The 111,830-nt window shown below is 65.6% G+C and carries 118 protein-coding genes and 1 tRNA gene (2 of these 119 only partly in view); 74 read left to right on the top strand and 45 right to left on the bottom strand.

The window, feature by feature from the left end; all coding sequences use genetic code 11:
* A protein-coding gene (locus BJI69_RS02450) for a sensor histidine kinase (protein ID WP_046965947.1) crosses the window boundary here: on the bottom strand, positions 1–1,261 show its 5' portion. It extends 167 nt beyond the left edge of the window; the window shows 1,261 of its 1,428 coding nt (coding positions 1–1,261); it begins with the start codon at positions 1,259–1,261; its stop codon lies off the left edge, out of view.
* Complete coding sequence (locus BJI69_RS02445) at positions 1,254–1,928, bottom strand: response regulator (RefSeq protein WP_046965946.1); 675 nt, start codon at positions 1,926–1,928, stop codon at positions 1,254–1,256. The genes BJI69_RS02450 and BJI69_RS02445 overlap by 8 nt, the downstream gene beginning before the upstream one ends.
* Before the next feature lie 152 nt (positions 1,929–2,080).
* Between BJI69_RS02445 and BJI69_RS02440 the strand changes: the two genes are divergently transcribed.
* The 6 genes from BJI69_RS02440 to BJI69_RS02415 are packed head-to-tail and all read left to right on the top strand — an operon-like array spanning position 2,081 to position 6,533.
* The gene (locus tag BJI69_RS02440) at positions 2,081–2,704 is read left to right on the top strand and encodes a PepSY-associated TM helix domain-containing protein (protein WP_046977570.1); all 624 of its coding nucleotides are present in this window, start codon (positions 2,081–2,083) and stop codon (positions 2,702–2,704) included.
* Between the two features lie 10 nt (positions 2,705–2,714).
* Entirely contained in the window at positions 2,715–3,227 is a 513-nt protein-coding gene (locus BJI69_RS02435; protein WP_046977571.1) for a DUF2271 domain-containing protein, read from the top strand.
* Positions 3,228–3,239: 12 nt separating this feature from the next.
* Positions 3,240–4,049 (top strand): DUF4198 domain-containing protein, encoded by an 810-nt coding sequence (locus BJI69_RS02430; protein ID WP_046977572.1) that lies wholly within the window; start codon positions 3,240–3,242, stop codon positions 4,047–4,049.
* A 5-nt stretch (positions 4,050–4,054) separates the two neighbouring features.
* The gene (locus BJI69_RS02425) at positions 4,055–5,083 is read left to right on the top strand and encodes an FAD:protein FMN transferase (RefSeq protein WP_046977573.1); all 1,029 of its coding nucleotides are present in this window, start codon (positions 4,055–4,057) and stop codon (positions 5,081–5,083) included.
* Positions 5,080–5,412 (top strand): hypothetical protein, encoded by a 333-nt coding sequence (locus BJI69_RS22715; protein WP_053057116.1) that lies wholly within the window; start codon positions 5,080–5,082, stop codon positions 5,410–5,412. The genes BJI69_RS02425 and BJI69_RS22715 overlap by 4 nt, the downstream gene beginning before the upstream one ends.
* 17 nt (positions 5,413–5,429) lie before the next feature.
* Complete coding sequence (locus tag BJI69_RS02415) at positions 5,430–6,533, top strand: sulfite reductase subunit alpha (RefSeq protein WP_053057117.1); 1,104 nt, start codon at positions 5,430–5,432, stop codon at positions 6,531–6,533.
* A gap of 64 nt (positions 6,534–6,597) precedes the next feature.
* Here the strand turns inward: BJI69_RS02415 and BJI69_RS22580 are convergent, their stop codons facing one another.
* The 11 genes from BJI69_RS22580 to BJI69_RS02360 all read right to left on the bottom strand — a co-directional run bounded on the left by BJI69_RS22580 (position 6,598) and on the right by BJI69_RS02360 (position 17,294).
* Complete coding sequence (locus tag BJI69_RS22580; protein ID WP_046977574.1) at positions 6,598–7,263, bottom strand: HAD-IA family hydrolase; 666 nt, start codon at positions 7,261–7,263, stop codon at positions 6,598–6,600.
* A gap of 77 nt (positions 7,264–7,340) precedes the next feature.
* Complete coding sequence (locus BJI69_RS22995; protein WP_046968651.1) at positions 7,341–9,107, bottom strand: M56 family metallopeptidase; 1,767 nt, start codon at positions 9,105–9,107, stop codon at positions 7,341–7,343.
* A gap of 1 nt (position 9,108) precedes the next feature.
* Positions 9,109–9,495, bottom strand: a complete 387-nt coding sequence (locus BJI69_RS02400) for a BlaI/MecI/CopY family transcriptional regulator (protein WP_046968652.1) — start codon at positions 9,493–9,495, stop codon at positions 9,109–9,111.
* Positions 9,496–9,651: 156 nt separating this feature from the next.
* Positions 9,652–10,056, bottom strand: a complete 405-nt coding sequence (locus tag BJI69_RS02395; RefSeq protein WP_046968653.1) for an HU family DNA-binding protein — start codon at positions 10,054–10,056, stop codon at positions 9,652–9,654.
* 168 nt (positions 10,057–10,224) lie between these two features.
* On the bottom strand, positions 10,225–10,980 hold the full coding sequence (locus BJI69_RS02390) for a molybdopterin-binding protein (protein WP_046968654.1): 756 nt from the start codon (positions 10,978–10,980) through the stop codon (positions 10,225–10,227).
* Entirely contained in the window at positions 10,973–11,797 is an 825-nt protein-coding gene (locus BJI69_RS02385) for a cytochrome b/b6 domain-containing protein (RefSeq protein ID WP_046968655.1), read from the bottom strand. Before BJI69_RS02385 ends, BJI69_RS02390 begins: the two co-directional genes overlap by 8 nt.
* 8 nt (positions 11,798–11,805) lie before the next feature.
* Positions 11,806–14,013, bottom strand: a complete 2,208-nt coding sequence (locus BJI69_RS02380) for a molybdopterin cofactor-binding domain-containing protein (RefSeq protein WP_244465309.1) — start codon at positions 14,011–14,013, stop codon at positions 11,806–11,808.
* Complete coding sequence (locus BJI69_RS02375) at positions 14,010–15,002, bottom strand: FAD binding domain-containing protein (protein WP_046968656.1); 993 nt, start codon at positions 15,000–15,002, stop codon at positions 14,010–14,012. The genes BJI69_RS02380 and BJI69_RS02375 overlap by 4 nt, the downstream gene beginning before the upstream one ends.
* Positions 14,999–15,559 carry a 2Fe-2S iron-sulfur cluster-binding protein gene (locus BJI69_RS02370; RefSeq protein WP_425476887.1) on the bottom strand — a complete coding sequence of 187 codons (561 nt, stop codon included), beginning with the start codon at positions 15,557–15,559 and terminating at the stop codon, positions 14,999–15,001. The genes BJI69_RS02375 and BJI69_RS02370 overlap by 4 nt, the downstream gene beginning before the upstream one ends.
* Positions 15,560–15,723: 164 nt before the next feature.
* A complete protein-coding gene (locus BJI69_RS02365) occupies positions 15,724–16,320 on the bottom strand; it encodes a nucleotidyltransferase family protein (protein ID WP_046968657.1) in 597 nt (198 codons plus the stop codon).
* Complete coding sequence (locus tag BJI69_RS02360; protein ID WP_046968658.1) at positions 16,317–17,294, bottom strand: XdhC family protein; 978 nt, start codon at positions 17,292–17,294, stop codon at positions 16,317–16,319. The genes BJI69_RS02365 and BJI69_RS02360 overlap by 4 nt, the downstream gene beginning before the upstream one ends.
* A gap of 86 nt (positions 17,295–17,380) precedes the next feature.
* On the opposite strand from BJI69_RS02360, the gene moaA reads away from it, so the two are divergent.
* From moaA to BJI69_RS02335, 5 genes are read left to right on the top strand one after another with little or no spacing between them, the layout of a single operon-like run.
* On the top strand, positions 17,381–18,355 hold the full coding sequence (gene moaA, locus BJI69_RS02355; protein ID WP_046968659.1) for a GTP 3',8-cyclase MoaA: 975 nt from the start codon (positions 17,381–17,383) through the stop codon (positions 18,353–18,355).
* A 19-nt stretch (positions 18,356–18,374) separates the two neighbouring features.
* Entirely contained in the window at positions 18,375–18,626 is a 252-nt protein-coding gene (locus tag BJI69_RS02350; protein ID WP_052767288.1) for a MoaD/ThiS family protein, read from the top strand.
* Between the two features lie 2 nt (positions 18,627–18,628).
* The gene (locus BJI69_RS02345; protein WP_046968660.1) at positions 18,629–19,114 is read left to right on the top strand and encodes a molybdenum cofactor biosynthesis protein MoaE; all 486 of its coding nucleotides are present in this window, start codon (positions 18,629–18,631) and stop codon (positions 19,112–19,114) included.
* On the top strand, positions 19,111–20,049 hold the full coding sequence (gene moaCB, locus BJI69_RS02340) for a bifunctional molybdenum cofactor biosynthesis protein MoaC/MoaB (protein ID WP_046968661.1): 939 nt from the start codon (positions 19,111–19,113) through the stop codon (positions 20,047–20,049). The genes BJI69_RS02345 and moaCB overlap by 4 nt, the downstream gene beginning before the upstream one ends.
* Before the next feature lies 1 nt (position 20,050).
* Positions 20,051–21,241, top strand: coding sequence for a molybdopterin molybdotransferase MoeA (locus BJI69_RS02335; protein ID WP_046968662.1), 1,191 nt, complete (start codon positions 20,051–20,053; stop codon positions 21,239–21,241).
* A 15-nt stretch (positions 21,242–21,256) separates the two neighbouring features.
* Here the strand turns inward: BJI69_RS02335 and BJI69_RS02330 are convergent, their stop codons facing one another.
* The 15 genes from BJI69_RS02330 to rpsB all read right to left on the bottom strand — a co-directional run bounded on the left by BJI69_RS02330 (position 21,257) and on the right by rpsB (position 36,107).
* Positions 21,257–21,622: a hypothetical protein gene (locus BJI69_RS02330; RefSeq protein ID WP_046968663.1), complete on the bottom strand. Its 366-nt coding sequence runs from the start codon at positions 21,620–21,622 to the stop codon at positions 21,257–21,259.
* A 105-nt stretch (positions 21,623–21,727) separates the two neighbouring features.
* Positions 21,728–22,375, bottom strand: a complete 648-nt coding sequence (rnhB, locus tag BJI69_RS02325) for a ribonuclease HII (protein WP_046968664.1) — start codon at positions 22,373–22,375, stop codon at positions 21,728–21,730.
* Positions 22,376–22,384: 9 nt separating this feature from the next.
* Complete coding sequence (gene lpxB / locus BJI69_RS02320) at positions 22,385–23,611, bottom strand: lipid-A-disaccharide synthase (protein ID WP_046968665.1); 1,227 nt, start codon at positions 23,609–23,611, stop codon at positions 22,385–22,387.
* Between the two features lie 4 nt (positions 23,612–23,615).
* Positions 23,616–24,389, bottom strand: a complete 774-nt coding sequence (gene lpxA / locus BJI69_RS02315) for an acyl-ACP--UDP-N-acetylglucosamine O-acyltransferase (RefSeq protein WP_046968666.1) — start codon at positions 24,387–24,389, stop codon at positions 23,616–23,618.
* Positions 24,386–24,859 carry a 3-hydroxyacyl-ACP dehydratase FabZ gene (fabZ, locus tag BJI69_RS02310; protein WP_046968667.1) on the bottom strand — a complete coding sequence of 158 codons (474 nt, stop codon included), beginning with the start codon at positions 24,857–24,859 and terminating at the stop codon, positions 24,386–24,388. The genes lpxA and fabZ overlap by 4 nt, the downstream gene beginning before the upstream one ends.
* Positions 24,856–25,884: a UDP-3-O-(3-hydroxymyristoyl)glucosamine N-acyltransferase gene (lpxD, locus tag BJI69_RS02305; RefSeq protein WP_425476886.1), complete on the bottom strand. Its 1,029-nt coding sequence runs from the start codon at positions 25,882–25,884 to the stop codon at positions 24,856–24,858. The genes fabZ and lpxD overlap by 4 nt, the downstream gene beginning before the upstream one ends.
* Positions 25,885–25,954: 70 nt before the next feature.
* Positions 25,955–28,384: an outer membrane protein assembly factor BamA gene (gene bamA / locus BJI69_RS02300; protein WP_046968669.1), complete on the bottom strand. Its 2,430-nt coding sequence runs from the start codon at positions 28,382–28,384 to the stop codon at positions 25,955–25,957.
* Positions 28,385–28,522: 138 nt separating this feature from the next.
* Positions 28,523–29,866 (bottom strand): RIP metalloprotease RseP, encoded by a 1,344-nt coding sequence (gene rseP, locus BJI69_RS02295; RefSeq protein WP_046968670.1) that lies wholly within the window; start codon positions 29,864–29,866, stop codon positions 28,523–28,525.
* Between the two features lie 45 nt (positions 29,867–29,911).
* The gene (locus BJI69_RS02290) at positions 29,912–31,096 is read right to left on the bottom strand and encodes a 1-deoxy-D-xylulose-5-phosphate reductoisomerase (RefSeq protein ID WP_046968671.1); all 1,185 of its coding nucleotides are present in this window, start codon (positions 31,094–31,096) and stop codon (positions 29,912–29,914) included.
* A gap of 4 nt (positions 31,097–31,100) precedes the next feature.
* Positions 31,101–31,919 carry a phosphatidate cytidylyltransferase gene (locus tag BJI69_RS02285; RefSeq protein WP_046968672.1) on the bottom strand — a complete coding sequence of 273 codons (819 nt, stop codon included), beginning with the start codon at positions 31,917–31,919 and terminating at the stop codon, positions 31,101–31,103.
* Between the two features lie 12 nt (positions 31,920–31,931).
* Entirely contained in the window at positions 31,932–32,669 is a 738-nt protein-coding gene (uppS, locus tag BJI69_RS02280) for a polyprenyl diphosphate synthase (protein WP_046968673.1), read from the bottom strand.
* A 23-nt stretch (positions 32,670–32,692) separates the two neighbouring features.
* Complete coding sequence (frr, locus tag BJI69_RS02275; RefSeq protein WP_046968674.1) at positions 32,693–33,250, bottom strand: ribosome recycling factor; 558 nt, start codon at positions 33,248–33,250, stop codon at positions 32,693–32,695.
* A 118-nt stretch (positions 33,251–33,368) separates the two neighbouring features.
* Positions 33,369–34,091: a UMP kinase gene (pyrH, locus tag BJI69_RS02270; protein ID WP_046968675.1), complete on the bottom strand. Its 723-nt coding sequence runs from the start codon at positions 34,089–34,091 to the stop codon at positions 33,369–33,371.
* Positions 34,092–34,294: 203 nt separating this feature from the next.
* Positions 34,295–35,173, bottom strand: a complete 879-nt coding sequence (tsf, locus tag BJI69_RS02265) for a translation elongation factor Ts (protein WP_046968676.1) — start codon at positions 35,171–35,173, stop codon at positions 34,295–34,297.
* A gap of 85 nt (positions 35,174–35,258) precedes the next feature.
* On the bottom strand, positions 35,259–36,107 hold the full coding sequence (gene rpsB / locus BJI69_RS02260; protein WP_046968677.1) for a 30S ribosomal protein S2: 849 nt from the start codon (positions 36,105–36,107) through the stop codon (positions 35,259–35,261).
* 352 nt (positions 36,108–36,459) lie between these two features.
* Here rpsB and map point away from each other — a divergent pair, with 352 nt between their 5' ends.
* From map to BJI69_RS02230, 6 genes are all read left to right on the top strand, one after another.
* The gene (map, locus tag BJI69_RS02255; protein ID WP_046968678.1) at positions 36,460–37,233 is read left to right on the top strand and encodes a type I methionyl aminopeptidase; all 774 of its coding nucleotides are present in this window, start codon (positions 36,460–36,462) and stop codon (positions 37,231–37,233) included.
* Positions 37,234–37,305: 72 nt separating this feature from the next.
* Positions 37,306–39,963, top strand: coding sequence for a [protein-PII] uridylyltransferase (glnD, locus tag BJI69_RS02250; protein WP_244465310.1), 2,658 nt, complete (start codon positions 37,306–37,308; stop codon positions 39,961–39,963).
* Positions 39,950–40,777 carry a 2,3,4,5-tetrahydropyridine-2,6-dicarboxylate N-succinyltransferase gene (dapD, locus tag BJI69_RS02245; protein ID WP_046968706.1) on the top strand — a complete coding sequence of 276 codons (828 nt, stop codon included), beginning with the start codon at positions 39,950–39,952 and terminating at the stop codon, positions 40,775–40,777. Before glnD ends, dapD begins: the two co-directional genes overlap by 14 nt.
* A 2-nt stretch (positions 40,778–40,779) precedes the next feature.
* Positions 40,780–41,133 carry a Spx/MgsR family RNA polymerase-binding regulatory protein gene (locus BJI69_RS02240; protein WP_046968679.1) on the top strand — a complete coding sequence of 118 codons (354 nt, stop codon included), beginning with the start codon at positions 40,780–40,782 and terminating at the stop codon, positions 41,131–41,133.
* Between the two features lie 13 nt (positions 41,134–41,146).
* A complete protein-coding gene (gene dapE / locus BJI69_RS02235) occupies positions 41,147–42,277 on the top strand; it encodes a succinyl-diaminopimelate desuccinylase (RefSeq protein ID WP_046968680.1) in 1,131 nt (376 codons plus the stop codon).
* A 105-nt stretch (positions 42,278–42,382) separates the two neighbouring features.
* Positions 42,383–43,909, top strand: coding sequence for a hypothetical protein (locus BJI69_RS02230; RefSeq protein ID WP_071924858.1), 1,527 nt, complete (start codon positions 42,383–42,385; stop codon positions 43,907–43,909).
* Between the two features lie 4 nt (positions 43,910–43,913).
* On the opposite strand, the gene BJI69_RS02225 is transcribed toward BJI69_RS02230, so the two are convergent.
* Positions 43,914–44,726, bottom strand: coding sequence for a phosphodiester glycosidase family protein (locus BJI69_RS02225; RefSeq protein ID WP_078022972.1), 813 nt, complete (start codon positions 44,724–44,726; stop codon positions 43,914–43,916).
* A 104-nt stretch (positions 44,727–44,830) separates the two neighbouring features.
* On the opposite strand from BJI69_RS02225, the gene BJI69_RS02220 reads away from it, so the two are divergent.
* On the top strand, positions 44,831–45,319 hold the full coding sequence (locus BJI69_RS02220; protein WP_046968683.1) for an NUDIX hydrolase: 489 nt from the start codon (positions 44,831–44,833) through the stop codon (positions 45,317–45,319).
* A gap of 40 nt (positions 45,320–45,359) precedes the next feature.
* Here BJI69_RS02220 and parC read toward each other — a convergent pair whose 3' ends face one another.
* From parC to BJI69_RS02205, 3 genes are all read right to left on the bottom strand, one after another.
* Positions 45,360–47,600, bottom strand: a complete 2,241-nt coding sequence (parC, locus tag BJI69_RS02215) for a DNA topoisomerase IV subunit A (RefSeq protein WP_046968684.1) — start codon at positions 47,598–47,600, stop codon at positions 45,360–45,362.
* A gap of 150 nt (positions 47,601–47,750) precedes the next feature.
* Positions 47,751–48,812 carry a proline iminopeptidase-family hydrolase gene (locus BJI69_RS02210; protein ID WP_046968685.1) on the bottom strand — a complete coding sequence of 354 codons (1,062 nt, stop codon included), beginning with the start codon at positions 48,810–48,812 and terminating at the stop codon, positions 47,751–47,753.
* Between the two features lie 62 nt (positions 48,813–48,874).
* The gene (locus BJI69_RS02205) at positions 48,875–49,708 is read right to left on the bottom strand and encodes an endonuclease/exonuclease/phosphatase family protein (protein ID WP_046968686.1); all 834 of its coding nucleotides are present in this window, start codon (positions 49,706–49,708) and stop codon (positions 48,875–48,877) included.
* 180 nt (positions 49,709–49,888) lie between these two features.
* Here BJI69_RS02205 and BJI69_RS02200 point away from each other — a divergent pair, with 180 nt between their 5' ends.
* Entirely contained in the window at positions 49,889–50,371 is a 483-nt protein-coding gene (locus tag BJI69_RS02200; protein WP_046968687.1) for a hypothetical protein, read from the top strand.
* Between the two features lie 11 nt (positions 50,372–50,382).
* Here BJI69_RS02200 and BJI69_RS02195 read toward each other — a convergent pair whose 3' ends face one another.
* The 7 genes from BJI69_RS02195 to ftsY form a co-directional block, all read right to left on the bottom strand.
* Entirely contained in the window at positions 50,383–50,895 is a 513-nt protein-coding gene (locus tag BJI69_RS02195) for a hypothetical protein (protein ID WP_052767289.1), read from the bottom strand.
* Between the two features lie 170 nt (positions 50,896–51,065).
* Entirely contained in the window at positions 51,066–51,356 is a 291-nt protein-coding gene (locus BJI69_RS02190) for a hypothetical protein (RefSeq protein ID WP_052767290.1), read from the bottom strand.
* A gap of 130 nt (positions 51,357–51,486) precedes the next feature.
* Positions 51,487–51,562: transfer RNA gene (locus tag BJI69_RS02185), tRNA-Phe, on the bottom strand.
* A gap of 66 nt (positions 51,563–51,628) precedes the next feature.
* The gene (locus BJI69_RS02180; protein ID WP_046968688.1) at positions 51,629–51,907 is read right to left on the bottom strand and encodes an oxidative damage protection protein; all 279 of its coding nucleotides are present in this window, start codon (positions 51,905–51,907) and stop codon (positions 51,629–51,631) included.
* Entirely contained in the window at positions 51,904–52,950 is a 1,047-nt protein-coding gene (gene mutY / locus BJI69_RS02175; RefSeq protein WP_046968689.1) for an A/G-specific adenine glycosylase, read from the bottom strand. The genes BJI69_RS02180 and mutY overlap by 4 nt, the downstream gene beginning before the upstream one ends.
* The gene (locus BJI69_RS02170; RefSeq protein WP_046968690.1) at positions 52,947–53,993 is read right to left on the bottom strand and encodes an AsmA family protein; all 1,047 of its coding nucleotides are present in this window, start codon (positions 53,991–53,993) and stop codon (positions 52,947–52,949) included. Before BJI69_RS02170 ends, mutY begins: the two co-directional genes overlap by 4 nt.
* Before the next feature lie 29 nt (positions 53,994–54,022).
* A complete protein-coding gene (gene ftsY / locus BJI69_RS02165) occupies positions 54,023–55,153 on the bottom strand; it encodes a signal recognition particle-docking protein FtsY (RefSeq protein WP_075019285.1) in 1,131 nt (376 codons plus the stop codon).
* A 64-nt stretch (positions 55,154–55,217) separates the two neighbouring features.
* Here ftsY and rsmD point away from each other — a divergent pair, with 64 nt between their 5' ends.
* From rsmD to BJI69_RS02125, 8 genes are all read left to right on the top strand, one after another.
* Positions 55,218–55,790 carry a 16S rRNA (guanine(966)-N(2))-methyltransferase RsmD gene (gene rsmD / locus BJI69_RS02160; protein WP_046968691.1) on the top strand — a complete coding sequence of 191 codons (573 nt, stop codon included), beginning with the start codon at positions 55,218–55,220 and terminating at the stop codon, positions 55,788–55,790.
* A gap of 26 nt (positions 55,791–55,816) precedes the next feature.
* A complete protein-coding gene (gene coaD, locus BJI69_RS02155; protein WP_046968692.1) occupies positions 55,817–56,320 on the top strand; it encodes a pantetheine-phosphate adenylyltransferase in 504 nt (167 codons plus the stop codon).
* 17 nt (positions 56,321–56,337) lie between these two features.
* Positions 56,338–56,841 carry a hypothetical protein gene (locus BJI69_RS02150; protein ID WP_046968710.1) on the top strand — a complete coding sequence of 168 codons (504 nt, stop codon included), beginning with the start codon at positions 56,338–56,340 and terminating at the stop codon, positions 56,839–56,841.
* Positions 56,842–57,009: 168 nt separating this feature from the next.
* A complete protein-coding gene (locus BJI69_RS02145) occupies positions 57,010–57,267 on the top strand; it encodes a YfhL family 4Fe-4S dicluster ferredoxin (RefSeq protein WP_046968693.1) in 258 nt (85 codons plus the stop codon).
* Between the two features lie 63 nt (positions 57,268–57,330).
* A complete protein-coding gene (ggt, locus tag BJI69_RS02140) occupies positions 57,331–59,031 on the top strand; it encodes a gamma-glutamyltransferase (RefSeq protein ID WP_046968694.1) in 1,701 nt (566 codons plus the stop codon).
* A gap of 10 nt (positions 59,032–59,041) precedes the next feature.
* The gene (locus BJI69_RS02135) at positions 59,042–59,893 is read left to right on the top strand and encodes an MBL fold metallo-hydrolase (RefSeq protein WP_046968695.1); all 852 of its coding nucleotides are present in this window, start codon (positions 59,042–59,044) and stop codon (positions 59,891–59,893) included.
* Between the two features lie 28 nt (positions 59,894–59,921).
* On the top strand, positions 59,922–60,977 hold the full coding sequence (locus BJI69_RS02130) for a TMEM43 family protein (RefSeq protein ID WP_244465312.1): 1,056 nt from the start codon (positions 59,922–59,924) through the stop codon (positions 60,975–60,977).
* Between the two features lie 19 nt (positions 60,978–60,996).
* On the top strand, positions 60,997–61,407 hold the full coding sequence (locus BJI69_RS02125; protein WP_046968696.1) for an MAPEG family protein: 411 nt from the start codon (positions 60,997–60,999) through the stop codon (positions 61,405–61,407).
* A 100-nt stretch (positions 61,408–61,507) separates the two neighbouring features.
* Here the strand turns inward: BJI69_RS02125 and BJI69_RS02120 are convergent, their stop codons facing one another.
* From BJI69_RS02120 to BJI69_RS22710, 5 genes are all read right to left on the bottom strand, one after another.
* A complete protein-coding gene (locus BJI69_RS02120) occupies positions 61,508–62,788 on the bottom strand; it encodes an EAL and HDOD domain-containing protein (protein ID WP_046968697.1) in 1,281 nt (426 codons plus the stop codon).
* Positions 62,789–62,840: 52 nt separating this feature from the next.
* Positions 62,841–63,287, bottom strand: coding sequence for a flagella synthesis protein FlgN (locus BJI69_RS02115; RefSeq protein WP_046968698.1), 447 nt, complete (start codon positions 63,285–63,287; stop codon positions 62,841–62,843).
* Positions 63,284–63,589: a flagellar biosynthesis anti-sigma factor FlgM gene (gene flgM, locus BJI69_RS02110; RefSeq protein ID WP_046968699.1), complete on the bottom strand. Its 306-nt coding sequence runs from the start codon at positions 63,587–63,589 to the stop codon at positions 63,284–63,286. The genes BJI69_RS02115 and flgM overlap by 4 nt, the downstream gene beginning before the upstream one ends.
* Before the next feature lie 103 nt (positions 63,590–63,692).
* Positions 63,693–64,394 carry a flagellar basal body P-ring formation chaperone FlgA gene (flgA, locus tag BJI69_RS02105; RefSeq protein WP_052767291.1) on the bottom strand — a complete coding sequence of 234 codons (702 nt, stop codon included), beginning with the start codon at positions 64,392–64,394 and terminating at the stop codon, positions 63,693–63,695.
* Positions 64,391–65,698 (bottom strand): methyl-accepting chemotaxis protein, encoded by a 1,308-nt coding sequence (locus BJI69_RS22710; protein ID WP_046968700.1) that lies wholly within the window; start codon positions 65,696–65,698, stop codon positions 64,391–64,393. The genes flgA and BJI69_RS22710 overlap by 4 nt, the downstream gene beginning before the upstream one ends.
* A gap of 150 nt (positions 65,699–65,848) precedes the next feature.
* On the opposite strand from BJI69_RS22710, the gene BJI69_RS02095 reads away from it, so the two are divergent.
* The 47 genes from BJI69_RS02095 (at position 65,849) to BJI69_RS01865 (ending at position 110,712) form a co-directional block, all read left to right on the top strand.
* The gene (locus tag BJI69_RS02095) at positions 65,849–66,766 is read left to right on the top strand and encodes a chemotaxis protein (RefSeq protein WP_046968701.1); all 918 of its coding nucleotides are present in this window, start codon (positions 65,849–65,851) and stop codon (positions 66,764–66,766) included.
* Positions 66,767–67,606: 840 nt separating this feature from the next.
* Entirely contained in the window at positions 67,607–68,026 is a 420-nt protein-coding gene (flgB, locus tag BJI69_RS02090; RefSeq protein ID WP_046966193.1) for a flagellar basal body rod protein FlgB, read from the top strand.
* On the top strand, positions 68,023–68,436 hold the full coding sequence (gene flgC, locus BJI69_RS02085) for a flagellar basal body rod protein FlgC (RefSeq protein ID WP_046966168.1): 414 nt from the start codon (positions 68,023–68,025) through the stop codon (positions 68,434–68,436). The genes flgB and flgC overlap by 4 nt, the downstream gene beginning before the upstream one ends.
* 9 nt (positions 68,437–68,445) lie before the next feature.
* A complete protein-coding gene (locus BJI69_RS02080) occupies positions 68,446–69,093 on the top strand; it encodes a flagellar hook assembly protein FlgD (protein ID WP_046966169.1) in 648 nt (215 codons plus the stop codon).
* Between the two features lie 21 nt (positions 69,094–69,114).
* Positions 69,115–70,341: a flagellar hook protein FlgE gene (gene flgE, locus BJI69_RS02075; RefSeq protein WP_046966170.1), complete on the top strand. Its 1,227-nt coding sequence runs from the start codon at positions 69,115–69,117 to the stop codon at positions 70,339–70,341.
* Between the two features lie 66 nt (positions 70,342–70,407).
* Positions 70,408–71,148 (top strand): flagellar basal-body rod protein FlgF, encoded by a 741-nt coding sequence (gene flgF, locus BJI69_RS02070; RefSeq protein ID WP_046966171.1) that lies wholly within the window; start codon positions 70,408–70,410, stop codon positions 71,146–71,148.
* A gap of 62 nt (positions 71,149–71,210) precedes the next feature.
* Positions 71,211–71,996, top strand: coding sequence for a flagellar basal-body rod protein FlgG (gene flgG / locus BJI69_RS02065; protein ID WP_046966172.1), 786 nt, complete (start codon positions 71,211–71,213; stop codon positions 71,994–71,996).
* Between the two features lie 8 nt (positions 71,997–72,004).
* Entirely contained in the window at positions 72,005–72,685 is a 681-nt protein-coding gene (gene flgH, locus BJI69_RS02060; RefSeq protein WP_071924857.1) for a flagellar basal body L-ring protein FlgH, read from the top strand.
* On the top strand, positions 72,685–73,812 hold the full coding sequence (locus BJI69_RS02055) for a flagellar basal body P-ring protein FlgI (protein ID WP_046966173.1): 1,128 nt from the start codon (positions 72,685–72,687) through the stop codon (positions 73,810–73,812). The genes flgH and BJI69_RS02055 overlap by 1 nt, the downstream gene beginning before the upstream one ends.
* A 1-nt stretch (position 73,813) precedes the next feature.
* Positions 73,814–74,821 (top strand): flagellar assembly peptidoglycan hydrolase FlgJ, encoded by a 1,008-nt coding sequence (gene flgJ / locus BJI69_RS02050; RefSeq protein WP_046966174.1) that lies wholly within the window; start codon positions 73,814–73,816, stop codon positions 74,819–74,821.
* A gap of 37 nt (positions 74,822–74,858) precedes the next feature.
* The gene (gene flgK / locus BJI69_RS02045) at positions 74,859–76,730 is read left to right on the top strand and encodes a flagellar hook-associated protein FlgK (protein ID WP_046966175.1); all 1,872 of its coding nucleotides are present in this window, start codon (positions 74,859–74,861) and stop codon (positions 76,728–76,730) included.
* A 2-nt stretch (positions 76,731–76,732) separates the two neighbouring features.
* A complete protein-coding gene (flgL, locus tag BJI69_RS02040; RefSeq protein WP_046966176.1) occupies positions 76,733–77,929 on the top strand; it encodes a flagellar hook-associated protein FlgL in 1,197 nt (398 codons plus the stop codon).
* Between the two features lie 474 nt (positions 77,930–78,403).
* Positions 78,404–79,834, top strand: a complete 1,431-nt coding sequence (locus BJI69_RS02035) for a flagellin N-terminal helical domain-containing protein (protein WP_046966177.1) — start codon at positions 78,404–78,406, stop codon at positions 79,832–79,834.
* A 108-nt stretch (positions 79,835–79,942) separates the two neighbouring features.
* The gene (gene fliD, locus BJI69_RS02030; protein ID WP_046966178.1) at positions 79,943–81,301 is read left to right on the top strand and encodes a flagellar filament capping protein FliD; all 1,359 of its coding nucleotides are present in this window, start codon (positions 79,943–79,945) and stop codon (positions 81,299–81,301) included.
* 22 nt (positions 81,302–81,323) lie between these two features.
* Positions 81,324–81,740: a flagellar export chaperone FliS gene (gene fliS / locus BJI69_RS02025; RefSeq protein ID WP_046966179.1), complete on the top strand. Its 417-nt coding sequence runs from the start codon at positions 81,324–81,326 to the stop codon at positions 81,738–81,740.
* Positions 81,737–82,033: a flagellar protein FliT gene (locus tag BJI69_RS02020; protein ID WP_053057348.1), complete on the top strand. Its 297-nt coding sequence runs from the start codon at positions 81,737–81,739 to the stop codon at positions 82,031–82,033. The genes fliS and BJI69_RS02020 overlap by 4 nt, the downstream gene beginning before the upstream one ends.
* Before the next feature lie 28 nt (positions 82,034–82,061).
* Positions 82,062–82,637, top strand: a complete 576-nt coding sequence (locus BJI69_RS02015; RefSeq protein WP_046966180.1) for a PilZ domain-containing protein — start codon at positions 82,062–82,064, stop codon at positions 82,635–82,637.
* Between the two features lie 290 nt (positions 82,638–82,927).
* Positions 82,928–84,349, top strand: coding sequence for a sigma-54 dependent transcriptional regulator (locus tag BJI69_RS02010; RefSeq protein WP_046966181.1), 1,422 nt, complete (start codon positions 82,928–82,930; stop codon positions 84,347–84,349).
* An 82-nt stretch (positions 84,350–84,431) separates the two neighbouring features.
* Positions 84,432–84,761 carry a flagellar hook-basal body complex protein FliE gene (fliE, locus tag BJI69_RS02005; RefSeq protein ID WP_046966182.1) on the top strand — a complete coding sequence of 110 codons (330 nt, stop codon included), beginning with the start codon at positions 84,432–84,434 and terminating at the stop codon, positions 84,759–84,761.
* Positions 84,762–84,797: 36 nt separating this feature from the next.
* Entirely contained in the window at positions 84,798–86,510 is a 1,713-nt protein-coding gene (gene fliF, locus BJI69_RS02000) for a flagellar basal-body MS-ring/collar protein FliF (RefSeq protein WP_046966183.1), read from the top strand.
* Entirely contained in the window at positions 86,500–87,513 is a 1,014-nt protein-coding gene (gene fliG, locus BJI69_RS01995; protein WP_046966184.1) for a flagellar motor switch protein FliG, read from the top strand. The genes fliF and fliG overlap by 11 nt, the downstream gene beginning before the upstream one ends.
* Positions 87,513–88,154, top strand: coding sequence for a FliH/SctL family protein (locus BJI69_RS01990; protein ID WP_046966185.1), 642 nt, complete (start codon positions 87,513–87,515; stop codon positions 88,152–88,154). The genes fliG and BJI69_RS01990 overlap by 1 nt, the downstream gene beginning before the upstream one ends.
* Positions 88,151–89,512, top strand: a complete 1,362-nt coding sequence (fliI, locus tag BJI69_RS01985) for a flagellar protein export ATPase FliI (protein WP_046966186.1) — start codon at positions 88,151–88,153, stop codon at positions 89,510–89,512. Before BJI69_RS01990 ends, fliI begins: the two co-directional genes overlap by 4 nt.
* Entirely contained in the window at positions 89,512–89,946 is a 435-nt protein-coding gene (gene fliJ, locus BJI69_RS01980) for a flagellar export protein FliJ (RefSeq protein ID WP_046966187.1), read from the top strand. Before fliI ends, fliJ begins: the two co-directional genes overlap by 1 nt.
* 49 nt (positions 89,947–89,995) lie before the next feature.
* A complete protein-coding gene (locus BJI69_RS01975) occupies positions 89,996–91,138 on the top strand; it encodes a flagellar hook-length control protein FliK (RefSeq protein WP_046966188.1) in 1,143 nt (380 codons plus the stop codon).
* A gap of 198 nt (positions 91,139–91,336) precedes the next feature.
* Entirely contained in the window at positions 91,337–91,831 is a 495-nt protein-coding gene (locus BJI69_RS01970; protein WP_046966189.1) for a flagellar basal body-associated FliL family protein, read from the top strand.
* A 15-nt stretch (positions 91,832–91,846) separates the two neighbouring features.
* Positions 91,847–92,869, top strand: a complete 1,023-nt coding sequence (gene fliM, locus BJI69_RS01965; protein WP_046966190.1) for a flagellar motor switch protein FliM — start codon at positions 91,847–91,849, stop codon at positions 92,867–92,869.
* A gap of 269 nt (positions 92,870–93,138) precedes the next feature.
* Positions 93,139–93,414, top strand: a complete 276-nt coding sequence (gene fliN, locus BJI69_RS01960) for a flagellar motor switch protein FliN (RefSeq protein WP_197478325.1) — start codon at positions 93,139–93,141, stop codon at positions 93,412–93,414.
* A gap of 5 nt (positions 93,415–93,419) precedes the next feature.
* A complete protein-coding gene (fliO, locus tag BJI69_RS01955) occupies positions 93,420–93,860 on the top strand; it encodes a flagellar biosynthetic protein FliO (RefSeq protein WP_046966196.1) in 441 nt (146 codons plus the stop codon).
* 53 nt (positions 93,861–93,913) lie between these two features.
* On the top strand, positions 93,914–94,672 hold the full coding sequence (gene fliP, locus BJI69_RS01950) for a flagellar type III secretion system pore protein FliP (RefSeq protein ID WP_046966197.1): 759 nt from the start codon (positions 93,914–93,916) through the stop codon (positions 94,670–94,672).
* On the top strand, positions 94,669–94,938 hold the full coding sequence (gene fliQ, locus BJI69_RS01945; RefSeq protein ID WP_046966192.1) for a flagellar biosynthesis protein FliQ: 270 nt from the start codon (positions 94,669–94,671) through the stop codon (positions 94,936–94,938). Before fliP ends, fliQ begins: the two co-directional genes overlap by 4 nt.
* Positions 94,938–95,714 (top strand): flagellar biosynthetic protein FliR, encoded by a 777-nt coding sequence (gene fliR / locus BJI69_RS01940; protein WP_071924856.1) that lies wholly within the window; start codon positions 94,938–94,940, stop codon positions 95,712–95,714. Before fliQ ends, fliR begins: the two co-directional genes overlap by 1 nt.
* Positions 95,711–96,853: a flagellar biosynthesis protein FlhB gene (gene flhB / locus BJI69_RS01935; protein WP_046968435.1), complete on the top strand. Its 1,143-nt coding sequence runs from the start codon at positions 95,711–95,713 to the stop codon at positions 96,851–96,853. Before fliR ends, flhB begins: the two co-directional genes overlap by 4 nt.
* A 2-nt stretch (positions 96,854–96,855) precedes the next feature.
* A complete protein-coding gene (flhA, locus tag BJI69_RS01930) occupies positions 96,856–98,967 on the top strand; it encodes a flagellar biosynthesis protein FlhA (protein WP_046968436.1) in 2,112 nt (703 codons plus the stop codon).
* Positions 98,968–98,984: 17 nt separating this feature from the next.
* Positions 98,985–100,337: a flagellar biosynthesis GTPase FlhF gene (gene flhF, locus BJI69_RS01925; RefSeq protein ID WP_046968437.1), complete on the top strand. Its 1,353-nt coding sequence runs from the start codon at positions 98,985–98,987 to the stop codon at positions 100,335–100,337.
* Between the two features lie 62 nt (positions 100,338–100,399).
* A complete protein-coding gene (locus BJI69_RS01920) occupies positions 100,400–101,275 on the top strand; it encodes a MinD/ParA family protein (RefSeq protein ID WP_046968438.1) in 876 nt (291 codons plus the stop codon).
* Entirely contained in the window at positions 101,272–102,003 is a 732-nt protein-coding gene (locus BJI69_RS01915) for an RNA polymerase sigma factor FliA (protein WP_046968439.1), read from the top strand. The genes BJI69_RS01920 and BJI69_RS01915 overlap by 4 nt, the downstream gene beginning before the upstream one ends.
* A 53-nt stretch (positions 102,004–102,056) precedes the next feature.
* A complete protein-coding gene (cheY, locus tag BJI69_RS01910) occupies positions 102,057–102,458 on the top strand; it encodes a chemotaxis response regulator CheY (protein ID WP_046968440.1) in 402 nt (133 codons plus the stop codon).
* 10 nt (positions 102,459–102,468) lie between these two features.
* The gene (locus tag BJI69_RS01905) at positions 102,469–103,113 is read left to right on the top strand and encodes a protein phosphatase CheZ (protein ID WP_125902960.1); all 645 of its coding nucleotides are present in this window, start codon (positions 102,469–102,471) and stop codon (positions 103,111–103,113) included.
* 7 nt (positions 103,114–103,120) lie between these two features.
* Positions 103,121–105,289: a chemotaxis protein CheA gene (locus tag BJI69_RS01900; RefSeq protein ID WP_046968442.1), complete on the top strand. Its 2,169-nt coding sequence runs from the start codon at positions 103,121–103,123 to the stop codon at positions 105,287–105,289.
* Position 105,290: 1 nt separating this feature from the next.
* Positions 105,291–106,031: a flagellar motor protein gene (locus BJI69_RS01895; RefSeq protein WP_046968443.1), complete on the top strand. Its 741-nt coding sequence runs from the start codon at positions 105,291–105,293 to the stop codon at positions 106,029–106,031.
* Entirely contained in the window at positions 106,028–106,993 is a 966-nt protein-coding gene (motD, locus tag BJI69_RS01890) for a flagellar motor protein MotD (RefSeq protein WP_046968444.1), read from the top strand. The genes BJI69_RS01895 and motD overlap by 4 nt, the downstream gene beginning before the upstream one ends.
* Positions 106,993–107,781, top strand: coding sequence for a ParA family protein (locus tag BJI69_RS01885; RefSeq protein WP_046968445.1), 789 nt, complete (start codon positions 106,993–106,995; stop codon positions 107,779–107,781). The genes motD and BJI69_RS01885 overlap by 1 nt, the downstream gene beginning before the upstream one ends.
* Complete coding sequence (locus BJI69_RS01880; protein ID WP_046968446.1) at positions 107,781–108,350, top strand: chemotaxis protein CheW; 570 nt, start codon at positions 107,781–107,783, stop codon at positions 108,348–108,350. The genes BJI69_RS01885 and BJI69_RS01880 overlap by 1 nt, the downstream gene beginning before the upstream one ends.
* Positions 108,347–108,796: a chemotaxis protein CheW gene (locus BJI69_RS01875; protein WP_244465297.1), complete on the top strand. Its 450-nt coding sequence runs from the start codon at positions 108,347–108,349 to the stop codon at positions 108,794–108,796. Before BJI69_RS01880 ends, BJI69_RS01875 begins: the two co-directional genes overlap by 4 nt.
* A 155-nt stretch (positions 108,797–108,951) precedes the next feature.
* The gene (locus BJI69_RS01870; RefSeq protein ID WP_046968448.1) at positions 108,952–109,404 is read left to right on the top strand and encodes a DUF2802 domain-containing protein; all 453 of its coding nucleotides are present in this window, start codon (positions 108,952–108,954) and stop codon (positions 109,402–109,404) included.
* Positions 109,405–109,533: 129 nt separating this feature from the next.
* The gene (locus tag BJI69_RS01865; RefSeq protein WP_046968449.1) at positions 109,534–110,712 is read left to right on the top strand and encodes a M35 family metallo-endopeptidase; all 1,179 of its coding nucleotides are present in this window, start codon (positions 109,534–109,536) and stop codon (positions 110,710–110,712) included.
* A 228-nt stretch (positions 110,713–110,940) separates the two neighbouring features.
* Here the strand turns inward: BJI69_RS01865 and BJI69_RS01860 are convergent, their stop codons facing one another.
* On the bottom strand, positions 110,941–111,830 hold the final stretch of the coding sequence (locus tag BJI69_RS01860; protein WP_046968450.1) for a translocation/assembly module TamB domain-containing protein. The gene runs 2,860 nt beyond the window's last position; 890 of the gene's 3,750 nt are visible here — the last part of the coding sequence; its start codon lies beyond the right edge, outside the window — the gene reads right to left on this strand; the stop codon is at positions 110,941–110,943.

Below are 111,830 nucleotides of genomic sequence, written 5' to 3'. Positions count from 1 at the left end.
CGCGGAAGAAGCGCTCGCCCAGCAGGGTGAGGAAGGCGTCGGCGACGCCGGGGCCGTCGTCCTCCACGGCGAGCACGAACTCGTCGACGTCGCGGGAGACCGACACCGTCACGGTGCAGCCCCGGCCGGCGTAGTGGAAGGCGTTGTCGACGAGGTTGTCGATGATCTCCTGGATCTGCAGCGCATCGCCACGCACCAGGCAAGCGCCGTCGAGGCCTTCGTATCCCAGGTCCACGCTCAGCGCCAGCGCCTGATGGACGCGCATGGATACCGCCTCGGGGACCACGGTGGACAGGTCGATCACCGCCATGCCGTCGTGGTCGGGCAGATCGGGCGCCTGGGTGCGCGTGAGCGCAAGAAGTTGCGCCGAGGTCCGCGCCGCACGGGCGGCCAGCCGATGCACGTGGCCGAGGGCCTCGCTGCGTTGGGTGGCGTCCGCCGCGTTGTCCAGCGATTCCACATGCAGCTGGATGCCGGCCAGCGGTGTGCGCAACTGGTGCGCGGCATCGGCGATGAAACGCTCCTGCAGACCGAGCATGTTGCGCATGCGGGCGAAGAGGTCGTCGATGGTACGGGTCAGCGGGAGGATCTCGATCGGCACGTCTTCCTCGCCGATCGGGCCCAGATCGTGTTCCCGGCGGCTCAGGCGCGCCGTCAACGGGTCCAGTACGCGCAGGCCGTGGCTCACGCCGAACCAGACCAGGCACAGCACGGCCGCGATCAGCAGGGCCTGCATCGGCAAGGTGAGAAAGAGGATTTCGCGCGCGCGGGTGTGCCGGTCGCGCAGGCTCTCGGCCACGGTGATGGTCAGGACGTCGCCCGGTTCATGGCGGCTGCTCACGCGCATGACCGCGGCACGCAGGGGCTTGCGACCCAGGGCCGTGTCGTAGAGTCGCGGTGGACCATCGGTGGGCACGCCGCCTTCGGCGCCGGGTAGCTCGGCATTGCCGATCAGGCGGCCGTGCCGGTCGCTGAACACCGTGTAGTAGTTACGCCCGTCGGGGTCGTACTCGAGCAGGAACCGCGCTTGCGCAGTGAGCTCGCCGCGCAGCGCATCGTTACCGATCATCTCGGACAGGGTCAGGGCCGAGTCGGAAAGGTCCGAGTCGTGCACCCGGTTGGAGTAGGCAAGCGCAACGAAATAGCCGAGCACCGCGTCGAGCAGCAGCACCCCGAGGACGGGTACCAGCAGAAAGGTAAGCAGGCGACGGCGCAGGCTGGGGCGGGACGGGCGGTGCCCCGCATGGCGACGCTCAGGCATCCGTGGATTCTTCGAGCAGATAGCCCAGGCCGCGGATCGTACGCACGCTGGTACCCGATCCGCCGAGCTTGCGACGCAGGCGGTGCAGGGCGATGTCCAGGCCGTTGTCGGTGAGATCTTCGTCCCAGTTGCACAGGGCCTCGACCAGCTGGGCGCGACTGGTGACCTTGTCGGCGCGAATGGCCAGTGCCTCGATCAGTCCGAATTCGCGCGCGGTCAGGTCGAGCGGTGTTTCGCCGATCCACGCGCGATGTCCCGGGATGTCCAGACGCAGACGACCGATGCGAAATTCCGGCGTGCCGTGGCTGGTGCGACGGCGGAGCAGGGCACGCACGCGGGCATCGAACTCGGCCAGCGCGAAGGGCTTCACCAGGTAGTCGTCGGCGCCGAGGTCGAGCACGCGTACGCGTTCCTTCAGGCCCTCGCGTGCGGTGACTACCAGCACCGGCAGCCCGGCCCCGCGCTTTCGCGCCCGCAACAGGACTTCGCTGCCATCGAGCATGGGCAGGCCCAGGTCGAGTACCAACAGGTCGTAGTCGTGATCGCGCAGGGCGTTGTCTGCACTGGCGCCATCGGCGACGTGGTCGACGGCGTGCCCCCCTTGTTCGAGGGAGGAGCGGACGGCCGCGGCGATGGCGGCGTCGTCTTCGGCTAGGAGAATGCGCATGGTGGGCAAGGATACGCTTTGAGGGCGGGCAGACGCATGCTGCCACGACAGGATTTTCGGCTTCGTTCACCTTGCTCCAATTGCGAACGATTCGCATTGCTGTTAGCCTTGCGGGGCTTTCCCGACCATTGGCTGCAGGGGCCTTCAATCGCATGCGCGACACCGTCGACCGGCAACGCCGCGCGTTCTGGCTCAAACACCTGCATCGCTGGCACTGGATCAGTTCCGCCATCTCGCTGGTGGTGTTGCTGCTGTTTTCGGTCACCGGTTTCACCCTCAATCACGCGGCCCGCATCGAAGCATCGCCCCGTGTGGAGAGGCATGCCGCAACCCTGCCACCCGACTTGCTCGGGCAACTCGTTGCGCAACGACCCAAGTCGGCGCCCTTGCCGCCAGCGGTCGCGACCTTCATCACCACGCAGACCGGCGCGCCGGTCGACGGCCGCGCAGGCGACTGGAGCGACGACGAGGTGGCCGTGTCGCTACCGCGGCCCGGTGGCGACGGCTGGGTGAGCATCGACCGGGAAACCGGCGAGATCCAATACGAAACCACCGACCGCGGCTGGCTCGCTTACGTGAACGACCTGCACAAGGGCCGCAACACCGGCCCGGTGTGGAGCTGGTTCATCGATGTGTTCGCCCTGGCCTGCGTCGTCTTCGCGCTCACCGGCCTGCTGCTGCTTCAGATGCACGCCGGCCAGCGCCGCATGACCTGGCCGATGGTCGCCCTCGGTCTTGTGCTCCCGGTCGTCGTCGCCCTCCTTTTCATCCACTGACGGATCCGCCATGCGTCGTCTCGTTCCGCTCGCCCTTTGCCTTGCCGCGACACTTCCCGCCGCTGCCGCCGACCTGAACCTCACCGTGGAAATTCCCGCGCTGAAGGTGGCCGAATACCACCGCCCCTATGTGGCCGTGTGGGTCGAACGCGACGACCACAGCGTCGCCGCCAATCTGGCGGTCTGGTACGACATGAAGAAAGCCGATGGCGAAGGCAGCAAATGGCTGAAGGACATGCGCCAGTGGTGGCGCCGCAGTGGCCGCGACCAGACCATGCCGATCGACGGTGTGTCGGGTGCAACGCGTCCGGCTGGCCAGCACCAGCTGCGTTTCACCGACGGCAAGCCGCCGCTGGGCGCGCTTGCACCGGGCCATTACGAACTGGTCGTTGAAGCCGCGCGCGAGGTCGGCGGCCGCGAGGCGCAGCGCATCGCCTTCGACTGGCCGGCGAAAACCCCAACGCACCTGTCCGCCAAGGGCAGTGACGAACTCGGCCAGATCACGCTCGACCTCAATCCGTAACCGGAGTCATCCATGAAGCACGCATTCGTTCGCGCCGTACTCTGCGCCGCCCTGGTCCTGCCGTTCGCCGCCCATGCCCACAAGATGTGGATGGTGCCGTCGGCTACCGTCATCTCGGGCGATGACGCCTGGGTGACCGTGGATGCCGCCGTGTCCAACGACCTCTACTACCCGGATCATTTCCCGGCCCAGCTCGACCAACTCGTCATCACCGCGCCGGACGGCACGACGGTGAAGCCCGAGAACGCCGCTACCGGCAAGTACCGCAGCACCTTCGATCTGGCTGTACCGCAGAAGGGCACGTATCGACTGGCGCTGGTCAACCAGGGCCTGTTCGCGAACTACGAAGTCGATGGCCAGAAGAAGCGCTGGCGCGGCAAGGCGGATGAACTGAAGACCGCCATTCCTGCGAATGCGAAGAACGTGCAGGTCAGCGAGATGTCGTCGCGCGTGGAAACCTTCGTCACCCAGGGCACGCCCAGCGATGGTGCGTTGAAGCCGACCAACAAGGGCCTCGAACTCGTTCCGGTGACGAAGCCGAACGACCTCATGGCTGGCGAGAAGGCGACCTTCCAGCTCCTGCTCGACGGTAAGCCGGCCGCTAACGTCAAGGTCGTCGCGATCAACGGTGCGACGCGCTACCGCAATGCGCAGGACGAGATGGACACGAACACCGACAAGGACGGCAAGTTCTCCTTCACCTGGCCGACCGCCGGCATGTACTGGGTCAATGCGTCCAGCGAAGACGACAAGGCCTCGGTGAAGGAAGCCAAGCAGCGCCGGCTGGGCTACACGGCGACGCTCGAAGTGCTGCCGCAGTAAGCCGCATGCATCGCACCGCGAAAGGATGGTTGCTCGTCGTGCTCCTGGTTTCGGGGACGGCGTCCGGCAAGGACGTCCGCCGCTTCGAAGGCGAGACGATGGGCACGACCTGGTCGGTCAATGCCGTGATGCCTGATGGTTCGGATGACCGGGCCATCGAGACCGGCATCCAGGCCGAGGTCGATCGTGTCGTCGCGCAGATGAGCACTTACGACGTGGACTCGGAGCTGAGCCGGTTCAACCGCGCACCGGCGGGTACGTGGCAGTCCCTGCCGCCGGAGTTCTACAGCGTCCTGCGCTATGCGCTGGACCTGGCGAAATCCTCCGGCGGTGCCTACGACCCGACGGTCGGGCCGCTGGTGAATCTCTGGGGATTCGGACCGGACAAGCGACCGCGCGAGGCACCCGATGCGGCGGCGATCGCCGCCGCCAGGGCGCGCGTCGGCTGGGCGAAGATTCGTCTCGACGATGCCGGTCACCGGGCGTTCCAGCCCGGCGGCGTGTATCTCGATCTCTCGTCCGTGGCCAAGGGGTTCGGCGTGGACCAGGTGGCCCATTACCTCGATCGCGCCGGCGTGCATGCTTATCTGGTGGAGGTCGGTGGCGAGCTTCGCGGTCGCGGACACAAGCCCGACGGTTCGCCCTGGCATGTCGGGATCGAGCGTCCCGGTGCAGCGGCGGGGGCGGTCGACAATCCGGACGAAGTCGAACGGATCGTGTCGCTGACCGACCGGGCCATCGCCACCTCGGGTGACTACCGTCATTTCTTCGAAAGTGGCGGAACGTTCTTCTCGCACCACATCGATCCCCGCACGGGCTACCCGGTGTCCCATCGTGTCGCCTCGGTCAGCGTGATCGCGGTGGACTGCATGCTCGCCGATCCGCTCGGTACCACGCTCACCGTGCTCGGCCCTGACGAAGGCATGGCATACGCGAAGCAGCACGGCATCGCCGCGCTCTTCATCCTGTACAACGACGATGGCACGTTCAGCGAGCTGGTGTCGCCGGCATTCACGGCGGCGCTCGAGCCGTGAAGGCGACCGTCGGCCAGATGATCATCGGCGGACTCCTGTTCGCCGCCGTCGTGTGGTTCGCCAGGATGCACGACTTTTCCGGTGTGCATCCCAGTTCGCTGCCGCGCGCCGGCTGGGCAGGTGCGCTCGGCGTGGCGTGGGTGGCGATGACCGCGTTGCTGGCGCGGGATAAGCGTGACAGCGTCGCGACAGCCGACGCGGCAGTCGCGACGCCGCCGGACGCGATCCTGGTCATCCATGCATCGCAGACGGGATTCGCCAGCGACGTCGCCGTGCGCACCGCCGAACTGCTGCCAGCGGCGGTCGTGTCGTCGATCTGCGCGACATAGGTGCGTTGACATCAGCCATGCTGACCAAGGCCACGCGTGCGCTGTTCATCGTCAGCACGACGGGCGAGGGTGACGCGCCCGACATGGCCACGGGTTTTCGCCGCGCGACGATGGTCTCGCCGTTGACCCTTCGTGGGCTGGCCTACGGTGTGCTCGCCCTGGGCGATCGCGACTACGAGGATTTCTGCGCCTTCGGGCACGACCTGGAACGCTGGCTCCACGCCAGTGGCGCCTCGCCGTTGTTCGATCTGGTCGAAGTGGACAATGGCGACGAGGGGGCGCTGCGGCACTGGCAGCATCACGTCGCCCAACTATCGGGCGTGAAGACGCAGCCGGACTGGTCGCGCCCCGCCTACCAGCCCTGGCGATTGCTCGAACGTCGGCTGCTCAATCCCGGTAGCGTGGGCGGTCCGTGTTTCCATCTGGCGCTCGCGCCGGAGGACGCGGCGCCACTGAACTGGCAGGCCGGCGATATCGTCGAGATCGGTCCGCGTCCCGCGAATGGTGAAGCCGCGACGTTGCCGCACCGCGAATACTCGATCGCCTCCTTGCCCTCCGACGGTGCCTTGCATCTCGTCGTGCGCCAGATGCGTGCGGAGGATGGCACGCTCGGGCTCGGTTCCGGCTGGCTGACGGAGTACGCCGCCGTCGGCGGCACGATCGATGTGCGTGTGCGCCGCAACGAGAATTTCCACGCGCCTATCGACGATCGTCCCGTCCTTTTCATCGGCAACGGTACCGGCATTGCCGGCCTGCGCGCGCTGATCAAGGCACGCATGGCGCAGGCTCACATGCGCAACTGGCTCGTCTTCGGCGAACGTCACGCCGAGGCCGATCGCCTGCACGTGGACGAGCTCCTTCAGTGGCAGCAGACCGGTGGCATCGAGCGCATCGACCTCGTCTGGTCACGGCAGTCACGAGGCTCGCGGTACGTGCAGGATCGCCTGCGCGCCGTGGCCGATGACGTGCGCCGCTATGTAGCCGACGGTGCAAGCGTCTACGTCTGCGGCAGCCTCGCCGGCATGGCACCGGGCGTGGATGCCGCCTTGCGCCACATCCTCGGCGACACGCGCGTGGACGAACTCGCCGCGGCGGGTCGCTATCGTCGCGACGTGTACTGAAACCGGGCAGGAAGACCTGTGGGAGCCGCTTCAGCGGCGAAAAGCCAACGAAGCGGAGATGCCGTCAAACAACGACGAGTCGCACCTTCCCGCCGAAAACCCCGTCGACACGCAACGCCGTCAGATCCGTCACCCACTCGACGTTCTCTGGAATCTCTTCCGGATGGTCGCCCGCGATGGCGATGACGCGCGCACCGGCGGCGAGTCCGGCATCGATGCCGGCTTTGGCGTCCTCGAAGACCAGGCTGTCTTTCGGATCGGCGTGCAGGCGCTTCGCACCGAGCAGATAGCCCTCGGGATCCGGCTTGCCGTCGGTGACGATTTCACCGGTGACCATGAGCGGCGGCGGGACGATGCCAGCAGCGCCGAGGCGTGCTTTCGCCAGTACCGTGTCGGCCGAGGTGACGATGGTCCACGCTGAAGGCGGTAGCGCCGCGAGCAGGGCATGGGCGCCGGGAATCGGCACGATACCGTCGAGGTCCTCGACCTCTTCGCGATACAGACGCTCGAACACCGCGTCGACGTCCATGCCGGGCTTCGCGAACATCTTCACCGAGTCCATCATGCGCACGCCGTGCAGTCGCGGAAGCACGACGTGCCAGTCGATGCCGTTCTCGTCGCACCAGCGTTTCCAGATCTTTTCGACGACGACGCGCGAGTCGATCAGCGTGCCATCCATATCGAACAGTAGTGCACTGGCCTCGATGACCGTGCCCGATTCAAGTTGCATGACGCCTCCGGGAGGGGAAAGACATGACACGTGGGGACGTGTGAAGGCCTTCACCATACCGGAGGGCGTCGATCCCGTCAGCGGGAGGTCTGGGCGACGTGGTTGCGAATGGACTCGGCGAGGATGTCGTTCACCTCCTTCGTGGCCTTGCGTGCAGCCTCGGCCTGGCGACGGCCCCACTCGGCCTGGACCTTGCCTTGCTCGGCACGCTGTTGCCCGATCTGCGCCATCTTCTGCGCGATCGCCGACTGTTCGCGAGCAATGGCATCGTGGCCCGCGGCGAAGGCGCCGGGGTCGCGGGGCCGGGAAGGATCGCTCTCCCGGACGGCGAGTTCTGCCTGGCGGGCACCGAGCTTGGCCATCTGTTCGTTGAGCATGGCTTGCTGGCCATCGAGCGTGGCCTGCTTGTCCGCACTCATGGCGGCCATGTCGGCAGGCTGCGCACTGCGGGCCAGGGCGCTGGTGATGCGCTTCACATAGGCGGGATCGCGAAGCGTCCATGCCTGGTCGCCGTTGCGGAACCACACATAGTCTTTCGAGCCGTTGCGCTGCAGCTCGGCGCGGCGGATGTCGTGGTTGCTGCCATTGATCACGCTGACGTCGTCGCCGAAGAAGACCAGGGCGTGCGACGGCTGTCCCCCGCGGATGTCGACGGCTTCCACGGCGGGTGTGGGCGGCACGGGCGGAGGCGGTAACGGTTCCGCGTACGCCGCCGCGTCGAGCGCTGGTTCCGCGGGTGTGGACGGCGGGGCGGGCTGCGGTGGCGAGGCGGGAGCCGGCGGCGCCGCAGGCGCTACGGGCCCGACCGGTGCGGCAGGTGCCGCGGGTGCCGCGGGCGTCACCGAGGCGTAGGCGACCGGGCGTTTGCTGCCGTTATCGGCGGCAACCACGCGCCATGGCATCACGCCGATAGCGGCAATGGCGAGGACGAGTGAGACGGTGAGTACACGCGGCGGCGCTTCAGTGGCTTGACCTAGCATGTCGAGTCTCCTTTTCAGGTTCTGGAAGGTGGGCGAGGCGCCGGGCAGGGCGTGGTGGGGATGCGGTGCGACACCGAGACGGAGCAGCAGGCGTCCATACGTCTTCGGCGCCTGTCGGCCGCGCGATAGGACCAGGGCATCGCAGGCCGCCTCCCGGCACAGGGCGTACTCGCGGACGGCGAAGTGAACCAGTGGGTGAAAGAAGAACAGCGTGCGTGCGACGGCCGGTATCCAGCCGAGCACGAGATCGCCGCGGCGGACGTGCGCCAACTCGTGCATGAGGGCCATGTCGAGGTCGTCGTCGCCGAGACGATCTTCCAATGGCAACAGGATGGTCGGGCGCCAAAGACCGATGACTTGCGGCGATTCGACTTCGTCGGATACGGCGAGGCGCGGCGAACGACGCAAGCCGAGCTCCCGTGCGCGGCGTGCGCAGAGTGTGTCGACGCGTACGTCGTCGTGCGGCATGGCGCGGCGGGCTACGCCGTGGAGGCGACGCCAACGGATGGCGGCGACGGCACACTGGGCGAGGACGGCGACCAGCCAGAGTCCCAGCAGGGCGTACGTCCACGAGAACGACCAGCCCGTGTCCACGGAACCCGCGACCGCGCCGGTATCGCCCAGGGCCGTCATGGTCATCACGGGTGCCGGATCGGTGGCGGGAAGCAGGGGTACGCCGAGTACGGTGGGGCAGGCGATGCCGACGATCAGCTGTGCACCGAGCAGCCACCACAGCGTGCTGCGTGCCGCGGCCGAGAGCGAAGGCACGGCGCGGCAGGCAAGATAGACAAGCGTGGCAAGCAGGAGTGCCTGCACGGAGGCGTGCGCAAGACGGGAAAGCAGGGTGTCGAGAAAGGCGTCCATCTCAGCGACCCTTCCGGCGCGACTGCAACGTATCGACCAAGGCCTCGAGCTCGGCGAGTTCGGTATCGCTCACCTGGCCGCGTTCGGACATCCAGGCGACGAAGGGCGAGACGGAGCCCTGCAAGGTTTTTTCGACGAATCGCGCCACCGCGCCCGTCATGACCTCGCCCGACTCGTTCGTGGCGCTGTAACGAAACATGCCGTCGATCTTGCGGCGTCCGAGATAGCCCTTCGCGCGGAGTCGCTCCATCATCGTCAATACCGTCGACCGCGCCAGGCCGCGCGCTTCGCCATAGCCGGCGCAGACCTCGGCCACCGTGCTTTTCGGCGACTCGCCGATGTACTGCAGTAGCGCGAGTTCCTGGTCGCCGATGGTCTTCTTGCTCATGCCGCGCACTCCTGACTACACATGTAGGCAGCGTGCACCTGACGACAGCTGTAGTCAACCATGACCTTCGGCAGGGGCATGAAAAAAGCCCCCGCCTTGCGGCAGGGGCTTTCGGGTACCTCGTCGATCGCGGCGGCTCAAGCCACCGCGGAAAGATCAGGCGGCCGCGTCCTTGAGCTTCTTGAGCGGACGGACCTTGACCTTGACCGAGGCGGGCTTGGCTGCGAACCAGCGCTCTTCACCCGTGAACGGATCCTTGCCCTTGCGCTTCGGCTTGGCAGCGACGGCAACGGAGGTGATCTTCAGCAGGCCGGGCAGCGTGAACGTACCGGCGCCCTTCTTGTGTACCGACGCGGAGATCGCGCCTTCGAGCGAAGCCAGCACGGCCTTCACGCTCTTGCTGTCAATGCCGCTCTGCTCGACGATGTGCGAGACGAGCGTGGACTTCGAAAGCGGATCCTTGATCGGCTTGAGCGCGGCCGGGGCCTTTGCAGCCTTCACGGCAGCCTTGGCAGGAGCCTTGGCAGCCTTCTTCGCCGCCGTTTTTTTGGTCGTGGCCATGGTTATCCTTGTCACTGAATCGAATGAGGCGGCCTTTCCGGCCGGTGCCCAGCGGGCGACTCACTCTAGCGTTGCTTTGGTCCGCTGAAAATAGGGTTTGCAAAGATTTTTTGCATTTGGGAGCCTTTTTTTCAGGGTCCGGGTGATGCAGTGCGGAAAAACGGCCGTTCAGATGCCTGCATACCACTCGTAACCGTTGTCTTCCCAGTAGCCGCCGTTGCCGTCGCCGATGTCCGCGAACGATGCGACCAGTTCGATGCGCCGGATGTATTTCGCCTGTTTGTAGCCTAGCTGGCGCTCGACGCGCAGACGTAGCGGCGCGCCATTTGCGATGGGCAGGGCCGCGCCGTTCAAGCCATAGGCAAGCAACGTCTGCGGATGACGAGCCTCGTCGAGGTCCACGCTCTCGTAATAAGGCGTGTCCTCTTCCATGTCGTCGAAACAATGGAAAACCACATAGCGCGCTTCGGATCCGGGCTTGACGCGGTCCAGTACGGCGGCAAGAGGCGTGCCCGTCCACTTTCCGATGGCGCTCCAGCCCTCGACACAGTCGTGGCGCGTGATCTGGGTGCGCGCCGCCATGGCCTTGAGCTCGTCAATGGAGAAGCGGGAAGGTGTTTCGACCAGTCCGTCGACCTCGAGGCGGTAATCGGCGAATCCGCCTTTCATCAACCCCTGGTAAAGGGGCGTATCGGGCATGAGCGTGCCGTTCGGCTTGAACACCGCGGATATGTCTGCCTCGGTGTACTCGCGAGCAAGGGCCTGGGAGGGCGACAGGAAGCGTTGCACGCGCCGGTTCACGACCTCCGCGCTTTCCAGGATTCGGGAGCCGGTTTCGCTCTGCGATATCCGGTCACAACCGGCGAGCGCGGCGCCGCCCAGTGCAAGAAGCGTCGTGCGCAGGAAGCCGCGACGGTCATTCATGAGGCTGTTTCCCCGGGCGATCGTGACGAATGCGATACCAGCCGGTAATCATGCCGCGAAGCTGGTTGAGGGGGCCGCTGATCAGCACCTCGATCACATGGACCAGGACAAAGAGGACGAATCCCATCGCGATGATGAAATGGATCGAGCGTGCGGACTGCCGGCCGCCGACAGCCTCGAGTAGTCCGTCGAGCACGGCATCCATGCGCGGCGACATCAGGATACCCATCAGGACGATGCCGCCGCCGAAGGCGAAAATGGCCACCAGGTAAGCCAGGCGCTGGAGGATGTTGTAGCGCAGCGCCTCCTCGCCTTCGGGATGGCGGAGGCGCAGATGGTCGACGATCGATCGGCCCAGGCCTCGCCAGTCGCGTCGGTCCGGCACGAGATCGCGGGAGAGATGTCGGCTGGCCAGTGACCAGCCGACATAAGCGAGGCCATTGAGGACGAACAGCCAGGCAAAGAAGAAGTGCCAGCGGCGGCCCATCGAAAGCCATCCCGCGCCGGGAATCGTCGCCCAGGAGGGAAAGCCGCGCGCGGCCCATTGGCCATCCACTTTCGACGCGCCCAGGACACCGGTGGTATCGATCGCATGGTCGCCCAGGACGGTCATGCCCCGCACGTTGCCCATGGCGTCCTGGCCGCCGCGCAACGATAGCCACGCCTTGCCGGGATCGGAGCGGTTTCCCCAGTAGAGCGACGGATGCGCGTTGAAAATCTGCAGTCCGCTACCTAGCAGGACGCACAGGCACACGACATTGATCCAATGCATCACGCGCACCGGCCAGCGATGTCGATAAACGAGGCGCGTAGTCATGAGATGCGTTACACCATACCGGCGAGCACCTTGTCCAGTGTCAGCGGGTAGTCGCGAATCCTTACGCCGCAGGCGTTGTACACCGCATTGGCGATCGATGCCCCCGCGCCGGAAATGCCCACTTCGCCCAGTCCCTTGATCTTCAGCGGATTGGCCTTGTCATCCAGCTCGGGGAGGAAGACGGCCTCCATGGGGCCGATATCCGCATTCACCGGCACGTGGTACTCGGCCAGATCGTGGTTGACGAACGCGCCGTAACGCGGATCCAGGACCATTTCCTCCGACAGGGCCGAACCGACACCGAAGATCATGCCGCCCAGGGCCTGCGAGCGGGCCGTCTTGGCATTGAGGATACGGCCGGCAGCGAACACGCCGAGCATGCGGCGCAGGCGAATCTCGCCGGTATCCATGTCGACGCCGACCTCGGCGAAGAAAGCGCCGTAGGAGTTCTGGTTGTAGTTCGTGCTATTGCTGCCCGGTTCGATCGCGCCGTCGGCCGTCACACCATCCTCACCGGCGAGGGCCACGTAGCTCACGCGCTTGCGGCCATCGGTGACATGGCCATCCTCGAAGCGCGCCTGCGCCGGGTCGATGCCGGCGGACCGGCAAAGCTTGCTGCGCAGCTGCATGCAGGCATCGTAGAGACCCGAGCCCGCGCTCGCTGCGCCGAACGAGCCGCCAGACCCCGGGGTCTCGGGAAAATCCGAATCACCCAGGAGGATAGTGACGCGCCCCATCGGCAAGCCGAGGAGGTCGGCGGCGACCTGTGTGAAAACCGTATAGGAGCCCGTACCGATATCGGTCATCGCCATGCGGGCGGTGAGCCTGCCGGACGGGTCGAGGCGTACGTTCGCCTTGGACGCCTGCAGCATGTTGCCGCGGACGGCGGACGACATGCCGATCCCGATGTACCAGCGTCCATCGCGCACCTGACGCGGTTGGGCGATGCGCTTGTCCCAGCCGAAGCGTCGTGCCCCTTCGCGCATGCACTCCACCACCTGGCGCGAGGAAAACGGCACACCCAGTTCGGGGTCGACCGCGGGCTCGTTGCGGATGCGTAGCTCGATCGGATCGATGTCCAGCTGAACAGCCAGCTCATCCATCGCGCCTTCGAGTGCAAGCAAGCCGACCGCTTCGCCCGGTGCGCGCATGGAGATGGCCGGCGGCAGGTCGAGATCGACCTGCCGATGGGTGTTCAGGCGGTTGTCGCCCGCGTAGCGCGAGCGGGTCCCCAGGACGGTCGGTTCGAACTCGTCATTGCCCGGTTCGTTGCCCGACCAGGCCTCATGCGCTTCCGCAAGGATGCGGCCCTGGGCATCGGTGCCCAGGCGCACGCGCTGGATGGTATTGGTGCGATGACCGACGACGTGGAACAACTGTTGCCGGGTGAGTGCCAGCTTGACCCTCAGGCCGGTGGCCCTGGCGGCGAGCGCCGCCAGCACCGCATCCGGCTGGACGTCGAGCTTGCTGCCGAAGCCGCCGCCGATATAGGCGGAGAGAAGACGAACCTTTTCCGGCGCGACCCCGAACGTGGCAGCGAGTGCCTTGCGACCCGGCGTAGGCATCTGGTTGGACGTCTCCACGGTCAGGCGGTCTTCGTTCCAGGCGGCGACGGTCGCGTGGGGCTCCATGGCGGCGTGAAACTGGAAAGGCGTCGTGTAGACCACGTCGAGCTGGTGCGGCGCGGACGCGTAGGCGTCGTCGAAATCACCTTTCTCCGTATCCGCCTTGGCGAAGGAGAGATCCTCGGGCTTGCGTGCGCCCGCCTTGCCGGCAGCGAGGTCGAAGCGGCCCGGTGTGGCGTCGTATTCGGGGCGAACCAGCGAGGCGGCGTGGCGGGCCTGCTCGTAGGAGCGCGCGATCACGAGCGCCACCGGCTGGCCGTAATGCCTGACCTTGTCGCCGACGAGTTGCGGGATCGCGTCATCGGATGACGTGTCCTGCTTTGGCGCATTTTTCGCAGTCAGGACGTCGATCACACCGGGAGCGTGCCGCGCGGCCGTGTCGTCGATGCGCAGGATCCGACCCGGGGCGATGGTCGCCAGCACGGGGAACGCGTATGCCACGTTGCCGACCCCGCCATGTTCCGCGGCATAGGCGACCTTGCCCTGGACCTTCAGCGGCCCATCCACGCGATCGATCGGCTTTCCGGTGAATCCGTCCGGCAAATCGTCGAGCGGCGTGTGTCCCACGACCGTATCCATGCGAATGGTCATGCTGTCGTCCTCCCGCTCGCTTCGACCAGGACCGCGCCCAACGTGCGTCGAGCCAACCTGATCTTGAAGTCGTTGTGCCCATGACCACGCGCACCCGCAAGGGCGGTGTTCGCGATGGCACGCAATGACGACTCGTCGCCTGGTGTTCCCTGCAGCGCCGCTTCCAGGGCGTCATCGCGCCACGGCATGGGAGCCACGCCGCCGAAAGCGATCCGCGCGGATGCGACACCGTCGCCGTTCACCTGCACGATGGCGGCAACGGAAACCAGGGCGAAGGCGTAAGACGCGCGATCGCGCACCTTGCGATAGATCTGCCGGCCGTCCGGCGGCGGGGGCAGCGTGACGTAGGTGATCAGTTCCCCCGTGCCCAGTGCGTTTTCGACCTGCGGGGTATCGCCCGGCAACCGGTAGACATCGGCGAGCGGAAGGGCGCGCTCGCTACCGTCCGGCATGACGGTGTGAACGACGGCATCCAGCACGCGCATGGCGACGGCCATATCGGACGGATGTGTAGCGATGCACGCCTCGCTTCCGCCGATGACCGCATGCATGCGGTTGAATCCCTCGATGGCCGCGCAGCCACTACCGGGATGCCGTTTGTTGCATGGCATCGCGGTGTCGTAAAAGTAATAACAGCGCGTGCGTTGCAGCAGGTTGCCGCCGGTGGTGGCTTTGTTGCGAAGCTGGCCCGACGCCCCGGCGAGAAGGGCACGCGACAAGACGGGGTAACGCTCACGGACGCGCGGATCGGCTGCCAGGTCGCTGTTGCGGACCATGGCGCCGATCCGCAGGCCGCCGTCGGCACTGTCTTCGATCGCGTCGAGTCCCAGGCGATTGATGTCGACGAGATGCTCGGGGGTCTCGATGTCGAGCTTCATCAGGTCGAGGAGGTTGGTGCCACCGGCGATGAAGCGTGTTCGCCGGTGCGCTACGGCAGCCTGCGTGGCGTCGGCCGGTGACGTCGCGCGCTCATACGTGAACGTCTTCATGCAGCACCCTCCGCGGCATCGGCAATCGCGGCGACGATGTTCGGGTAGGCACTGCAGCGACAGAGATTGCCGCTCATGCGTTCGCGGATTTCGTCGTCGCTCAGGGAGGGCGACGAGCTCAGGTCCTGGGTCACCACGCTCGGCCATCCGGCGCGTACTTCGTCGAGCATCCCGGTGGCCGAGCACAACTGCCCCGGTGTGCAGTAGCCACACTGGAAGCCGTCGTGCCTGACGAACGATGCCTGCAACGGACTGAGTGCTTCGCCCCGGGCCAGCCCCTCCACGGTGGTGATCGTGTCGCCGTCGTGCATGACCGCCAGGGTCAGGCAAGCGTTGATCCGGCGCCCTTCGACCAGCACGGTGCATGCACCGCATTGGCCGTGGTCGCAGCCTTTCTTCGAGCCGGTAAAGCCCAGGTGCTCGCGCAGCGCGTCGAGCAGGGTGACACGTGGATCGATGTCGAGTTCGTGGTCCCTGCCGTTTATACGCAGTCGCGCCTTGACGGTATCGACACCGGGCACGCGTTCGGCGAGGTGATGCATGACGCCACCGGACATCGTGTCGTGTCGGGCCGCGCTGGTAGGGGATCGCAGGGGGTTTGGCGGCATGCCGTTCTCCGTGGGTGGGCGGCGCGATGCGTCGCTGCCTGGGGCTCCACGGTTGTAAGCATTGCGGCGTGAACGGGGCGGGGCGGCTGGTCCGGCTGGACTTGCCATTCCGTTTACATCGGCCCGCGGCCCCGGTCGACGCGTCCCGTTGCGATGGCGCGCGCGAGATCCTCTTCCGTGTCCAGATCGTCGGCGAAAGCCTCGGCACGAACGGTCGCGGGCAAGGTGTCCTGCCATAACGCGCGAAAGCCCATGTCACCCTGAAGCGTCGTGGCCTGCCGCAATGTCGCCGCTCGCAGGACCGCCGGTACGCCCATGGCATCGCCGTAGGCCGTGACGGTGTCGCGCGCGCCGTCGTGTGCTGCCAGGAGACGCCAGAGGTGGGCCTCATCGAGGGCAGGCTGGTCGATCACCACGATCAGGACCGGGTCCGTTCGTCCCGCCAGTGCATCGGCGGCAGCCCGGATCGACGAGGCCATGCCCGTCGCCCAGTCCGGATTGAAGACGGCCTGCGCGCCCGTTAGCTGGCCGCACATCCGTTCGGCGTGCGCGCCCAGGATGCCGACGGTCCGCCCGGGTCGGGTTGCCGCGACGATCCTTGACGCCCGTGCGATCAGCGTCTCGCCGGCGATGGTCAGGAGCTGCTTGGGCTGGCCCAGTCGCTGGCTTCCGCCTGCGGCAAGGATGACCGCGTCGTGGCCACCGGTCACGGCAGTCGCGCGCGGTCGCGCTGGCAGACCTGGGCCAGGATGGAGAGCGCGATGCCATGGGGCGTCTGCGCGCCGATCGGCAATCCCGCCGGCAGGTGAAGCTTCTGCAGTTCGTCATCGTCGACGCCGTCGTCCCTGAGGCGTTCGACGCGTGCCCCGATCTTGTTGCGACTGCCGAGGATGCCTACCGCGAAGGCGTCGGAATGCAGGGCATGCGTCGCCACGGCGTGGTCGACCTCCGCGTCGTGGCTCAGTGAGTAGACGGCGGTGCGATCGTCAAGCAGGAGATCGGCCAGGGCGGCAGGCAGGCTGCGCGAGTCGTAGCCGGCCAGCGGTACCCCCGCAGGCGGCTCGAGCGGACCGTGCGGACGCAGCAGGACCACCTCGACGCCGAGCAACGGAGCGAGGTGGGCGACCGCGAGGGTGACGGGGTCGCCGCCGACCGCGACCAGTCGCAAGGGTGGGCGCTGGATACGGGCGTAATGCCTGTCGTCGGCCGGTCCGATCGCCTCGACGATGTCCCAGGCGCCGGTGTCGCGGTCCGTCAGCACGGTGACCGTGCGCCGCTCGCGGCGGGCGACGGTCAGCGTATTGACGTACCGGGAGGGCTCCACGAGTTCACGAACGAAGATGCCGATGCGGCCGCCGCAGCTAAGCTGGATGTCCAGTACCGGGCTGCCGACCCCGTAGTCCAGGAGGCGCGGGCGGCCTTCGGCGATCGCCATGGCGGCTTCCTCGGCCACCGCCGCCTCGACGCAGCCGCCCGACACATAACCGGCAACCCGTCCGTCCGCGGCGATCGCCATTTCGCTATGCAGCGGGCGTGGGGATGGCCCATCGATACTCACCAGCGTCGCCAGGGCGACGCGGCCCTCGTGGGCGTACTCGCGCAGGGAGGGCAGCAGGTCCTCGACCAGCGCATAGTCCGGCCAGGCCGGCCAGGCTGGCACAACCGAAGGGTTCAAGGCGTTCATGGCCGAAGTCTGGCACGATTGCATGTGAAGGGCCCGGCGGGACCGGTTACACCCCGCTTACGCGCATTGTGCTTTCCTGAGGCGACATGTCCCCACTCATCGACCGTCACGGACGTACCAAGCGCAAGCTGCGGATATCGCTCACCGATCGCTGCAATTTCCGCTGTACCTACTGTATGCCCGAGCATCCCGACTGGCTGCCGAAGGCCAGCCTGCTGGCGCGCCACGAAGTCGTGCGCCTCGCCGGCCTGTTCGTGGACCAGGGCATCGACCAGATCCGCCTGACGGGCGGCGAACCGTTGCTGCGTCACGACCTGCTGGAATGCGTGCAGGACATCGCCGCGCTCCGCGAGCGTGGGCTTCGTCGCTTGTCGATGACCACCAATGCCTCCCGTATCGCGCCGAAAGCTCGCGAACTGGTCATGGCGGGGATCGACGATTTCAACGTCAGCCTCGACACGGTCGACCCGGAGACGTTCCGTCGCCTCACCCTGCGCGAGATCGCACCGGTATTCGACGGCATCGACGCGCTCGTCGCTGCGGGGGCCAACGTCAAGCTCAACGCCGTCGTCATCCGTGGCGACAACGAGAAGGACATCGTTCCACTCCTGGAATGGGCCATGGCCAGGAAGCTTCCCCTCCGATACATCGAATACATGCCCCTGGACGCTCCCGGACACTGGAAACGCGATGCCGTGGTATCCGAAGCGGACATGCTGGCGGCGATCCGCGAGCGGCACGTCGTGGACGTGCAGCCGCGCGGGCACGATCCGGCCACACCCTATCTCGTCGATGGCCATTACCCGCTCGGCATCATTTCGACCGTCTCCAATCCGTTCTGCTCGACCTGCGATCGCCTGAGGATCACCGCGACGGGCGAGCTGTTCACCTGCCTGTTCTCACCGATCGGCACGCCGCTGGGTGCGCGCATGCGTGATGGCGTCGCCGACGACGTGCTTGCCGAACAGGCGCGTCGGGCGGTCTGGCTGAAGGATGCGGGTTACGCGTCGCGGCCCGGTCCCGTGGACAGGCCGTTGACCATGCATGCGATGGGCGGATGAACCCTTTTTCGGATACCCCATGACACCGATCGTCTTCGAACTTTTCGCCTCGCTGGAAGGCCTGGCCGGCACCCGTACCTGCGAGATCGATGCGGGCGGCGACATTTGCACGGTCGGCGACGCGCTCGCCCTGCTGGCCCGCGAACACCCGAAGCTGGCCTCCGCGCTGGAGCGCTGCGCCTGCGCCTCGGGCGACGCCATCGTGCGCCGGGCGGACCCGCTTCCCGCCGATCGACGGATCGCCGTGCTGCCACCTGTGGCGGGAGGCTGAGCATGGAACGCGCGGTACTTTCCCATGATCCGGTGAGCGTGGAGCCCTTGCTGGAGCTGGACGCCCATCCGGAGTGCGGTGGCCTGGCGCTTTTTGTCGGCACGGTGCGCGATCACCACGAAGGGCGTTCGGTGCGGCATTTGAAGTACACGGCACACGAGCCCCTCGCGGAAAAAATCATTCGTGACGTCGAGGCGGCGACGCGCGAAAAATACGGTGTTCCCTACGTGCGCGTCGTGCATCGTCTGGGTGACCTGTCGATCGGCGATGTCGCCATCGTCTGCGTGGTTCGTGCGCCGCACCGTGCCGAAGCCTTCGACGCGTGCCGCTATGCGGTCGACGCGGTGAAGCACGGCGCGCCGATCTGGAAGGAAGAGTTCTATACCGACGGCAGCAGCGCGTTCGTCGAAGGGTGTTGCATCCGCGACGACCTCGACGAAACGCCGCCGCCTTCGCATCGCCACCACTCGCATACGAGCCACGGATGAAAGACGTCAGCCAGAAGCCGGATTCCCTGCGTGTCGCCCGCGCCACCGCCACACTGCACGCGCCGGCCCACTGCATCGAATTACTGCGCAGCGGCGATACCGAGAAGGGCGATCCGCTCAAGACCGCACGCGTTGCCGGCATTCTCGCCGCCAAGCGAACGGATGAACTCATTCCGCTGTGTCACCCCTTGCCGATTCACCGTGCCGAGGTGACCTATGAACTGGCCGACACCTCGGTGCGGGTCATCGCGGAAGTGCAGACCATCGGCCCCACGGGCGTCGAGATGGAAGCGCTGACCGCCGCCAGCCTGGCTGCACTCACGCTCTACGACATGCTCAAGCCCTACGCCGAGCCTGATGAGCTGCACATCGAAGACTGCCGACTCGAGCGCAAGACGGGCGGTAAATCTCACTACAAGCGGCGCCTGTCCGTGCCGCGCAGTGCTGCGGTCGTCGTCCTGTCCGACACGGTGGCGAGCGGCGCCAAGCCCGACACGGCGGGCGTCTGGGTGCGCGACGCGCTGATCGCGGCCAACTTCGGACACGTCGAATACGCAGTGATCCCCGACGACGCGGCGGTACTGGGTGAGCTGCTCGGTTCCCTCATCGCGGCCGACACCGCCATGATCATCACCGTGGGAGGCACCGGTCTGGGTCCTCATGACATCACCGTCGACACGGTTGGCCCCATGCTCGATGTGGAGATCCCGGGGATCATGGAGACCGCGCGTGCCTTCGGGCAGCAACGCATGCCGTTCGCCATGCTCTCACGCGGCGTGGCGGGCTACGTTCGCGACAGCTTGATCCTCACGTTCCCTGGAAGTCGGGGCGGCGCCAGCGAGTCGCTGGCCGCGACCTTGCCGGGGTTGATCCATCTGCTGGAAACCGGTCGGCCCGGTGGACAGCATCCCGGCGGTTATGGCGAGGCGCATTGACATGGCCCTGCTGCCGATCGAGGAAACCTTTGCGCGCTATCGCCAATGGGTCGGCCGTCTGCCGACGCATCGTCTGCCTGTGGAGCTCGCCCTTGGCGCCGTGCTGGCTGAAGCGGCCGCGGCGCGCATCGCGCTGCCACGGTTCACCCAGAGCGCGGTCGACGGCTACGCGCTCCTCGCCGCTGATGGGCAGGCACCGCGAACGCTGATCGGTACGGCGGCCGCCGGTGAACCCTCGGGCGTCACCGTGGGTCCGGGGCAGGCCGTTCGTATCCTGACCGGGGGCGTGGTGCCCGAAGGCGCGGATGCCGTGGCGCGCCAGGAAATCGTCGAGCGCACGGGGACCGGCATCGTCCTGACCGAGGCGGTGCGCGTGGGTGAAGCCATTCGCCATGAAGGCGAAGAGCTGGCGTCCGGCAGCATCATCGCGAACGCCGGCCAGCGGGTGACCGCCGGCCTGGTCGCAGCCTTGGCCATGGCGGGCATCGACAGTGTCGAGGTCTACCGGCGGCCCCGTGTCGCCGTGCTCGTCACGGGCGATGAAGTGGTGCGTGCGGGCGAGCCCCTGGCGCCGGGCATGGTCTACGACGCCAACGGGCCGCTCCTGCGTTCGTGGTTCGTGGAGCATGGCTATGGCGAACCGGTCGTGGCCTATGTCCGCGACGACGAGAGCGCACTCGAAGAGGCCCTGAGCGCGGCGCTGGACAGCGCCGACCTCATCGTGACCAGTGGGGGCGTCTCCGTGGGCGACCGCGATTTCGTGCCACTGGTCGCCGATCGCCTCGGCGTACGCAAGGTGTTCTGGAAGGTGGCGCAGAAGCCCGGCAAGCCCTTGTGGTTCGGCATGCGCGAGGGCAAGGTGTTACTCGGTATGCCAGGCAATCCGGCCGCTGTCCTGGTCTGTCTGGCCGTCCATGCACGCGCCGTGCTGGGTCGCCTCGAGGGAGAGGCGGCGGATCAGCCGAAGTGGCGCCGCGGTGTCCTCAGCGCCGCCGTCGAAGCGGATCCGGAGCGTGACCGGCTGGTCCGCATGCGACTGCGCAACGAGGATGGCCTGGTCATGCTGGAAGCGCTGCCCCACCAGGACTCGCACATGCTGAGTAACCTGGCGTCGGCCCACGCCCTGGTGTGGCTACCGTCTCGCGCGGAGGCTTTCGCCCCCGGCGAGCGGGTATCGTGGACCGTGATCTGAGCGACCGCGAGGGGCTTACCAGGCTTTGACGTCCGTCACGACAACGGTGTAGTCCGACATGTCCGCCGAATAACGGAAGAGGCGGCCGAGGTCGAAGTCGACACTCTTGCCCGGCTCGATGTTGGAGGTGCCGGCCGGCCAGCCCTGCTTGCTGGCGATGACCTTACCGGTCGAATCCTTCGCGTCGATACGGATCTGCGCGGCGGCGGCTTCGGGGCACTTGTTGACCAGGTTGCCCTTCATGCTGAAGCGCGGCTGGCCCGAACCCTGCTGCACCTTCACGGCGAAGCCGTCGATGGTGAAATCCTTGGCGGCACAGGCGGCGTGGGCGGACAGCGGAGCAGCAAGGAACAGCGCGGCGGCGATGGCGATCTTCTTCATGGGTGTTACCTGTCATCGATAGGGAAAGGCTCGCACTTGGTGAGGGCGCGTAACCTTCGTATCGGCAGGATCAATTCCGACTTTAGGGCGAATTCGCCCCGAGCTTCAGACGGCGGTGGCGAACAGATCGCCGACGGGCTCGATCTCGGGCTCGAACCAGCGCTTGACCGGGGCGAAGCTGCGCCGGTGCGCCGCGCACGGGCCGAGGCGGCCCAGTGCATCCAGGTGTTCGGGCACGCCATAGCCCTTGTGCCTGGCGAAGCCATACCCCGGATGCTCGGCATCGAGGGCATGCATGTGCCGGTCGCGGCTGACCTTGGCCAGGATCGAGGCGGCGCTGATCGCCGGCTCGGTGGCGTCCCCGCCGATGACGGCGCGCGCCTCGCAGGGCAGGGTACGAGGCAGGCGGTTGCCGTCGATCAAGGCCATCTGCGGTGCGAGGGACAGTCCCATCAGGGATCGGGTCATGCCGATCATCGTCGCCTGGAAGATGTTTATCCGGTCGATCTCCTCGCGCTCGACGAAGATCACGGTCCAGGCGAGTGCACGCTCGACGATGCGGCCATAGAGCTTCTCGCGAACGTCCTCGGTCAGTTGCTTGGAGTCGTTGAGGCCGCGGATCGGCCGGGCCGGGTCGAGGATGACGGCGGCGACCACGACGGGTCCGGCGAGCGGCCCGCGGCCCGCCTCGTCCACGCCGGCGATGATGAGGTCGCGACTGAGCTGGCTGCTGACGTTGCGCTTGCGTGGCATGGGCTCAGCCTAGGCCGGACGCCCGCCGCCCGGCAAGGCGGGGGCCGCGATCAGCTCGGCGATGGCATCGGCCGCGTGATCCGCCGCGCGACCTTCCAGGCCGCCACGCAGCTCCTGATGCAGGTATTCGAACGCGGCGACGACGGCGCCACGACGCTCGCTGTCACCGAGCAGGGCGAGGGTGGCCTCGCCGAGGGTCTCCGCCGTGCAGTCGTCCTGCATGAATTCCGGCACGAGCAGCCGGCGGCCCAGGCCGCAGGCGCGAGCGAGGATGTTCGGCAGGCTGTAGACATCGGTCTTGAGCATGCGCAGTGCCTTCGCAATGCGATAGCTGGTCGGCGAGACGCGGTAGCCCACGACCATCGGCCGCTTGGCAAGCATGGCCTCGAGCGTGGCCGTGCCGGAGGCCAGCAAGACCACATCGGCCGCGAGCATGGCATCGTGGGCGCGGCCGTCCGTCAGCAGGGGCGGCGTGCCGGGGAAGTCCGCGAGCAGGGCCGTGAGCCGCGCATGGACGCGCTCGTTCGCGGCCGGGACGACGATGCGCAGGTTGGGCATCGTGGCGGCGACGCGCTTCGCCGCGGCGATGAAGATCGCGCCGATCCGGTCGATCTCGCTCGGCCGGCTACCGGGTAGCACGGCAAGGACAGGCGCATCCTGTGGCAGGCCGAGCGCGTCGCGCGGCGCGGCGCGGTCGGAAACCATCGGGAAACGATCGGCGAGCGGGTGGCCGACGAAACGTGCGTCGATGCCGTGCTTCGCGTAGATCGGCGGCTCCATCGGGAAAAGGCAGAGCACGCGGTCGGCCGAGCGGCCGATTTTTTCCGCGCGCTTCTCGCGCCATGCCCAGACGGAGGGGCTGACATAGTGGACAGTGCGCATCCCGGCGGCCTTGAGCTTGCGCTCCACGCCGAGGTTGAAATCGGGAGCATCGATGCCGACGGTGATATCGGGACGCGTGGCCAGCAGTTTGCCGAGAAGCGCCTTGCGCAGCCGGAGCAGACGCGGGAGGTGGCTGACCACCTCGGCAAATCCCATGACGGACAGCTCGCGGATATCGAACCAGGACTCGAAGCCCCGGGCGGTCATGCGAGGGCCGCCGATACCGACGAAGCGCGCCGCCGGATAGCGTGCGCGCAAGGCGTCGATGAGGTCCGCGCCGAGCTGATCGCCGGAATCCTCCCCGGCAATCAGGGCGATGGTCGGCAGGCCAGGGGAGGGTATCGTCGGCGGCATGAGGTCAGCGGGCGAGCGCGCGCTCGCTGCGGTCGAGGAACTCGAGCATCTGGCGCACGTCCTCGCTGGTTTCCGCCTGGGCCTGAAGCTGCTCACGCGCCTCGGCCAGCGGCAGGCCGGCCATGTACAGCGTGCGGTAGGCTTTCTTGATGGCGGCGATGCGCGCGGTGTCGAAGCCGCGTCGCTTCAGTCCTTCGCTGTTGATGCCGCGCGGCCGGCCGCGGGTCTCGTTGGCCATCATCACGAAGGGCGGTACGTCCGAGCCGACCAGGCAGCCCATGCCAATGAAGGCGTGGGCGCCGACCTTGCAGAACTGATGCACGCCGGAATAACCGGACATGATCGTCCAGTCGCCGATATCGGCATGCCCGGCAAGGGCGGAATAGTTGGAAAAGACCACGTTGTTGCCGACCTGGCAGTCGTGCGCGATGTGCACGTAAGCGAGCAGCCAGTTGTCGTTGCCGATGCGTGTCACGCCGCCGCCATCACCCGTTCCGCGATTGATCGTGACGAATTCGCGGATCAGGTTACGGTCGCCGATGACGACTTCGGTGCGTTCACCCTGCCATTTCTTGTCCTGCGGCGGACCGCCGATCGACGCGAACTGCGAGATGCGATTGTCGCGGCCGATCGTCGTCGGCCCTTCGATCACCACGTGTGGACCGACAGTCGTGCCCTCGCCGATGACGACGTCAGCACCGATGACGCTGAACGCGCCGATGCTGACGTCGTCAGCGATGCGCGCGGACGGATCGATCTGCGCGGTGGCATGGATCATTTATCGTTCCTCGCGGCGCACATCAGCTCGCAGGAGGCAACGGGCTTGCCGTCCACCAGGGCCCTGGCTTCGAACAGGCCCATGCCGCGAAGGAGCCGCTTGAGCGACACCTCGAGGCGCAGCTGGTCGCCCGGCGCGACGACGGACGAGAAGCGGGCGTTGTCCACCTTCACCAGGTAGAACAGCGGGCTGCCGCCCTGGCCTTCGATCTGGCTGGTCAGCTGGGTGAGCAGGCCGGCAGTCTGTGCCATGGCTTCGACGATCAGGACGCCCGGCATGACCGGATGCCCCGGGAAATGTCCCTGGAAGAACGGCTCGTTGATCGTGACGTTCTTGATCGCTGCGATGCTCTTGCCCGGATCGAGCTCGATCACCCGGTCCACCAGGAGGAACGGATAGCGGTGCGGCAGCAGCCGCTGGATATGCTCCACATCCACCGGAAGCTTCACGGCAGCGTTCGAATCGGTCATTGCCCTTTTTCCTTTTCCAGCGCCGACAGGCGGCGCGCGTACTCGTCGAGATGCTTGAAGCGCGCTGCATTGCGCCGCCACTGGCGGTTGTCCTGCAACGGTGTGCCGGACGAGTATTCGCCCGGCTCCCTGATCGATGCGGTGACCAGGCTTTTCGCCGTGATGGTAACCCGGTCGGCCAGTTCGAGGTGGCCGAGGACGCCCGCGTTGCCGCCGATGAGGCAGTAACGCCCGATCTTTGCGCTGCCGGCGACGGCGGAACAGCCGGCCATCGCCGTGTGGGCGCCAATATGCACGTTGTGCGCGATCTGGATCTGGTTGTCGAGGCGGACATCTTCCTCGAGCACGGTATCGTCCAGCGCGCCACGGTCGATGGTGGTGTTGGCGCCGATTTCGCAGTCGTCGCCGATGCGCACGCCACCCAGTTGCGGAAGCTTCACCCAGTGATCGCGGTCGAAAGCGAGGCCGAAGCCGTCCGAGCCGATCACTGCGCCGGGATGCACGAGGACGCGCTTGCCCAGCGTGACACGGATGACCAGGGTGACCCGGCCGACCAGTCGCGAGTTGGCGCCGACCACGCAGCCCGGGCCGATGGCGCAGTGCGGTCCGAGGATGGCGCCTTCCTCGATCACGGCACCCTCGTCCACCACGCAGCACGGGCCGACACTGGCCGTGGGGTGTACGCGGGCGGACGGCGAAACCACGGCGCTCGCGTGGATGCCTCGTGGCGCCGCGGCGACGCGCTCGAAGAGCGCGGCGATCTTCGCGTAGGCGACGTAGGGATCCTTGGCCACCAGGGCCGCACCCTTGCGCAAGGCCAGCGCTTCGGCGCTCAGCACGACGATGCCGGCCTGTGACTCGGCCAGTTGCGAGGTGTACTTCGGATTCGAAAGGAAGGTGAACTGGGAGGCGGTAGCCGCCGACAGGGTGCCGACACCATCCACGACCGTGGCGGGATCGCCATGGGCCTCGAGGCCGAATCGTTCAGCCAGCTCGGCCAGGGTGTATTGCGGATTTCCGCTCACGGGGCACTCCATAAAAAAGGGGTGGTGGGCCGGAGCCGCACCACCCCTCGATTCTAGCGACTTGCAAGCCTTAGAGCTGGCTGCCGAAGGTGAACTGGATACGCTCGACGAAGCGGCCGTCATCGGACTGCTTACGAAACGGCACCGCGAAGTTGATGATCAGCGGGCCGATCGGTGCCTGCCACTGCAGCGACAGACCGGTCGAGGCGCGCAGGTCGCTGGCCTTGAACGTCGAGTACGAGGAGTAGACGTTACCGACGTCGACGAACCAGGACACACGAGCGGTGTTGATGTCCTTCAGGAAGGGCAGCGGCAGGAACATCTGCGCCGTGCCGAGCGTCTTGAAGGCGCCACCGACCGGCTGGCCGTAGCTGTAGTAGCCGCCCGTGCAATTGCCGTGGCTGTCGGGCTTGCCGCCCGGGTTCGTGCTGAGGCCGTCGCAGAGACGGGGACCCAGGGTGTTGTCCTGGAAGCCACGGACGTCACGCACGCCGCCGGCGTAGTAGTTCTCCCAGAACGGGAACGCCACCTTGTCACCCTTGGAGTAGATCTTGATCGGGTTGGTCGGATCGTTCGGGTTGTAGGCGAAACCGTCGTTGTCGTAGCTCTGGCCGTAGGTCTTGCCGTAGCCGACCTGTCCGTCGAGATAGAGCACGAAGCCCTTGCCGATCGGCCAGTAGTGGTTGGCTTCGCCGAAGATCTTGTAGTACTGCACGGTGGAACCGGGCAGTGCGCCATCGACCGAGAGCGTCAACTGACCACCGCGGGTCGGGGCCCAGTAGCTGTTACGCGTATCGTGCGTAAAGCCAAGGCTCGACGTCCACGAGTGGATGGTCTTGTTACCGACGGCCTGCTGGTAGGCCACCAGCTGGCCCGGGGTATAGGTGGACGTGTTGATCAGGTTCGAGCTGACGCCGAGGCTGGTGGTCAGCGAATCGAAGTCGGAGATCGGGATCGACAGCGTCGTCTGGAACGACTTGGTGCTGTACGTGTAGTTCGCGAGGTCGGTATCGCCGTAATCGAGCTTGCTGTAGCCGACGTTGTAGCCGATCTGCACACCCGAATCGGTGAGGTACGGATTGGTGTAGCTCGCGTTGATGCGCTTGTAGTACGTGCTGGTTTCCGCACCGATGGAGAAGCGGTCACCCGTACCCAGGAAGTTGTTCTGCGAGACCGAGGCCGACAGGATGATGCCTGAGTACTGCGAATAGCCCACGCCGAACATCAACGAGCCGGCGGACTGTTCTTCCACCTTGGCCGTCAGGTCGACCTGGTCGACCGTACCCGGCACGAGGGCCTTGTCGATGTCGACGGTCTTGAAGTAACCGAGGCGCTGCAGGCGTGTCTTCGAGCGGTCGATCGCGCCCTGCGAGTACCAGGCGCCTTCGAGCTGGCGCATTTCGCGGCGCAGGACCTCGTCTTCCGTGCGGGTATTGCCCTGGAAGACGACACGACGCACGTACACGCGCTTGCCCGGCTCGATGAAGAGCGTGAGGTCGGCGGTGCGCTTGTCCTTGTCCAGCTTCGGCACCGGCGTCACCTTGGCAAAGGCGTAGCCGATATTGGCCAGGATGGCCTTGATCGCATCGGTGCTGGCTTCGATCGCCGCACGATTGAAGGTGTCGCCCTTATGGATGTACACCAGCTTGCGCAGGGTGTCTTCCGGCAGGATCAGTTCGCCGAGCAGGTGCACGTCGGAGACGGTGTAGACCTCGCCCTCCTTGACGCTGGCGTCGATGTACATCGCACGCTTGTCCGGGCTGATCGCCACCTGCGTGGAATCGACGCCGAAGTCGGCGTAGCCACGGTTCATGTAGTAGTTGCTGAGCTTCTCCAGATCGCCGGAGAGCTTTTCGCGGGAGTACTGGTCGTCCTTGGAATACCAGGACAGCCAGTTGGACGTGTTCGACTCGAAACCGTCGCGGATCGCCTTGTCGGTGAAGGCCTTGTTGCCGACGACGTTGATCTCCTTGATCTTCGCCGCCTTGCCTTCGCGGATCTCGATGTCGATCGCCACGCGATTGCGATCGAGCGGCGTCACGTGCGGGATCACCGACACGTTGTACTTGCCGCGGTTGTAGTACTGGCGGATGAGTTCCTGCTGGACGCGATCGAGGGACAGGCGGTCGAAGGTTTCACCCTCGGACAGGCCGATCTCCTTGAGGCCCTTGCGCAGGTCGTCTTCCTTGATGTCCTTGTTGCCGCGCAGCGTGAGCTTGGCGATGGCCGGACGCTCGGTGACCTTGATCACCAGGATGTCGCCCTGGCGTTCAATTTCCACGTCGCTGAAGAACTTGGTCTGGTACAGGGCGCGAATCGCGGCCTGAGCTTTCTCGTCGGTCAAGGACTCGCCCTTCTCGATCGGCAGATAGCTCAGCACCGTGCCCTGGGCAATGCGGGTGAGACCGTCGATACGGATATCGGAGACGACGAACGGCTCAAAAGCAAGCGCATTGGCAGACAGGGAGGCGAGCAGGATCAGGGCGGCGATACGCTTCATCGTCGATTCCGTTGAGTTAAGACCAGAAGCCGGCGGACGAGGCCGGCGACCGAATAGGAGCACGCGCAGGGCTCATGCCCAGCGTCGTCTGGCCATGAACGCGCGAGCGCCCACGACCGGGGTGATACGGATGCCTCGTCACGAGACGATCATTCGCTGGATGTCGTTGAAAAACGCCAGCCCCATCAGCGTGAACAGCAAGGCGAGCCCGACGTACTGGCCGGCGATCATGGTGCGTTCGCTGACCGGGCTGCCTTTGACCAACTCGATAAGGTAATACAGCAGGTGTCCACCGTCCAAGACCGGGATGGGCAACAGGTTAAGAATCGCCAGGCTCAGGGAGACCAGGCCGAGGAAGTTGAGGAACCATCCCAGGCCACGGTTGGCCGAATCGTTGGCCACCTGGGCGATGCCGATCACGCCCGAGAGGTTCTTGGTCGACGCCTGCCCTGAAAGCATCTTGCCGATCAGGTTGAAGGTGGAGACGGTGCCGTTCCACGTCGTCTGCAGCGATTCGCTGAAGGCGCGCACGGGACCGTAGCGCAGTGTGGCGGTTTCTGGCGGGCGGGCACCGATGCCGATCATCCAGCGGGTGGGCTGGCCGCGTTCGGATTTCATCCGGGCGGTGATGTCGAGGGTCCGTGTCGTGCCATCCCGTTCGATGGCGACGGCGAGCTTCGGCGAGATGACCGCCTGCTCGGGCACCAGCTTGGTGAAGGCGTCGAAGTCCGCCACCGGCTTGCCGTTGACGCTGACGATGCGGTCGCCCGGACGGATGCCGGCCAGCGCTGCCGGATCGCCCGGCACGACGTCGCCCACGAAGGGCGTGGTCTGAAGGGTCAGGCCGAGTTGACCGAATTTCTTGCCGATGTCGCCTTCAGCCGTAAGTTTCTGCAGCGGCAGGACGACGTCACGCTGGCTGCCGTCGCTGCCTTTCACCCTTACCGGCATCGGTTCGTTGCCGAGCAGGCCGTTGGCGAGCACGTCGAAGGCATCGCTACCGGTGGATACCGGCTCGCCGTTCATGGCGATCAGGCGGTCACCGGGACGAATGCCTGCTTGCGCGGCGATGGTGTCCGGTGCCGCATTGACGATGGGTGCCACGTCGGGCTTGCCGATCATGTACATCGCCCAGAACGCGGCTATGGTGAAAATGAGGTTGAAGGCCGGACCCGCGGCGACGATGGCGATCCGCTTCCAGACCGACTTGCCGGTGAATTCCTGGCCGCGCTCGGAAGGATCGACCTCGCCTTCGCGGGCGTCGAGCATCTTCACGTAGCCACCCAGGGGGATGGCAGCGATCTGGTATTCGGTGCCGTCCTTCGCGACGCGACGCCACAACGGACGGCCAAAGCCGACCGAGAAGCGGAGTACGCGCACGCCGCAGCGGCGCGCGACCCAGTAATGGCCGAATTCGTGGAAGGTCACCAGTACGCCAAGCGTGACCAGCAGCCAGAACACGGAACCTAGGAAGGGGCTCATCGGAGAGGGAGGGTCTCGAAAAAAAAGTCGTTGGGTAGAGCGAGTTTAGCAGTAAGCGCGGTGCAGCACGTTCCGCGCCGACCGCCGGGCGGCGGCGTCTCGTTCCACAAGGGTCTGGACATCGACCACGGGTTCGGCCGGCAGTTCCTCAAGAACGCGTTCGACGAGCTCGGCAATGCCCAGGAAGGGCAGGGTCCCGGCAAGGAACGCCTCAACGGCGATTTCGTTGGCGGCGTTCAGGATCGTCGTCGCATCGCCGCCCGCGCGCAGGGCCTGGAAGGCCAGCGCGAGGCAGCGGAAGGTATCCAGGTCGGGCTTTTCGAAGTCGAGGCGGGCATGGGCCGCCAGGTCGAGCGGCGCGACGCCGGCCTCGATGCGCTCGGGCCAGGCCAGGGCGCAGGAGATCGCCGTCCGCATGTCCGGATTGCCCAACTGGGCCAGCATGGAGCCATCGACGTAGTCGACCATCGAATGGACCAGGCTCTGCGGGTGGACCACGACTTCGATACGGTCGACCGGCGCGGCGAACAGGTGGTGCGCCTCGATGACCTCGAGGCCCTTGTTCATCAGCGTGGCCGAATCAACCGAGATCTTCCGGCCCATCGACCACTTGGGGTGGGCGCAGGCCTCGTCCGGGGTGATCGCGCCGAGATCGGCCCGGGTGCGGCCGCGGAACGGGCCGCCGGAGGCGGTCAGTACGAGGCGCCGGACGCCTGCGTGGGCGAGTTCCGGGCGTCCGCCGGGCAGGCACTGGAAGATGGCGTTGTGTTCGGAATCGACCGGAATGAGGTCGCCGCCGCCCAGGCGCAGGGCCTCGAGCAACAGGGCGCCGCCCATCACGATGGATTCCTTGTTGGCCAGCAGCAGGCGTTTGCCGGCGCGCGCAGCGGCGAAGGTGGATTCGAGTCCGACCGCGCCGACGATGGCGGCGACTACGGTGTCGCAGAGCGGGCCGGCGGCCGCGGCGGTGACCGCGTCAGCGCCGGAGGCTACCTCGCAGCGCACGCCGGCCGCGGCGAGGCGACGGGCGAGATCGGCCTCCATGCCGGGATCGGCGATGATGGCCAGGTCGGGCCGAAAGCGCTCACATAGCGCAGCGAGCGCTTCGCTGCTGCGGTTGGCGACCAGTACGCTGGCGCGGAAGCGGTCGGGGTGGCGCGCGATCACATCGAGCGTGCTGCCACCGATGGAACCGGTGGCGCCGAGCACGGCGACCTGGCGGATGGCCATGGCGTTACAGGCCCAGCAGCAGTTTGCCGGCCGCGAAGATGGGCAGGGCGGCAAAGACGCTGTCGAGGCGGTCGAGCAGGCCACCGTGGCCGGGAAACAGGCTGCCGGAGTCCTTCACGGATGCATGGCGTTTCATCAGGCTCTCGAACAGGTCGCCGACCACGGCGAAGCCCACGGTGATCACGCCGAGCACGCCCAGGCCGACCAGCTGGGACGTCTCGCGCACGCCGATCAGGTAGCCGCCAAGCACGGTGATGAAGGAGCCGGCCACGATGGCGCCGTAGACGCCCGCCCAGGTCTTTCCCGGGCTGATGCGCGGCGCGAGCTTGCGGCGACCGAGGTAGCGTCCACTGAAGTAAGCGCCGGTGTCGGCGAACCACACGATGACCAGGCCGAGCAGGGTCCACCAGTGACCGTGGTCGCTGGTATGCAACGCCATGGCGGCGGCCAGGGTCGGTACGATGACCAGGACGCCCACGCCCAGCTTGAGCATGCGGTTCTCGGCGTTGGGCGCCGCGGCGAAGGTGAAATTGCGCAGCCAGAAGCAGCAGCCGATCCACCAGGCCACGCCGGCAAGGGTCAGCGCGGTGAGCAGCCCCGGCGTCCAGACCAGGAGCAGGGCGAGCAACATGACGGCGGCGACGGCCGCGACGATGCCGCGCCCGACGGAGGTGCGGCTCCCGGCGAGCTGGCTCCACTCCCACGCGGCGCCCACGAAGACGAGGGCGACGATCGCGGCGAAGAAGCCGGTCGGGGGCAGGAGAATCAGCGCCAGGACGACCGGGATCAGTGCGGCGGCGGTGAGGATGCGTTGCTTGAGCATGAGTGTCCGGCGTTAACCCGTGGCTACCTGCTCACCGGTGCGGCCGTAACGGCGCTCGCGGCGGGCATAGTCGTCGAGGGCCTCGGCAAGGCAGGCCTGGTCGACGTCGGGCCACAGGGTGTCGGTGAAATAGAGCTCGGCATAGGCAAGCTGCCAGAGCAGGAAGTTGCTGACCCGATGTTCGCCGCCGGTGCGGATGAACAGATCCAGCGGCGGTTGGTCGGCAAGACAGGTGTAATGCTGGAGGCGGGCCTCGTCGAGCTCGGTCGCCGCGAATTCGCCGCGGGCGATGGCTTCGATGGCCAGGCGCGCGGCGTTGGCGATATCCCAGCGGCCGCCGTAGTTCACGGCCACGTTCATGTTCAGCGACGTGTTGCCGGCGGTGCGGTCCATCGCCCCGAGCATGCGCGCGCGCAGCTCGGGCGCGAACGCGTCGAGGTCGCCGACGAAACGGATACGTACGCCGTTGCCGTGGAGTTCGTCCACTTCCTTGTCCAGCGCCTTCAGGAATAGCTCCATCAGGGCCGAAACTTCGGTCGCGGGACGCTTCCAGTTTTCGCTGGAAAAGGCGAACAGGGTGAGCGAGCCGATACCCCGGCGCAGGCAGAACTCCACGGCTTCCTTGACCGCTTTCTGGCCGGCGTGATGGCCGAAGGTGCGCGGCCGCAGGCGCTGTTTCGCCCAGCGGCCGTTGCCGTCCATGACGATAGCCAGGTGGCGGGGAACCCGTGCGTCGGGCTTGGCTGCCATGGGGGCCTTGATCCGATGGCGCGTCAGAGCGCCATCAGCTCCTTTTCCTTGTCCTTGACCACGTCGTCCACTTCCTTCACGAACTTGTCCGTGAGGGTCTGGATGTCGCCGTCGGCGCGCTTCTGGTCGTCTTCCGTGATCGCCTTGTCCTTGAGCAGCTTGGCCACGTGCTGGACGGCATCCCGACGGACGTTACGGATGGCGATCTTGGCGGCCTCGCCTTCCTTCGACACGCTCTTGGCGAGCTCCTTGCGGCGCTCCTCGGTCGGCGGCGGGAAGTTGAGGCGGATGTCCATGCCCATGGTGGTCGGGGTGATGCCGAGGTCGGAGGCCATGATGGCCTTCTCGATCGGGCCGACCATCGCCTTGTCGAACGGCTTCACCGACAGTGAGCGGGCGTCCGGCGTGGAGACGTTGGCCACCTGGGCCAGCGGGGTCGGTGTGCCGTAATAGGGCACGACGATGTTGTCGAGGATGGACGGATTCGCGCGGCCGGTGCGAATCGTCTTCAGGTCGTGCTTGAGGGAGTCGATGCTCTTGCCCATACGGGTCTCAGCATCTTTCTTGATGTCGTTGATCATGGGCTCGTTTCCGGTCGAACGGGTCAGCAGGCGAGTATAGCAGTGCGTGCGCGTACGGCCTTGTCGCAGCGCGCCAAGGCAGGGGCCGGCACCCAACGGGTCCCGGCCCGACAGCGCGTCAGCCGGCGTCGACCAGGGTACCGACGGGCTCGCCCTTCATGATCCTCATGAGGTTGCCCGGCTGGGTCATGTCGTAGATACGCAGCGGCAGCTTGTTTTCGCGGCACAGGGCGATCGCGGCCGTGTCCATTACTTCGAGGCGGCGCTCGATCACCTGGTTGTAGGTGAGGTGGTCGTAGCGCGTGGCGGTCGCGTCGCGCTTTGGATCGGCCGAGTAGATGCCGTCCACCTTGGTGGCCTTGAGCAGCAGATCGGCGCCGACTTCCACGGCGCGCAGGGCGGCGGCGGAGTCGGTGGTGAAGAACGGGTTGCCGATGCCGGCGGCGAACAGGGTCACGCGGCCCTTCTCGAGGTGGCGGATGGCGCGGCGGCGGATGAAGTCCTCGCAGACCTCGTTGATCTTGATGGCGCTCATGGTGCGTGCTTCGCCGCCGAGCTTCTCGATGGCGTCCTGCATCGCGAGAGCGTTCATGACGGTGGCGAGCATGCCCATGTGGTCGCCGGTAACGCGATCCATGCCGGCAGCGGCGAGACCCGCGCCACGGAAGATGTTGCCACCACCGATGACAACGCCGATCTGCGCACCCGCGTCGCGCACTTCGAGAATTTCCTTGGCCAACCCACCGATCACCTTGGGATCGATGCCGTAGTCCTCTGCTCCCATCAGGGCTTCACCGGAGAGCTTGAGCAGGATGCGGCGGTTCTTCAGCGGGGTGCTCATGGGGAATCTCCAGTTTGTGTGGGGCAAAACGGGCGTAGTTTAACAAATGTGGGAGCCGCTTCAGCGGCGAAAAGCCAACGGAGCGGTGATGCCTTAGGCCTATCGCCGCTGAAGCGGCTCCCACAGTGGCCAGGGAGCTCCTGCAGGCAAAAAAAGAGCCGCGATCTCTCGCGGCTCTTTCGGGTACTGCCAGGAGGAAAGGCTTACGCCAGACCGGCCTGCTTCATGACTTCGGCGGCGAAGTCGTCGACGACCTTCTCGATGCCTTCGCCAACGGCCAGGCGCTGCACCGAGACGATCTCGGCACCGCCCTTCTTCAGGGCTTCGGCGACCGTGATGTCACCGTCCAGCACGTACGGCTGGCCGACGAGCGTGACTTCGGCGAGGATCTTGTTGACCTTGCCCGAGATGATCTTGTCGAGGATGTCAGCCGGCTTGGCCTTGTCCTTGTCGGTCATCTTGGAAAGCTCGATTTCCTTCTCTTTCGCGAGGAAATCGGCCGGGACGTCGTCGACCTTGATGAACTTGGGGTTCATCGCGGCGACGTGCATGGCGATACCCTTGGCCAGCTCTTCCGAGCCGCCCTTGAGGGCCACCAGCACGCCGATGCGGCCGCTGTGCGAGTAGGCGCCGATGGTGCCTTCGCTCTCGACCTTGGCCATGCGACGGACATCGAACTTCTCGCCGATGGTGACGGTGAGCGTCTTGGCGCCTTCTTCGACGGTGTTCTCGCCGAGCTTGGCCGCCTTGAGTGCCTCGATGTCGTTGATGCCGGTCTGGAGGGCGACGTTGGCGACGTCCTTGGTGAACTGGATGAACTGCTCGTTGCGCGAGGAGAAGTCGGTTTCGCTGTTGACTTCAACCAGGGTGGCAACGCCGGCCTTCTGCGCGACGGCGATCAGGCCCTCGGCAGCGACACGGTCGGCCTTCTTGTCAGCCTTGGCCATGCCGTTCTTGCGCAGCCATTCCATCGCCACTTCGATGTCGCCATTGTTTTCGACGAGCGCCTTCTTGCACTCCATCATGCCGACGCCAGAACGCTGACGCAGTTCATTGACGAGCTTGGCGGAAATGTCAGCCATGGTAGTTCCTCAAGATTTTGATGGGCGCCGCGGCGGTCATGCCGCGGCGCCGGATGAAACGGAAGAGCTCGACAGGGTGGGGCGCTTACGCGCGACCACGACCACCGTCACGGCCACCTTCGCGACGCGGAGCACCCTTCTTGTCCGGGGCGCCACGACGATCGCCGCGCGGGGCGTTGTCCTTGGCCACCGGATTGCCTTCTTCGTCGAGCTCGACGAACTCGTTGGCGTCGCCACGAGCGGCGTTCGGCGAAGCAGCCTTGCCTTCGAGGATCGAGTCGGCAGCGGCGCGGGCGTACAGCTGGATGGCGCGGATGGCGTCGTCGTTACCCGGGATGGCGTAGTCGACGAGGGCCGGGTCGTAGTTGGTGTCGACGACGGCGACGACCGGGATGCCAAGCTTGCGGGCTTCCTGGACGGCGATGTCTTCGTGACCGATGTCGACGATGAACAGGGCGTCCGGCAGACGGTTCATGTCCTTGATGCCGCCCAGCGAGTTCTGCAGCTTGTCGCGCTCACGGCGACGGGCCAGCACTTCGTGCTTGACCAGCTTCTCGAACGAACCGTCGGTTTCAGCGGCCTCGAGTTCCTTCAGGCGGGCAACCGACTGCTTGACCGTGCGGAAGTTGGTCAGCATGCCACCGAGCCAGCGGGCGGTGACGAACGGCTGGCCGGCGCGCGCGGCTTCTTCGGCCAGCGACTCACGGGCGGAGCGCTTGGTGCCGACGAAGAGGACGGTGCCGCCCTTCTGGGCCAGGCCCGAGAGGAAGTTCATCGCGTCGGTGAAGAGCGGAAGGGTCTTCTCGAGGTTGATGATGTGGATCTTGCCGCGGGCGCCGAAGATGTACGGAGCCATCTTGGGGTTCCAGTAACGGGTCTGGTGGCCGAAATGGACGCCGGCTTCCAGCATTTCGCGCATGGTGACTTGTGCCATGGAATTACTCCTGGGCGAACCGCATCGAGCGGTTCTGTGGGGGTTGGGACCTCCACGCATCCCCGGCTTCGACCCGGCCCTGTCGGGCCAGGCACCCCGAAGGCGGTGCCGATGCGTGTGTGGCGTTAAAAGCGATGCTTTCGTGGGGCCAATAGTGGCTTCATACGGTTACAATCGCGCTTCGTATCGCCGCCGTGGCCACGTCAAAGTGGCTTCGCCGGACAGCAAAACTCGCTAATTGTAGCCTCCGGACCCGCCCGGCCGCAAGCCGAGGGTGGATTTCCGGCAGGGGCGCCGCCACCTCGTGTGGCAGGCCCAATCCCCTGAGGGCAAAGGAAAAGAGAGAACCGTCATGGCCGTCGTACCGAAGACCCCCGAAGAGATCCAGCACATGCGCGAGGCTGGCCGTCTGGCCGCCGAGGTGCTGGCGATGCTCGTGCCCCACGTCAAACCCGGTGTCACCACCGAGGAACTGGACCGTCTCGCCCACGATCACATCGTGAACGTGCAGAAGGCGATTCCGGCCAATGTGGGCTACCGGGGTTTCCCCAAGACCGTGTGCACCTCGGTCAACCACGTGATTTGTCACGGTATTCCGACGGAAACCAAGGTCCTGAAGGATGGCGACATCGTCAATATCGACGTCACCGTGATCAAGGACGGCTGGCATGGCGACACCAGCCGCATGTACTTCGTCGGCACGCCGAGCGTCCTCGCCAAGCGTCTGGTCGACACCACGTTCGAGGCGATGATGCAGGGCATCCGCGCCGTGAAGCCGGGCGCCACGCTGGGCGACGTCGGTGCCGCGATCCAGAAGCACGCCGAATCGGCGGGTTTCTCCGTGGTCCGCGAGTACTGCGGCCACGGCATCGGCAAGGTCTACCACGACGAGCCCCAGGTACTTCACTACGGCCGCAGCGGCACGGGCCTCGAGCTCAAGCCGGGCATGACCTTCACCATCGAGCCGATGATCAACGCCGGCAAGCCGCAGACGAAGTCGCTGCCGGATGGCTGGACGGTGGTCACCAAGGATCACTCGCTGTCGGCCCAGTGGGAGCACACCATCGCCGTGACCGACGATGGTTTCGAGATCCTGACGCCCTGGCCGGACGCCCACGCCGCCTGACGCTCCATCGACGGCAGCCCTCCAGGGAGCTGCCGTCCGCTCGATGTGCCAACCACCGCAGAGGGCTCCGACGTGACGCTTCCGCCGCTTCCACGCCTGCCCGCCGTCGTGCCGCGATCGGGCGTCTCGCCCGAGGCGCGGCGTTCGTTGCGCCAGCTGCTGGGCGACGTGGACCGCTCGCTCACCGTCGCCTTCCGTGAAGGTGAAGATGCCTCGGCCCTGGCCCGTCGCCGGTCCGAGATCGTCGACCGCATCGTGGTCCATGCCTGGGGTGCCTGCCTGGGTGACATGGCCGCCGGTGCCCTGTTCGCCGTCGGTGGCTTCGGTCGGGGCATGCTGTTTCCGGCGTCCGATGTCGACCTGCTCGCCCTGGTGGCCGAGACCTCGCCCGCCCTGCATCGCGCACTGGAAAGCTTCTTCGGCTGTCTGTGGGATATCGGCCTGAAGCCGGGCCACGCGGTCCGCACGGTCGAACAGTGTCGTGAACTCGCCGCCAGCGATGCCAGCGTATTCACCAGCCTGCTCGACGCGAGGCGCCTGGCCGGCTGGCCCATCCTGGCCGAGAGTCTTCGCGGGATCCTCGACGACCCCGCCCTGTGGCCCCCGCGCCAGTATCTCGCCGCGCGCCTCGCCGAACGCGATGCGCGTCACGCGCGATATGACGACACCGCGCAGAATCTCGAGCCCAACCTGAAAGACGGCCCCGGCGGGCTGCGCACGCTGGACGCCTTGCGCTGGCTGGGCCGCCGCCTGGCGGACGCCCCCGATTTCGACGACATGGTGGCGGAAGGGCTGCTGGAGCCAGTCGAGGCGACCAAGCTCGCCCGCGCCGAGGAGACCCTCCGTCGCTACCGCTACGCTCTCCATGTGGAAGCAGGGCGGGCGGAGGAGCGCCTGTTGTTCGATTACCAGCGTGGCCTGGCCAAGCAGCTCGGCTTCGAGGACGAGCATGCCAAGAACCTCGGCGTCGAGCAGTTCATGCAGGGCTATTACCGGGCGGCCACGCAGATCGAGCGCTCAGGCACCCAGCTGGTCGAACGCTTCGAGGAAATGCTCGATCCGGCGACCGAGGCCTTGCCGGTCGGTACCGACTATGTGCGCCACGGTTCGCGGATTTCGTTGCGCAACCCGCAGTTGTTCGTGCGTCGGCCGGCATCGCTGGTGGAGATCTTCATCGCACGGCTCGACGAGCCGGGTATCACCGGCTTCACCGCGGAAACCATGCGGCGCATCCAGCACGCCGTTTCCCTGCACGGCGAATCCCTGGCGGACGACCCGCAGGTGCTCTGCGCGTTCCTGGCGCTGCTCCGGCGTGGCGCGCCCGCGGTGGAGGCATTGTGGCGGATGAATCGCCATGGCCTGCTCGCCGCGATCCTGCCGGCGTTCGGCAAGGTCGTCGGCCGCATGCAGTACGACCTCTTCCATGTGTACACCGTGGACGAACACACGCTGCGCGTGTTGCGCAACGTGGCGCGTTTCGCCGATCCGGCGGCACGCCGCGATTTTCCGATCGCCTGCGAAATCTGGCCGCACGTCGAAAAACCGGAGCTGATGCTCCTTGCGGCCCTGTTCCACGACATCGCGAAAGGGCGCGGCGGCGATCATTCGATGTTGGGCGAAGAGGATGCGCGGGCGTTCTGCGCGCGCCTCGGCTTGCCGCAGGACGACATCGATCTCGTCGCGTGGCTGGTTCGGCAGCATCTGTTGATGAGCACGACAGCGCAGCGCCAGGACATCACCGATCCCGACGTCGTGCATCGTTTCGGCGCGACAGTCGGCGACTGGGAGCACCTCGACCACCTGTACCTGCTGACGATCGCCGATATCATCGGTACGAGTCCGAAGCTATGGAACGCCTGGAAGGACCGGCTGCTCGCCGATCTCTACACGTCGACGCGCTTCGCCCTGCGCAGTGACCTCACGCCGCCGGCCCATGCGGGCATGCGTCTGCGCGAAACACGCGAGCGCGCACTCGGCATGCTGGTCGCCGAGCACGTGGCCGCCGACGACATCGCCAGCGTGTGGGCGGAATTTCCGGACCTCAGCTTCCTGCGCCATCGGCCCGAGCAGATCGCCTGGCAGACCGCCGCGATCCTGCGCGCCCGCGGCGCAACGCCGCTGGTCGAGGTGCATCCGTTCTCCGTGCGTGGCAGCACCGAACTCTTCATCTACACGCCCGACCGGGACGGCCTGTTCGCCACGGTGACGGCCATGCTCGATCGCCTGCGCTTCTCCGTCGTCGAGGCTCGCATCCTCGTCTCCAGCACCGGCAAGGCGCTGGACACCTTCCTGTTGCTCGAGTCGGAATCACAGGCCCCCGCGTCACTCCAGCGCGCCGAGGAACTACGCTCGCGCATGCTGCGGGCGCTCGACCAGCCGGCCGGGCAGGGCCCTCCGAAACGCAGTCTTTCGCGGCACCTGCGCCATTTCCAGATGACGCCGCGCATCGAATTCGTCGACGCCGGTGAACGCACCCAGCTCGCGCTGGTATGCACCGACCGGCCCGGGCTGCTTGCCGCCGTGGCGCAGGCGCTGGCTGAAGCCGAGGTGCGCGTGCATGATGCACGTATCGCGACGTTCGGTGAGCGTGTCGAAGATTTCTTCCAACTTACCGATCGCAGCAACGCGCCGCTGTCTCCGCAACGCAGGGAGATCCTGCGCGAGTGCCTGCTTCGTCACATCGGTTTCGAAAACCCCAGGAACAGCTTGAATGCAGATGCAAACGCTTGAGTCCCTTATCGACGACGCCTTCGAGCGTCGTGCCGACCTCAACCAGAATGAAATCGAAGGCAGTCTCCGTGACGCGGTCGACCAGGTGCTCAACTTGCTCGAATCCGGTGAGCGTCGCGTCGCCGAGCCGGACGGCAAGGGCGGCTGGACGGTCAACGCATGGCTGAAGAAAGCCGTGCTTCTGTATTTCCGCATGAACGGCAACCGCGTCATGGATGGCGGACCGTCGAGCGCCTTCGACAAGGTTCCGCTGCGCTTCGCGGACGGTGATGCCACCGAGTACGCCAACCTCGGCGCGCGCATCGTGCCGGGTGCGCTGGTGCGCCGGGGCGCGCACATCGCGAAAGACGCGGTGCTGATGCCCAGCTACACCAACATTGGCGCCTACGTGGGTGCAGGCAGCATGGTCGACACCTGGGCCACCGTGGGTTCGTGCGCGCAGATCGGCGCCGGCGTCCACCTCAGTGGCGGCGTCGGCATCGGTGGCGTGCTCGAGCCGCTGCAGGCCAATCCCACGATCATCGAAGACAACTGCTTCATCGGTGCGCGCTCCGAGGTCGTCGAAGGCGTGGTGGTGGAAAAGGGTTCGGTGATCGGCATGGGCGTGTTCCTCGGCCAGTCCACGCGTATCTACAACCGCGCCACCGGCGAAGTCAGCTACGGCCGCGTTCCGGCGGGCAGTGTCGTCGTCGCCGGCAGCCTTCCGGCGAAGGACGGCAGCCATAGCCTTTACGCGGCGATCATCGTCAAGCAGGTCGACGAAAAGACACGCTCGAAGACCGGTATCAACGAACTGCTGCGCAGCGGCGAATAAGCATGGCCGTCATCCTCTACGGTTTGCCGACCTGCGATACCTGCAAGAAGGCGCGCAACTGGCTCACCCGTTTCGAGGTGGTCCACGACTTCGTCGATTACCGCACGAGCCCCGTGCCGGCGGCCACGCTCAAGGCTTGGGCAGAGGCGCTCGGCGGTTGGGAGAAGCTGATCAACAAGGCGTCGACCACGTGGCGCACGCTGTTGCCACAACGCAAGGATCCGCGCACCGATCCCGAGTGGACGCTACTGCTCAAGGAATACCCCGCGCTGATCAAGAGGCCGGTGGTCGTCGACGGTGACGATGTCGCCGTCGGCTTCTCGGACAACGCATTCAAGAAACGATTCGGCAAGTAAGGCAAGCGAGCCCATGTCTCCCGTCATCGAACTCACCCACGATCTCATCCGCCGACGCTCCGTGACACCGGAGGATGCCGGATGCCTGCCGCTCGTCGCGGCACGTCTGTCCGCGGTCGGCTTCCAGATCGAGCACCTGCGCTTCGGCGACGTCGACAACCTGTGGGCGACTCACGGCGACGGCGGAACGGTCCTTGCCTTTCTCGGCCATACCGATGTCGTGCCGACCGGGCCGGAAGCGAACTGGGCCTCGCCGCCCTTCGAGCCGACCGAACGGGATGGCCTGCTCTATGGGCGCGGTGCGGCTGACATGAAGGGCTCGGTGGCCGCCATGGTGGTCGCGTTGGAACGGTTCGTCACCGCGCAGCCGAATCATGGCGGTACGGTCGGCTTGCTGCTGACCAGTGACGAAGAGGGCGTCGCGCTGCATGGCGTTCGCGAGGTGGTCGAACATTTCGGACGAACCGGCCAGCGCATCGATGCCTGCGTGGTCGGCGAGCCGTCGGCGAAGTCGAGGCTGGGCGACCTGATTCGCGTGGGCCGTCGTGGCTCGCTCTCGGGCACCTTGACGGTGCACGGTGTGCAGGGCCACGTTGCCTATCCGGAGAAGGCGACGAACCCGATACATAGCCTCGCTCCTGCCCTGGCGGCGCTGACGGTGGAGCGCTGGGACGAAGGCAATGCCGACTTTCCACCCACGTCGTTCCAGGTGTCCAATATCAATGCAGGGACGGGCGCGAACAACGTCATTCCCGGCGAGCTGGTGGCCCTGATCAATTTTCGCTTTTCGACCGCCAGCACAGCCGACGCCTTGCGCGAGCGCACCGAGGCGATCCTGCGCAGCCATGGCGTGAGCTTCTCGATCGACTGGCACCTGTCCGGACATCCGTTTCTCGCGACGGCGGGTGGAAAACTGCGCGAAGTCGTCGTTGGTGTGTGTCGCGACCTGTGTGGCATCGATCCCGAACAGAGCACCGGCGGCGGCACCTCGGACGGTCGCTTCATCGCGCCGATGGGGGCCGAAGTGATCGAACTGGGGCCGGTGAACGCGACGATCCACAAGGTGGATGAGTGCGTGTCGGTCGCCGATCTCCAGCGGTTGCCCGATCTTTATCTGGCAATTTGTGAGCGGCTTCTCTTGTGAATTGAGCTAATCCCTACAGCGATCGGAGTGCGCGCCCGATACGTGGTTGCGTGCGCAACCGCGAAGCTCTTCCCGCCCGCTAACGGGCGGAAGCAGGGATACGCCATGAGAACTCACGCATGCACCGCGCTCGCGGTGCTGATCGCCGTTGCGATATCACCGACGGCGGGGGCCATCACGCTGGACAGCAGCAGTGTCGCCGGTGTCACCATTGTCACCGTGGACGACAACGACAATCGGGTCGAGGTCGAGTCGAAAGTCAGTGAATGGCTCGCCCAGGGGAAACGGCTCGCCGTGACGGGCCCCTGGACCCTCCTGCGCTTGCTCAAGCCGCAGGGCGTCTATGCCTGGCCGGCAACCAACACCATTGTCCTCGATCCGGCCGAGGGGTTGGGTATCTTCGGGTTCGATGCCACGGACGCTGTCCATCGCACGGCAATCCTGACGGGCTGGACGTGGGCCGAACGCGGCGAGATCGATGAGGCGCCTCGTCCGGTTCGTTCCGCCAGCACCACGTCACGCTCGATGGACGTGAACTTCGACCTGCTGGCCGCATCGCCCGCGTCCGTGTGCCGGGCGTTCCGCCGGAGGATGGCCTCCGCAGTATTCGGGCAGCGGCCTCCGACCAGCGACGAAGTCCTCGTCCTCGCCACGGAATTGCGCCGGTGGTGCCAGTACGGCAACCTTTCGATGCACGTCGCGGCGCCGCCACAGTTCACCATCGCGCCCTTCCGTAGCACGGACGAGCCGCGCTTGAGTCTCGCGTCGGAATGGGTCCTGCTGCGCAACGACGATCCAGTCGACCCGGGCGGTACGACATTTCTGTTCTGGGCGAAGACCGTGGGCGATGGCGCCGGTACGGGTTTCGGGCGTCGCGCGGGCACCGAGGGCAAGTTCGATGCCGTCCAGGGTGGCTTGCGACGCCTGCTCGATGCGAGCATCCACAGCGGGTGGGGACCTATCGAATACGACGGCGTCACGTCGGCATGGCCCGTGGATTCGTCCTTTCCGGGTACGGCCAACACGCGCCTGTTTCTCTGCGACATGGAAGGCGGGCAGGAATTCTTCGGCTGCCCGGTGGGGCAGCGGCTGCGGACACTGTTTCCTTCCGATTCCGTCGATGGGGCTGTCAGCGTGTCCCATGCGGAGCGCTTCGTCGTCGGCGGCAATGCGCAGGCGGGGGTTTCCGTCGACACGACGGGCAAGATCACGCCGAATATCAGCTTCAATCTCAACCTGGCCCAGGCGCGTACGGACACCTCGCAGTCGGAAATGCACCTGGTGCAGACGCGAACCAACGCGGATACCCGGTTTTACCGCACCACCCGATGGACCCCGGATGTGCCCGCCATCTACAACTGGATCAACGCCCGCAAGCACAACGGCAGCCTCGTCCAGGCGACGCCGCTCGCCGGTACGCTGAATCCCCAGTACGAGGTGGTTTGGGAATTCCCGTTACGCGGCAACGAAGGGCGCAAGCTCTCCTACAACATAATCTACGAGGCGGGGTGGAACACCTGCTTCAACGGGCCCGGTTGCACCACGTACACACCACCGCCGGACCGCACGCTGCAGGCCAAGGCCCGCGTCGGCTGGAAGGATCGCGTCACGCTACTCCTTCCCTACGACTGATGGCTCAGCGTCGCTTCGGGAAGACCGCGATCATGCCCGCGTATGGTTTGGTCATGAAGGCGGGCGCGCCCGCGTAGCCATCGTCGGGAGTGAACGCCTGCGAGATCGTGCCGTCCAGGAAGAGTGCATCCCGGCAGCCGATCTCGTCGCGGAACAACCGGGCGAAACTGTGGAAATTGACGGGTACGCGGCTGACCACGAAGACCACCTCGTGCGGCGTCTTCGCGCAGACGCCGCTGCGCCATTTCATGCTGTCCGAGCCGTTGTCGAACTGGGGATTGATCTCGCCGTCGATGACCAGCATCGGCCCGGACTGCGTGGCCCAGCGTGCCTTGCGGCCGGCGTCGCGAAATCCTTCGCTGGTATGGACGTCGGCGCTGCCGTCGTCGTAAACCGCAAACACGCCGTTGGGCAGCAACGAGAAATTGCCCGAGCGCGGGTTGCCATGAATCAGGTTCAGCGGAACGAGTGCCTTGCCGTTCTCGACATACAGGCCGAGCGGCTTGAACTCGCGATCGTAGATGCCCGCATTGGTCGCGAACGAGAGCGGTCGGCCCTTGCCCGTGGTCCAGGTGCGCAGGGCGTCGATCGTGCTGAAGGGCTGGTCAGTGTCGGGGTTGCGCCAGTACAGCTCGATGTCTTCGCGGCGGGTATCGACGGTGACGGCGAAATAGGACTGGCTGTCGAAGACCAGGTCGCGACTGTCCACGGCGTCCGCCGGTGCGACGCAACCCATGGCAGCTCCCGCCAGGGCGGTTGCGATGGCCAGGCGAGCGAGAAAGGCGCGGGTCGTGCGGGGAAGGGGCGGGTGAGGCATCCGTCGATGGTCGCCGGGTCGCCCCGGCCACGCAAGAGGCGAAACGCCGCCTTCGCATGGGGAGCGGGTAAACTTCGGGTTTTTTCCGCCTTGTTGCCACCGCCATGCCTTATACGCCCATCGTCGCCACGCTCGGCTACGTGATGTCGCCGGACGGCCAGCGCGTCCTCATGATCCACCGCAACGCCCGCCAGGACGACCAGCACCTGGGCAAGTACAACGGCCTCGGTGGCAAGATGGAGGCCGGGGAGGACATCGCCGCCTGCATGCGCCGCGAGATCATGGAAGAGGCGGGCATCGAATGCCTGGAGATGCGTCTGCGCGGCACGCTCAACTGGCCGGGTTTCGGCAAGCAAGGCGAAGACTGGCTCGGCTTCATTTTTGTCATCGACCGCTATGCGGGGACGCCGTTCGAGTCCAACGCGGAGGGTAAGCTGGAGTGGGTTCCGTTAGCCGAGCTCGACGCCCTGCCCATGTGGGAGGGCGATCGCCACTTCCTGCCGCTGGTGTTCGATAGCGATCCGCGAGCTTTTCACGGCGTCATGCCGTACAAGGACGGGCGGATGGTTTCCTGGAACGTGACGCGGCTGTAGGAAGTCGCCGATGGCCCCCATGGGGGCCATCGGCCAGGCATCAACCCGTCGTTTCGATCCGCTCCACGCGACGCAGACCCCGCGGCAGCACGCCGCCACGCGTGGCCCGGCTGCCGCCGTACTCGACGAGGTCGGCCCACTTCAGTGTCAGCTTGCGCTGGCCTGCATAAAGCGTGATCTCGCCCTTGCCTTCGGTGACCACGGCGACGCCGATGACGCGTTCTTCGCCCGAGACCAGCTTGGCCTTGGGAATCTCGATGAGCTTGTTCCCCTTGCCCTTGTCGAGTTCCGGCAGTTCGGCCACCGAGAACATCAGCAGATGGCCTTCGCCGGTGACCACGACGATGCGGTCGCGCGAGGGATCGGCCGAGATCGTGGGCGCCAGGACGCGGGCACCGTCGCTCAGCGAGATGATCTGCTTGCCGGCCTTCTGCCGGCCCGTCAGCGCTTCGAAGCGAGTGACGAAGCCGTAGCCGAAGTCGGTGGCCAGCACGATGCGGGTGTCGTTATCCGCGGTGACGACGGCATCGAACCGCGCGCCGGCCGGTGGGCTGAAACGGCCCGTCAGCGGCTCGCCGTTGCCGCGTGCGGAGGGAAGCGTGTGCGCCGGCGTCGCGTACGCGCGACCGGTGGAATCGATGAAAGCGACCTGTTGCGTCGTACGCGCGCGGGAGATCGCCAGCAGGCTGTCGCCGTCGCGGTAGGAGAGCGCCTCGCCGTCGATGTCGTGGCCCTTGCCGGCGCGCACCCAGCCCTTCTGCGAAAGCACCACGGTGACCGGTTCGGAGGCGACCAGGGCGCTCTCGTCCAAAGCCTGGGCGACGCTACGCTCGATCAGCGGGGAGCGGCGCTCGTCGCCGTATTTCTCGGCGTCGCTGCGCAGTTCTTCCTTGATAAGGCTCTTCAGCTTGGCCGGTGACTTCAGCAGCACGTTGAGGCGTGCGCGCTCTTCCTCGAGCTTGCTGCTTTCCTCATTGATCTTCATTTCCTCGAGGCGGGCCAACTGGCGCAGCTTGGTCTCGAGGATGTAATCGGCCTGCTCGTCGTCGAGACGGAAGCGGGCGATGAGCACCGGCTTGGGCTCTTCCTCGGTGCGGACGATGCGAATGACCTCGTCCAGGTTGAGGTAGGCGATGCGCAGGGCGTCGAGCAGGTGCAGGCGGCGCTCCACCCGGCCCAGACGGTGGTTGAGTCGGCGCGTGACCGTATCGGTGCGGAAGCGCAGCCACTCGGTCAGGACCATCTTGAGGTCCTTCACCTGCGGCCGGCCGTCCAGGCCGATCATGTTCATGTTGACGCGGAAGCTCTTTTCCAGATCCGTGGTGGCGAAGAGATGCTGCATCATCTCGTCGGCATCGACGCGGTTGGAACGCGGCACCAGCACGAGGCGGATCGGGTTTTCGTGGTCCGACTCGTCGCGCAGGTCCTCGATCATCGGCAGCTTCTTCGCACGCATCTGCGCAGCGATCTGCTCGAGGATCTTCGACGGCGATACCTGGTGCGGCAGCGCGGTGATGATGATGTTGCCCTCGTCGCGCTCGTACACGGCACGGGCGCGGACGGAACCACCACCGGTCTGGTACATCGCCATGATCTCGCGGCGCGGTGTGATGATCTCGGCCAGCGTGGGGTAGTCCGGCCCATGCACGTGTTCGCAAAGATCGGCAATCGTCGCATCCGGGTCGTCGAGCAGTCGGATGCAGGCGCTCGCGATCTCGCGCAGGTTGTGGGGCGGGATATCGGTGGCCATGCCTACGGCGATGCCCATCGAGCCGTTCAGCAGCACATGCGGTACGCGCGCCGGCAGCCAGGAGGGTTCCTCCATGGTGCCATCGAAGTTCGGTACCCAGTCCACGGTGCCGTGCTGCAGCTCGGAGAGCAGCACCTCGGCGATCGGGGTCAGGCGCGATTCGGTGTAACGCATCGCGGCGAAGCTCTTCGGGTCGTCCGGCGAGCCGAAGTTGCCGTGGCCGTCGACCAGCGGATAGCGGTACGAGAACGGCTGGGCCATCAGCACCATGGCCTCGTAGCAGGCCGAGTCGCCGTGCGGATGGAACTTGCCGATCACGTCGCCGATGGTGCGCGCGGACTTCTTCGGTTTGGCGGTGGCCGACAAGGCCAGTTCGCTCATGGCGTAGATGATGCGGCGCTGGACCGGCTTGAGGCCGTCGCCCACGAAGGGCAGGGCGCGGTCCAGCACCACATACATGGAATAGTCGAGGTACGCCCGCTCAGCGTAGTCCTTGAGCGGGATCTGTTCGTAATTGGCTTGCAGATTCATGGGCTTGGCTGTCCGGCTGGCGCGCTAAGGCGCGTCGTTAACCGGGTGATGTTGCCAGAAAGCCGTCTCACAGGTGTAGACCATAGATAAATGTAGGAGCCGATTCATCGGCGAAAAGCCAACGAAGCGAAGAAGCGGCGCCCCCACCCCTCAGCGCAAAGCCTTCCCCGCGTCAACATCCTTCAAGAACCCGATCAACCCGGTGAAATACGTCTCCTGATCGTCATACATCGCCAGGTGCCCACCCTTCGGGCACAGCAGGAACCGGGCGTTGGGCATTTTCTTCGCCATGGCCTCCATGTACTTCGGATCCATCGTGTCGTACTGCGCGCCAATGACCAGGGTAGGCACCTTGATCGTCTTCAGGTCCTTGCTGCGGTCCCAGTGCAGCAGCTTGCCGCTGGCGCCGAGTTCGCTCGGCCCCTGCATCGACACGTAGATCTGCTCGTTGAGATGGCCGAACGAGCGCTGCACCGGCTCCGGCCACTGGTCGGCAGGCATGCGCAGGATGTGCTGCTCGTAGTGCATGGGCATGAGGATCGCCATATACGCCGGGTCCGCGGTTTTCTTCTCCGCTTCCATGCGCTTGACCTCGGCGAGCTTCTTCTGGTCCATGGCCGGCATCAGCACCTTCGTCGCGTACTGGTTGTAGGCGGGAATGCTGTCGACCATGTTCGAGATGATCAGTCCCTTGAGATGCTGCGGATACTTCAGGGCGTACTCGATCGCGAGCACGCCGCCCCACGATTGGCCGAGCAGGTAGAAATTGTCCTTGTCCAGGTGCAGGGCCTGACGCACCTGCTCCACCTCATCGACGAAACGCGGGATTTCCCACAACGATTCGTCCGTGGGCTTGTCGCTGAAGGCGGAGCCCAGCTGGTCGTAGTAGTAATACTCGATGCTGGCGCCGGGAAAATAGCTGTCGAAGGCCTCGAAGTATTCATGCGTGGCGCCAGGGCCGCCGTGCAGCAGGAGCACCTTGATGGTCGGATTGTTGCCGACGCGCTTGGTCCAGACCCGGAATTTTCCCTTGGGCGTATCGATCGTGATCATCTTGACGCCACCCGACAGGACGTCGTCATGCCCTGCGTGATCGAAGTACGAGCTCGGCGAGGTCCCGGTCGATGCGGCAGGCGCGGCAGGCGCGGCAGGCGCCGCGACGGCGCCGGTGGCGCCAAGCGCCAGCAGGAAGCTTGCAAGAAGATGACGCATGTCGTTGTCCCCCAAGGTGTGCCGCCGACTATTGCCGACAGCACCCCTCGCTGACAAGTCGCCTAGAGGGTGAAGTTCGCCTCGACCGGGAAGTGGTCGGATGGATAATGGCCGTCCTTCGAGGTGGTTACGGTGTGGACCGACGTGGCCTCCACGCCGCGAAAGAGGATCCAGTCGATTCGTTTCGTGGGATTGCCGGTAAATCCGTGGAAGGTGTTCTCCGGGCCTTCTCGTTTCGGCGCGGCGGACCACGCATCCTTCAACGCCGCTGTGAGCGTGGCATGCGCGTCGCTCTCGGGGCCGGTGTTGAAGTCCCCGGTAAGGATGACGGGGACACCGGCAGGCAACCTGCCGATCCACGCTGCCATTTCACGGGCGCTGCGCGAGCGCGCGTCTTCATCCTGGTCGCGATACGGAAAGTGCGTGTCGAGCAGATAGAAACGCTTGTGGTCGGACAGGCGCTCGAACAACGCCCAGTTCACCATGCGCGGAAAGATGTTGCCCCAGGTGATGCTGGCGACCTTGTCCGGGGTATCGGAGAGCCAGTAATCCCCGCTGTCGACGAGCTTCAAGCGGTCCTTCCGGTAAAAGATGCCCATGTGCTCGTCGGCGTGACCGCCGAAGCGGTCGCGACCGAACCACGTGTATTCCGGCAGGCGCGCCACCGTGTCGTCGCCCTGTTCCTTCGCCAGTTCCTGTGTGCCGATGACATCCGGATGGAGTTGGCGGATCGTGTCGGCGAAGAGCTCCCTTCGGGCCTCCCAGCGGTCCGGGCCATCCTTGCCCGTGACGGTGCGGACGTTGAACGACAGCACCCGCAGTTCGTCGGCGATGGCCGGCTGCGCGATGGTTGCGGTGAGCGCGGCGAATAGTGCTAGTCGGGACATCCGAATCATGCCTGGAGGATTCCTGTTGACGGGGAGTCTTCCGAATATATCGACGTAACGAGGTGATTACCGTTACTTGGGTCCCGCCTGCGAGCGACACCATGCCGCGCCCCGGATGCCCGGCGATAGCGGCCGCCGGCCCTGCCGATCGGTCAGAATGGGGCGAACTTACGCAGCAGCGGAACCGCCATGAATCATCCAGAGCCCGATGTGCCGCGGTCCGCCGCCAACGGTCGTCGCGTAGCGCTCGTCATCATCCTGATCGCGTTCGTCGCCTCGGCGACGACGGCCATGCTGGCGTTTACGGCCTCGCACCGGGCACGTACCGCGGATGCCACGGCACAGACAGCAGACATGGCGGACCTGCGGGCCGCGCTCGCCGAATGGCAGGCACAAGTCACCGAAGCACAGCGTGCCGGACATGAACAGGCGCCGCAGCGGCTGAGCGTACTGGCGTCGCGTGCCGCGGCGCTATCCGCGTGGAAACCCCGTACGCCTTGCGGCCAGCAAGCCCGGGCGCAGCTTCGGGTAGCGATGGATGCACGGGTTCGACGTATCGATGAGGCGCTTGCCGGAAAGACTGCGGGCCTGGATCGCGTCGACGAGCAAGCCAGTCTCGAAGGCGCGCTTCACCAGTGTGAGGTCGAGCCAGGTCGTGATGTGAATATCTGAAGGGCGATCCGCTACTCGAACCATCTGGCGAGCGTCTTCGCGCCGCCGTCCGCGAGCCAGACAAAGAGTCCGCCGCAACCGACCGTGACCGTGGTGCTGATCGTGCCCACGCTCTTCCAGGAAGGAAGGCGTGCGAGGTGTCCTTCGAATCGAATGAGCTGCCTGTCGGCTTCGCGTTGTCGTTCTTCCTGCCGATCGAACCTTTCGTCGGCGCGATCGAGGCGTTCTTCAACGCCGACGAGCCTCGTTCCGATGGCTGCCGTCTGAACCTTCAGTTCGATGATGTCATCGCCGACTTTGTCGAGACGCTGTTCGACCTTGTCCAGGCGTCTGTCCATGTTGGCCAGACGCCCGTCCATGGTCTGGAGTCTTCCGTCGATGCTCCTGAGCAGGGTTTCGATGGTCACTGGAACGTTCTCCGCACGCTGTGCATTGGGAGTGTCAGCGTAACGGGGTGGATAGTCGTCTGAATTGAGAATCGCGACCGATTTCAGCATGCCGGGTGTCGGGCTCAGGATTGTCATGGGGGATCTCCGCAGCGTCCGAACAAGACTGGCCGTGGAGGGCAAGTCCGTCTGTAGCGCGCGCCCACGTCATGAGGTCGGTCGTCAGTGCGGAGCGCCGTCATGCAAGAAGGCCCGCATGTCAGCGGGCCTTCGCATATAGGGTCGGAACGGTATCTGGTCTTTGCGACTCAGGTACTGCATTGAATCATGATGTCTCGCTTCGGCATGGCGCCGCCCGCTGACTTGTACGGTGTGGAGCTGTAGTTGACCTGGGCTCCCTCGGAACGATCGACCACTTCGTAGGGTCCATGGCAGAGGCCCGTTGCTTTGTTGTAGCAGTCGCCGATGGTTTGAGATCCCGAATCGCAGGAAACGAGAAGAGCCTGGTCGCCGTCGGGAGGCGTTACCTGCCTGGAGCCGGCGCATCCGGCCAGGAGGCCGACGACGAAAACCGATAGAGCGATCCGCACTGCTGCCATGTGACGCTTCCCCGAATCCGTGCGGTTGAGCATGCGCCAGCGAGAACGGGCGCGACGAGACACGCAGCGTTTGTAGCAAGGGGAGAGTCCATATGCAACGCTGTGTTCGCGAGGACGCGGAGCGCTGAAATGGTGGCTCGGGACGGAATCGAACCGCCGACACGGGGATTTTCAATCCCCTGCTCTACCAACTGAGCTACCGAGCCACAGATGCCTGCAACGAATGTTGCGGCGAGTGGAGCCGCGTATTAAATCCGTTGCGGGCGTCGGCGTCAAGCCTCTCGTTCGGGCGGAACGTAGCCGGCGGGCTGGACCACGTCGCCGCCGAAGAAGTACTTCTCCATTTCGCCGCTGAGGAAGCCGCGGGTCTTCGGGTCGAGCGGGGACAGGCGCATCTCGTTGATCAGCATGGTCTGGTGGGCCAGCCACTGCGCCCATGCTTCTTTGGACACATGCTCGTAGATACGCTTGCCGAGGTCGCTCGGCCAGGGGGCGAAGTCGAGGCCTTCGGCGTCGTGGCCGAGTTTCACGCAGTGAACCATGCGCGTCATGGGGATATCTCCGGAAGGTTGTCCAGCAGCGTGCGTACCGGGGCAGGCAGGCCGAGCGAGGCGATGTCGTCGCGATCGCACCAGCGCCGGTCGGGACGGTCGGCTACGGCGGCAAGGGGGGCCGCATGGTCGAACAGGATGGGTGAAACGTCCAGTCGATAGTGGCTGAAGACGTGGGTGAAGGCGGGTAGGGGATCGGCGTCGCCGACGCGGGCGATACGCGCTGCGACACTGGGGGCCGTCGTCGGGTCGGCTGCTTCCGGCAGGCTCCACAGGCCCGACCAGACACCTTGCGCGCCACGCTTTTCAAGCAGGATGCGGCCGCGGGCATCGCGTAACAGCAGCATCGACAAGGCGCGAGTCGGGATCTTCTTTCCGGGCTTGGCGGTGGGCAGGGTCGCGGTCAGGCCTTCGCGCAGGGCGACGCAGCTGGCGGCCTGCGGGCACAGGGGGCACAGCGGCTTGCTGCGCACGCAGACCGTCGCGCCGAGATCCATGATCGCCTGCGTGAAGTCGGCTGTCCGTGTGGGCGGCGTGTGTTCGTCCGCGAACAGCCAGAGACGCTTTTCGACAGCACTTTCGCCGGGGTGCCCGGCGACCCCGTGATAACGCGTCAGGACGCGCTTGACGTTGCCGTCGAGGATGGGAAAACGTAGCCCATAGGCCTGCGCGAGGATGGCACCCGCCGTCGAACGGCCGATGCCCGGAAGCGCCAGCAAGGCGTCGATGTCGCGTGGCAGCTCGCCGCCGTGATGTTCGACGCACAGCTGCGCGGCACGGTGCAGGAAGCGCGCGCGCCGGTAGTAGCCCAGGCCGGACCACAAAGCCAGCACGGTGTCTTCGTCGGCCTCGGCCAGCGAGGCGAGCGTTGGCAGCCGCTGCACGAAGCGTTCGAAGTAACCGATCACCGTAACGACTTGCGTTTGCTGCAGCATGATCTCCGACAGCCATACACGGTAGGCATCGCGCGGATGCTGCCATGGCAGGTCCTTGCGACCGTGATGGTCGTACCAGCGAAGCAGTTCGGTGGCGAAGGTGTTCATGGTGAGCGCGCGGGCGCGGCAGCGGTCGATGCCGGTGTTGGCGATCCCGGCGTGGCACGGACGCGCAAGCCCTTGATATGCACGCTGCCGACGTCGACCTGTGTGGCGTCGATGGTTCCCTGCACGGGAGGGAGGGTGGGCGGCCTTCCTGCCTGCATGCCCGCCCACCAGTCGGACAGCGCAAGCGGAGGCAGATGCAGGTCGGCGTGGTCCTGTTCGCCATCGATCTTCAGCGCTATCGACAGGGGATCCTGCTGGTTGGCTGGCGTGACGCCGAGCACGACGTCGTAAGGTGGGGCATCGGTACGCGTCACGCGCCCAGCCATCGAGCCGCCGATGTCCGCGCCGCCGCGCCAGGTCGCATCGCCGTGCAGCTTCGCGCTGAAGCGGTCCTTGCCGACCACGTCGACGTCGAGGTCGCCGAGCGTCAACACCCCGTCTGCGAGCGAGGGGGTCGTGGCGAGATCGAGGGCGTAAGGCGCCTCATCCGCCGTGCTGGCATCGATCGACAAGGTAAAGCGGTGCTGGTTGGCCAGGCGGCCCGCATCGATGTCGACGTTGGAGAGCAGGAGGCGGTTCCCGCGCAACAGGGTGCTGCGCGACACACGGAAGCCGGCATCGATCGCAGGCAGGATCGCGCCGGCCGTCGAGGGGCGTGGCGGAAGCGTGTCGAGATAGGCGGAGACAGCATCTACATCGATGCGTGCACCTTCGATCTCGAGCCGCGAAATGGTGGCCTCGCCACCCAGGAGGGTGCGCCAGGGAAGGACCAGCTTGCCTCGCGCGGCGACGATCAACGGTGCATTGCCTCCATTGCCGTGCAACGTGATGCCTTCCAGTTCCAGGGAAGGCTTCGGCCAAAGCGTAGGGCTGGCCGGATTCGCCAGCGAGAGTTCGAGGCCGGAGGCGCGCGCCTGTGACTGCAGGAGTGCCGTGAAGCGCTCGGGCTGGAGCACGGCATACATGGCGACCAGGGCCGCCACGATAATCGCGGCGATGAGGCCTGCGACGACGAGAAGGCCGATACGCAGCCGACGGTTCATGGCCGCGACGCTTGCGATACGACGCTCACTCAGCCACCGAGGCTCGCCGGCAACAGGCCGTCGACGAAGGCTTCCGCGTCGAAGACGCGCAGGTCCGTCGCGGTCTCGCCGAGGCCTACGTAGCGAATCGGGAGGCCAAATTCGCGGGCGAGGGCGAACATCACGCCGCCCTTGGCGGTGCCGTCGAGCTTGGTCACGACCAGTCCCGTGACGCCTGCGGTCTGGCGGAACTGGCGGAGCTGGCTGATGGCGTTCTGGCCGGTCGTGCCGTCGATCACCATGAGCACCTCGTGAGGCGCGGCGGTATCGAGCTTCTTCATGACGCGCCCGATCTTGCCGAGCTCGTCCATCAGGCCACCCTGGGTGTGCAGGCGGCCCGCCGTGTCGGCGATCAACACCTGGGTGCCGCGGGAGCGGGCGGCCTGGAGTGCATCGAAGATGACGCTGGCCGAATCCGCATCCTGGCCCTGGGAGACCACGGGAACCTTATTGCGCTCGCCCCAGGTCTTCAGCTGTTCCACGGCAGCGGCGCGGAACGTGTCGCCCGCGGCCAGCATGACGCTGCGTCCTTCGTCCGAATAACGGCGCGCCAGCTTGCCGATGGTCGTGGTCTTGCCGACACCGTTGATGCCGACGGTCAGGATCACGAAGGGGCTGAACGTGGATACGTCCAGCGGCTTCTCGACCGGCTTGAGCAGGGCGACAAGCTCGCGACGCAAGGCCTTGAGCAGATCGCCCGCGTCGGCGAATTCGCGCTTGTGCATGCGCTTGCGCAGATCCTCGACCAGGTTGCTGCTGGCCTCCACGCCGACATCGGCCGTGATCAGCGTGGTTTCCAGTTCGTCGAGGAGATCGTCGTCGAGCTTGGGATGACGAACGAAGAGCGTGGTGAGGCTCTTGGCGAAGCCACTGCCGGAGAGCCGCTCGCGCCAGCTCCGCTTGGCCGGCTGCGCCGCTTCGACAATCGAGGCTTCCTCCGCATCGGGCTCGACATCGGGGGCCTCGGGCTCGGGCAGCACGGTTTCCGCGAGAGCCTCGGAGACTACCGGCCCGGCGTCGATCGAGGCTGCATCGGCGACCTTCTCCACGCGCTCTTCGGGCGTCACGGCGTCGGGCGTCGCGGTGGGTTCGACGGGCTTCTTCTTCCAGAACTTGAGCATTGCGCCAGCGATTCAAAGACAATAGGCGAATGCTAGCACTCCCGCCCTCACTGGCCGCTGAGCGATGAGCGCGTCAGGCCGCGTCCGCATCATCGGCGGAACCCTGCGCAACTCCCGTCTCGAGGTCCCCGACCTGCCTGGCCTTCGGCCCACGGCCGATCGCGTCCGCGAGACCCTGTTCAACTGGTTGCAGCCCGTGGTGGGCGGGGCGCGTTGCCTCGACCTCTTCGCGGGGACCGGCGCGCTTGGGATCGAGGCGCTGTCGCGTGGCGCCGCGGCGGTGACCTTCGTCGAACGCGAGCCGCGGCTTGCCGCCGCCCTGAAGGCCAACCTGGCCAGGCTGAAGGCGCCGGGCGGAGAGGTCGTCGGCGACGAGGCTTCACGGTGGCTACGAGGCCCCGCGCGGCCGTTCGACGTGGTCCTGCTGGATCCGCCGTTCGCCCTGGATGCCTGGGCCGAGACCGCGCGGCTGCTCGAAGAGGGGGGCTGGATCGCAGCCCATGGCTGGATCTACGTGGAAGCCCCGCGCGGCGCGGCCTTCATCCTGCCTGCCAACTGGCTGATGCACCGCCAGGGTCATGCCGGGGAGGTCTCCTACACCCTCTATCGCCGCACCCCGGCCGATCCGTTAAGCTAGCCCGCGCTTTCATTCGACCCGCCTCCATGACTTCTCTGCCGGCCAATCCGCGACTTGCCGTTTATCCCGGCACGTTCGATCCGATCACCAACGGCCACGCCGATCTGGTGTCCCGTGCCGCGCCCCTGTTCGACCGTATCGTGGTCGCCGTGGCGGAGAGCCGGAACAAGGGTCCCGGCTTCAGCCTTGGCGAACGTATCGCGCTGGCGCGCCTGGCCCTGGCCGACCTGCCCAACGTCGAGGTTCGCGGCTTCGACTGCCTGCTGGCCCACTTCGTCGCCGAGATCGGCGCGGGCGTCATCCTTCGCGGTCTGCGCGCCGTGTCGGACTTCGAGTACGAATTCCAGCTGGCCAGCATGAACCGTCACCTGATTCCCCAGGCCGAGACGCTGTTCCTGACCCCGGCTGAGCAGTACAGCTTCATTTCCTCCTCGCTAGTGCGTGAAATCGGTCGCCTGGGTGGCGATATTTCCGGCTTCGTGCATCCGGCGGTGCAGCAGGCCATGCGCCAACGCTGGCGCAACTCTTGAAAACAAAGGTGATCATCATGCGTAAGTTCGTCCTCGCCGCGTCCGTGGCCCTGACCGCCGCCCTGGCTCTCTCGGCCTGCAACAAGTCGGAAGACACCGATCAGGCTGCCACCCAGCAGGAAGCCGCCGTCGCGAAGCCGACCAACCCGACCGATACCAAGGCCTGGAGCCAGTACTTCGGCCAGATCGTGCGCAAGAACATGCAGGGCATGACGGCGGATCGTCCGTTCCCGTACTTCGTGCCGGCCGGTGACGACCAGGCCGGTCAGGACGGTCGTGCGCGCCAGCTCGAGAACGTCCAGGGCACGGTCGCCCGCGGCGTTACCCCGGGCAACATGCTCGTCTTCGGTGGCCCGGAATCGGGCAAGACCGCCGACCTCGTGATCGAAGCCTTCAAGGGCGCGAACGCCGGTTCGTTCAAGAACGTCATCGTCCTGTTCATCGGCGACCAGGCCGACCAGCAGCGCGTCGCCGACGCACTGGCCCCCTCGGGCGCCACGTTCCGTTTCGTCGCGTACTGATCGACGTTCACGGAGTCGAAGGAAGGGCGCCGCACTCGCGGCGCCCTTTTTTTGTGTGGGAGCCGGCTGTGCCGGCGATTGGGGACGAGGCAAGCTGGCTATCGCCGCTGAAGCGGCTCCCACAAGAGAAACCCGCGGCTCCCCCCACTTCGGGGTAAAATGCCGGCTATGTCCCTGATCATCCTCGACACCTGCGTCAACTGCGACGTCTGCGAACCCGTGTGCCCGAACAAGGCCATCTCGCTCGGCGAGGTGTATTACGAGATCAACCCTGACCTGTGCACGGAGTGCGTGGGCCATTTCGACGTACCCCAATGCGTCGAGGTCTGTCCCGTCGAGTGCATTCCGGGCGATCCCGATCGCGTCGAATCGCGTGAGCAACTGATGCTCAAGTACGAGCACCTGATGGCAAAAGCCGCCTCGTAAGCCCTTGCCCGGTGTCATCGGTTAATCTCGCCGACAGCGATATCTCTTTCGGAGCGAAACCCCATGGTCCATGCCCCGTCGTGGCGCGTACTCGCCGCGAGTCTTTTTCTTGTCGTTGGCGCTGGCAGCGCTTCCGCACAGAGCGCGCCCGTTCCAACCAAGGGCCCCGGTCATGCCGCCATCGCCAGTGCCAACTACCTGGCCACGAATGCCGGCTTCGAAGTCCTTGGCAAGGGCGGCAATGCCTTCGACGCCGCGGTCGCGGTGTCATCGACCCTCGCCGTCGTCGAACAGCAGAGTTCGGGTATCGGTGGCGGCTTCATGGCCTTGCTGCATCGTGCTTCCGACAACCGTGACATCTTCATCGATGCGCGTGAAACCGCGCCGAAGGCCGTCGACATGAAGGTCTACGTCGGCAAGGACGGCCAGCCCAATCGCGATACGTCGACGAACGGTCCGTTATCGGCCGGTATTCCGGGCGAGCCGGCCGGGCTTGTCTGGATGGCGGCTCATTACGGCAAGTTGCCGCTGTCGGTTTCCCTCGCGCCGGCGATCCGCATCGCCACCGAAGGATTTCAGCCGGACGCGCGCTTCCTCGGCACCATCGAGGACCGCAAGGACGTCCTCGCGCGCTATCCCGCCTCGGCTGCCATCTACCTGCCGGGTGGCGAGGTGCCCTCCGCGGGCTGGACGCTGAAGCAGCCCGACCTCGCGAAGACGCTGCAGCGCCTCGCCGCGAAGGGGCGCGACGGTTTCTACAAGGGCGAGACCGCCAGGCTGTTGGTCGACGCGTCGCGCGGCGCTGGCGGCAACTGGACGGCTGCCGATCTCGAGGCGTACCAGGCCAAGGAGCGCGAGCCGCTTTCGGTCGACTACAAGGGATATCGCATCGTCACGGCGCCACCGCCGTCGTCCGGCGGCATCGCCATTGCCGAGATCCTCAACATCCTTGCCGGCTTCGATCTCGCGAAGCTCGACGTCGCCCATGCCACCCACCTGACCATCGAGTCGATGCGGCGTGCGTTCCGCGATCACAACGAATACCTCGGTGACCCCGACTTCGTGAAGATGCCGCTCGACATGCTGTTGTCGAAGTACTACGCCGATGGCCTGCGTGCGACGATTTCGCCTGACAAGGCGACGCCGTCGGATCTGCTGCCTGCCGCCATGGCTCCGGAGCCGGGTATGCACACCACGCATTTCTCGGTGATCGACGCCGAGGGCAACATGGTCGCTTCGACGCTCACGGTGAACCTCGAATTCGGTTCCGCGTTTGTCGCCAAGGGGACCGGCGTCGTCCTCAACGACGAGATGGACGACTTTGCCCTCGTCCCCGGCCAGCCGAACGCCTTCGGTCTGCGCGGTGCGCTGGCCAACGCGCCGGAACCGGGCAAGCGCATGCTGTCGTCGATGTCGCCCAGCTTCGTCTTCGGCGCCGACCGCACGGCCGTGATCGGCTCGCCCGGCGGTTCGACCATCATCACGCAGGTGCTCGAAGGCATCCTTGCCTTTATCGATGGCAAGAGCGCCACGCAGATCACCGCGCAGAAGCGCTATCACCACCAGTACCTGCCCGACCGTGTCGACGTGGAAGCCGGCGTCTTCGACGATGCGACAACCAAGGCGCTGACCGATATGGGCCATGTGCTGAGGAATCGCTCGCCGTGGGGCTTCATGAACGTGGTGACCTGGGACCATCGGACGAACACGCTCGATGCGGCCAGCGATCCGCGCCGTCCGTCAGGCCTGGGCAAGGTGCAGTAAGGTTGCCCGCATGAAGCTCTGGTCACTTATCGGCAATTCGCAGCGGCTCGACGGTGGCGCGATGTTCGGCAACGCGCCGCGCGCCATGTGGTCGCGCTGGGTGGCGCCGGACGCGGAAAACCGCATCCCGCTCGCTTGCCGCTGCCTCCTCGTCACCGGGCTGGACGGCCGGAACGTGCTGTTCGAAACGGGTATCGGCGCCTTCTTCGATCCGGCCATGCGCGAACGGTTTGGGGTGGTCGAGGACCGTCACGTCCTGCTCGATTCGCTTGCCGAAGCCGGTCTTCGTCACGAGGACATCGATGCCGTCGTGCTGTCGCACCTTCATTTTGATCACGCGGGCGGCCTTCTCGCCCCGTGGGCGGAGGGGCAGGCGCCCACCCTGCTGTTTCCGAACGCGCGTTTCCTGGTCGGCGCCGAACACTGGGCGCGCGCCCGCGATCCGCATCCGCGCGACCGCGCCTCGTTCATCCCCGAACTGGTCGGCCTGCTCGAAGCGAGCGGCCGGCTCGAACTGGTCGAAGCCGGGCGTTCGTCGTCCCTGGGCGAGGCTGTGCGCTTCGAGTTTTCCGAGGGCCACACGCCGGGTCTCATGCTCGCCGAGGTGGGCGGTGTGGTCTTCTGCGCTGACCTCATTCCGGGCCGGCCCTGGGTACATCTGCCGGTGACGATGGGGTACGACCGTTGGCCGGAGAAACTGATCGACGAGAAGCGGGTGTTTCTCGACGACAAGATCGCACGTGGCGTAAAGCTGTTCTTTACCCACGACCACGGGTGCGCCATGGCCTCCGTGGAAAAGGACGGTAAAGGCCGTTACACGGCTGCCGATACGCATGAACGACTAAGCGGCATCGAAGCGTAAGGACGCCGATGATGGGCACGGGGGCAGGATGAAGTCGAAGCACAAGACCAATGACGGCGGGATGGCCTGGGGCGCGCGCGTCGCCGGCGCGGTGCTGCTACTCGCGGGACTGGGCCTGATCGCCTGGAACGAACACCGGGTCATGGACTATGGCGCGGCCATGGCCCGCCATGGGTCACCCGTGCTGGATCTGGGCGATGCAGGGCGGCCTTCCGCGGGGCAGTACGGTTCGATGACGCGTGTAAACGGCACGCCGCAGATCCTCGATGCACCGCGCGATCCGGAATTCGATGTCCGCGCGGATTCACCGATCCTCATCCGCCATGTGGAAATGTTCCAGTGGCGCGAAATAACGGTCGGTGGCAGCACGCACTACGAGCTGGACTGGGTCGATCGTCCCATCGATGCGACCAATTTCGCCAAACCGGCGGGGCACGTCAATCCCGGCGCTTTCCCGATCCAGGGTCGTCAGTTCGAAGCGGGTGAAGTGAAGCTGGGCAACTTCAAGCTGTCCACGCCGATCATTCGCGCGTTTCCCGGGCGTATCGACATCGCGCCCGACGAGCACAAACTGCCGCCGAATCTCGCCGCGACCTTCCAGCGGGTGGGCGATAAGCTCGTCACGAGCAGCAAGCCGTCCAATCCTCGCCTGGGCGATCTTCGGGTCAGCTGGGAAGCCGTGCCGGTGCAGCCAATGACCGTGCTGGCGCGCATCGATGGCGATACGCTGGCGCCGCGCGAGGTGAAAGACGGGGATCCGGGCTTCGAAGTTCAGGTCGGCGATCGCAGCCTGCTCGACGTGTTGCCGGCCATGCCCGAGCCACCCCAGGCCGTCCTCCTGGTTCGTCTCGCCGCCTTCGCGTTCGCTGCCCTGGGTGCTTTCCTGCTGGCTCTCACCAGTCGTCTGCGCCGGGATGTGCTTTTCGCCGTGGGCGTCGGCGCCGTGGTGGTACCCGCTGTTGCCGGGGTGATATGGCTGGCTGGCGACGCGATGACGGCAAGCGTATGGTTGCTCGTTGCCGTGCTCGGTGCCGGTCTTGCCATCTGGCGCGTGCAACAGCGATCGGCATCACGGTCGGACTGATCCAGACAGGAGCGACACCATGCGCATCACCGGACTCTATGCGGCACTGCTGACCTTGCTCATCCTTGGCCTGGCCGTGCGCGTGATGCTCATTCGCCGGCGTACGCGTATCGGATTGGGCGACGGCGGCGACCGAAGCGTGGCCTGTGCGATTCGTGCCCATGGCAATGCCGTGGAGTACGTGCCGCTCGCGCTGATGCTGTTGCTGGTTCTCGAACTCGACCAGACGGTGCCGCTGCTGCTCCACGCGTTCGGTATCGCCCTGTTGCTTGCGCGCGTCGTTCATGCGATCGGGCTGTCGCGCGCGGCGGGTAATTCGCCGGGGCGCGCGGTCGGGGCGGGTCTGACCCTCGTCGTCATCGGCTTGATGGCCTTGATGCTGCTTTGGCAGTACGTGGTGATCCACGTCATTGCGGCGAGCGTGACCTGACCGATCGCCGGTCTTTGTGGGAGCCGATTTATCGGCGATTGGCGCTACGGCGTCACCGCTCCGTTGGCTTTTCGCCGATGAATCGGCTCCCACATTTCTTTCAGGCTTCGGCTTCGACCACGGCCGTGCCGTCGGCGAAGGCGTAGACGTGGTCGGCCCAGCTGGCGGCCTCGACGTACATGGCGGCCATCGTCTGCAGGTGCTGCGTGCGCAGCGCCGAATCGCTTTCCAGCTCGCCCTGTTCCCAGTGACGGATCTGGTCGAGCAGCGGTGCGAACGGGCCGGCACCCTCGAGCAGCGCTTCGCGGATTTCGATCGCGAGCGGGAGGTGTTCGAGCACGTAGGCCATCGACACATTCATCAACGTATCGAGCAGTGAGAACAGGCCGGCGGTGAAGGCCATTTCCTGCAGCTCGGGCTTGATCGTGCGGGCGAGCTTCTCGCACATGTGTGCGCGGATCAGTGCGAGGCGAAGCAGCTCCGGCGGACGCTCGTCCATGCCGGAGACGGCCATGGTGAAGATCCAGTTGCGCATGCGATTCACGCCGAAGAACACCGCGGCTTGCTCCACCGATTTCAGCTGGCGGGGCAGGGCGAAGTAGGCGGAATTCACGCAACCGAGCAGCTTGTAGCTGAGCACGGCGTCGTCGCGGATGATCTTGCCCAGCTCGACAGGACCGTTTTCGGGATCCTGCAGCGCGCCCATGAGGCGCAGCACGCCAAGCTTGCTCGGCGCCAGACGTGGCATGTCCACACGCTCGGGACGCAGCAGGTACTTGCCCTGGAAGCCGTCGACATCCTGGTCGGCGTAGTCGACGAAGGTTTCGTGTGTGTCGATGCCAGTGACGATGACCTTGACGCCGAAGGCATGGACGTAGTCCATGTGCGCGCGTGCCGCGACCGGATGACGATGATCCACCGCGATCTTGGCGAACTGCACGATGCGCAGCAAGGCATCCACGCCGGCCCTGTGTTCGGGGTCGGCGGGGAGGTTGAAGTCTTCGAGCATGAACAGGCAGCCATGACCCTTCAGCTCGCGGAGCTTCTCGAGCAACTGGTCGTCGGTACCGACATCCGCACTGATGCTCGCGCCGAGGCGCGCGTTATGGCGAAGGATGTCCGCATGCTCGAGGAGCAACTGGGGCGACATGTGCAGGAAGGCACGATTGTCGCGAACGAGTCGCTTGAGGCTGCCGTCCGCGATCGCGCTCAGCGTGGCCTGCGTGTGTGCAAGCGCCGCGGCGTCGATATCGCTGCCGATGGGGCGTGGGAACAGAAGTTCATAGGCGAACAGCGCCTGCTTTCTGTCCAGGATGGGTACGCGGACGATCGGGAGGATGCCGTCGTCATTCACCGCTGTCGGCTGGGGGGTCACTGCCATTGCTTTGTTGGTGCGCCGTCTGGGTGAGTCTGGGGAATGGTCTCGGTGGTGGTCAAACCTGCGCGATGGTGGCGGAGCGCAGTTTCACCCGCGCAGTGTCACCTTTGGGGCCGTAGGTGGAACCACCCGGCGAATCGCCCGCGAGCAGCGCAAGCGCCTGGCGAACGTGACCGATTCGCTGGCCGACAATGCGGCCGTTTACTTCGTTGAGTTTGCGGCACTCGACCAGGCGTTCGATCGTGTGCGTCCAGCGTGCATCGTTGAGCGTGTCGACACCGGCGGCGTCACCCAGATGGCGACGCTCGGCATCCAGCTTCTCGATGCGGTCGAGCAGTTTGCCCTTCGCCCGGCTGACTGTGTCGAGCGCATGCGTGTCAGCCTGATCGAGCGCCATGCGCTCGTCGATCAGGGTGGCGTGCAGCGCGTCGACCTCACGGGCGAGGTCGCCCATGACGGCGCGGACGGCCGTGTCGAAGTCGGAGTCGAGCGGGTGGGTCATGCCTTGCTGCCGATCTGGCCTTCCATCGCAAGAAACTTGCTCGCGATGGCCTGGGCGTCAGGCTTGTAGGTGCCGTCGGCCAGCTTGCTGCGGATTTCGTCCACGCGCTTGCTGTCGATGCCATCGCCGCGGCTGGCGGCGTCGAGCGCCTTGGCCGAGTCGGTGATCTTGACGCTGTCGTCGCTCGGACGCACCGAGCTGGCGCTCTGCGTCGAGGCGGCGGAGCCGGCAGCCGGGTTCTGGGTGCGGAGCTGCACCTGGGGCTGCGGAGCCTGGATACCGGGTTTGATCGTCGTCGTCATAGTGTGTCCTCGGAGCTTGTGTCCTTCAAACCCCTTATCGGCGGCCTGTCGGCGAACTTTAACTGGCCCTAGGCCGGGAAGTGTGACCTGGTTTGGATTTTGTTCATGGCAGTACCGCGACGGTGCCCGGCCCGGTGACCACGGCATCGAGCACCTTCCCGGATGAAGCGTTGCGTACCTTCAGGCGGGTGCCGGTATCACCGGCACCCATGGCCACGCCGGCGACGCGGATGACCACGCCCTCGACGTCGGCCTGCATGCTGACCGAATCGCCGATGCGGACGGTCTGGCGTCCGGCGAGCATGCCGGGCGTCAGTACCGTGCCGGCGCTCAGCGGCCTGGCAAGCGAGCGACCGTCGATCTGACCGATCTCCGCGACATAGCCGTAGGCGAGGCTGGTGATGTCGCGCTCCTCGGCGCGGACATCCCCGGCCCCGACGCCGTCACCACGCGCGAGCGGGCGGGTGGTGACCAGCACAGGGGTAAACATCTTGACCCGCACCGGCACGCGCACGGTCCAGCCGCCCGGCACCGGGCAGTGCACGGCGACGCTCACCCGGGCGCCGAGGGGCCGGTTGCCCGGAAGCGACGATTCGAGCGGCTTTGGGCAATCCGCCAGCCGGAGGCGGCTGTCGAGCGGATCGGCTTCGACGGTCATGCGAGCGCCGGGAAGGGTGCGGTTCTGCTGGAGCCAGGTCACCGCCGCCACGCGCACCGCCTCGACCGTCTGCCCGGCCAGCGCGCAGAGCGGCAAGGCGAGCAGGGCGGTCGCGGTGATGCCGCGGGCGAGGGTCGATGAACTCACGCGGCGCGTTCCGCCAGCGATGCGGACAGGCCCTGGGTGATCGCGTCCAGTTCCCTGTTGAGCTCGGCGACCATGTGGCTGGCATCGGCATGACGGCCTTCACCGAGCGTGATGGCGTAGTGCGACGCGAGGGTCGAGAATCGCTCGCCGGCGGCACGGATGCCCTCAGTCGGACTGTCCGGTCGACGCAGGCGGAACTGGTCGATGCAGCGCATGAGTGGCGTGGTATCGAGCCAGCGACGGTCGAGGCTGGCCGGGTCGCGCGAGGCGAGTTCCACGGCGAAGCGAAGGCCCTGGCTGGCTTCACGGATCATCTGGCTGAGGCTGGCGGCGTCGAGGTCGCCCTCGGTTTCGAGGCGGCTCAGGCCCAGGCGGTGCGCAAGCACGGCGGCGCGCGCTGCGGCGTCGGCCTGGCGACGGGCGTCGTTGGTGACGCGGCCGAGGGTTCCCTGGGTCGCCTGGATGGCCGCGATGCGGCCCTGTAGCGCACCCATGCCTTCGCGGGCTGCGTCGATGTTGCCGCGCGCCCCGCGGGCGGCTTCGTCCACGCGACCCATCGAGGTCTGCATGCCGGCGATACCCGACTGGGTCTGGTCCAGGCGACGCAGGCTGTTCTGCACGGCGTCATCGAGCTGGCCGGCGAACTGGCCGACGGCCTCGGTGGTCTGGTCGATCTCGGCGGTGGCCTGGGTGGTTTTCTCGGCGAGTTGCTTGACCTCGTCGGCAACCACGGCGAAGCCGCGGCCGGCCTCACCCGCACGTGCCGCCTCGATCGCGGCGTTCAGCGCGACGAGGTTGGTCTGGTGGGCGATGTCCTGAACCGTCGCGGTCAGCTTGCGGATCGCGGTGAAGTATTCGGAGAACTGCGCATGGTTGCGGCTCATGCCCGAGAGGGCGCTACGCAGCAGGCGCAGCTGGCCGTCGAGGTCGCCGGCCGTGGCCAGGCCCTGGCTGCCCGAGTCGCCCATGCCGGCGGCGCCGGCGTAGGCCTGGTCGAGCGCCGTCGAAATCCTGGCGCTGGCATCCGTCAAACGTCCGGCGGTGTCGCGGGCGCCTTCCACCACCTTGCCGAGCTCCAGCAGGGTGCCACCGAGCGCCTGTGCGTTCGTCAGCACCATGCCTTGCTGCTCGATCGCCTGGATGGTCGTCGCTGGCGCGGTGCGCGGTTCCGCCGGCTTGAGCAGGGCGCCCATGGCGCTGGCCGCGGCCGGGTACTGCGCGGAGAGGGCGCGAACACGCGCCGCATCGCCCTGGGAGGCGGCGTGGGCGAGGAGGCGGACGTGCTGGCTCCAGAGGAGGGTCATGATTTCGCTTTCGTCGGATGGTCGCTCCACTTAATCGGTCGGGAGCGTCAGGACTTGAGTCATGCAATCGGCGTGCCATGCGCACGCCTACAGAAACCAGCAGCGCCGCCGATACCGTTGGCGACACCTTCTGTAGATGCCTCGCACGTCATGGCCCGACCGCTGCTCGACACCGTGGACACCTTTACCCGCCTGGCGGGCCACAATCGCGTGGCCATGCTGCTGTTTCGCCTGGGCGACCGCCAGGCGTTCGGCATCAACGTCTTCAAGGTTCGCGAAGTGCTGCGCCGGCCGCGCCTGGAGCGGATGCCCAGCATGCACGCCCTGGTCTCGGGCAGTTTCGACTATCGCGGAAGCACTATCCCCGTCATCGACCTCGCCGCGGCGATGGGTTATCCGCCCTTGGCCAGCGTCGACAGTGCGCACCTGATCGTCACCGAGTTCAACCTCTCCGTGCAGGGCTTCCTGGTCTCGGACGTCGACCGCATCGTCCACGTGGACGGCGCCAACCTGACGGCGCCGTCGGCAGCGCTCGGCTACGGCGCGCGCGTCAACGCGGTGACCCGGCTGGATGGCGACCTGCTCGCCATCGTGGATGTCGAGCAGGTGCTGTCGTCGGTCTCGCCCCCTCTGGTGCAGCTCTCCGATCGTGTACAGCAGGCGGCGCACGTGCAGCAGGCGGGTAACCGCCGGATCCTGGTGATCGACGACTCGGCGGTCGCCCGCACCCAGTTGGTCGACCTGTTCCGCAAGATGGACCTGGAATGCGTGATCGCCAAGGATGGGCGCGAAGGCCTCGACAAGCTGCGCACGATGGCGATGGGTCCGGTCGATGAGCGGGTCGACCTGGTCGTTTCCGATATCGAGATGCCCCTGATGGACGGCTACGCGCTGACCACGGCCATCCGTGAGGATGCCCAGCTGCGCCATATGAAGGTGCTCCTGCACAGCTCGCTGAGTGGCGTCTTCAACGAGGCGATGGTGGCCCGCGTCGGCGCCGACAAGTTCATCGCCAAGTTCCAGCCGGACATCCTCGCCACCGCCGTGCTGGACCTGCTTCCGGCCTGATTTTCGGTACAAGCCAAGAGCAGGCGCAGGTTGAGGCGCAGAGCCTTCGGTGCCTACCCTCGCTGGGGGGCTTGAGGCAAAGAGCCTTCGGTGCCCACCCTCGCTGCTCAGACAGGTCCTCCGCGTTTCGTAAAGGAAGGCCGCTGCGCGGCCCATGTATCTATCTGGCCTACGGCCGCTCCACTTGTGCGGAACTCGCCTCGAGGGTGGGCACCGAAGACTCTTCCCATCCTTGAGGTGCGTGCGTGCCGAGCCGACGAAGCAACGCCGCTTTGGTTGCTGGCTGCCATCGCCAAACGGTCAACCCCAGCGCGACGGTCGCGATCGTCTTCGCGAGGGCAGCGCCACGGCGACGAAGCCGCTCACTGAGCGAGATGTCCGCACGAGCACGATTGCGGTGACGGCTGGCCTTGGCGGCCACATTCACCCCAACGGCTCGCCTTCCCGCTAACCGTATCGTCGTGAGAGACCTTGGTGTCCACCCTCGAGGCGAGTTCCGTACAAGTGCAGCGGCCGTAGGCCAGATAAGTACACGGCCGCGATAGCGGCCTTTCCGCTACGGAACGCGGAGGACCTGTCTGAGCAGCGAGGGTGGGCACCAAGGTCTCCCCGCGAGACGCCCAAGTGTAGGGAGTCACGGCGAAGCCGAGCCCCTGGCGTGAACGACGGCCAGCCGTCGCCAAAGTCGCGAGCCGAGGCGCCAGAATTCCGGCGCCTCGGCCGACAGCCTTCGCTCGATTCGCCCCAAAGGGCGTCAGAAAGCCCTTCCGCAAGCCCCGGTCGTGCGTGGCACGGCTCTTGCTCAACCCCTCGGGCCAAGCTCACGAGGGGGCCATGCCCATGATCGACAAACCGGATCCGCTATTAGGCGTCCACGCCCAGGCCCTCGGCCTGTGGCAGCGCCGTGCGGAAGTCATTTCGTCGAACCTGGCCAATGCCGATACGCCGGGCTTCCTCGCACGCGATCTCGATTTCCGTAAGGCGATGACCGCTGCCAGTGGAACCAGCGATGGCGCCGGACTGTCGATGACGGCGACCGAGGCAGGTCATATCGGCGGCAACCCGGCGTTCGCCGCGGCCGACGCCGACAAGCTCGCGTATCGCGTGGAAACCCAGCCCACGATGGACGGCAACACGGTCGATACCCAGGTCGAACAGGCCCAGTTCGCCGCCAACGCCATCCACTACCAGGCCTCGCTCAGCTTCATTACCGCGCAGATCCACGCCATGCGCATGGCCATCACAGGATCCAGCTCATGAGCCTGCTCAAGATCTTCGACGTCGCCGGTTCCGGCATGGCCGCCCAGTCGGCCCGACTCAACACCACGGCCAGCAACATGGCCAACGCCGACAGCCTGGCCAGCAGCGAAGCCGGCGCGTACCACGCCAAGCAGCCCTTGTTCTCGGCCGTGCAGCAGCAGGTCAACGGGCAGATGGAAAACGGCGGCGTGCGCACGCTCGGCATCACCGAGAGCCAGGCCCCGATCCAGGCGCGTTATGAGCCATCCAATCCGCTCGCCGACGCCAACGGCAATGTCTATTCAAGCAACGTCAACACGGTCGACGAGCTGGTCAACATGATCTCCGCGTCGCGCTCCTATCAGAACAACGTCGAAGTCATGAACAGCGCCAAGCAGCTCATGCAGAAGACGCTCGACCTCGGCAAGTAAGGAATCCTCATGGTAGACGCCGTCAGCGGTAACAGTTCCTCGTCTTCATCGTCATCGACCGGCCAGCTGCAGCAGCAGACGCTGAACCAGTCGGACTTCCTCAAGCTGATGGTCACCCAGATGACCAATCAGGATCCGACCAAGCCGATGGACTCCACCCAGATGGTGGCCCAGATGGCGCAGTTCTCGCAGGTGGCCGCCACGCAGGAGCTGCAGAGCTCCTTCGACTCACTGGCCTCCAACCTCACCGGTGACCAGTTCGTGCGCGCCGCCGCGCTCGTCGGCCAGGAAGTGCTGGTGCCGTCGACCGCTGGCAAGCTCGAGGACTCCTCGATGAATGGCGCCGTGAACGTGGGTACCTCGGGCACCTACGTCAACGTGCAGATTAAAGATACGGCGGGCAATGTCGTCCGCACGATCAGCCTTGGTCAGCCGGACGCGGGCCTCGCCCAGTTCAGCTGGGACGGCAAGTCCGACGACGGCACGCAGCTGCCCGACGGCGTTTACCAGATGTCCGCAACTTCCGGCGGCACGGCGATCGATACCTTCGCTCGCGGAAAGGTGGAAGGCGTCGGTGCCTCCGGTACCGACGGAACCTACGTGCAGGTAGCCGGCTACGGCGGCGCCCTGCTCAGTCAGATCGCGCAAATCCTGTAACTCCAGCAAGGAAAACCCACCATGCCATTCGATATCGCCCTAAGCGGCATCAACGCGGCGTCTTCCGACCTGGAAGTCACCGCGAACAACATTGCCAACGTCAACACCGTCGGCTTCAAGGGCTCGCGCGCCGAGTTCTCGCAGGTCTACTCGGCGGCCGGCAACAATCTTTCCGCCCAGGTCGCCGGCAGCGGCGTGCGCCTGACCAACATCGCCCAGCAGTTCAGCGACGGTGCCGCGACGCAGACCGGCAACTCCTACGACTTCGCCATCAGCGGCGCGGGTTTCTTCACCGTCCGCGACGGCTCGGGCTATTCGTATACCCGCGCCGGCAATTTCCATCCCGATGACAACGGCAACGTCGTCAATGCGACGGGTCAGAACGTACAGGTGTATCCGCCGACCGCCAACGGCGGTTTCGACATCAGCAGCCTGGCCGACCTGAAGCTGACCACGGGGTCGAGCCCCGCCAAGGCGTCGACCAACATCGGCCTGACCGCGAACCTGGCCGCCAGCGCCACGGCGCCGACCGGCGGTGCGTTCGATCCGACCAACGACAAGACCTACAACACGCTCTCCACGTTCCAGGCCTACGATTCCCTCGGCGCGTCGCACACGGTCAACGTGTACTACACGAAGGATGCGACCAATCCGAACACGTGGAGCGCCAACATGACGGTCGACGGTACCCAGGTCGGTACCGCTCAGCAGATGACCTTCAGCGCGGGCGGTGCGATCCTCACCCCTGCCGGCGGCAAGCTCAACTTCGGCGCGGTTTCGCCCAACCCGGGCGCGACGCCGCTGAACCTCAGCATCGACATGACCAAGGTCACCCAGTTCGGTGACAGCTCCTCGACCACCGCGGTGTCGAACGACGGCTACGCCGCCGGCACGTTCTCCAACATCGACGTGGCCAAGGACGGTACGGTCTCGGCGAAGTATTCCAACGGCGCGAGCGTGCCGCTCGGCCAACTCGCCATCGCCACGTTCGCCAACGACCAGGGCCTGCGTCAGCTCAACGACACCAACTGGGCGCCGTCGTCGGAATCGGGTCAGCCGATCCGCGGCACGGCCAATGCAGGCGGTCTCGGAACGATCCAGTCCGGTTCGCTCGAGGCGTCCAACACGGCCGACCTGACCGCGCAGCTGGTCAACATGATCAAGGCGCAGCGCAACTACCAGGCCAACGCCCAGGTCATCTCGACCGACAACACGCTGACCCAGACCATCATCAACATCCGCAACTAAGCGTGGCCGCGTGCGCGGCCTTCGGGTCGCGCACGCACGCTTCCGCCGTCGAACAGGGATTCCGCCATGGATCGTTCCGTATATGTCGCGATGACCGGCGCCACGCAGATCATGCGCGCGCAGGACGAAGTGGCACACAACCTCGCCAACGCCAATACCACCGGCTTCAAGGCGGAGTTGTCGGCGTTCCAGAGCCTGCCCGTGCAGGGCGACGGCATGCAGACGCGTATCAACGGCGTGGCCCAGGGCACCGGTTGGGATACCACCGCCGGCGCGCAGATGCAGACCGGTAACGATCTGGACGTCTCGGTGCAGGGCGACGGCTGGATCGCGGTTCAGGGCGCGGACGGCAACGAAGGTTATACCCGTGCGGGCAACCTGCGGATCAACGCCGACGGTTTGTTGACGGACGCGCGTGGCAACGCCGTCATGGGCGGCGGCGGTCCGATCACGATTCCCCAGGCTTCCAGCGTGAAGATCGGTTCCGACGGCACGATTTCCGTCGTTCCGCTCGGTGAGTCCCCGGCCACCATCGCCACGACCGACCGGATCAAGCTCGTCAACCCGGGCAACGACCAGCTGACCTACGGCAGCGACAGCCTCATGCACATGAAAGACGGCAGCACGCCCCAGGCGGACGCCAACGTGCGGGTAGCCTCTGGCGCGATCGAGTCGAGCAACGTCAACCCTTCCGACGTGCTGGTCAAGATGATTTCGCTGTCCCGCGAGTTCGAGATGCAGGTGCGTTCGATCAAGACCGCCGACGAAAACGCCCAGTCGGCATCGAAATTGCTACAGGTGGGTTAACCACCGCCACGCGACGCATTTCCGTCGCCGGCATGTAAAGCGCCCAAGCGCAGGAGTCAACGATGTTCTCGTCCCTCTGGATCGCCAAGACCGGCCTCGATGCGCAGCAGACGCGCATGGACGTCGTCTCGAACAACCTGGCCAATACGAACACCACGGGCTTCAAGCGGGCCCGCGCCGAGTTCGAGGATCTGACGTATCAGAACCGCGGTCAGGCCGGTGCACAGACGACCGAGCAGACCCAGTCGCCCACCGGCTTCATGATGGGCACCGGTGTCCGTGTGGTCGGTACCCAGAAGATGTTCGACCAGGGCGGCTCGCAGCAGACCGACAACCCGCTCGACGTACGCATCGACGGTCGTGGCTTCCTCCAGGTGACCCTGCCGGACGGCACCGTGGGCTATACGCGTGACGGCTCGCTCAAGCGCGACCAGGATGGCCAGATCACCACCAACGACGGTTACCCGCTCGAGCCGTCGATCACGATCCCGGCGAACGCCAGCACGGTGACCATCGGCAAGGACGGTACGGTGAGCGTCACCACCGCGGCCAACGCCGCGTCGCAGCAGGTCGGTACGATCCAGCTCGCCGACTTCGTCAACCCGGCCGGCCTGCAGCCGCGTGGTGACAACCTTTACCTGGAGACCGCGTCCAGCGGCGCTCCGCAGACGGGTACCGCCGGCCTCAACGGCTTGGGCACCCTCGACCAGAACGCCCTCGAAGCGTCGAACGTCAACGTCGTCGAGGAAATGGTGAACATGATCGAGACCCAGCGCGCCTACGAGATGAACTCGAAGGCGATCTCGACGGCCGATCAGATGCTTCAGTTCATATCCAACAAGACCTGAGACACGTCATGAATCGTTCCTTCGCCCGCATCCTGCTCGCCGCGCTGCCGCTCGCCGCCCTCACGGGTTGCGCGATCGTGCCGCCGACACCGAAGCCGATGTACGCCGCCACGCTGCCGCCCGAACAGACGACCGCACCGCAGGCGACCGGCTCGATCTATGCCGACCAGACCTCGCTGGAGTTGTTCTCCGATCCGCGGGCGCACCGTGTCGGCGACATCCTCACCATCTCGCTGGTGGAAAGCACGCAGGCCAGCAAGAAGGCGACGACGGCCACCAGCAAGAAGAATGGCAGCAACATCGCGTCACCGACCTTGCTTGGCCATGGCCTGAAGGTCGGCGGCAAGACCGCCGACAGCTCGTTGTCCAGCGACAACGCCTTTGCCGGCGACGGCTCGTCGAGCCAGAGCAACGCGCTGACCGGCCAGATCACCGTCACCGTCGCCCAGCGCCTGTCCAACGGCGCCTTGATCGTACGCGGCGAGAAGTGGCTCACCATCAACCAGGGCGAGGAACTCGTCCGGATCTCCGGCATCGTGCGCGCCCAGGACATCGGTAACGACAACATCGTGCCGTCGAGCCGCGTCGCCGATGCACGCATCGAATATGTCGGCAAGGGCACGCTGGCCGACTCGAATACGCGAGGCTGGTTGTCGCGCTTCTTCGATTCGAAGTGGATGCCGTTCTGATGAAGACGTTTGCACTTCGCCTTCGCGGCATCGTTCGCACGGCTGCTGTCGTACTCGCCCTCGGCGCCGTCGTTCCGGCGCAGGCCGATCGCATCCGCGATCTCGTCCAGGTCGGCGGTGTGCGCAGCAACCAGCTGATCGGCTACGGCCTGGTCGTCGGCCTCGACGGCAGTGGCGACCAGACCAGCCAGGCCCCTTTCACCACGCAGAGCCTGGAGAACATGCTCCAGCAGTTCGGGGTCACCGTGCCCGCCAACGTGCGCCCGCAGCTGAAGAACGCCGCCGCGGTGACGATCACCGCCGAGCTGCCGCCCTTCGCCAAGCCCGGGCAGCGCATCGATGTGACCGTCGCTTCGATCGGTAACGCGAAGAGCATCCGCGGTGGCGAACTCCTCATGTCGCCTCTGAAGGGTGCCGACGGCAACGTCTACGCCATCGCCCAGGGCAGTGTCATCGTCGGCGGCGTCAGCGCCCAGGGCAAGAGCGGCTCGAGCGTGCAGGTGAACATCTCCGCCAGCGGCCGCATTCCCGGCGGCGCAAGCATCGAGCGCAGCGTCGCCTCGTCCTTCGACAAGGGCGGTGACCTCATGCTCAACCTCAATACCGCCGACTTCACCACGGCCGCACGCATTGCCGAGGCGGTGAACCACAACTTCGGCTCGGGCACGGCGAATGCCATGGATTCCGGTTCGGTTGCCGTACGCGCGCCGATGGATCCGTCCCAGCGTGTTGCCTGGCTGTCGACGATCCAGGCACTGGAAGTCACGCCGGGCGACGCACCGGCACGGATCATCGTCAACTCGCGCACCGGTACGGTCGTGATTGGCTCCGATGTGAAGGTCGGAGCCGCCGCCGTGGCCCACGGGTCGATCCAGGTCACGATCAGCGAACAGCCGCAGGTCAGCCAGCCGAATGCCTTTTCGCGCGGCCAGACGGCCGTGGTGCCGAGCAGCCAGGTGGCGGTGAGCGAAGATGGCGGCCACATGTTCAAGTTCGGCCCGGGCACCAGCCTCGACGCCATCGTGCGTGCGGTGAACCAGGTCGGCGCTTCGCCGAGCGACCTCATCTCGATCCTGCAGGCGCTGAAGGAATCCGGCGCCCTGCACGCCGAGCTGGTGGTGATCTGACATGGCCAACACGGTCGACGCGCAGCGACTTGGCACTTACTCGGACATGTCCGGGTTTGCCGGCCTGCGCTCGGCCGCCAAGCAGGATTCCAAGGCGGCACTGCCGACCGTCGCCAAGCAGTTCGAATCCATCTTCACCCAGATGATGCTGAAGTCGATGCGTGATGCCAGCTCCGCGATGGGCGACGACATCATGGGCTCGCAGGCGGCCAACTCGTACCGTGACATGTTCGATCACCAGTTGTCGGTGACGCTGTCTCAGGGCAAGGGTATCGGCATTGCCGACATGCTGATGCGCCAGCTCGGCGGCGCGCAGCCCACCCAGGGCACGTCGGCGGACAACGGACTCTTCGCCGGTGTCACCGGCGATGCCAGCACGGCGGATGCCGTGTCGTCGAAGTCGGATCAGGACAGCGGTCTCATGGATTCGCTCGAGCGCATGCTCGGCAAGGCGGGGCAGGCGGTCGGCGACGGCGCGAACGCCGTCGTCAGCGCGGTGGGCAAGATGTCCATCTCCAGCCCCGAGGACTTCGTGCAGAAGCTCGCACCGCATGCGATCGAGGCAGCGAAAAAACTCGGTGTCTCCGTGCGGGCACTGCTGGCGCAGGCGGCACTCGAAACCGGCTGGGGCAAGCACATGCCGGCGCAGGGCACGACGGCGAGCAACAACATGTTCGGCATCAAGGCCGGCAGCAGCTGGGACGGCAAGCGCGTCAACGTTCCCACGCTCGAGTACGAAAACGGTGTTGCCGTGCGCAAGAAGGACAGCTTCCGCGCCTACGACTCGCCGTCGGACTCCTTCAAGGATTACGCAAACATGGTCGCCAGCAGTCCGCGCTTCGCGAACGCTGTCGGCCGTGGCGACGATATCGCCGGCTTCGCGCATGCACTGACCAGCGGCGGCTATGCCACCGATCCCAGTTACGCGCAGAAGCTCACCGATATCGCCAACGGGCCAGTGATGAAGCAGGCGCTCGCAGCGCTCAAGCAAGTCGCCGGCGATCTGTAAGCACGGGCCCACGAATAGTTAAGCGAAGGAAAAGACGATGGCCGATCTGCTCTCCACCGGTGTATCAGGACTGCTTGCGTCGCAGGTAGGACTGTCGACCGTTGGTCACAACATCAGCAACGTCAACACCGCGGGTTACACGCGGCAAACGACGACATTCAACGCGCGCGCGCCCCAATACAACGGCGGCTATTACGTCGGCCAGGGTGCCGATGCGATCAGCGTGCAGCGTGCCTACAGCCAGTTTCTGACCCAGTCGGTGTGGTCGGCCAGTTCCGGGCAAAGCCGCGCCTCGCAGTACGCCACGCTCACCGCCTCGGTGAACAATGCGGTGAGCGGTTCGGCGAACCTGCAGACGGCGCTCGACGGCTTTTTCGGCTCGGTGAGCGACGTGGCCAATGCACCGATCGACACCGCGAGCCGCCAGGCCATGATCGGCAAGGCGAATACGCTGGTGGCCACGTTCAAGTCGCTGTCCTCGCAGTTCCAACAGCTCGACCAGCAGACCAACCAGCAGATCAGTGCCGCCGTCGACAGCATCAACTCGCTGGCCAAGAGCATCGCGGACCTCAACGGTCAGATCCAGAAAGGCTACGCGGGTGGGGCGGTGCCCAACGACCTGCTCGATGCCCGCGATCAGGCGGTGTCCCAGCTGTCCCAGATCGTCGGGGTCAATGTCACCCAGACCAGCGACCACATGTATACGGTCTCCGTGGGTAACGGCCAGCCGCTGGTCAACGGGACCAATGCCACCCAGCTGAGCACGGCGAACAACCAGTACGATTCATCGCGCCTGGAAGTGGTCGGCCCCGGCGGCTCGGTGATCAGCAGCCAGCTGGGCTCGGGGTCACTGGGGGCGACCTTCGATTTCCGTACCAATGTGCTGGATCCGGCGCGTAACCAGCTCGGCCGCGCGGCCATCGCCATGACGGACGCCTTCAACAAGCAGAGCGCTCAGGGCATCGACCTCAACGGCGCGGCCGGTGGCGACTTCTTCAACATCGCCGACCCGGCGGTGTTCAACAGCACGGCGAACAAGGGCACGGGTTCGGTCACGGCCACCGTCGCGGATGTCTCGAAGCTCGATGCCTCCGATTACGTCATGCGTTTCGACGGTACGAACTGGTCCGCGACGACGACGGCGGGTGTGACCGTACCCATGACCGGTACCGGCACGGCAGCGGATCCGTTCGTGGTCGGCGGCCTGAACGTCACCGTCGGTGCGGGTGCCGTGGCGGGTGACAGCTTCCAGATCCAGCCGACACGCAACGCGGCCTCGACGATGTCGGTCGCCGTGTCCGATACCAGCAAGATCGCTGCATCCGGACCGCTCGCCGCGACGAAGGGCGCGAGTAATACCGGCAAGGGCGTGCTCGGCAACCTCACGGTGACCGACGTGACGAATCCGGCGTTCAATACGCCGGCCACGATCACCTTCACATCGCCCACCACGTACTCGATCAATGGCGGTGCGCCGCAGACCTATGCCGATGGCGACACGATCACCGGTCCTGGCTGGACGCTAAAGCTAACGGGCTCGCCTGCCGCTAACGACACGTTCTCGGTAAAACCGGCAGGTTCGGCCAGTGGTGACAACGGCAATGCGCTCGCCATGGCAAACGTCGCCACCAAGGGCGTGCTCGACAACGGTGTCACCACGGTGGGCAAGGCGTATAGCCAGCTCATTGCCCAGGTGGGTACGGCTGGCGCGCAGGCGAACACCGCGTTGACTGCGCAGCAGAGCATCCTCGATCAGGCGACGGCGTCACAGCAGGGCCTTTCAGGTGTGAACATGGACGAAGAGGCGGCCAATCTCCTGCGCTTCCAGCAGTCCTATGCGGCAGCCGCGCAGGTGATCAACACCGCCAACACGATCTTCAACTCCCTTCTTACTGCCGTGCAGGGCTGATCATGCGTATTTCGACTTCATGGGGCGCGCAGCAAGCCGTCAACACGATGCTGGATCGTCAGTACGATCTGTCGCAGACCCAGCTCGCGCTCGGCAACGGCAAGGCCATCCAGACCCCGGCGGACAATCCCGCGGCGGCAGCGCGCGCGGTCGACGTCAGTTCGGCCAGCGCACAGAACGACCAATACACGCGAAACATCCAGTCGGCCAACACCAAATTGTCGGCTGAAGAAAGCTCGGTGGCTTCGGCGGGGGATATCCTCGACCGTATCCGCACGCTCACCCTCGAAGGTATGAACGGGACGCAGACCGACCAGTCGCGCCAGTCCATCGCCACGGAGCTGCGACAGACCCTCGGGCAGCTCGTCGCCCTTGGCAATACGAAGGACGGGCAGGGCGAATACCTCTTCGCCGGTAGTCGTACGTCCACGCAGCCCTTCACCCTGTCCGACCTCAGCGTGAGCTACGGCGGCGACCAGAACCAGCGCATGGTGGCTGCCGCGGCAGGCCTTCAGGTAGCCACCGGTGACAGCGGTTCCGACGTCTTCATGTCGATCCGCGGTGGCAATGGCACCTTCGTGACGACGGCCGGCGCGACCAACACCGGCACGGGCGTCGTCGGTGCCACCTCGGTGACTGACGCTTCGCAATGGGATGGCGGTAGTTACACGGTGAACTTCACTTCGCCGACGACTTACGAAATACACGATGCGACCAACCCGACCGGCCCGGCTTTGTCTACCGGCACATACTCCGGTGACAGCGGTACGATCAATTTCAAGGGCGCGCAGCTCAACATGACCGGCACTCCGGCCGCGGGCGACTCGTTCGCCGTGGCGCCGTCGTCGTCGCAGGACGTCTTCTCGACCGTGGCGGGCATCATCACTGCTTTCGAAACGCCGGGCGGCGGTGCGGGTATGAACAACCAGCTCAATGCGCAGCTGCAGAACCTCGACCAGGCGCAGACAAGCTTCACCGACACGCGCACGAAGATCGGTGCGCGCATGAACATCCTCGATCAGCAGACCCAGATCAGTGCGGATACATCGCTGCAGTACGCAGGCACGCTGTCCGACCTGACCGAACTCGATGTCGCCAGCGCGGCGAGCAAGTTTTCGCAGCAACAGGCGGCACTCGATGCCGCGCAGCAGTCCTACGTAAAGATGCAGAATCTCTCGCTGTTCAACTACCTCAAGTAAGCGAGGCAGAAGAGCAAGACATGTGGGAGCCGCTTCAGCGGCGATCTGCTGGTACAAGAGGCGGCCTACAAGCCGCCTCTTTTTTTGTGGCTGCCAATACCGCTCCTTGTAGGAGCCGATTCATCGGCGAGCTCTTGCTTCGCCCTCCGCTGGGAACCGAGGCAAGCAACCTCAAGGTCGCGGCTGCGCCGCGGGTGTAGTCACCATTCGCCGATGAATCGGCTCCCACCAAGCCGCCTGAAATTGGGCCTAAACCCGGAGCACATGGTGCCGATAAGGAACCCGACAGAGCCTGGGAACGCAGTTTCTTCCGGACCCTGATCAAGAAAGTTGTTGACAGGCAGAAAAAGTTCTCAAGTTTCTTCCCGGCGTGCCGTAAACCTCTCTGAGGCGGAAGGCTTCCATCACGGAACCCCGCCGGACTACGCCGCACAACCTCCGGCATTTCGGTTCCGCTTACAAAGGATTATTCCCATGGCTCTGACCATCAACACCAACATCATGTCGCTGAACGCTCAGCGTAACCTGGGCACTTCGCAGACGAAGCTGGCCTCGGCTATCGAGCGTCTGTCGTCGGGTAACCGCATCAACAGCGCGAAGGACGACGCCGCCGGCCTCGCCATTTCGACCCGCATGACCACGCAGATCAACGGCCTCAACCGCGCCGTGCAGAACGCCAACGACGGTATCTCGCTGTCGCAGACGACCGAATCGGCCCTCGACGAAGTCACGAACAACCTTCAGCGCATCCGTGAGCTGGCCGTGCAGTCGACCAACGCGTCCAACTCGGACAGCGACCGCGCCGCTCTCGACGCCGAAGTCCAGCAGCGTCTGTCGGAAGTCACCCGTATCGCCACGCAGACCAACTTCAACGGCATGAAGGTCCTGGACGGCTCCGCCCAGAACCTCAGCTTCCAGGTTGGCGCGAACGTCGGTGAAGTCATCAACGTCGGCCTCGACCAGGGCATGAAGGCCAACCAGGTCGGCCAGCTGGCCACCGGTTCGATCGCTGCCGCCACCTTCCCGAAGGGTCTGACGCTCGCCGCTGGCGACCTGACCGTCACGGCGGGTACCGGCGCTGCGGTTAACGTCGCCGCCGGCACGTACACCAACACCACCGACCTCGCAGCTGCCATCAACAAGGCTGCTGGCGGCAATGTCGCCAGCGTCGACACCTCGGGCGAGATCAAGATCACGGCAGTGGCAGGTACGGGCCCCGGTCAGGGCGCGATCGCCATCGGCGGCACGGCCAACACGGCCCTCGGCCTGGCCGCTACCACGGCTACCGGCGCTACCAGTGCTGACTCCACCGGCGCCGTCAAGGGCACCGCCACCAGCATCGACCTCGTCGCTGGCGACGCCTCCTTCACGGTCGGCGGCCAGTCCTTCGACCTGACCGGCTCGTTCAAGTCCATGCAGGACGTGGCTGACGCGATCAACTCGAAGTCGGGCAAGGGCATCAATGCCTACGTATCGACCGACGGTTCGCTGAAGTTCTCCTCGGCGTCGGCCATCACGGTGGCAGCGAAGACCACGGGCGGCGCTCTGGCCCTCGGCATCACGAGCCAGACCGACGCGGTCAGCACCACGCAGACCCTGGCCGATTCCAGCGTCAAGACGGTCGACGGCGCCAACGACACGATCAACCACATCGATGCCGCCCTGCAGTCGGTTTCCAGCCTGCGCTCGACCCTCGGTGCCGTGCAGAACCGCTTCGAGTCGACCATCTCCAACCTGCAGAACATCTCGCAGAACCTGACCTCGTCGAAGTCGGCCATCACCGACGCCGACTTCGCCCAGGAAACGGCGAACATGTCTTCGGCTCAGATCCTGCAGCAGGCCGGCGTCTCGGTTCTCGCCCAGGCCAACCAGAGCCAGCAGATCGTCACCAAGCTGCTCCAGTAACAAGCTTGGCAGGGTAATTGCTTAGTTGTCTGCGGCTGGTCCTCGCAAGGGGGCCAGCCGTCGACAAATTGGCGCCCAGGGCAGTGAGGCGTCCACCAGGAGAGCTTCATGGCCACGACCCCCATCACACTCGGTTCCAGCTCCATCGACGTCGCGTCCATTGTCAGCAACCTGGTTGCCAACAAGCGTGCAGCGACGGACAAGGCACTGGCTGCCCAGGCAAGCAGCAACACCACCCAGGTTTCCGCGATCGGCAACTTCACGTCCTCGCTGACGAGTTTGCAGACCGCGATCAAGGCGCTCACCGACGGTTCCGCGTTCACCACGCAGAAGACCACGGTCGGCGACTCCACGATCATCGGCGCATCCGCCGATGCCACGGCCCAGCCCAACGTCTACAACATCGTCGTTGGCCAGCTGGCTTCCGTACAGAAGACCACCTCTGCAGGGTTCACCGACGCGACCTCCGCGGCCGGCACCGGCACGTTGACGATCTCCATCGGCGGCAAGTCGATGAACCTCAATGTCGCCTCCGGCGCGAATTCGCTGCAGAACATCCGCGATTCGATCAACAAGTCCTCCGACAACCCCGGCGTCACGGCCAGCATCATCACCGGTACGGACGGCGCCCATCTGGTGCTGACGTCCTCGGCGACCGGTGCGGCGAACGCGTTCACGGTCACCACCAGCGGCGGCGATGGCAATCTGTCGAAGCTGAATTTCGATCCGACCACGGATACGGCGACGACGAAGGCGCAGGACGCCACGTTCACGATCGACGGTACGCCAGCCACCAGCACGACCAATTCGGTCACCGGTGCGATCGACGGCGTGACCCTTACCCTGTCGAAGGTCGGTTCCAGCTCGCTCACCATCGCCAACGATCCGTCGGCGGTGACCTCTGCGCTGCAGAGCCTGGTGACCTCGTATAACTCCTTCGTTTCGACCTATCAGTCGTTGACGAAGTACGACTCGACCACCAACGAAGTCGGTGCCCTCATCGGCGACGCCACGGTCACGTCGCTGAAGAGCCAGGTGACCAGCCTGATCGGCTCCCAGCTTTCGAGCAATGCGCCAGGCCCGACCTCGCTAAGCAACCTGGGCGTGTCATTCCAGGTGGACGGAACGCTCGCTTTCGATTCGACCAAGCTGACCGCCGCGCTGGCCTCCGATCCCAAGGGGACCCAGGCGCTGCTCAGCGGCACGAACGGTATCGCGCCGAAGCTCGACGCCATGATCACCAGCTGGACCTCGTCCAGCGGCATCCTGACCGAGCGCACGGCCAACCTGAACCAGAAAGCCAAGGACATCGCGCAGCAGCAGAGTGACTACGACGTCACCATGCAGGACTACACGACACGGCTGACGACGCAGTACACGGCGCTCGACACGATGATGACCAAGCTGAGCAGCACGAGCAGCTTTCTCCAGCAGCAGTTCGATTCGCTGACCGCCTCGAAGAGCTGACCGGACACCTCAGGACACACACATGGCACTCGGATATTCCCAAGGCGCTGGCGCTTACCAGCAGGTTCGTACCGGCGGCGGCGTCGAAACGGCCGATCCACACGGTCTGGTCACCATGCTCATGGACGGCGCACTTGAGCGCATCCGCTTCGCACGCGGTTGCACGGTCAACGGCAACATCGCCGGCAAGGGCGAGGCGATCTCCAAGTCGATTGAAATAGTCGGTGCGCTGCAGGCGGGCCTGAACCATAACGTGAAGACGCCGCTGGTCGGTCAGCTCGACAGCCTGTACGACTATATGAGCCGCCGGTTGCTCCACGCCAATGTCCATAACGACATCAGCGCCCTGGACGAAGTCAGCAACCTGCTTGGCCAGATTCGCGAAAGCTGGGTGGCCATTCCGGTGGAAGCCCGCCAGGTCGCCGGGACCGGCGCGTGAACGACACGGTCTGGTGCGATCTCGACCGGGTACTTACGCTGACCGAGGCGATGCACGCGGCGGCGAGTGAAAGCGAGTGGGACCAACTGGCTGCCCTGGAGGCCGAGCGCGAGCCGGTGATCCGCAGCGGCAGCATGCGCGACACGCCGGAATCCCTCGAATCGCTCAAGGCGATCATGTTGACCGACGGCCTGATCAAGGATCTGGTGTCTGCCGCGCGCGACGAGGCCGCCGCCGCATGGGACGCCTCCCGGCGCGTGCGCCGGGCCGTCGCCGCGTATAGTTCGTTCTGACCGACGTATCTCTGGCAGGGGCGGGCGCATGAGTGACGAAGGCTGGCTGGCATTTTCCGAACGCGTCGCCTGGGACGCCCGCTTCCATGCGACCTGCGAACCGGGTCCACGTCCCGATGCGGCCGCCCTGGCCCTGATCAACGACCGTAACGCCAGCGTCCTGGTCGCCGTCTCGGCCCTGATGGACCGCCGCAGCGATATCAGCGAAGACGATAGTCCGCTGACCCAGGAAGTGGCCCGGCTGGATGCCAAGCTCAATGTGCTCATGGAGATCGTCAACCGGCTGCTCCTGCCCCAATCCGGCCTGCCGCCGCGTATCGCCCTTCGCTTCAATGCCTCCGGGGCCGTCCTGCCCTGGGATGGATTGCCGCCCGTGGGCCAGACCGCCTTGCTGAAGATCCACTTTGACGCCTGCCGGGCTCTGCCTTTGGAACTGCCGGCTGTCCGCCTCGCCGGGCCGACCGACGGCAAGGGTTTCCTGGGTTTCGAGGGGCTCTCCGAGCCGGTTCGCGATGGCATCGAGCGCCTGGTTTTCCGCCAGCACCGGCGCCAGGTGGCCGAGGCGAGGGCGCACGCCCGACCGCAAGAACCCTCGGAAGGTTGAAGTGACCTTTTACGTCACGTGACGTCTTAACGTCGCGTGGCGCCCTGCGTCACATTCGTGACGCGTGTTGTCAGGCTTGACGTGCCGCTGCCTCTTCACATGCCCTCGACCTGCCGAAAAGGTTTTCTTCACGGCGGGCGACACCGCCATATAGCGTGAGTTCTTGCCGCGAGGCGCCGGAATTCCGACGTTGGCACGCTCCTTGATTGATACCTTGCAACGAAGCCGACGGGATTCCACCGCGAACCCTGCTCCGGCACTTCGATCACACGCAACGTGAGGTATTTCAGGTGAAGTCTTCCAACTTTCTCGTCATCGAATCCGACGCCGCCCGCGCGGACAACGTTGTCTCGGCGCTGGCCTTCCTCGGCTACCGTCCGGTGCTGGCGAACCGCATGTCGACGCTGGATACGAGTGAAAGCTGGCGCGGTGCCTTCGTCGGTACGGTGGAAGACGAAGCCGAGATGGAAGGCTACCTGGGCAGCCTCGGTCGTCATGGCCGCAATCTGCCGCTGCTCGTCGCCGCGGACTCGCCGATGGCCACGCCGCTGATCGCCGGCGACGACGCCCGCAGCCAGAACATCGAGCTGATCGACGTACCGCTGCGCTACGAGCGCCTCTCCGAAGCCCTGCGTGCCTTGCATTCCCGTATCGAGCCGACCCCGGCCAGCCGTCGTCTGGTCGGTCAGTCCGGCCCGATGCAGCGGGTCAACGCGCTGATCCGCCAGGTCGCGCCGTTCGACTCCAGCGTCCTGGTGCTGGGCGAGTCCGGCAGCGGCAAGGAGCTGGTCGCCCGCACCATCCACGACTGCTCGCCGCGTCGCGACAAGCCGTTCGTCGCGATCAACTGCGGCGCCATTCCGGCCGAGCTGCTCGAGAGTGAGTTGTTCGGTCACGAGAAGGGTGCCTTCACCGGTGCCATCAGCACACGTAAGGGTCGCTTCGAGATGGCCGAGGGCGGCACGCTGTTCCTCGACGAGATCGGCGACATGAGCCTGCCGATGCAGGTGAAGCTGCTGCGCGTGCTGCAGGAACGCGTGTTCGAGCGCGTCGGCGGCAATCGTGCCCAGCGCTGCGACGTGCGCATCATCGCGGCCACTCATCGCGACCTCGAGTCGGCGATCGAGCGTGGCGGCTTCCGCGAGGATCTCTTCTATCGCCTCAGCGTCTTCCCGCTCGAGATGCCGGCACTCGGTCAGCGTCTCGAAGACCTGCCGGCCCTGATTACCGAATTCAATCAGCGTCTGGTCCAGCGTGGCCTGTCGTCGGTGCGCTTCTCGCCGAGCGCGATGAATGCGCTGTGCCAGCACCCCTGGCCGGGCAACGTGCGCGAGCTGTCGAACCTCGTCGAGCGCATGGCCATCCTCATGCCGCACGGCGAAGTGCGCGCCGGGGACCTGCCGGAAAAATACCGCGGTGCGCTGCCGGTGGAAGAAGTCTCCGGTGCCGCGCTGATCGCCATGATGGAAGCCGAGCCGGAGCCGGTGACCGAAGCCTTCGGTTTCGGCGAGGGCGATCCCGCCGTGCTCCCGCTGGGTGGCCTCGACCTCAAGGACCACCTGGCCGGTATCGAGATCGGCCTGATCCGTCAGGCCCTGAATTCGGCCAACGGCGTGGTCGCCCATGCCGCCAAGCTCCTGCGTGTCCAGCGCACGACGCTCGTCGAAAAGCTGCGCAAGTACGGTTTGTCCGAGACGGCGCAGGTGGGCTGATTGCCCACGGCGTGGATCGCGTTCGGTTGGCATAGCTCGTGCATCGAGTGTCATTAAGCCGATAACGCGTTGGAAAACCGTCATGACCACGATCGATGTCAACAGCCTCCTGCTCCAGATGCGCCGCATCAGCGCGCAGACCGAGATGCCCGCCCTGCGCGGCGTGGGCGAGGCGGCAGGCGCCGGGAAGAGTTCGTTCGGTGACCTGCTCAAGCAGTCCATCGACGGCGTGGCCAAGACCCAGGAGAAGGCCGGCCAGATGGCAGCGGGGTTCGAACGTGGGGATCCCGGCATCGATCTGGCGCAGGTGATGATCCAGGGTCAAAAAGCCGACCTCTCGTTCCGCGCCATGACTGAAGTGCGCAACAAGATGGTCGATGCCTACAAAGAAATCATGAACATGTCGCTCTAAGCGACATGCGTCTCCCAAAAGGACTGAAGTCGAACCATGGCAGATAACGGCGTAGCCACCACGGACAACAACGACGGCAAGCGCATGGACTCGTTGAAGTCGCTGGCGCAGACGCCGGCGGCGCGACAGCTCTTCATGCTCGCGGGCATCGCTGGCGCGGTCGCGATCGGTATCGCCGCGGTGATGTGGTCGCGCGCGCCGAACTATGGCCTCCTCTATGGCGGCCTCGAACAGAAAGACGCCGCCGCCGTGACCCAGGCACTGCAGGCAGGCAATACGCCGTACACGCTCAGCAACGACGGCAGCTCCATCTTCGTGCCCGCCGCCGACGTGGCTGGCGTGCGCCTCAAGCTCGCCGGCCAGGGTCTGCCGCAGGGCAGTGCGGCGAGCGCCGTGCCCCAGGCCGACTCGCCGTTCGGCATGAGCGACATGGCCGAGCGATCGCGCTACCAGTCCATGCTCGAGAACGATCTTTCCAGCACGATCGCCGGCCTGCAGTCGATCCGTGCGGCGCGTGTCCACCTCGCGCTGCCCAAGCCTTCCGCCTTCGTCCGTGACAACAAGCCGGCGAGTGCGTCGGTGGTCGTCTCGCTCTATCCGGGGCGCCAGCTCGACCAGGGCCAGGTCGCCGCCATCGTGCATCTGGTGGCCGCCAGCGTGCCGGATCTCGATACGCGCCAGGTGTCGGTGATCGACCAGGGTGGCAATTTGCTGACCGTGAGTGACCCCGACAGTGCGTCTGCCATCGGTGACAGCCGTCTGCGCCTTTCCAACCGTATCGAAGCCACTTATACGCAGCGCGTCGAAGACCTGCTGACGCCGCTCGTGGGTGCCGGCAAGGTACGCGCCCAGGTCTTCGCCGACCTCGATTTCTCGCAGACCGAGAAGGCCAGCGAAACGTTCAATCACGATAACCCGGCGCTGCGCAGCGAGCAGACCAACAGCGAAACGCGTACGGATGCCGCCAACAACGGTGGCGTACCGGGTGCGCTGAGCAATCAGCCGCCGAACACCGGAGCGAACGCGACCGCCGCCAATCCTGCTGCGGGCGCCGGCGCCAAGCCCGGCCAGGGCCAGAATGCCGCCACGCAGACGGCGCAGACGCCGACACAGCAGACGCAGAGCGCCACGCGCAACTACGAACTCGATCGCACCGTCAGCCATGTCACCGATCCTGCCGGCAAGGTCGCACGCTTGTCCGTCGCCGTGGTCGTCGACAACAAGCAGGTGCCGGACAAGGACGGCAAGAACAAGAGCGTGGCGTTCACGCCCGAAGAATTGTCCCGCCTGACCGAGCTCACCAAGAACGCCGTCGGCTTCAGTGCCGCGCGCGGCGACAGCGTCAGCGTGATCAACGAAGCCTTCCATGGCGCCATCGCCGATGAAGAGCCGCAGTCGACGCCGTTCTGGGAGCGTCCGGGCATGCTCGACCTGATCAAGCAGGGTCTCGGCGTGATGATCGCCCTGATCGTCGGTTTCTTCGTCCTGCGTCCCATCCTCAAGGGTCTGCTCAAGCCGGCACCGATGATGATGAACAACGTGGCGCTGGCCGGTCCCATGCCGACGGTGTCGGTCATGGTCGACGATGACGACATGACGCCGGATCGGGTGAGCACATCGCCGCAGCTGGGCTCGCCCGCGCTGCTGGCTTACGAACAGAAGGTCGGCCTGGCCAAGCGCATGGCTGCCGAGAATCCCAAACAGGTTGCGCAAGTCGTGAAGAGCTGGGTATCCGACGATGGCGCTTGAACCGAAAGACGCGCTCACGGGCGCGCAGCGGGCAGCGATCCTGCTCCTTACCCTGGGTGAGGAAGACGCTGCCTCGATTCTCAAGCACCTCGGTGCACGCGACGTCCAGGCCGTCGGCACGGCCATGGCCGCTTTGAAGAACGTTTCCAAGGAGCAGGTCGAAACCGTCCTGACCAAGCTGCAGGAAGATGTCGGCCAGCACACGTCGATCGGCGTGGGCACCGAGGAATACATCCGCCGCATCCTCGTCAACGCGCTGGGCGAGAACAAGGCAGGCGGTCTTATCGACCGCATCCTCCTGGGCCGTAGCAGCAAGGGCCTGGAATCGCTGAAGTGGATGGAAAGCCGCGCCATTGCCGAGATGATCGGCCAGGAGCATCCGCAGATCATCGCGCTGGTGATGGCCCACCTCGAGGCCGACCAGGCCGCCGAAGTGATCGGTTACCTGCCGGCACGTACGCGCAGCGACGTCGTCATGCGCATCGCCACGCTCGATGGCGTGCAGCCGCATGCGCTGAACGAGCTGGACGAAATCATGGAACGCCAGTTCTCCGGCAACTCCAACAAGCTGAAGTCGGCCAGCGTCGGTGGCCTCAAGGCCGCGGCGGACATCCTCAACGCGATGGAAACCTCGCGCGAAGCCGAGCTGATGGCCTCGATCCGCGGCATCGACACCGGCCTCGGCGAGCGCATCGAAGAGCTGATGTTCGTCTTCGACGACCTCGCCGATCTCGACGACCGCAGCATGCAGACGCTGCTGCGCGAGGTCCCTTCGGCACGCCTGATCACCGCCCTCAAGGGTGCGGAGACGGCCATTCGAGAGAAGATTTTCGCCAACATGTCCAAGCGCGCCGCCGACATGCTGCGCGACGACCTCGAGGTCAAGGGTCCGGTTCGGCTCTCCGAGGTCGATGCGGCGCAGAAGGAAGTCCTGGCCACGGCGCGGCGTCTCGCTGATGCGGGCCAGATCAATCTCGCCGGTGGCGGGGAAGAATTCGTCTGATGAGCCTTACCTCGATCCTCGCCCGCGAACGCGTCGACCAGTTCGAACGCTGGGAGTTGCCTGTCGTCGGTGGCCCGGATCCCCATGTTGCGCGTGCGGAAGTCGAGGACGAAGGCCCGCATCGGCCGACCGTTGCCGAGATCGAGGCGATCGAACGCCAGGCGCGCGAAGAAGGCTTCAATGGCGGACTCGCCGAGGGCCGTGCGATGGCCCGGCGCGAGCTTGCCGAGCAGGTGGCTCGTCTGGATGCCTTGTTCGCCGCGGTCGAGCGTCCGTTCGCCGAGCTGGATCATGATGTCGCCGGTGACCTCGCCGTGTTGGCGACCGTCATCGCCGAGCGCGTGCTGGGTTATGAAATCGCCACGCAGCCGGAAAAAATCCTCGACGTCGTCCGCCAGGCGGTCGATGCGCTGCCAGCGGCCTCGCGTCACCTCAAGATCCACCTCCATCCCGCCGATGCGGCGCTCGTTCGCGAGCATCGCGTCGGCGTCGACCATGAAGGCAGCGTCGTCGACGATGCCACTCTGGAGCGCGGCGACGTGCGCCTGGAGAGCGAGCAGTCACGACTCGATGCGCGCGTCCGCACGCGCCTGGCGGCGGTGATCGACAGCGTGCTCGAAGGGCAGGTCGATCCCTCGTGAGTGCCGATAGCCACACCGCCGCCCGCATCGCGCACTGGCGCGAATCGCTCGCCGCCCAGCGTGCGAACGCCGAGCGCGTGCGGCCGCTGCAGGCGGAGGGCAAGTTGCGCCGGGTCGTTGGCCTCACGCTCGAAGCCGTCGGCTGCGAGGCGCCCGTTGGCGCCCGTTGCATGGTCGCCGGTGCCGACGGCAGGCAGCTCGAAACCGAGGTGGTCGGCTTTTCCGATGGACGTCTGCTGCTGATGCCCACGGGTGAAATGCATGGCGTGCTGCCCAATGCGCGCGTGACGCCGGTGGCCGCCGTCTCCGGTGTCCCGGTGGGCGACTCGCTGCTGGGTCGTGTCATCGGTCCCGATGGCGCGCCGCTCGATGGCCTGGGCCCGCTGCTGGCCCGGGAACGCGCGCCCCTGCGCCGCGATCCGATCAATCCCATGATGCGTCGTCCGATCGACACGCCGCTCGATGTTGGCGTCCGGGCGATCAATTCGCTACTCACCGTCGGTCGTGGCCAGCGTATCGGTCTGTTCGCCGGCTCGGGCGTGGGTAAGTCCACGCTGATGGGCATGATGACCCGCTTTACCGACGCCGATGTCGTTGTGGTCGGCCTGATCGGTGAGCGCGGTCGTGAGGTCAAGGAATTCGTCGATCACACGCTGGGCGAAGAAGGGCGTCGCCGTGCCGTGGTCGTCGCCGCGCCGGCGGATGCGCCGCCGTTGAGCCGACTGCGTGGGGCGCAAGTCGCCACGGCAGTGGCCGAACATTTTCGTGACCAGGGCCTGCGCGTTCTCCTGCTGATGGACTCGCTCACACGCTATGCCCAGGCACAGCGCGAGATTGCACTGGCCATCGGCGAGCCGCCGGCCACCAAGGGCTACCCACCCTCCGTGTTCGCGATGCTTCCCGCGCTCGTCGAGCGCGCCGGCAACGACGCCGAGGGTCGAGGGTCCATCACGGCTTTCTACACCGTGCTTACCGAGGGTGACGACTACCGGCATGATCCGATCGCCGACGCCGCCCGCGCCATTCTCGACGGCCACATCGTGCTGTCGCGCGACCTTGCCGAGGCGGGGCACTACCCGGCCATCGATATCGAGGCATCGATCAGCCGCGTGATGCCGGCCGTGGTCAGCAAGGAACACATGCGCTCCGCCCAGCGGTTCCGCCAGGTCTATTCGGCCTACCGTCAGCAGCGCGACCTCATCGCGGTGGGCGCGTACCAGAAAGGCAGCGACCCGCGCACGGACGAAGCCATCGCACTCTACCCGCGGCTGTCGGCCTTCCTGCAGCAGGAAACCGACGAGCCGGTGAATCTCGCCGACGCCGAATCCGGCCTCGCTGACACGACGAAGGCCGGCTGATGCCCTCCCGTGCCGACCGCCTGCAACCCGTCGTCGATCTCGCCGAAGAGAAGGCCGAGGACGCGGTGCGTGTGCTCGCCACGCAGCAGCGTGCCCTGGCCGATGCCGAGCATCAACTCGTCGAGCTGCGCCGATACCGTAACGAATACGCCGAGATGCCCGACGGCATCGGCATCGCCGCCCTGCTCAATCGCCAGCAGTTCCTGCAGAAGATCGACATGGCCATCGTCCAGCAGCTGGGCGAGGTACAGCGTCGCGAGCAGGCGCTGGAGCACGCGCGTGGCTTGTGGACCGACGCACGGGGCCGCGCGAAGGCGCTGGACTCGGTGACCACGAAGTATCGCGAGCAGGAGCGCAAGTCGGACGATCGCCGCGAGCAGGCGCAGGCTGACGAACGCTCGCAATACCGCCGAAATCCCCGGAGCGAGGCATGACGCCTGCGTGCGTCCGCCGCCTCCCGAACGACCTCATCGAGTACTCCGCATGAACAACGCCACGCTTGCCCTCAATGTCGCCCGCCCGGTTACCCCCGCCGCATCGCCCGTCGCCGGCGCTGCCGCTTCGTCGGTTCCCGGCAAGGCGAATGACGACACGGCGTCGAACAAGCGCTTCGACGCGGCAATGGACGCGGCGCATGCCGATGCGCGCAAGACCAAGGACTCGTCGTCGGACCAGGGTTCGACAACGTCCAGCAGTTCGTCCGCGGCGAAGGATGCAGGCCCCGACAAGCCGACGTCGGCGCAGGCGTCTGATAAGAAGCCCGACGACGACACAACGAAGAAAGACGATACGACCGATGGCGACACATCGCTTGCCACCAGCGTGCTCGCTTTGATCGGCGTGCCGCCGAAGGTTGGCGAGCTGGCAGGAAAGGCCGTCGCTGTGGCGACGACGGCGGTCGGCAAGCTGGGCGATGCCCTGGGTGCGATGGCCGGTGCGGCTCCGACACCCGGTGCAGGCGCCGCAGCGAACACGACGGTTGCCGCGAAGGACGATGCGTCTACGGGCCTGCCTGCCATGGACGCCATGCCGGCAGCGGCACCCGTTGCGGCAGCTACCGCCTCGCCTTTCGCCAGCCTGCTCGCCGCCCAGGGTGGCGATCTGCCGGCGAGCAAGGACGATGCGCCGGCGATCGATCTGGCGAAGACCAGCCCCATGCCCCTGATGCACGCGCCGGCCATGAATGGCGTGGCCGCTCCCGCCGTGCAGGTCCAGGCCACGCAGGCCGCCACATCGCCGCAGTTCGGCCAGGAGCTGGGTGAGCAGATCGCGTGGATGGGCTCGGGCGACGTCAAGTCGGCACGCATCAAGCTGCATCCGGAAGAGCTCGGCAGCATGGATGTCCACGTGAGCATGGATGGCGGGAAGGTCAACGTGGCCATCCTCGCCCAGCACCCGGCAGCCGTGCATGCCGTGCAGCAGACGTTGTCGCAGCTCGACACCATGCTTGCCCACCACGGCTTGTCCCTGGGCGAGACCAATGTCGGCCAGCGCGATCCGGGACAGAATCCGGGGCAGGGCAATGGACCGGGCGGGCAGGGCGCGGCCATGGCCGACGACAAGGCAGCAACCGACGTGGTCGCGACCTCACGTGTTTCCCGCAGCCTGGTCGACGAGGTGGCGTGACGCCGTTCGGTGACGGGATGTCGGCAGGCGTCAAATTATCGCCTCGCTCACTGCCATCCCTGTCGCATCGAGAACCACGTCACAGCGCCATCTTTCCATCCGGGATACGGATGACGCAGATGGCACGTCGCTTGCAACAATACCCGTAAGCCCCACGGGCAAGACCATCTACGTATTCGCATTCCAGAGGTTCCACGCATGGCTGCAGCACCCAAAGATCCCGCCGAAGGCGCTCCCAAGAAAAAGGGCAAGGGCGGACTCGTGCTCATCGCCGCGCTGGTCGTGCTCGTTGCCGGCGGCGCGGGTGGCTACGTCCTGATGAAGGGCGGTCACGGCAAGGCGGGGGGCGACGCGGCGGAAATCGCCAAGTCCAAGCCGGCCGTTTATCTGCAGCTGGATCCGGCCTTCGTCGTTAACTTCCAGGACGACACCGCCCTACGTTTTCTGCAGGTCGGCGTCAACGTGATGTCCCACGACCCGGAAGCCATCGCCGCGGCCAAGGAAGCCGATCCGGAGATCCGTAACGCGCTGCTGATGCTGTTCTCCGCGCAGGACATCAAGTCGCTGTCCGACGTGAAGGGCAAGCAGAAGCTGCAGGCCGCCGCGCTGGGCGAAATCCAGCGCGTGCTCAAGGAAAAGATTGGCCGTCCCGGTGTGGACGCGGTCTATTTCACCAGCTTCATCATGCAGTGACGGGACGCTTCGGCCATGAGTGACATCCTTACCCAGGAAGAAATCGACGCCCTCCTGGCGGGCGTGGAAGGCGGTGCGGTCGAAACCGAGATCGAGCTTCCGCCGCCCGGTGGCATTCACGACTACGACTTCACCCAGCAGGACCGGATCGTCCGCGGACGCCTGCCGACCCTGGAAATGGTCAACGACCGTTTCGCCCGTTATTTCCGCGCCAACCTGTTCAACGTGTTGCGCAAGTCCTGCGAAGTCTCGGTGCTTGGTGTGAAGATGACCAAGTTCAACGAGTACGTACACTCGCTGGCCGTGCCGAGCAACCTCAACCTGATCCGCATCAAGCCGCTTCGCGGCACCGCGCTGATGGTGTTCGAGCCGCGCCTGGTGTTCACCGTCATCGACAATTTCTTCGGTGGCGATGGCCGCTATCACGCACGTATCGAAGGTCGGGACTTTACCCCGACCGAGAACCGCGTGATCCAGATCGTGCTGCAGGAAGCCTTCACGGCCATGGCCGAAGCCTGGGCGCCTGTACTGAAGATGCAGTTCGAGTTTCTCAACTCCGAGATCAATCCGCAGTTCGCGAACATCGTCAGCCCGACGGAGACGGTGGTCGTCTCGCGTTTCCATATCGAGCTCGACGGCGGCGGCGGCGAAGTGCACCTGACCCTGCCGTATTCGATGGTCGAGCCGATCCGCGAGTTGCTCGATGCCGGCGTGCAGAGTGACCGGGCCGAGCGCGACGAGCGCTGGATCCAGAACCTGCACGAGGAAATCCTCGATGCGGAAGTGGAGGTGACCTCCATGCTGGCCGAGGCGCGCCTGACCATCGGCGACTTCCTGCACCTGCGCAAGGGCGATGTCATTCCGATCAGCCTGCCGGAGTTCGCCACGATCTTCGCCGAGGACGTGCCGATCTTCCGTGGCCGCATGGCCAACTCCAACGGCAACAAGGCCATCCAGTTCGATTCGCTGATGCGCAAGCGCGGCGAGACCAAGGCCATGCCGATCACCACGACCGAGCCAATGCCTGAGCTGGTGTGACGTCAACTGACCGTCACCGCACGCAACTGCCGTCACGCGTCAGCTTTCCGACAAGTGACGGTTTCCGGTCGGCAAGGGTGAGCGGCGGTGCCCCGCCAACCACCTGAAAAAACACAAAAAATTCACCGTCATCCGGTCGCCGAATCCATGGCACGCCGTTTGCTTCAGGGGGTACATACCCCAGCAACGCGATCACCGGAACCGACATGAACGAACCGACCACGCTCGAAGAGATCGAAGGCGCCAACGAGGCGAGCCTGCACAAGTCGATGGGCCTGGGCGCCGAGGTCAACCTCGACGTCATCCTGGACGTGCCGGTCACGATGGCGATGGAGGTCGGTCGCACCAAGATCAGCATTCGCAACCTGCTGCAGCTGAACCAGGGCTCGGTGGTCGAGCTCGATCGCGCCGCGGGTGAGCCGCTCGACGTCTTCGTCAACGGCACCCTGGTCGCCCACGGCGAAGTCGTCGTGATCAACGAAAAGTTCGGTATCCGGCTGACCGACGTGATCAGTCCGGCCGAGCGCGTCCGCAAACTGCGGTGATCGACATGCGCCGTACCGTCGCCGCCCTCGCCGGTGGCTTCCTTTCCTGCGCCCTGATGGCGGCCCCTGTGGTCGCTCCGGTGGCCCCGTCGGTCGCCGCCCCGGCAGTGGATTCGGGCGCGGAGCTGGTCCGCGTGCTGATCAGCCTGCTCGGCGTCGTCGCACTCATTTTCTTCGTCGGTTGGCTTAGCCGCCGCGCGCAGGTCCGCGTGCGTCCCGGCGGCCGGAAGATTCGCGTCATCGAAACGATGCCGGTCGGTATCAAGGAAAAAGTCATGCTGCTCGAAGTCGGCGGCACGCAGCTGCTGGTCGGCGCCTCGCCCACCGGGGGTTTGCGCACGCTGCACGTCCTGGCCACGCCGGTGCAGGACGACGCTACCCCGGCGGCTAACGCGCCGACGATGCGTGGTTTTCGTGACGTGCTGAATCAATGGAAGCGGTCGTGATCGGGGGGGCTATCGCGGGCGAAGCCCGCTCCCACAGAAAGCCGTCCCGCACGATGCGCGGCTGGTCGTGGTTTGTCTTCATCGTGCTGCTTCTCGCGCCCATGGTGGCGTCCGCCGCCGATCCGCTTCCGCCGCCGGGCATCCAGCTGCTGAACGTGCAGCCGGGCGCGAATGGCAGCCAGAACTGGTCGCTATCGATCCAGATGCTGGCGCTGATGACGGCGCTGACGGTCCTCCCGGCGATCCTGCTGATGATGACCTCGTTCACCCGCATCGTCATCGTGCTCGGCTTTCTGCGCCAGGCGCTCGGTACCAACAGCACGCCGCCGAACCAGGTCATCATCGGCCTGTCGCTTTTCCTCACCCTGTTCGTGATGTCGCCGGTGATCAACAAGGCCTACGACACGGGCATCAAGCCGTACATGGATGGCCAGATGACCGTGCAGGATGCCGTGCCACTGGCTGCCGCGCCGTTCCGTCACTTCATGCTCGACCAGACACGTGAGCCGGATCTCCAGCTGTTCACCAAGCTCGCTGGCGAGCAGCCGTATGCCGACAAAGACTCCGTGCCTTACCGCGTGGCCTTGCCTGCGTTCGTGACCAGTGAGCTGAAGACCGCGTTCCAGATGGGCTTCCTGCTGTTCATCCCGTTCCTGATCATCGACCTGGTCGTGGCCAGCGTGCTGATGTCGATGGGCATGATGATGGTCTCGCCGATGATCATCTCGCTGCCTTTCAAGATCATGCTGTTCGTCCTCGTCGACGGCTGGACACTGCTGCTGGGCACGCTGGCGGGGAGCTTCTACCAATGACGCCCGAGTCGGTCATCGCCTTCGGTCAGCAGGCCCTGCACATCGCCATGCTGGTCGGCGCACCGCTGCTGCTCACCGCGCTGGCCGTCGGCCTGATCGTCGGCATGATCCAGGCGGCCACGCAGATCAACGAACAGACCCTCAGCTTCATTCCGAAGCTGATCTCCATGGCCCTGGTGATGATCATCACCGGCCCCTGGATGCTGCGCACGCTCGTGACCTTCACCCGCACCCTGATCGAAAGCCTGCCCCAGGCGGTGCGTTGATGCCGATCGACCTGAACCAGCTCGAGGGGTGGGTGGGCGGGGCGTGCTGGGCGTTGGCCCGCATTTCCGGCCTGCTGCTCGTCGCGCCGGTGCTGAGCGCGAACACGGTCCCGCCGCGCATCAAGATGGGCCTGGCCGTCATGCTCACGGTGTTGCTTGCGCCGCTGGCACCGATGGAGCTTCGGCCGCTGTCGGCGCAGGGCGTGGCGACGCTGGCCCAGCAGGTCCTGATCGGTGCGGCGCTCGGTTTCCTGCTCAAGCTGGTGTTCGAGGCCGTGGCCTTCGGTGGCCAGTTCGTTTCGCAGGCCATGAGCCTGGGCTTCGCCGAGGTGCTGAACCCCGGCCTTGGCGGCACCACGCCGGTGCTCAGCCAGTTCTATACGATGATCGTGACCTTGCTGTTCCTGGTGATGAACGGCCACCTGCAACTGATCGGCCTGCTCGCCGACAGCTTCCGCAGCATGCCGGTGAGCGATCACGGCATCGGCGCGGACGGCATCTGGGGCGTGCTTCAGTTTGCCAGCCACCTGTTCGCGGGTGCCGTTCGCGTCGCCTTGCCGGCGCTCACCGCCGTGCTCGTGGTCAACCTGGGCTTCGGCGCGATCAGCCGTTCGGCGCCATCGATGAACCTGTTCGCGGTCGGTTTTCCGATCACCATCTGCCTGGGCATCATCGCCGTGTGGCTGGCCCTGCGCGGCCTGCCCAGCGCCTGGGATTCGCTGCAGACCGACGCCTGGGAAGCCATGCGCCAGTTGGTCGGGAGGTCGTCGCCATGAGCGAGTCCGACCAGGAAGACAAAACCGAATCACCTAGTGACAAACGACTTCGCGAGGCTCGTGAAAAGGGCGATCTGCCGCGTTCGCGCGATCTGTCCACCGCCGTGGTCGTGCTCGCCGGCGTGACCACGATGATCGCCTCGCGCGACCAGATGGCCGTGCACGCGTCGAACATCATGCACGTGGGCCTGCGTTACGGTCGCGACGACCTGTTCGCCGCCAACGGCATCAGCCATGCGCTGATGACTGCCGCGGGCGAGGGCCTGAAGCTGCTCGGCCCGGTCTTCACGGTGACCGCCGTGGCCGCGGTCGCCGCGCCCGCGCTCATGGGCGGGCTGAATTTCTCGCTCGAAGCGCTGGTACCGAAGTTCGATCGTCTCGACCCGATCAAGGGCTTCGGTCGCCTGGTATCCATGAACGGACTGGTCGAGCTGGGCAAGTCGTTGCTCAAGCTGCTCCTGATCGGCGGCGCACTGGTCTGGTACCTCAATCGCACCACGAAGGAGATGTACGCAGTAGGCAGCGGGCCGGTCAAGGATGGCATCGCCCACACCTTCAGCGTCCTGGGCCAGGCGTCACTGATCTTCGCCTGTGCCCTGGGACTGATCGCCCTGGTGGATGCACCCTGGCAGGCCTTCAGCTTCACCAAGAAGATGCGCATGACCAAGCAGGAAGTGAAGGACGAGCACAAGGAAAGCGAAGGCAGTCCGGAACTGAAGTCGAAAATCCGTCAGATGCAGCACCAGATGGCTCGCCGCCGGATGATGGAAGACGTTCCTACGGCGGACGTGATCGTGGTCAACCCGACCCACTTCGCCGTCGCCCTCAAGTACGACGACGTAAAAATGGGCGCGCCGCGAGTCGTGGCAAAGGGTGTGGACGTCCTGGCCCAGCAAATCCGCGATGTGGCCGGTGCCGCGAAAGTTCCTGTGGTGGAAGCGGCGCCGTTGGCACGCGCCTTGTATGCAACGACGGAAGTCGGTCGCGAGATCCCCTCGGCGCTATATGTCGCCGTCGCCCAGATCCTGGCCTATGTGTTCCGCCTGAAGCAGGCGATCGCCGTTGGCGACCTCCCGCCCGATCTACCCGTGCAGGACATCGATCCTGAACTGCTCGGCCCCTACCGTATGGATAAGTGACGATGGCAGCTACGACCACGCTCATGGGCACGTTCCGCCAGATCGGCCGGCGGGGCATTGCCGCGCCGGTGGTGATGCTGGTGATGCTCGGCATGCTCATGCTGCCGCTGCCCCCGTTCATGCTCGACCTGCTGTTCACCTTCAACATCGCGTTGTCCCTGGTGATCCTGCTGGCCACCATGTACGTGATGCGCCCGCTGGAACTGGCCTCGTTCCCGACCGTGGTGCTGTTCGCCACCTTGCTGCGCCTGGCGTTGAACATCGCCTCCACCCGCGTCGTCCTGCTGCACGGCCACAACGGCCCGGGTGCGGCCGGCAAGGTGATCGAGGCCTTCGGCGAGTTCGTCATCGGCGGAAACTTCGCCGTCGGTTTCGTGGTGTTCGCCATCCTCACCATCATCAACTTCGTGGTCGTGACCAAGGGCGCCACGCGCGTCTCGGAAGTGACTGCGCGCTTCACCCTCGACGCCATGCCCGGCAAGCAGATGGCGATCGATGCCGATCTCAATGCCGGCCTGCTCACCCAGGAACAGGCGCGCGAGCGCCGTCAGGAAGTGCGCGAGGAAGCCGACTTCTACGGTTCGATGGACGGTGCATCCAAGTTCGTGCGCGGCGACGCCACGGCCGGCATGCTGATCCTCGCGATCAACATCATCGGCGGCTTTTTCATCGGCATGCTGCAGCACGGCCTATCTGCCTCGGAGGCGGCACGCACGTACACCCTGCTGACCATCGGCGATGGCCTGGTCGCCCAGGTGCCGGGCCTGATGCTCTCGATCGCCACGGCGGTCATCGTCACCCGCGTGTCCAAGTCCCAGGAAATGGGCAAGCACGTGATGGGGCAGCTCTTCGGCCAGCCGAAGGCGCTGGCCGTGGCGGCTGCCGTGCTCGGCGCGATGGGCCTGGTTCCGGGCATGCCGAACCTGCCGTTCCTGTTGCTCGCCGCCGGTGCCGGTTTCGGCGCCTGGAAGCTGCAGCAGAACAAGGATCGCCTCGCCGACGGTGGGACGCCCGCCGACGCCACGGCACCGGGCACGGAGCTTGCGCTGGAATCGACGCCGCCCGGCGAACGTCTCGAACTCTCGTGGGAAGACGTGGCCCAGGTCGACACGATCGGCCTGGAGGTCGGCTACCGCCTGATCCCGCTGGTCGACAAGGCGCAGGGCGGTGAACTCATGGCGCGGATCAAGTCGGTGCGCCGCAAGCTCTCGCAGGAGCTGGGCTTCCTGGTTCCGTCCGTACACATTCGCGACAACCTCGACCTCTCGCCACACGGGTATCGCATCTCGCTGATGGGCGTACCGATGGGCGAAGCCGAAATTCACACCGAGCGCATGCTGGCCATCGATCCGGGCCGCGTGCACGGGACGATCAACGGTATTGCCACCCGCGATCCGGCCTTCGGCCTCGACGCCGTATGGATCGAGCCCGGCCTGCGTGAGCATGCGCAGACGCTGGGCTACACGGTGGTCGACCCGGCCACGGTGATCGCCACCCACCTCTCGCACATCCTGCAGAACCACGCCCACGAACTCATCGGCCACCAGGACGTGCAGCAGCTGCTCGACCGCCTCGCCCAGCAGACGCCGAAGCTCGTCGAAGACCTGGTGCCCAAGCGCCTGTCGCTCGGTGCGGTGGTCAAGGTGCTGCAGAACCTGCTCGCCGAGCGCGTGCCGATTCGTAACTTCCGCGGCATCGTCGAGTCGCTGGCCGAGCATGCTGGCCAGAGTCAGGATCCCGGCGTCCTCGCGGCCAGTGTGCGCGTCACCCTTGGCCGACAGATCGTGCAGGAGATCGCCGGGCTCGGAACTGAGGTCCCCGTCATTACTTTGGCGCCGGAACTGGAGCAGATTCTTCTGCAGTCCCTACAGGGTGGTGGTCCCGCCGGTGCGGCGATCGAGCCGGGTCTGGCCGATCGTCTCCAGCAGAACGTGGCGGAGGCCGCGCGACGTCAGGAAGCGGCCGGCGAACCGGCCGTCCTGCTGGTCTCGCCGGCACTTCGTCCCTGGCTTTCACGCTTCACTCGGCATGTGGCCCAAAACCTGCATGTACTCGCCTATAACGAGGTCCCGGACAACCGCCGCGTCAAGCTGGTGACGGCCCTCGGACGATAGGACAGAGGAGCTAACGCATGAAAATCAAACGATTCGTTGCCGCCGACATGCGCCAGGCCATGCGCCAGGTTCGCGATGAGCAGGGTCCGGACGCCGTGATCCTGTCCACGCGTCGGATGGACGACGGTATCGAAATCATCGCCGCGCTCGACTACGACGAAGCGCTGGTTCGCGAGGCGGGTTTCGCCTTCGAACCGCCGACCGCCGAAGAGACCGCTGCGAAGCATGCTGCCGCGCTGGCGCCGATCCGCGCCACGCGCGACAGCGACCGCGCCGCACGCATCGATCAGGCACGTGCCGCCACGGCTGCTGCCGTCGAACGTGCCGCCAAGGGCGCAGCGGTCAATCCGAATGCACCGCAGCGCCAGTCCAGCGCCGCCCTCGCGTCCAGCGTGGCCGACGTGGTCCGTGCCGCCACGGTCAACCCGAACAGCGACGCCGCCGTGAACGGCGTGCGTGCCGAGATCAACAGCCTGCGTGAAATGCTGGAAGTCCAGCTTTCCACGCTGGCCTGGAACCAGATGGATCGCGATCAGCCGCTGCGCGCTCGCGTGCTTCGCGAAATGACCCGCCTGGGCATCGACGGCGACGTGGCTCGCGCGCTGTGCGCCGAACTGCCGGCCGGCATGACCTCCGAACAGGCGCGTTACCTGCCGCTGGGCATCCTCTCGCGCAACATCCGCACCAGCGGGCGCAATTTCGACACGGTCGGCGGCGGCGTCACCGCGCTGGTCGGTACCACCGGCGTCGGCAAGACGACGACCATCGCCAAGCTCGCCGCCCGTGCCGTCCTTCGCCACGGCGCTTCCAACGTCGCCCTCATCAGCGCCGACCAGTACCGTATCGGTGCCGGCGCGCAGCTCGAGCATTACGGTCGCCTCCTCGGCGTGCGCGTGTACAACGCCCACGATGCGGACAGCCTGCGCAACGTGCTTCTCCAGCTGCGCAGCAAGCACACCGTGCTGGTCGACACCGCCGGCATGGCCGGCAACGATCCCAAGCTGCAGCAGCAGTTCGACACGCTGCGCGCGACCTCGAACCTGCGCGTCTGCCTGGTGCTCGCCGCCAATGCGCAGGCCCAGGCGATCGACAACGCGATCCGCTCGTACGCGCCGCTGTCACCGCAGACCGCCATCCTTACCAAGCTCGACGAGGCGCCGCTGATCGGCGGCGCCCTGTCGGCACTCATTCGCCACGCCATGCCGCTGGACTACACCACCGACGGGCAGCGTGTGCCCGAAGACATCGCCTCCGCCGATGCGCGCAAGCTGGTCTGCCTCGCAGCCCAACTGCTCAAGCAGCGCAACGAGGAGCCCGACGACGCCGTACTTGCCGATCGTTTCGGCACCGCGGCGCCCGCGCTCGCCTGATCGGGAAACCGCATAACGTGACTACCGCCACCGCACACTCTTTCACGGCAGTGAATTCCTTCATGACCACACACGTCGATAGCACCCAGGCCGCCGGCCTCAACTGGCTTGACGACCGTCGCCCTACCCGCAGCATCGCGATCGCGGGCGGCAAGGGCGGCGTCGGCAAGACCACCGTGGCGGTCAACCTCGGTATGGCCCTGGCCATGGGCGGACGCGACGTCGTCCTGCTCGATGCCGATCTGGCCATGGCCAATATCGACGTGCTGCTCGGGCTGCAGCCGACCCGTCACCTCGGGCACATGCTCGAGGGCGAGTGCCGCATCGAGGATCTGATCCTCCAGGCGCCGCATGGCCTGAAGGTGATTCCGGCCACCTCCGGCGCGCGCCGCATGGCGCAGTTGCCGAATATCGAGCATGCCGCCGTCATCCGCGCGTTCGACGAATACCCGATCGCCCCCGAATACCTGATCGTCGACACCGCCGCCGGCATTTCGGACAGCGTCTCCATGTTCGCCGCGGCTTCCGACGAAGTCGTGGTGGTGGTCTGCGACGAGCCGGCCTCGCTGACCGATGCCTACGCCCTGATCAAGGTCATGAGCCGGGAGTTCGGCGTGAACCGCTTCCGCATCGTGGCCAACATGGTCCGCCATGCCCAGGAAGGTCGCCAGCTGTTCGAGAAACTGTCCCGGGTGACCAACCGATTCCTGGATGTTTCCTTGGATTTCATGGGGATGGTCCCGCACGACGAGTACCTGCGCCAGGCGATTCGCCGCCAGTCGGCGGTGGTCGATGTCTGGCCGAGCAGCCGATCTGCAGTTGGATTCAAGAATCTGGCCAGGTCGGTCGATACATGGGGTGAACCCGAACCCCGTGCTCAGGGTCGCATCGGCTTTTTCGCCGAGCGGTCCCACCTGGGAGGAGGGTTGCCACTGTGAGCGTTGCGACGGAATACCTTGAAGTCACGCGAATCCCGGCGGATCAATTGGTACGAACCCACGCGCCGCTGGTGCGCCGGATCGCCTATCACCTGATGGGCCGGCTGCCGCCAAGCGTGGATGCAAACGACCTCATGCAGGCCGGGATGATCGGACTGCTGGAGGCCGCAAGAAATTACTCGCCGACTCGCGCGGCCAGTTTCGAGACCTATGCGGGTATCCGCATACGGGGCGCGATGCTGGACGAACTGCGCAAGACGGACTGGACCCCCCGCTCCGTGCACCGGAAGTTGCGCGAGGTGGCTGAAGTAACGAGGCAGATCGAGAACGAGACAGGTGGTGATGCCGAAGACGCCGAGGTGATGAAGCGGCTGGGCATCGACGCCATGGAGTACAACCAGATCCTGGCCGACGCGGCGAGCGCGCGGTTGCTCAGTCTTACGGCGCCCGAAGGCGACGAAGGCGCGGCGATCGATGTCGCGGACCCGGATGCCGCGGGGCCGGAAGGGATCTTCGAACAGGACGGCTTGCGCGATGCGCTGGCCCAATCCATCGACGGCCTGCCCGAACGCGAGAAGCTGGTGATGTCGCTGTACTACGATGAAGAGCTCAATCTGAAGGAAATCGGTGCGGTGCTGGGTGTGAGTGAATCGCGGGTGTGCCAGATCCATGGCCAGGCCCTGATTCGCCTCCGCGCACGCATGACGGGTTGGAAAGACAAGCATTGACGGCATTACGGTGCCGTCGCCGGTAAGAACGCGCAGTCAGGCGGAGACGAGTTTTGGACAAGAACATGAAAATCCTCGTGGTGGACGATTTCTCCACCATGCGACGCATCGTCAGGAATCTCCTGGTCGAGCTGGGATTTACGAACACCCTCATCCAGGAGGCTGAAGACGGCAACGCGGCGCTCACGATGTTGCGTGCCCAGCCTTTCGACCTGGTGGTGACCGACTGGAACATGCCCAACATGACGGGCATCGACCTGCTTCGCGCGATCCGCGCGGACGCCGCGCTGAAGTCGATGCCGGTGCTGATGGTCACGGCCGAGAACAATCGCGACCAGATCATCGCCGCCGCGCAGAGCGGCGTGAACGGCTACGTGGTCAAGCCGTTCACGGCGGTCACGCTGAAGGAAAAGCTCGACAAGATCTTCGAACGACTCGCCGCGGCTGCGGGCTAAGGGAATGACGATGAATACCATGCTTAACCCCGGCCACGAGGTCGTTCCCGAGCTGCGCGAGTTGCTCGACGCCGATGACAGCGTCGCCTTCGAACAGGCGCTCGATCGCCTCCTGCGCAGCCGTGAACAGCACCTGTTCCTGGCCCTGGGCCATCTTGCGCGCGATCTGCACGAGTCGGTCCGCCGTCTGGCCTCCGATATCTCCAGCGATGGCGTGCCGGGCAACATGAGCGATGCGCGCAAACACCTGCGCGACGTGCTCGAGATGAGCTCACAGGCGGCTCACCGCACCCTCGATTTCAGCGACAGGCTGCGTCCTCAGGCGCAGGCGCTGGCCAAGCAGGCCGACGAAGTGCTGGTGCTCGATCACGCCGATCCGGCCTTCGCACCGAATGCGACGGCCCTGGCCGTGCGCGTCGGCGATTTCGCGCAGAGCTGCGACATCGGCCTGGGCGAGATGGTCGAGGCCCAGTCCTGGCAGGATCTGTCCGGCCAGCGCGTCGCGCAGGTCGAATCGTTCATGGCCAAGGTGGAGTCGTCGCTGGTCGAACTGGTGCGTCTCACTGGTTCGCTGGCCGGTGGCGCACACGCACCGGCCCCGGACAAGGTCAGCCAGGACGAAGTGGATCGACTGCTCAGCGAATTCGGGTTCTGAGCGCCGTATGAGCGTGGAGCTGGACAACGAGCTGCTCAATGTCTTCCTGATCGAAGCACGCGAACTGCTCGAGAGCCTGGGCGAACAGCTCGTGGATCTCGAAGCCTCGCCGGGGGACGCCGAGCTGCTGAACGCGGTCTTCCGCGCGTTCCATACCGTGAAGGGCGGTGCGGGCTTTCTGGGCCTCAACGCCATGGTGGAGCTGTGCCACCGCGCCGAGGACCTCCTCAACGAGGCCCGTAACGGCGCGGTGGTGTTGAACCCCGGCTTCATGGATGCGCTGCTCGAGTCGCTGGACCTCCTCAACGACATGATGCGTGCGGCCGACGCGGGCGTTCCCGCCGAGCCCGCGCCTCGCTCCGTGCTCGACCGCCTGCTGATTCCGGGTCGTGCCGGCTCCGCACCGCCGGTGGCGCTGTCGCCGGTGATGTCGACGCCGGCGTCGACCAGCGCCCCCGCCGTGTCGTCGCAGCGCCCCTACGATCCGATCGAAGACGAATTCGAAGCCATGCTCGACGCCGCGCGCAACGACCGCGCACCGGCCTCGACACCTTCGGGCACGATCAACGACGATGAATTCGAAGCGCTGCTGGATTCGCTCTACGGCACCGGTGCCCCCGGCGCCGATGCCGCCGCCCCTGCAGGGGCGGCGGCAAATGTGGGAGCCGCTTCAGCGGCGATCCCGGCCACCGCAACACCGATCGCCGAAGCGCCATCTGTGGGAGCCGCTTCGGCGGCGATGCCCGCCGCCGATCCCAACGCCATCAGCGACGACGAATTCGAGGCCCTCCTAGACAGCCTCCACGGCACCGCCGCCCCCGGCACGCTCACGCCGGCCACCGCTGTTGCAGGAGCCGATTCATCGGCGATCCAACCCGCCGTAGCGTCCACTACCCCTGTAGGAGCCGATTCATCGGCGATCCCCGCCGCCGCAACCCCACCAGCAAAACCGGCTCCCACCGCAAAACCCACAGCCACCACCGAAAAACGCGCCTCGTCAACGGCCGACACCACCGTCCGCGTCGACACCTTCCGCCTCGACAGCCTCGTCGATGCCGCAGGCGAGCTGGTACTCGTCCGCAACCGCCTGACCAATCTCGCGCCGCGCGGCACGAACGACCCGATGGAACGCGCCATCGGTGAACTCGAGCGCGTCGCCGAAGATCTGCAGAACGCCGTGTTGCGCATGCGCATGCAGCCGGTGGGCAAACTCTTCTCGCGTTTCCCCCGCATCATCCGCGACCTCGCGCGTCAGCTCGGCAAGGACATCGAGCTGGTCACCGAGGGCGAAGACACCGATATCGACCGTACCGTGGTCGAGGCGCTGGCCGATCCGCTGGTGCACCTGCTTCGCAACGCGGTAGACCACGGCATCGAGATGCCCGACGTGCGTGAACGCGCCGGCAAATCGCGCTCCGGCACGGTTCGCCTGGCCGCCGGCCAGTTCGGCGACCGCATCGTCATCACCGTCACCGACGACGGCAAGGGCATGGATCCCGAGGTCCTGCGTCGGAAGGCCGTCGAAAAAGGCCTGATGGACGAAGAGCAGGCGGCGCGTCTGGATGAGCGCGAGTGCTACGAAATCGTCTTCCGTCCCGGTTTCTCCACCGCGGCCGAGGTCTCGGATATTTCCGGCCGAGGCGTCGGCATGGACGTGGTCAAGACCAAGATCGTCGAACTCGGCGGCACGCTCTCGATCGACTCGCGCGTCGGCCATGGCAGCACGGTCCGTCTCTCGGTACCGCTTACCCTGGCGATCATGCGCGTGCTCATGGTTCGCGTCGGTAATCGCCTGCTGTCGCTGCCGTTGTCCAACGTCACCGAAGTGTTCGAACTCGTGCCGGGCCAGATCCAGGAACTGGACGGTCGCATTGTCGCCTCGCATCGCCAGCGCGCGCTGCCGCTTGCCGACCTCGGCAACTGGGCCGGCGCGGCGGGGAAGGGCGGTCACGTCGTCGTCGTGCAGATCGGCCACCAGACACTCGGTTGCCTGGTCGACGAAGTGCTCGGCCGCGAAGACGTCATGGCCAAGCCGCTGGGTCCGTTCCTCAAGGATGTCCCGGGCGTCGCAGGCGCGACGATCACCGGCGATGGCCGCATCTCCCTCGTGCTCGACCTCGCCGGCCTCGCCGACGATGCGGGCCAGGTGCTGCCTTCACTAAGGATGGCTGTCTGATATGGATATCGTGAGCGTCGTCGGAACGATCCTGGCTTTCGTGGTCATCATCGTGGGCACCATCCTCAAGGGCTCGAGCCTCGATGCCCTGTGGAACCCGGCGGCGTTCGTCATCGTCTTCCTCGGCACGCTCGCCGCGCTGCTGGTGCAAACGCCCGGCCCGGTGCTCAAGCGCGCCTGGACCATGCTGCCCTGGGTGTATCGCCCACCGGACATCGAGTCGGAGAATCTGGTCAGCCGCATCGTCGGCTGGAGCGAGATTTCCCGTCGCACGGGCCTGCTCGGCCTGGAGCCGGCAATCGAGCGTGAATCCGATCCCTTCATCCGCAAGGGGCTGCAACTGCTCGTCGACGGCACCGAGCCGGACGCCATGCGTTCCGTGCTCGAAGTGGAAGTCTACGCACGCGAACACACCGACATCGAAGCCGCCAAGGTCTTCGAGAACGCCGGTGCGTATTCGCCGACGATGGGCATCATCGGCGCCGTCATGGGCCTGATGTCGGTCATGCAGAATCTCGCCGACCCGAGCAAGCTCGGTCATGGCATCGCCGCGGCCTTCGTCGCGACGATCTACGGTATCGGCCTGGCCAACCTGCTCGCCTTGCCCATGGCATCACGACTGAAAGGCCTCGCCCGCCTGCGCTCGCAGATGCGCGAAATCCTTGTGGAAGGCCTGGTTTCGATCGCCCAGGGCGACAACCCGCGGCACATTGAAAGCAAGCTCCAGGGATTCCTTTCGTGAAGCGGCGCCACCACGAAGAACACATCAACCACGAGCGCTGGGCGATTCCCTACGGGGATCTGATCACGCTGCTGCTGGCGTTATTCGTGGTGATGTATGCGGTCTCGGCCGTGAACGAAACCAAGTTCCGCGTCATGGCGCAGTCGATCAACGAGGCTTTCAACGGCACCGGCAAGGTCATCGAGCCGATCCGCGAGGCGACGCCCGCCGCGCAGGTGCCGCTGCCGAACCAGTCGCGCGCGCCGGCCGCTGCCCCCATTGCCAAGATCGACGTGCCGATTCCGCCACGCAACCTGCCTCTGCCGGGGCACGAAGGCGCCGCTCCCACGCGACAGGAATCGGCGAGCATCAATACCGCGACGGCGGCGAATACCACGGTCGGCAAGACCGAGGACGCCAGCCTCAGCCAGATCTCCGACGAAGTGCAGCGCGCGATGAAGCCGCTGATCGACAAGAACCTGGTCAGCGTGCGCCAGACCAAGGACTGGCTCGAGATCGAAGTCCGTACCGACATCCTCTTTCCCGTCGGCGTGGCCAGGCTGCAGGGCACCGCCGAAGACGTGCTGCGCAAGCTCGCCGGCATCCTCGGCCCGTTCCCGAACGCCATGCGCATCGAGGGCTACACCGACAACACGCCCATCGCGACGGCGACCTTCCCTTCGAACTGGGAATTGTCGGCCGCCCGTGCGGCGACGGTGGCACGCCTGCTGACGACCAGTGGCGTCGATCCGCATCGTGTCGGCATCGTCGGCTGGGGCGAGTTTCGTCCGACCACCGACAACGGTACCGACGAAGGCCGCAATCGCAATCGCCGCGTGCTCATCGTCGTGATGAGCGACAAGGCTGAGCCGGCGCGTTTCTATAGCGATGCCGATCGTCTTCCCGTCGTCGGTGCGGCGACGGCTCCGACGGTGGCTCCCGCACCGATCGCAACGGCGACTCCTGCAGGGGGTAATCGCTGATGCGCGTCTGGGCGGTCTCCAACCAGAAAGGTGGGGTAGGCAAGACCACGACGACCGTTGCGTTAGGTAGTCTTCTCGCTGCTTCCGGCAAGCGCACGCTGCTGATCGACATGGATCCGCACGCCTCGCTGTCCGGCTACATCGGCGTCGAAGGTGGCGCGCATGGCAGCGTCTACGACCTGTTCGGCATCGGTGGCAATCCGTTGCCAGCTGGCACGCTCGTGCATGCCACGAAGTGGGATCACCTCAGCGTGCTGCCGGCGTCCGCGGCGATGATCACGCTGGATCGCCAGCTCGGCACACGGCCGGGCATGGGCTTGATCCTTGCCAAGGCGCTCGCCGAACTCGCCAGTGATTTCGATCACGTCTTGCTCGACTGCCCGCCGACCCTCGGCGTATTGATGGTCAACGCGCTGGCCGCGAGCGACCGCTTGCTCGTGCCGACGCAGACCGAAGCACTGGCCCTCGCAGGTCTCGAGCGCATGCTGCGCAGCCTGTCCATGATCGAGCGCTCGCGCGGCCGACCGCTGCCGCGCACCATCGTGCCGACGATGTTCGACGCACGCACGCATGCCTCGCGAGCCTGCCTCGAGCAACTGCGCGAGAAGTACAGCGACGGCGTCAGCCACGCCGTTATCCCGACCGATACGCAGATTCGTGAAGCGAGCGCGGCGGGCGTGCCCCTGGCATCCTGGCCAGCTGCGCGTCGCGGTGGCCTGGCTTACCGGCAGTTGCTCGACGAATTGCTGGCCTCGCCGGCCACCTCCGTCGCGGATGCGGCGGCGTGATGCGCGCCCTGCAGGACGCCGAGCAGATCGTCGCCGACTACCTGGCGGAGCTGCTGACACCTGCCTTGCCTGCACCGGCACCGGACGCCGAGGTCAAGGTCGTTTCGATCGACCCCTGGCGCACCGTGCCAAACGCCGAGCCGCCGACGTCGGCCGATAGCCGCTATCTGCTCTGTCTTGCGGCCGGCGTGCGTCTTGCCGTGCCGATGTCCGATATCACCCATATGCTGCCGATGCCGCCGTTGACGCCGCCGAACACGACGAATCCGATTTGCCTCGGACGCTGGCGCCATCCGAGTGGTGTCGCACGCGTGGCCGACCTCGCTGCGATCCTCTCGCCGGACATGGCTGGCGCGCATTCGCCCACCCTGATCCTGCTGGGCGACCGTGCCTGGGCATTGGCCTGCATCGTCGACGAAGAGCCGGTGGAACTCGACGCCACGGCGATCCAATGGCGCAAGGGCGCGACCACGCGTCCGTGGCTCGCTGGCATGTCCCAAGAACCCAAGTGCGGCGTGGTCGGTACCGCGGCGCTGATCGAATGGCTGGAAAAGGAGCTGGGCCCGTGACCGAACCCCAACGCGACGGGCGTGGTGCCTGGCTTGGATTTTCCCTGAAGGGGCAGCGCTATGCGGTGTCCCTGGCCAGCGTACGTGAGGTGATCCGCTGCGGCGACATCACCCCCGTGCCGGGCGCGCCCGAGGATGTCCTCGGTATCGTCAACCTGCGCGGCCAGATCGTGCCCGTGCTCGACGGCCGTCGTCGCTTCGGCCTCGAAGGTCGCATCGACGTCGCCGACGAAGACGCCCAGCGCGTCATCGTCTTCGACGACTCGGGCAGCATCGTCGGCATGCGCATCGACGTGATCGGCGACATGCTCGAGTTCAACCCCGCCGACGTCGCACCGCCGCCCCCGGGCCGCGCCACTCGCCGCGACGACCCGGTCAGCGGCGTCATCACCCGCGACGACGGCTTCATCGCCCTCATCGACATTCCCAGGCTCTGTAGAGCCTGACCCGGCCAGGCTCCCATGGGCCTGCATTTTGTGGGGCCTGCTTCTTGTGGGAGCCGGCTACGCCGGCGATCAGCCTCCAAGATCCCGCAAAACATCGCGCTTCTACGAAACACCACGATGCGCTAACGTGTCCCCGCTCTCCAGGGAATCACCACATGAACCCCGTCATCGGATACGTGCTGATCGCACTGGCCGTCCTCAACCTGGTCGGCCTGCTGCTGCTTTTCCGCCGCTTCGGCACGGCGCCGTCGGCCACTCCGGCCGCGCCGGCTGCGACCCCGGTGACACAGGCCACGCCCACCTCAAACGCGACGTCCGCCTACGAAGACATCCGTGACATCCGCGACGAGCCCACGCCAGCCGTTCCGCCCGATGCACTCGCCGCGATGCTTCGCCGTCTCGAGAACCGCCTTGGCGATATCGAAGACCAGGTACGCCGGAATCCTGCCGTGACCGTGGCGGGTGAGCCGGGCGCGGCCACAGATCGGGCGCTTGCGCTTGCCCAGCGTCTCGCGCGCCAGGGCGCTTCGGCGAAGGATATTTCCGAGACGTGCGGGATTTCGTTGACCGAAGCGGAGTTGTTGCAGCGGTTGCACGCGCCTCGCTGATTCGATGTGACGTACGTCACGTTCAAGATTCCTGCGGACGTATTTCAGAATCCTTCCATATGACGTGATAGTCGCCTGACATAGCGTGAATGGGCCAACAGGGCTCCATACACGTCAGGAAGCGTCAGCATGAGAGGTATCTATAGAACCGCGTTCACAGCGGCCATCTGGTTTTTCGTTCCAGCCGCGTATGCCAGCAGCGGTGTTTCCCTGTCTTTGACCCACGATGGCCGAGATGCTTCTGCGGCGAATTCAATCGCCTTGACTCTCTCCAACGGCACAGACCACGATATTTTCGTTTACGGCTACAACAGCGTCTTCGCCCAGCCCGATGGCCGGACGACCAGCAATTGGCTCAGCGTTACCGACGCGTTCGGGCACGAGGTCCTGTACAAGGGGCGCTATGTCGTCATGGGCGCGCCGCCGCCGTCCCTGTTCATCCGCATTCGGTCGGGAAAACACCTCGATGCCAAGGTCGACTTATCCCGGGAGTACGATCTTCCTCCGGCGGGATCAGTCACGGTAAAAACGAGCGTAGCAATATACGAGCGCGTTCCGGTGATCCTGCCAAATGGCGAATCGGAGAGTATTCCTCACGAGTCAGTCGAAAGTAACGCCGCTACATTTGTGGTGGCGCGTGCTGGCGCGCATATCGCAGCGACTGCTTCAACCATTCAATGTACGGCGGAGCAGCAAGACGCCACGAGCCGTGCGATTGCGGGTGCAAAATCGATCTCGGAGGTGGCGATGAACTTCCTGGGATCGCTGTACTACGCCGATCCGATCGATCCCGAGAATCCCGTGCCGCCACGAGTGCACATGAAGCCTCACCGCCGCTATTTGAACTGGTTCGGCAGTTGGGATGAAGGCGCGCCCCAAGCCCCCGAGCCAGGTCATGAAGCTACCGACAACACTCGCGTTGACGAGACCATCGTCGCCACATACGTCCGCCTTCAGTCAGGCGCAATGACGGCCTGCGATCAATGCAAGGGATACCATCCGGCCGCCCGTGCTTGGGCGGAGGGCAAGCTTATCCATCTGTGTCCAGTGAACTTCACAGATCCCATCACCGGCGGGATCACCTCGCAGGCCGGAACCATCGCGCACGAGATTTCACATCAGGGCGATGGCATGGCGAAGGCCACGGTAGACATCGACGGGGTCCGGGACCGGGCGAGTGCACATGCATTGCCGCGCCCTTCTGCCGTCCGTAGTGCAGCCAACTACGAGTACTTTATTACGAACGCACCTCTTGGTCGGAGCCCCGCCGCGGCGAGCGGCGGTCAACAGCCGCAAGCCGATCGCTGATCACCCAGGCAAGGAAGCGTCTGTAGCAAAGCAATGTTGAGTTGTCTGCGGTCTCGGGTTGATTGACGGGTTTAACCCATCGAAAAGAAGAGGCCCTTGCGGGCCTTTTCTTTGAATCAGACAGATCGGGACTGAGAAAGGCTGGCTTTCGCCGATGAATCGGCTCCTACAAGGAACGGCTACGGTCAGCGTTCTAGCGGCCGTGGTTAGCGTTCTCGTCCGCCGCGGCTAGCGCTCTAGTCTGTAATTCAAACTCGCCCGGCTGAACTCCGTGGCGTTCTGTGCCTCGAAGTTCCACTTCTTGCTGAAGAGGTATCTCAGCGTGATCACCTGGCCGGGATCGAAGAGGCCCACGCCGTAGCTCAGGTACAACCGCGGAGACAGATACTTGCCGACCGTGAACGCCGAGGTGCCGCCGAGGGCATCGTTGCTCGACACACCGATGTCGTCGACGCCGATTTTCGAGCCCACACTCTTCGCCAGCAGATCGCCTGCCGCGGAGCCGAGTGCCTGTGCCGCGGCGCCGACCATGTTGCCTTCGCCGCCGCTCACCTGCGACAACGGCTTGCCGGTGACGAGGTAGGAAAGCGCGTCGGATTGTTCCATCACGGGATTCGAGAACACCGTGAGGATAGGGCGCTGCGCGGTGCCGGACACGTACAGGCCGACGGTCTGGCCGTCGTCGATGGTGGCGTTGGGATTGATCGCGCGCACGGCGCGGATGTTCAGCCGCGGATTGTCGATCGGCGTGGTGGCGAAGAGCAGCTGGCCCTGCTGGATCTTCAGATCCTGCCCATAGGCCTTGTAGGTTCCATCGACACCGATCTGGCCCTGGCCCGTCGTCGCGCGGCCCGGGCGCTCGCGCACGTCGAGCTGGCCGGTGATGCGACCGTCGATACCGAAGCCGACGAGGTGAACCTTCTGGCCGAGGTCGACGCGGATATCGGCGGAGATCGGCGAAGCTTCGGCGGCGGCTTCCTGCTGCTTGTCGTCGACCACGACGACATCGGGCGAGGCCTTCGTCGCGCCGGCGCCGGGCAGGCGCTCGACGTTGACGTCGGCCAGATCGATGTTGAGCTTGCCGGTGACATTCATGCCCTTGGTGTCCTGCACGATCT

Source organism: Luteibacter rhizovicinus DSM 16549, assembly GCF_001887595.1.
In the GTDB taxonomy this organism is placed as follows: Bacteria; Pseudomonadota; Gammaproteobacteria; order Xanthomonadales; family Rhodanobacteraceae; genus Luteibacter; species Luteibacter rhizovicinus.
Note: the sequence above shows the minus strand (reverse complement) of the source record. Positions and strands in the feature narration are given on the sequence as shown.

Coding starts and splice junctions, on each gene's coding strand:
- BJI69_RS02445 (WP_046965946.1), bottom strand. CDS start 1,928: ATGCGCATTCTCCTAGCCGAAGACGACGCCGCCATCGCCGCGGCCGTC.
- BJI69_RS02440 (WP_046977570.1), top strand. CDS start 2,081: ATGCGCGACACCGTCGACCGGCAACGCCGCGCGTTCTGGCTCAAACAC.
- BJI69_RS02435 (WP_046977571.1), top strand. CDS start 2,715: ATGCGTCGTCTCGTTCCGCTCGCCCTTTGCCTTGCCGCGACACTTCCC.
- BJI69_RS02430 (WP_046977572.1), top strand. CDS start 3,240: ATGAAGCACGCATTCGTTCGCGCCGTACTCTGCGCCGCCCTGGTCCTG.
- BJI69_RS02425 (WP_046977573.1), top strand. CDS start 4,055: ATGCATCGCACCGCGAAAGGATGGTTGCTCGTCGTGCTCCTGGTTTCG.
- BJI69_RS02415 (WP_053057117.1), top strand. CDS start 5,430: ATGCTGACCAAGGCCACGCGTGCGCTGTTCATCGTCAGCACGACGGGC.
- BJI69_RS22580 (WP_046977574.1), bottom strand. CDS start 7,263: ATGCAACTTGAATCGGGCACGGTCATCGAGGCCAGTGCACTACTGTTC.
- BJI69_RS22995 (WP_046968651.1), bottom strand. CDS start 9,107: ATGGACGCCTTTCTCGACACCCTGCTTTCCCGTCTTGCGCACGCCTCC.
- BJI69_RS02400 (WP_046968652.1), bottom strand. CDS start 9,495: ATGAGCAAGAAGACCATCGGCGACCAGGAACTCGCGCTACTGCAGTAC.
- BJI69_RS02395 (WP_046968653.1), bottom strand. CDS start 10,056: ATGGCCACGACCAAAAAAACGGCGGCGAAGAAGGCTGCCAAGGCTCCT.
- BJI69_RS02390 (WP_046968654.1), bottom strand. CDS start 10,980: ATGAATGACCGTCGCGGCTTCCTGCGCACGACGCTTCTTGCACTGGGC.
- BJI69_RS02385 (WP_046968655.1), bottom strand. CDS start 11,797: ATGACTACGCGCCTCGTTTATCGACATCGCTGGCCGGTGCGCGTGATG.
- BJI69_RS02380 (WP_244465309.1), bottom strand. CDS start 14,013: ATGACCATTCGCATGGATACGGTCGTGGGACACACGCCGCTCGACGAT.
- BJI69_RS02375 (WP_046968656.1), bottom strand. CDS start 15,002: ATGAAGACGTTCACGTATGAGCGCGCGACGTCACCGGCCGACGCCACG.
- BJI69_RS02370 (WP_425476887.1), bottom strand. CDS start 15,559: ATGTCCGGTGGCGTCATGCATCACCTCGCCGAACGCGTGCCCGGTGTC.
- BJI69_RS02360 (WP_046968658.1), bottom strand. CDS start 17,294: ATGAACGCCTTGAACCCTTCGGTTGTGCCAGCCTGGCCGGCCTGGCCG.
- moaA (WP_046968659.1), top strand. CDS start 17,381: ATGTCCCCACTCATCGACCGTCACGGACGTACCAAGCGCAAGCTGCGG.
- BJI69_RS02350 (WP_052767288.1), top strand. CDS start 18,375: ATGACACCGATCGTCTTCGAACTTTTCGCCTCGCTGGAAGGCCTGGCC.
- BJI69_RS02345 (WP_046968660.1), top strand. CDS start 18,629: ATGGAACGCGCGGTACTTTCCCATGATCCGGTGAGCGTGGAGCCCTTG.
- moaCB (WP_046968661.1), top strand. CDS start 19,111: ATGAAAGACGTCAGCCAGAAGCCGGATTCCCTGCGTGTCGCCCGCGCC.
- BJI69_RS02335 (WP_046968662.1), top strand. CDS start 20,051: ATGGCCCTGCTGCCGATCGAGGAAACCTTTGCGCGCTATCGCCAATGG.
- BJI69_RS02330 (WP_046968663.1), bottom strand. CDS start 21,622: ATGAAGAAGATCGCCATCGCCGCCGCGCTGTTCCTTGCTGCTCCGCTG.
- rnhB (WP_046968664.1), bottom strand. CDS start 22,375: ATGCCACGCAAGCGCAACGTCAGCAGCCAGCTCAGTCGCGACCTCATC.
- lpxB (WP_046968665.1), bottom strand. CDS start 23,611: ATGCCGCCGACGATACCCTCCCCTGGCCTGCCGACCATCGCCCTGATT.
- lpxA (WP_046968666.1), bottom strand. CDS start 24,389: ATGATCCATGCCACCGCGCAGATCGATCCGTCCGCGCGCATCGCTGAC.
- fabZ (WP_046968667.1), bottom strand. CDS start 24,859: ATGACCGATTCGAACGCTGCCGTGAAGCTTCCGGTGGATGTGGAGCAT.
- bamA (WP_046968669.1), bottom strand. CDS start 28,384: ATGAAGCGTATCGCCGCCCTGATCCTGCTCGCCTCCCTGTCTGCCAAT.
- rseP (WP_046968670.1), bottom strand. CDS start 29,866: ATGAGCCCCTTCCTAGGTTCCGTGTTCTGGCTGCTGGTCACGCTTGGC.
- BJI69_RS02290 (WP_046968671.1), bottom strand. CDS start 31,096: ATGGCCATCCGCCAGGTCGCCGTGCTCGGCGCCACCGGTTCCATCGGT.
- BJI69_RS02285 (WP_046968672.1), bottom strand. CDS start 31,919: ATGCTCAAGCAACGCATCCTCACCGCCGCCGCACTGATCCCGGTCGTC.
- uppS (WP_046968673.1), bottom strand. CDS start 32,669: ATGGCAGCCAAGCCCGACGCACGGGTTCCCCGCCACCTGGCTATCGTC.
- frr (WP_046968674.1), bottom strand. CDS start 33,250: ATGATCAACGACATCAAGAAAGATGCTGAGACCCGTATGGGCAAGAGC.
- pyrH (WP_046968675.1), bottom strand. CDS start 34,091: ATGAGCACCCCGCTGAAGAACCGCCGCATCCTGCTCAAGCTCTCCGGT.
- tsf (WP_046968676.1), bottom strand. CDS start 35,173: ATGGCTGACATTTCCGCCAAGCTCGTCAATGAACTGCGTCAGCGTTCT.
- rpsB (WP_046968677.1), bottom strand. CDS start 36,107: ATGGCACAAGTCACCATGCGCGAAATGCTGGAAGCCGGCGTCCATTTC.
- map (WP_046968678.1), top strand. CDS start 36,460: ATGGCCGTCGTACCGAAGACCCCCGAAGAGATCCAGCACATGCGCGAG.
- dapD (WP_046968706.1), top strand. CDS start 39,950: ATGCAAACGCTTGAGTCCCTTATCGACGACGCCTTCGAGCGTCGTGCC.
- BJI69_RS02240 (WP_046968679.1), top strand. CDS start 40,780: ATGGCCGTCATCCTCTACGGTTTGCCGACCTGCGATACCTGCAAGAAG.
- dapE (WP_046968680.1), top strand. CDS start 41,147: ATGTCTCCCGTCATCGAACTCACCCACGATCTCATCCGCCGACGCTCC.
- BJI69_RS02230 (WP_071924858.1), top strand. CDS start 42,383: ATGAGAACTCACGCATGCACCGCGCTCGCGGTGCTGATCGCCGTTGCG.
- BJI69_RS02225 (WP_078022972.1), bottom strand. CDS start 44,726: ATGCCTCACCCGCCCCTTCCCCGCACGACCCGCGCCTTTCTCGCTCGC.
- BJI69_RS02220 (WP_046968683.1), top strand. CDS start 44,831: ATGCCTTATACGCCCATCGTCGCCACGCTCGGCTACGTGATGTCGCCG.
- parC (WP_046968684.1), bottom strand. CDS start 47,600: ATGAATCTGCAAGCCAATTACGAACAGATCCCGCTCAAGGACTACGCT.
- BJI69_RS02210 (WP_046968685.1), bottom strand. CDS start 48,812: ATGCGTCATCTTCTTGCAAGCTTCCTGCTGGCGCTTGGCGCCACCGGC.
- BJI69_RS02205 (WP_046968686.1), bottom strand. CDS start 49,708: ATGATTCGGATGTCCCGACTAGCACTATTCGCCGCGCTCACCGCAACC.
- BJI69_RS02200 (WP_046968687.1), top strand. CDS start 49,889: ATGAATCATCCAGAGCCCGATGTGCCGCGGTCCGCCGCCAACGGTCGT.
- BJI69_RS02195 (WP_052767289.1), bottom strand. CDS start 50,895: ATGACAATCCTGAGCCCGACACCCGGCATGCTGAAATCGGTCGCGATT.
- BJI69_RS02190 (WP_052767290.1), bottom strand. CDS start 51,356: ATGGCAGCAGTGCGGATCGCTCTATCGGTTTTCGTCGTCGGCCTCCTG.
- BJI69_RS02180 (WP_046968688.1), bottom strand. CDS start 51,907: ATGACGCGCATGGTTCACTGCGTGAAACTCGGCCACGACGCCGAAGGC.
- mutY (WP_046968689.1), bottom strand. CDS start 52,950: ATGAACACCTTCGCCACCGAACTGCTTCGCTGGTACGACCATCACGGT.
- BJI69_RS02170 (WP_046968690.1), bottom strand. CDS start 53,993: ATGAACCGTCGGCTGCGTATCGGCCTTCTCGTCGTCGCAGGCCTCATC.
- ftsY (WP_075019285.1), bottom strand. CDS start 55,153: ATGCTCAAGTTCTGGAAGAAGAAGCCCGTCGAACCCACCGCGACGCCC.
- rsmD (WP_046968691.1), top strand. CDS start 55,218: ATGAGCGCGTCAGGCCGCGTCCGCATCATCGGCGGAACCCTGCGCAAC.
- coaD (WP_046968692.1), top strand. CDS start 55,817: ATGACTTCTCTGCCGGCCAATCCGCGACTTGCCGTTTATCCCGGCACG.
- BJI69_RS02150 (WP_046968710.1), top strand. CDS start 56,338: ATGCGTAAGTTCGTCCTCGCCGCGTCCGTGGCCCTGACCGCCGCCCTG.
- BJI69_RS02145 (WP_046968693.1), top strand. CDS start 57,010: ATGTCCCTGATCATCCTCGACACCTGCGTCAACTGCGACGTCTGCGAA.
- ggt (WP_046968694.1), top strand. CDS start 57,331: ATGGTCCATGCCCCGTCGTGGCGCGTACTCGCCGCGAGTCTTTTTCTT.
- BJI69_RS02135 (WP_046968695.1), top strand. CDS start 59,042: ATGAAGCTCTGGTCACTTATCGGCAATTCGCAGCGGCTCGACGGTGGC.
- BJI69_RS02130 (WP_244465312.1), top strand. CDS start 59,922: ATGAAGTCGAAGCACAAGACCAATGACGGCGGGATGGCCTGGGGCGCG.
- BJI69_RS02125 (WP_046968696.1), top strand. CDS start 60,997: ATGCGCATCACCGGACTCTATGCGGCACTGCTGACCTTGCTCATCCTT.
- BJI69_RS02120 (WP_046968697.1), bottom strand. CDS start 62,788: ATGGCAGTGACCCCCCAGCCGACAGCGGTGAATGACGACGGCATCCTC.
- BJI69_RS02115 (WP_046968698.1), bottom strand. CDS start 63,287: ATGACCCACCCGCTCGACTCCGACTTCGACACGGCCGTCCGCGCCGTC.
- flgM (WP_046968699.1), bottom strand. CDS start 63,589: ATGACGACGACGATCAAACCCGGTATCCAGGCTCCGCAGCCCCAGGTG.
- BJI69_RS22710 (WP_046968700.1), bottom strand. CDS start 65,698: ATGACCCTCCTCTGGAGCCAGCACGTCCGCCTCCTCGCCCACGCCGCC.
- BJI69_RS02095 (WP_046968701.1), top strand. CDS start 65,849: ATGGCCCGACCGCTGCTCGACACCGTGGACACCTTTACCCGCCTGGCG.
- flgB (WP_046966193.1), top strand. CDS start 67,607: ATGATCGACAAACCGGATCCGCTATTAGGCGTCCACGCCCAGGCCCTC.
- flgC (WP_046966168.1), top strand. CDS start 68,023: ATGAGCCTGCTCAAGATCTTCGACGTCGCCGGTTCCGGCATGGCCGCC.
- BJI69_RS02080 (WP_046966169.1), top strand. CDS start 68,446: ATGGTAGACGCCGTCAGCGGTAACAGTTCCTCGTCTTCATCGTCATCG.
- flgE (WP_046966170.1), top strand. CDS start 69,115: ATGCCATTCGATATCGCCCTAAGCGGCATCAACGCGGCGTCTTCCGAC.
- flgF (WP_046966171.1), top strand. CDS start 70,408: ATGGATCGTTCCGTATATGTCGCGATGACCGGCGCCACGCAGATCATG.
- flgG (WP_046966172.1), top strand. CDS start 71,211: ATGTTCTCGTCCCTCTGGATCGCCAAGACCGGCCTCGATGCGCAGCAG.
- flgH (WP_071924857.1), top strand. CDS start 72,005: ATGAATCGTTCCTTCGCCCGCATCCTGCTCGCCGCGCTGCCGCTCGCC.
- BJI69_RS02055 (WP_046966173.1), top strand. CDS start 72,685: ATGAAGACGTTTGCACTTCGCCTTCGCGGCATCGTTCGCACGGCTGCT.
- flgJ (WP_046966174.1), top strand. CDS start 73,814: ATGGCCAACACGGTCGACGCGCAGCGACTTGGCACTTACTCGGACATG.
- flgK (WP_046966175.1), top strand. CDS start 74,859: ATGGCCGATCTGCTCTCCACCGGTGTATCAGGACTGCTTGCGTCGCAG.
- flgL (WP_046966176.1), top strand. CDS start 76,733: ATGCGTATTTCGACTTCATGGGGCGCGCAGCAAGCCGTCAACACGATG.
- BJI69_RS02035 (WP_046966177.1), top strand. CDS start 78,404: ATGGCTCTGACCATCAACACCAACATCATGTCGCTGAACGCTCAGCGT.
- fliD (WP_046966178.1), top strand. CDS start 79,943: ATGGCCACGACCCCCATCACACTCGGTTCCAGCTCCATCGACGTCGCG.
- fliS (WP_046966179.1), top strand. CDS start 81,324: ATGGCACTCGGATATTCCCAAGGCGCTGGCGCTTACCAGCAGGTTCGT.
- BJI69_RS02015 (WP_046966180.1), top strand. CDS start 82,062: ATGAGTGACGAAGGCTGGCTGGCATTTTCCGAACGCGTCGCCTGGGAC.
- fliE (WP_046966182.1), top strand. CDS start 84,432: ATGACCACGATCGATGTCAACAGCCTCCTGCTCCAGATGCGCCGCATC.
- fliF (WP_046966183.1), top strand. CDS start 84,798: ATGGCAGATAACGGCGTAGCCACCACGGACAACAACGACGGCAAGCGC.
- fliG (WP_046966184.1), top strand. CDS start 86,500: ATGGCGCTTGAACCGAAAGACGCGCTCACGGGCGCGCAGCGGGCAGCG.
- BJI69_RS01990 (WP_046966185.1), top strand. CDS start 87,513: ATGAGCCTTACCTCGATCCTCGCCCGCGAACGCGTCGACCAGTTCGAA.
- fliJ (WP_046966187.1), top strand. CDS start 89,512: ATGCCCTCCCGTGCCGACCGCCTGCAACCCGTCGTCGATCTCGCCGAA.
- BJI69_RS01975 (WP_046966188.1), top strand. CDS start 89,996: ATGAACAACGCCACGCTTGCCCTCAATGTCGCCCGCCCGGTTACCCCC.
- BJI69_RS01970 (WP_046966189.1), top strand. CDS start 91,337: ATGGCTGCAGCACCCAAAGATCCCGCCGAAGGCGCTCCCAAGAAAAAG.
- fliM (WP_046966190.1), top strand. CDS start 91,847: ATGAGTGACATCCTTACCCAGGAAGAAATCGACGCCCTCCTGGCGGGC.
- fliN (WP_197478325.1), top strand. CDS start 93,139: ATGGGCCTGGGCGCCGAGGTCAACCTCGACGTCATCCTGGACGTGCCG.
- fliO (WP_046966196.1), top strand. CDS start 93,420: ATGCGCCGTACCGTCGCCGCCCTCGCCGGTGGCTTCCTTTCCTGCGCC.
- fliP (WP_046966197.1), top strand. CDS start 93,914: ATGCGCGGCTGGTCGTGGTTTGTCTTCATCGTGCTGCTTCTCGCGCCC.
- fliQ (WP_046966192.1), top strand. CDS start 94,669: ATGACGCCCGAGTCGGTCATCGCCTTCGGTCAGCAGGCCCTGCACATC.
- fliR (WP_071924856.1), top strand. CDS start 94,938: ATGCCGATCGACCTGAACCAGCTCGAGGGGTGGGTGGGCGGGGCGTGC.
- flhB (WP_046968435.1), top strand. CDS start 95,711: ATGAGCGAGTCCGACCAGGAAGACAAAACCGAATCACCTAGTGACAAA.
- flhA (WP_046968436.1), top strand. CDS start 96,856: ATGGCAGCTACGACCACGCTCATGGGCACGTTCCGCCAGATCGGCCGG.
- flhF (WP_046968437.1), top strand. CDS start 98,985: ATGAAAATCAAACGATTCGTTGCCGCCGACATGCGCCAGGCCATGCGC.
- BJI69_RS01920 (WP_046968438.1), top strand. CDS start 100,400: ATGACCACACACGTCGATAGCACCCAGGCCGCCGGCCTCAACTGGCTT.
- BJI69_RS01905 (WP_125902960.1), top strand. CDS start 102,469: ATGAATACCATGCTTAACCCCGGCCACGAGGTCGTTCCCGAGCTGCGC.
- BJI69_RS01900 (WP_046968442.1), top strand. CDS start 103,121: ATGAGCGTGGAGCTGGACAACGAGCTGCTCAATGTCTTCCTGATCGAA.
- BJI69_RS01895 (WP_046968443.1), top strand. CDS start 105,291: ATGGATATCGTGAGCGTCGTCGGAACGATCCTGGCTTTCGTGGTCATC.
- BJI69_RS01885 (WP_046968445.1), top strand. CDS start 106,993: ATGCGCGTCTGGGCGGTCTCCAACCAGAAAGGTGGGGTAGGCAAGACC.
- BJI69_RS01880 (WP_046968446.1), top strand. CDS start 107,781: ATGCGCGCCCTGCAGGACGCCGAGCAGATCGTCGCCGACTACCTGGCG.
- BJI69_RS01870 (WP_046968448.1), top strand. CDS start 108,952: ATGAACCCCGTCATCGGATACGTGCTGATCGCACTGGCCGTCCTCAAC.
- BJI69_RS01865 (WP_046968449.1), top strand. CDS start 109,534: ATGAGAGGTATCTATAGAACCGCGTTCACAGCGGCCATCTGGTTTTTC.